Origin of the sequence: Pantoea sp. GbtcB22, from assembly GCF_019091025.1 — a bacterium.
In the GTDB taxonomy this organism is placed as follows: domain Bacteria; phylum Pseudomonadota; class Gammaproteobacteria; order Enterobacterales; family Enterobacteriaceae; genus Pantoea; species Pantoea leporis.
The window spans coordinates 1-102356 of record NZ_JAGXKB010000012.1 but is presented as its reverse complement, the minus strand read 5'-3'; the positions used below and the strand labels follow the sequence as shown (position 1 = coordinate 102356).

The 102356-nt window shown below is 55.7% G+C and carries 96 protein-coding genes, 3 pseudogenes and 1 riboswitch; of the genes and pseudogenes, 26 read left to right on the top strand and 73 right to left on the bottom strand.

The window, feature by feature from the left end; genetic code table 11:
- Positions 1–293: 293 nt before the first annotated feature.
- The 10 genes from KVT28_RS24105 to KVT28_RS24060 form a co-directional block, all read right to left on the bottom strand.
- Positions 294–656: a hypothetical protein gene (locus KVT28_RS24105; protein WP_217550609.1), complete on the bottom strand. Its 363-nt coding sequence runs from the start codon at positions 654–656 to the stop codon at positions 294–296.
- Positions 657–758: 102 nt separating this feature from the next.
- A complete protein-coding gene (locus KVT28_RS24100; RefSeq protein ID WP_217550607.1) occupies positions 759–1934 on the bottom strand; it encodes a Hok/Gef family protein in 1176 nt (391 codons plus the stop codon).
- 801 nt (positions 1935–2735) lie between these two features.
- Complete coding sequence (locus KVT28_RS24095) at positions 2736–2942, bottom strand: hypothetical protein (protein WP_217550605.1); 207 nt, start codon at positions 2940–2942, stop codon at positions 2736–2738.
- 129 nt (positions 2943–3071) lie between these two features.
- Positions 3072–3380 (bottom strand): hypothetical protein, encoded by a 309-nt coding sequence (locus KVT28_RS24090; RefSeq protein ID WP_217550603.1) that lies wholly within the window; start codon positions 3378–3380, stop codon positions 3072–3074.
- Positions 3381–3467: 87 nt separating this feature from the next.
- Positions 3468–3977 carry a hypothetical protein gene (locus KVT28_RS24085; RefSeq protein ID WP_217550602.1) on the bottom strand — a complete coding sequence of 170 codons (510 nt, stop codon included), beginning with the start codon at positions 3975–3977 and terminating at the stop codon, positions 3468–3470.
- A 612-nt stretch (positions 3978–4589) separates the two neighbouring features.
- Positions 4590–4970, bottom strand: a complete 381-nt coding sequence (locus KVT28_RS24080) for a hypothetical protein (protein ID WP_217550600.1) — start codon at positions 4968–4970, stop codon at positions 4590–4592.
- 124 nt (positions 4971–5094) lie between these two features.
- Entirely contained in the window at positions 5095–5826 is a 732-nt protein-coding gene (locus KVT28_RS24075; RefSeq protein WP_217550598.1) for a plasmid SOS inhibition protein A, read from the bottom strand.
- Between the two features lie 47 nt (positions 5827–5873).
- Positions 5874–7868 carry a ParB/RepB/Spo0J family partition protein gene (locus KVT28_RS24070; RefSeq protein WP_217550596.1) on the bottom strand — a complete coding sequence of 665 codons (1995 nt, stop codon included), beginning with the start codon at positions 7866–7868 and terminating at the stop codon, positions 5874–5876.
- A 719-nt stretch (positions 7869–8587) separates the two neighbouring features.
- Positions 8588–9151, bottom strand: a complete 564-nt coding sequence (locus tag KVT28_RS24065; RefSeq protein ID WP_217550594.1) for a class I SAM-dependent methyltransferase — start codon at positions 9149–9151, stop codon at positions 8588–8590.
- A 47-nt stretch (positions 9152–9198) separates the two neighbouring features.
- Entirely contained in the window at positions 9199–10584 is a 1386-nt protein-coding gene (locus KVT28_RS24060; RefSeq protein ID WP_217550591.1) for a DUF3560 domain-containing protein, read from the bottom strand.
- Positions 10585–11109: 525 nt separating this feature from the next.
- Here KVT28_RS24060 and KVT28_RS24055 point away from each other — a divergent pair.
- Positions 11110–11778, top strand: a complete 669-nt coding sequence (locus KVT28_RS24055; protein ID WP_217550615.1) for an SOS response-associated peptidase family protein — start codon at positions 11110–11112, stop codon at positions 11776–11778.
- Positions 11779–11886: 108 nt separating this feature from the next.
- On the opposite strand, the gene KVT28_RS24050 is transcribed toward KVT28_RS24055, so the two are convergent.
- The 4 genes from KVT28_RS24050 to KVT28_RS24030 all read right to left on the bottom strand — a co-directional run bounded on the left by KVT28_RS24050 (position 11887) and on the right by KVT28_RS24030 (position 15177).
- A complete protein-coding gene (locus tag KVT28_RS24050; protein ID WP_217550589.1) occupies positions 11887–12279 on the bottom strand; it encodes a hypothetical protein in 393 nt (130 codons plus the stop codon).
- Positions 12280–12625: 346 nt separating this feature from the next.
- Positions 12626–13165 (bottom strand): conjugation system SOS inhibitor PsiB family protein, encoded by a 540-nt coding sequence (locus tag KVT28_RS24040; RefSeq protein ID WP_217550585.1) that lies wholly within the window; start codon positions 13163–13165, stop codon positions 12626–12628.
- 127 nt (positions 13166–13292) lie between these two features.
- Positions 13293–13820: a single-stranded DNA-binding protein gene (locus KVT28_RS24035; RefSeq protein ID WP_217550582.1), complete on the bottom strand. Its 528-nt coding sequence runs from the start codon at positions 13818–13820 to the stop codon at positions 13293–13295.
- A gap of 1096 nt (positions 13821–14916) precedes the next feature.
- A complete protein-coding gene (locus KVT28_RS24030) occupies positions 14917–15177 on the bottom strand; it encodes an XRE family transcriptional regulator (protein ID WP_217550580.1) in 261 nt (86 codons plus the stop codon).
- A gap of 486 nt (positions 15178–15663) precedes the next feature.
- Here KVT28_RS24030 and umuD point away from each other — a divergent pair, with 486 nt between their 5' ends.
- Both umuD and umuC (KVT28_RS24020) read left to right on the top strand, forming a co-directional pair.
- Positions 15664–16083: a translesion error-prone DNA polymerase V autoproteolytic subunit gene (gene umuD, locus KVT28_RS24025; protein ID WP_167144175.1), complete on the top strand. Its 420-nt coding sequence runs from the start codon at positions 15664–15666 to the stop codon at positions 16081–16083.
- Between the two features lie 8 nt (positions 16084–16091).
- Positions 16092–17366, top strand: a complete 1275-nt coding sequence (gene umuC / locus KVT28_RS24020) for a translesion error-prone DNA polymerase V subunit UmuC (RefSeq protein WP_217550578.1) — start codon at positions 16092–16094, stop codon at positions 17364–17366.
- 161 nt (positions 17367–17527) lie between these two features.
- Here umuC (KVT28_RS24020) and KVT28_RS24015 read toward each other — a convergent pair whose 3' ends face one another.
- From KVT28_RS24015 to KVT28_RS23995, 5 genes are all read right to left on the bottom strand, one after another.
- On the bottom strand, positions 17528–17812 hold the full coding sequence (locus KVT28_RS24015) for a molecular chaperone GroEL (RefSeq protein WP_217550575.1): 285 nt from the start codon (positions 17810–17812) through the stop codon (positions 17528–17530).
- A gap of 101 nt (positions 17813–17913) precedes the next feature.
- The gene (locus tag KVT28_RS24010; protein WP_217550573.1) at positions 17914–18558 is read right to left on the bottom strand and encodes a ParA family protein; all 645 of its coding nucleotides are present in this window, start codon (positions 18556–18558) and stop codon (positions 17914–17916) included.
- Positions 18559–19017: 459 nt separating this feature from the next.
- Positions 19018–19473 carry a hypothetical protein gene (locus tag KVT28_RS24005; protein WP_217550571.1) on the bottom strand — a complete coding sequence of 152 codons (456 nt, stop codon included), beginning with the start codon at positions 19471–19473 and terminating at the stop codon, positions 19018–19020.
- A gap of 374 nt (positions 19474–19847) precedes the next feature.
- Positions 19848–20621: a site-specific integrase gene (locus tag KVT28_RS24000; protein ID WP_217550569.1), complete on the bottom strand. Its 774-nt coding sequence runs from the start codon at positions 20619–20621 to the stop codon at positions 19848–19850.
- A gap of 108 nt (positions 20622–20729) precedes the next feature.
- On the bottom strand, positions 20730–21677 hold the full coding sequence (locus KVT28_RS23995) for a hypothetical protein (RefSeq protein WP_217550566.1): 948 nt from the start codon (positions 21675–21677) through the stop codon (positions 20730–20732).
- A 903-nt stretch (positions 21678–22580) separates the two neighbouring features.
- Between KVT28_RS23995 and KVT28_RS23990 the strand changes: the two genes are divergently transcribed.
- The 7 genes from KVT28_RS23990 to KVT28_RS23960 all read left to right on the top strand — a co-directional run bounded on the left by KVT28_RS23990 (position 22581) and on the right by KVT28_RS23960 (position 30569).
- Positions 22581–23429, top strand: a complete 849-nt coding sequence (locus KVT28_RS23990) for a DMT family transporter (protein WP_217550564.1) — start codon at positions 22581–22583, stop codon at positions 23427–23429.
- A gap of 16 nt (positions 23430–23445) precedes the next feature.
- Positions 23446–24723 (top strand): O-acetylhomoserine aminocarboxypropyltransferase/cysteine synthase family protein, encoded by a 1278-nt coding sequence (locus KVT28_RS23985; protein WP_217550562.1) that lies wholly within the window; start codon positions 23446–23448, stop codon positions 24721–24723.
- Positions 24724–24741: 18 nt separating this feature from the next.
- Positions 24742–25626: a trans-aconitate 2-methyltransferase gene (locus KVT28_RS23980; RefSeq protein WP_217550560.1), complete on the top strand. Its 885-nt coding sequence runs from the start codon at positions 24742–24744 to the stop codon at positions 25624–25626.
- The gene (locus tag KVT28_RS23975) at positions 25623–27428 is read left to right on the top strand and encodes an FAD-binding oxidoreductase (RefSeq protein WP_217550558.1); all 1806 of its coding nucleotides are present in this window, start codon (positions 25623–25625) and stop codon (positions 27426–27428) included. Before KVT28_RS23980 ends, KVT28_RS23975 begins: the two co-directional genes overlap by 4 nt.
- A complete protein-coding gene (locus KVT28_RS23970) occupies positions 27425–29077 on the top strand; it encodes an FAD/NAD(P)-binding domain-containing protein (protein ID WP_217550556.1) in 1653 nt (550 codons plus the stop codon). The genes KVT28_RS23975 and KVT28_RS23970 overlap by 4 nt, the downstream gene beginning before the upstream one ends.
- A 299-nt stretch (positions 29078–29376) precedes the next feature.
- Entirely contained in the window at positions 29377–30012 is a 636-nt protein-coding gene (locus tag KVT28_RS23965; RefSeq protein WP_217550554.1) for a recombinase family protein, read from the top strand.
- Complete coding sequence (locus tag KVT28_RS23960; RefSeq protein WP_254633633.1) at positions 30009–30569, top strand: hypothetical protein; 561 nt, start codon at positions 30009–30011, stop codon at positions 30567–30569. Before KVT28_RS23965 ends, KVT28_RS23960 begins: the two co-directional genes overlap by 4 nt.
- A 220-nt stretch (positions 30570–30789) precedes the next feature.
- On the opposite strand, the gene KVT28_RS23955 is transcribed toward KVT28_RS23960, so the two are convergent.
- The 6 genes from KVT28_RS23955 to umuC (KVT28_RS23930) form a co-directional block, all read right to left on the bottom strand.
- Positions 30790–31095: an ACT domain-containing protein gene (locus tag KVT28_RS23955; RefSeq protein ID WP_217550552.1), complete on the bottom strand. Its 306-nt coding sequence runs from the start codon at positions 31093–31095 to the stop codon at positions 30790–30792.
- Between the two features lie 2 nt (positions 31096–31097).
- Positions 31098–32762: an acetolactate synthase large subunit gene (gene ilvB / locus KVT28_RS23950; protein WP_217550550.1), complete on the bottom strand. Its 1665-nt coding sequence runs from the start codon at positions 32760–32762 to the stop codon at positions 31098–31100.
- A gap of 222 nt (positions 32763–32984) precedes the next feature.
- Entirely contained in the window at positions 32985–34184 is a 1200-nt protein-coding gene (locus KVT28_RS23945) for an MFS transporter (RefSeq protein ID WP_217550548.1), read from the bottom strand.
- The gene (locus KVT28_RS23940) at positions 34181–38221 is read right to left on the bottom strand and encodes a non-ribosomal peptide synthetase (protein ID WP_217550546.1); all 4041 of its coding nucleotides are present in this window, start codon (positions 38219–38221) and stop codon (positions 34181–34183) included. Before KVT28_RS23940 ends, KVT28_RS23945 begins: the two co-directional genes overlap by 4 nt.
- 1 nt (position 38222) lies before the next feature.
- Positions 38223–39227: a hypothetical protein gene (locus KVT28_RS23935; protein ID WP_217550543.1), complete on the bottom strand. Its 1005-nt coding sequence runs from the start codon at positions 39225–39227 to the stop codon at positions 38223–38225.
- 516 nt (positions 39228–39743) lie between these two features.
- Positions 39744–40769, bottom strand: a complete 1026-nt coding sequence (gene umuC, locus KVT28_RS23930) for a translesion error-prone DNA polymerase V subunit UmuC (protein ID WP_256448501.1) — start codon at positions 40767–40769, stop codon at positions 39744–39746.
- 253 nt (positions 40770–41022) lie between these two features.
- Between umuC (KVT28_RS23930) and KVT28_RS23925 the strand changes: the two genes are divergently transcribed.
- The 8 genes from KVT28_RS23925 to crcB all read left to right on the top strand — a co-directional run bounded on the left by KVT28_RS23925 (position 41023) and on the right by crcB (position 47891).
- On the top strand, positions 41023–42021 hold the full coding sequence (locus KVT28_RS23925) for a YncE family protein (protein ID WP_085016771.1): 999 nt from the start codon (positions 41023–41025) through the stop codon (positions 42019–42021).
- Between the two features lie 152 nt (positions 42022–42173).
- Positions 42174–43334 carry a TDT family transporter gene (locus tag KVT28_RS23920; RefSeq protein WP_085016770.1) on the top strand — a complete coding sequence of 387 codons (1161 nt, stop codon included), beginning with the start codon at positions 42174–42176 and terminating at the stop codon, positions 43332–43334.
- Positions 43331–43930 (top strand): uracil-DNA glycosylase family protein, encoded by a 600-nt coding sequence (locus KVT28_RS23915; RefSeq protein WP_085016769.1) that lies wholly within the window; start codon positions 43331–43333, stop codon positions 43928–43930. Before KVT28_RS23920 ends, KVT28_RS23915 begins: the two co-directional genes overlap by 4 nt.
- Positions 43931–43979: 49 nt before the next feature.
- A riboswitch (Fluoride riboswitch) is annotated at positions 43980–44049 on the top strand.
- Between the two features lie 78 nt (positions 44050–44127).
- A complete protein-coding gene (locus KVT28_RS23910) occupies positions 44128–45036 on the top strand; it encodes a DHHA2 domain-containing protein (RefSeq protein WP_085016768.1) in 909 nt (302 codons plus the stop codon).
- Complete coding sequence (locus KVT28_RS23905) at positions 45033–45458, top strand: universal stress protein (RefSeq protein WP_085016767.1); 426 nt, start codon at positions 45033–45035, stop codon at positions 45456–45458. The genes KVT28_RS23910 and KVT28_RS23905 overlap by 4 nt, the downstream gene beginning before the upstream one ends.
- A gap of 15 nt (positions 45459–45473) precedes the next feature.
- Positions 45474–46763: a phosphopyruvate hydratase gene (gene eno, locus KVT28_RS23900; RefSeq protein ID WP_085016766.1), complete on the top strand. Its 1290-nt coding sequence runs from the start codon at positions 45474–45476 to the stop codon at positions 46761–46763.
- A 43-nt stretch (positions 46764–46806) separates the two neighbouring features.
- Positions 46807–47514 (top strand): 2,3-diphosphoglycerate-dependent phosphoglycerate mutase, encoded by a 708-nt coding sequence (locus KVT28_RS23895; protein WP_110412224.1) that lies wholly within the window; start codon positions 46807–46809, stop codon positions 47512–47514.
- Between the two features lie 2 nt (positions 47515–47516).
- A complete protein-coding gene (gene crcB / locus KVT28_RS23890) occupies positions 47517–47891 on the top strand; it encodes a fluoride efflux transporter CrcB (RefSeq protein WP_010260804.1) in 375 nt (124 codons plus the stop codon).
- Between the two features lie 167 nt (positions 47892–48058).
- Here crcB and KVT28_RS23885 read toward each other — a convergent pair whose 3' ends face one another.
- From KVT28_RS23885 to KVT28_RS23870, 4 genes and pseudogenes are all read right to left on the bottom strand, one after another.
- Positions 48059–48460 carry a VOC family protein gene (locus tag KVT28_RS23885; RefSeq protein ID WP_085016764.1) on the bottom strand — a complete coding sequence of 134 codons (402 nt, stop codon included), beginning with the start codon at positions 48458–48460 and terminating at the stop codon, positions 48059–48061.
- A gap of 125 nt (positions 48461–48585) precedes the next feature.
- Positions 48586–50703, bottom strand: a complete 2118-nt coding sequence (locus tag KVT28_RS23880) for a tyrosine-type recombinase/integrase (RefSeq protein ID WP_110412210.1) — start codon at positions 50701–50703, stop codon at positions 48586–48588.
- A complete protein-coding gene (locus KVT28_RS23875; protein ID WP_085016762.1) occupies positions 50703–51689 on the bottom strand; it encodes a tyrosine-type recombinase/integrase in 987 nt (328 codons plus the stop codon). The genes KVT28_RS23880 and KVT28_RS23875 overlap by 1 nt, the downstream gene beginning before the upstream one ends.
- Positions 51690–51762: 73 nt before the next feature.
- Positions 51763–51990 (bottom strand): annotated as a pseudogene (locus KVT28_RS23870) (DNA polymerase V subunit UmuC); the annotation flags it as partial.
- Positions 51991–52665: 675 nt separating this feature from the next.
- Here KVT28_RS23870 and KVT28_RS27885 point away from each other — a divergent pair.
- Entirely contained in the window at positions 52666–53118 is a 453-nt protein-coding gene (locus KVT28_RS27885; RefSeq protein WP_254633637.1) for a hypothetical protein, read from the top strand.
- Positions 53015–53422 (top strand): HNH endonuclease, encoded by a 408-nt coding sequence (locus KVT28_RS27880; protein ID WP_254633630.1) that lies wholly within the window; start codon positions 53015–53017, stop codon positions 53420–53422. The genes KVT28_RS27885 and KVT28_RS27880 overlap by 104 nt, the downstream gene beginning before the upstream one ends.
- 39 nt (positions 53423–53461) lie before the next feature.
- Here KVT28_RS27880 and KVT28_RS23860 read toward each other — a convergent pair whose 3' ends face one another.
- From KVT28_RS23860 to KVT28_RS23840, 5 genes and pseudogenes are all read right to left on the bottom strand, one after another.
- The gene (locus tag KVT28_RS23860; RefSeq protein ID WP_217550541.1) at positions 53462–54061 is read right to left on the bottom strand and encodes a DUF2913 family protein; all 600 of its coding nucleotides are present in this window, start codon (positions 54059–54061) and stop codon (positions 53462–53464) included.
- A gap of 148 nt (positions 54062–54209) precedes the next feature.
- Positions 54210–54452, bottom strand: a complete 243-nt coding sequence (locus KVT28_RS23855) for a DUF2767 family protein (protein ID WP_217550539.1) — start codon at positions 54450–54452, stop codon at positions 54210–54212.
- A gap of 57 nt (positions 54453–54509) precedes the next feature.
- Entirely contained in the window at positions 54510–54905 is a 396-nt protein-coding gene (locus tag KVT28_RS23850; protein ID WP_217550537.1) for a hypothetical protein, read from the bottom strand.
- A 354-nt stretch (positions 54906–55259) separates the two neighbouring features.
- Entirely contained in the window at positions 55260–55919 is a 660-nt protein-coding gene (locus tag KVT28_RS23845; protein WP_217550535.1) for a hypothetical protein, read from the bottom strand.
- Between the two features lie 190 nt (positions 55920–56109).
- Positions 56110–56499 (bottom strand): annotated as a pseudogene (locus KVT28_RS23840) (Tn3 family transposase); the annotation flags it as partial.
- 19 nt (positions 56500–56518) lie between these two features.
- Between KVT28_RS23840 and KVT28_RS27875 the strand changes: the two are divergent.
- Both KVT28_RS27875 and KVT28_RS27870 read left to right on the top strand, forming a co-directional pair.
- A pseudogene (locus KVT28_RS27875) lies at positions 56519–56893 on the top strand (recombinase family protein); the annotation flags it as partial.
- Positions 56894–57064 carry a helix-turn-helix domain-containing protein gene (locus KVT28_RS27870; protein WP_256448503.1) on the top strand — a complete coding sequence of 57 codons (171 nt, stop codon included), beginning with the start codon at positions 56894–56896 and terminating at the stop codon, positions 57062–57064.
- A 217-nt stretch (positions 57065–57281) separates the two neighbouring features.
- Here the strand turns inward: KVT28_RS27870 and KVT28_RS23830 are convergent, their stop codons facing one another.
- Genes KVT28_RS23830 through KVT28_RS23820 form a run of 3 tightly spaced genes read right to left on the bottom strand, consistent with a single transcriptional unit; the run spans position 57282 to position 60210 of the window.
- A complete protein-coding gene (locus tag KVT28_RS23830) occupies positions 57282–58157 on the bottom strand; it encodes a transporter (RefSeq protein WP_217550533.1) in 876 nt (291 codons plus the stop codon).
- A complete protein-coding gene (locus KVT28_RS23825) occupies positions 58154–59203 on the bottom strand; it encodes a phenylacetaldoxime dehydratase family protein (protein WP_217550531.1) in 1050 nt (349 codons plus the stop codon). Before KVT28_RS23825 ends, KVT28_RS23830 begins: the two co-directional genes overlap by 4 nt.
- A gap of 2 nt (positions 59204–59205) precedes the next feature.
- Positions 59206–60210, bottom strand: a complete 1005-nt coding sequence (locus KVT28_RS23820; protein ID WP_217550529.1) for a carbon-nitrogen hydrolase family protein — start codon at positions 60208–60210, stop codon at positions 59206–59208.
- A gap of 150 nt (positions 60211–60360) precedes the next feature.
- Here KVT28_RS23820 and KVT28_RS23815 point away from each other — a divergent pair, with 150 nt between their 5' ends.
- Entirely contained in the window at positions 60361–61305 is a 945-nt protein-coding gene (locus KVT28_RS23815; RefSeq protein ID WP_217550527.1) for a helix-turn-helix domain-containing protein, read from the top strand.
- A 378-nt stretch (positions 61306–61683) separates the two neighbouring features.
- Positions 61684–64350 carry a TrlF family AAA-like ATPase gene (locus KVT28_RS23810; protein WP_217550525.1) on the top strand — a complete coding sequence of 889 codons (2667 nt, stop codon included), beginning with the start codon at positions 61684–61686 and terminating at the stop codon, positions 64348–64350.
- Positions 64351–65425: 1075 nt separating this feature from the next.
- Here the strand turns inward: KVT28_RS23810 and repA (KVT28_RS23805) are convergent.
- From repA (KVT28_RS23805) to KVT28_RS23655, 31 genes are all read right to left on the bottom strand, one after another.
- Complete coding sequence (gene repA / locus KVT28_RS23805) at positions 65426–66292, bottom strand: plasmid replication initiator RepA (protein ID WP_217550523.1); 867 nt, start codon at positions 66290–66292, stop codon at positions 65426–65428.
- Positions 66285–66356 (bottom strand): RepA leader peptide Tap, encoded by a 72-nt coding sequence (gene tap, locus KVT28_RS23800; protein ID WP_211729683.1) that lies wholly within the window; start codon positions 66354–66356, stop codon positions 66285–66287. Before tap ends, repA (KVT28_RS23805) begins: the two co-directional genes overlap by 8 nt.
- Positions 66357–66570: 214 nt before the next feature.
- Positions 66571–66840, bottom strand: coding sequence for a replication regulatory protein RepA (repA, locus tag KVT28_RS23795; RefSeq protein WP_217550521.1), 270 nt, complete (start codon positions 66838–66840; stop codon positions 66571–66573).
- 128 nt (positions 66841–66968) lie between these two features.
- On the bottom strand, positions 66969–67490 hold the full coding sequence (locus KVT28_RS23790; protein WP_217550519.1) for a phospholipase D family protein: 522 nt from the start codon (positions 67488–67490) through the stop codon (positions 66969–66971).
- Between the two features lie 90 nt (positions 67491–67580).
- Positions 67581–68090, bottom strand: a complete 510-nt coding sequence (locus KVT28_RS23785; protein ID WP_217550517.1) for a hypothetical protein — start codon at positions 68088–68090, stop codon at positions 67581–67583.
- Between the two features lie 2 nt (positions 68091–68092).
- Complete coding sequence (mobF, locus tag KVT28_RS23780; RefSeq protein WP_217550515.1) at positions 68093–73231, bottom strand: MobF family relaxase; 5139 nt, start codon at positions 73229–73231, stop codon at positions 68093–68095.
- Between the two features lie 8 nt (positions 73232–73239).
- The gene (gene traD / locus KVT28_RS23775; protein ID WP_217550513.1) at positions 73240–75417 is read right to left on the bottom strand and encodes a type IV conjugative transfer system coupling protein TraD; all 2178 of its coding nucleotides are present in this window, start codon (positions 75415–75417) and stop codon (positions 73240–73242) included.
- Complete coding sequence (locus KVT28_RS23770) at positions 75417–76064, bottom strand: hypothetical protein (RefSeq protein WP_217550511.1); 648 nt, start codon at positions 76062–76064, stop codon at positions 75417–75419. The genes traD and KVT28_RS23770 overlap by 1 nt, the downstream gene beginning before the upstream one ends.
- Before the next feature lie 110 nt (positions 76065–76174).
- Positions 76175–77089, bottom strand: a complete 915-nt coding sequence (locus KVT28_RS23765) for a DUF6012 family protein (RefSeq protein ID WP_217550509.1) — start codon at positions 77087–77089, stop codon at positions 76175–76177.
- Positions 77090–77143: 54 nt separating this feature from the next.
- Complete coding sequence (locus KVT28_RS23760) at positions 77144–77674, bottom strand: hypothetical protein (RefSeq protein ID WP_217550507.1); 531 nt, start codon at positions 77672–77674, stop codon at positions 77144–77146.
- A gap of 26 nt (positions 77675–77700) precedes the next feature.
- A complete protein-coding gene (gene traG / locus KVT28_RS23755; RefSeq protein ID WP_217550505.1) occupies positions 77701–80574 on the bottom strand; it encodes a conjugal transfer mating-pair stabilization protein TraG in 2874 nt (957 codons plus the stop codon).
- Positions 80574–81980: a conjugal transfer protein TraH gene (locus KVT28_RS23750; RefSeq protein ID WP_217550503.1), complete on the bottom strand. Its 1407-nt coding sequence runs from the start codon at positions 81978–81980 to the stop codon at positions 80574–80576. Before KVT28_RS23750 ends, traG begins: the two co-directional genes overlap by 1 nt.
- A complete protein-coding gene (locus KVT28_RS23745; protein ID WP_217550501.1) occupies positions 81973–82365 on the bottom strand; it encodes a hypothetical protein in 393 nt (130 codons plus the stop codon). Before KVT28_RS23745 ends, KVT28_RS23750 begins: the two co-directional genes overlap by 8 nt.
- Positions 82365–82946, bottom strand: a complete 582-nt coding sequence (gene trbB / locus KVT28_RS23740) for a type-F conjugative transfer system pilin assembly thiol-disulfide isomerase TrbB (protein WP_217550499.1) — start codon at positions 82944–82946, stop codon at positions 82365–82367. Before trbB ends, KVT28_RS23745 begins: the two co-directional genes overlap by 1 nt.
- A gap of 3 nt (positions 82947–82949) precedes the next feature.
- Positions 82950–83723, bottom strand: coding sequence for a type-F conjugative transfer system pilin assembly protein TraF (gene traF / locus KVT28_RS23735; protein WP_368734936.1), 774 nt, complete (start codon positions 83721–83723; stop codon positions 82950–82952).
- The gene (locus tag KVT28_RS23730) at positions 83720–85570 is read right to left on the bottom strand and encodes a conjugal transfer protein TraN (protein ID WP_217550497.1); all 1851 of its coding nucleotides are present in this window, start codon (positions 85568–85570) and stop codon (positions 83720–83722) included. The genes traF and KVT28_RS23730 overlap by 4 nt, the downstream gene beginning before the upstream one ends.
- A gap of 56 nt (positions 85571–85626) precedes the next feature.
- Positions 85627–86055, bottom strand: a complete 429-nt coding sequence (locus KVT28_RS23725) for a hypothetical protein (RefSeq protein ID WP_217550495.1) — start codon at positions 86053–86055, stop codon at positions 85627–85629.
- Complete coding sequence (gene trbC, locus KVT28_RS23720) at positions 86052–86492, bottom strand: type-F conjugative transfer system pilin assembly protein TrbC (RefSeq protein WP_217550492.1); 441 nt, start codon at positions 86490–86492, stop codon at positions 86052–86054. Before trbC ends, KVT28_RS23725 begins: the two co-directional genes overlap by 4 nt.
- Positions 86493–86503: 11 nt before the next feature.
- Positions 86504–87511: a conjugal transfer pilus assembly protein TraU gene (gene traU, locus KVT28_RS23715; RefSeq protein WP_217550490.1), complete on the bottom strand. Its 1008-nt coding sequence runs from the start codon at positions 87509–87511 to the stop codon at positions 86504–86506.
- A 1-nt stretch (position 87512) separates the two neighbouring features.
- Positions 87513–88304, bottom strand: coding sequence for a DsbA family protein (locus tag KVT28_RS23710; RefSeq protein ID WP_217550488.1), 792 nt, complete (start codon positions 88302–88304; stop codon positions 87513–87515).
- Positions 88305–88315: 11 nt separating this feature from the next.
- Positions 88316–88972 (bottom strand): type-F conjugative transfer system protein TraW, encoded by a 657-nt coding sequence (gene traW, locus KVT28_RS23705; RefSeq protein WP_217550486.1) that lies wholly within the window; start codon positions 88970–88972, stop codon positions 88316–88318.
- 257 nt (positions 88973–89229) lie between these two features.
- The gene (locus KVT28_RS23700) at positions 89230–89583 is read right to left on the bottom strand and encodes a TrbI F-type domain-containing protein (protein ID WP_217550483.1); all 354 of its coding nucleotides are present in this window, start codon (positions 89581–89583) and stop codon (positions 89230–89232) included.
- Positions 89580–92186 (bottom strand): type IV secretion system protein TraC, encoded by a 2607-nt coding sequence (gene traC, locus KVT28_RS23695; protein ID WP_217550481.1) that lies wholly within the window; start codon positions 92184–92186, stop codon positions 89580–89582. Before traC ends, KVT28_RS23700 begins: the two co-directional genes overlap by 4 nt.
- Before the next feature lie 7 nt (positions 92187–92193).
- Complete coding sequence (traV, locus tag KVT28_RS23690) at positions 92194–92742, bottom strand: type IV conjugative transfer system lipoprotein TraV (protein WP_217550479.1); 549 nt, start codon at positions 92740–92742, stop codon at positions 92194–92196.
- The gene (locus tag KVT28_RS23685; RefSeq protein WP_217550477.1) at positions 92735–92896 is read right to left on the bottom strand and encodes a zeta toxin family protein; all 162 of its coding nucleotides are present in this window, start codon (positions 92894–92896) and stop codon (positions 92735–92737) included. The genes traV and KVT28_RS23685 overlap by 8 nt, the downstream gene beginning before the upstream one ends.
- Positions 92889–93230 carry a hypothetical protein gene (locus tag KVT28_RS23680; RefSeq protein ID WP_211729651.1) on the bottom strand — a complete coding sequence of 114 codons (342 nt, stop codon included), beginning with the start codon at positions 93228–93230 and terminating at the stop codon, positions 92889–92891. The genes KVT28_RS23685 and KVT28_RS23680 overlap by 8 nt, the downstream gene beginning before the upstream one ends.
- Entirely contained in the window at positions 93227–94582 is a 1356-nt protein-coding gene (locus KVT28_RS23675) for a TrbI/VirB10 family protein (protein ID WP_217550475.1), read from the bottom strand. Before KVT28_RS23675 ends, KVT28_RS23680 begins: the two co-directional genes overlap by 4 nt.
- Positions 94572–95297 carry a type-F conjugative transfer system secretin TraK gene (locus tag KVT28_RS23670; protein ID WP_217550473.1) on the bottom strand — a complete coding sequence of 242 codons (726 nt, stop codon included), beginning with the start codon at positions 95295–95297 and terminating at the stop codon, positions 94572–94574. Before KVT28_RS23670 ends, KVT28_RS23675 begins: the two co-directional genes overlap by 11 nt.
- The gene (locus KVT28_RS23665; protein WP_217550471.1) at positions 95290–95862 is read right to left on the bottom strand and encodes a TraE/TraK family type IV conjugative transfer system protein; all 573 of its coding nucleotides are present in this window, start codon (positions 95860–95862) and stop codon (positions 95290–95292) included. The genes KVT28_RS23670 and KVT28_RS23665 overlap by 8 nt, the downstream gene beginning before the upstream one ends.
- Before the next feature lie 18 nt (positions 95863–95880).
- Positions 95881–96177, bottom strand: coding sequence for a type IV conjugative transfer system protein TraL (traL, locus tag KVT28_RS23660; RefSeq protein WP_217550469.1), 297 nt, complete (start codon positions 96175–96177; stop codon positions 95881–95883).
- A gap of 9 nt (positions 96178–96186) precedes the next feature.
- A complete protein-coding gene (locus KVT28_RS23655; protein ID WP_217550467.1) occupies positions 96187–96516 on the bottom strand; it encodes a type IV conjugative transfer system pilin TraA in 330 nt (109 codons plus the stop codon).
- A 285-nt stretch (positions 96517–96801) separates the two neighbouring features.
- Here KVT28_RS23655 and KVT28_RS23650 point away from each other — a divergent pair, with 285 nt between their 5' ends.
- Positions 96802–98214 (top strand): helix-turn-helix domain-containing protein, encoded by a 1413-nt coding sequence (locus tag KVT28_RS23650; RefSeq protein ID WP_217550465.1) that lies wholly within the window; start codon positions 96802–96804, stop codon positions 98212–98214.
- Positions 98215–98257: 43 nt separating this feature from the next.
- On the opposite strand, the gene KVT28_RS23645 is transcribed toward KVT28_RS23650, so the two are convergent.
- Positions 98258–98659, bottom strand: a complete 402-nt coding sequence (locus tag KVT28_RS23645) for a hypothetical protein (protein ID WP_217550463.1) — start codon at positions 98657–98659, stop codon at positions 98258–98260.
- A 414-nt stretch (positions 98660–99073) separates the two neighbouring features.
- Between KVT28_RS23645 and KVT28_RS23640 the strand changes: the two genes are divergently transcribed.
- Positions 99074–99571, top strand: a complete 498-nt coding sequence (locus tag KVT28_RS23640) for a lytic transglycosylase domain-containing protein (protein WP_217550461.1) — start codon at positions 99074–99076, stop codon at positions 99569–99571.
- 249 nt (positions 99572–99820) lie between these two features.
- Here KVT28_RS23640 and KVT28_RS23635 read toward each other — a convergent pair whose 3' ends face one another.
- The 4 genes from KVT28_RS23635 to KVT28_RS23620 all read right to left on the bottom strand — a co-directional run bounded on the left by KVT28_RS23635 (position 99821) and on the right by KVT28_RS23620 (position 101823).
- Positions 99821–100675, bottom strand: a complete 855-nt coding sequence (locus tag KVT28_RS23635; RefSeq protein WP_217550459.1) for an LPD29 domain-containing protein — start codon at positions 100673–100675, stop codon at positions 99821–99823.
- Positions 100676–100745: 70 nt separating this feature from the next.
- Positions 100746–100898, bottom strand: a complete 153-nt coding sequence (locus tag KVT28_RS23630) for a succinate dehydrogenase flavoprotein subunit (protein WP_217550457.1) — start codon at positions 100896–100898, stop codon at positions 100746–100748.
- Positions 100899–100988: 90 nt separating this feature from the next.
- Positions 100989–101336 carry a hypothetical protein gene (locus KVT28_RS23625; protein WP_217550455.1) on the bottom strand — a complete coding sequence of 116 codons (348 nt, stop codon included), beginning with the start codon at positions 101334–101336 and terminating at the stop codon, positions 100989–100991.
- 64 nt (positions 101337–101400) lie between these two features.
- Positions 101401–101823, bottom strand: a complete 423-nt coding sequence (locus KVT28_RS23620) for a hypothetical protein (protein ID WP_217550453.1) — start codon at positions 101821–101823, stop codon at positions 101401–101403.
- Positions 101824–102356: the final 533 nt, after the last annotated feature.

Below are 102356 nucleotides of genomic sequence, written 5' to 3'. Positions count from 1 at the left end.
CGGTTAGCGCAGTAGGGCTCGACGACCCGGCTTGCCGGGGAGCCGGAGGGGGCCATGGTTCGTGACCTTCAGGTGTTTATGATCCCGGTAAGAAAACGGCAGCAGAGAAATCAGGCAGACAGCAGAAAGACAGGAAAGAAGAGGAAGAGAAGGCCAGACCACAGGCGAAAGCGCAGGCGAAGGGAGAGAGCCGGTGCGGCAGCACCGGGTTTACCCGGCCCGCAGGGCCGCCCGTCTTTTGCGGCCCTGGCAGATTGCACTAGGGACCCGCAGGCCCCCTAATCACACGACAGTCACTCCTCCAGCTCAGCCTGAAAGTGCATCTCCGCGAGGCTGACCAGCGATGCAAACGTCACGCCTTCTCCGGTAATGCCTTCCTGTTCACACAGGTGCATCAGGTTTGCGATCAGGTCCTGAACCGCCGTGAAGGCATCATCACCCCGCCCATCGAGACCGGTCCTGCGGGCAAATACCCACAGCGCTTCCGCCGCCGTGGTCGCCCTGTCCGTGTTGCCCCAGATAAGCGCGGGGCGCTCTGTTCCCTCTGCCGTCGCGGCAATCTCTTCAATAACGCTCATGGTGACGGGTTCATCTGTCCCGCTGATGGCGGGGTTTACTGGTTGTGTATCCGGTGACAGAATGTGTCCTGTAGACATATTGATCTCCTGCAAGTGGATCGGTGTTTCTGTGAGGCCCCGTGTTCGTCGCAGAATTCAGGGGCGGGAAATGGCAGGGTTACCCTGCCTTTTTTCTCTTGCTCAGTGCTCAGCCAGGCTGACCTCAAGGTGAGCTTTCAGCGACGCTTTCACCGCCGCCCAGGTGCGCTCACCCTCATCACCGAACTGATCGCGCAGTATTTCCCCCGTCAGCAGCCAGGCCGATACCACCGGTGCCGGTAATTTTGGCTTAGGAGCAGACCAGTCGCTGACCGCCCCGCTGACGTGGTTCGCTATGCTCAGCCCCACGCCGTACATCAGCTCATACCGCTCATGGCTGCGGCACCCGGTTTCTCTGTCGCTCAGCGACACCAGAAACGCCATGTCCTCCGCCATGAACTCCGGCAGCCCCTTCACGCTGAGGCGGTGTGACCATGTTTTACGCACCGGGCGTACGAAAGCCTTTACGGCGGCCATCACATCGGGGTGCCCCTGCCAGGCGTCATCTGCTATTCCGGCCGTGATGGCCTCAGCGCTGATCCGCAGCTGCTTCGCCGTTTCAAAGTTATCCCATGCGCTTTCCTGTGCGGCATCGCGCAGCAGCGCTTCCTTTTCCGACGCCAGGCGGCTGATTTCTGCCGGGCTGGTGACGTGTGCGTTCCACTGCAGATTGATGGCGTCGGCCGTCAGCACTTTCCTTTGCTGGTCGTCACGGATTACGATGGTGCGCGGCAGGAAACTCACCGGGCCCATGTCGCGGCCGAATTCACTGTCGAACCAGCATTTTTCAGAATCGCGCGCCTCCCACTCATCCTTAAGCCATGCTGCGGCGGCCAGCTCCATCGCCTCTGCTACCGTCCAGGCACGTCCGAGGTGAATACTCCCCGCACGCCAGAAGGTGCCATAAGCCGGGTCATCCTCCGGGTATTCGGTTTCACCATGCACGTCAACGCTGAACGGCTTTTCCTCTTCAGCCCAGCGGGCGAGTAATTCGGTGCGGGCCGCTTCCGCGTCTGCCATACAGCCCGCCACGTCATCGGGCAGCAGTAGTTCGTCTCTGTCCCAGGCGCTGCCATCGAGCATGACAGCCAGTTTCTTCACCGCGTTCACCATGTCATACACGCGGGATGAGTTAATTGCGCCCATATCTGCCAGTGATTTCACAATGTCAGCCGCATCCCACGGACAAAAATCCAGCTCCGGTGAGCTGACTTCAACGCCCGCCCGGTTCAGTGCGTGATACATCATCAGTTCGCCCTCAATTCTGGCCAGAGACACAAGCAGGGCCTCCTTGCGGACGAGCCAGCACGCGGACGGGGTTTTAACCCATGTTTTGGGAGATTCTGGCGTGGCGGTGTTGACGTTGACGTTGTGTGTGTTCATGGCATTTCTCCTGCTGAGGTGGGTTGTCATGTTTCGGTCGATCCAGTCGCGGCGAAGGGCAAAGGAGCAACGGCAGGCGGCAGATGCAGGGGCGCCGCAGGCGTTCATTTCACCCTTGCAGCTGACGAATGACGGTGCTACGAAAAGCCCTCCGCGCCTGGAATGACCGGAACAGCGCCACCGCGCGCGAAAACGGCATGAACACACCCCGGACGGCTCTGCCGGTCCGGGCCTCAGCGGCCACGTCCTTTTGTGGCCAGTGAATGCGCGGGCGACTGCCCGCTGCAGGGGTTGCTGTCCGCCATCAGACCCTAGCCGTCAGGCCCGGAACGCGTCCCTCTGCGGTCCGGCGGAGCTTACCGGCTTGCCGGTTAGCGCAGTAGGGCTCGACGACCCGGCTTGCCGGGGAGCCGGAGGGGGCCATGGTTCGTGACCTTCAGGTGTTCATGATCCCGGTAAGAAAACGGCAGCAGAGAAATCAGGCAGACAGCAGAAAGACAGGAAAGAAGAGGAAGAGAAGGCCAGACCACAGGAGAAAGCGCAGGCGAAGGGAGAGAGCCGGTGCGTCAGCACCGGGTTTTATCCGGCCCGCAGGGCCGCCCGCTTTTCACGGGCTGGATGAGAGCCAAACCCGGTTCTGAACGTGAGATAAAAAAAGCCCCTTTCGGGGCTGCGGTGTCCGGCCATACTCCGCTGTCAGGTGTAGCCCAGCCCTTTCATAATCAGCACGGTGATCGTCGCGACAGCGCCAATCATCCCGGTTGAAACCGCCACGGGATACCAGAACGTTTCGCGGTTCAGCTTGCCCGCCTCCGCGTTCAGCTTCTGCGTCTCCGCCATCAGTTTGGCGATCTCCGCGTTAATCCGGTTACTGTTAAGTTCGTTCATATCGGTTGCCGACATCCGTCAGTTCTCCCTCTCGGGCAGGGTCACAGCCTTTCTGCACCCTGCTGTCAGTATATCCCGCTGACCAGCTCTGCACCACGCCAGCGGACAAAATTCAGCCAGTACTGTTAATCGCACGGGCTTTCTTCAGCTCTGCAGCCAGCGGTTAGTGATTGCACCGGGTATCACCCTGTAGCCTGTATCGAACTCCAGAACGGCCACGGGCCATCTGTCACGCAGATAAAGACGTAACCCTTCCGGCTCGTCGGTGGGTTCATCCAGCACTTCACACATGCCCAGTTCTTCCCAGGGGACGGCACTGAATCCGGCAAACGTTCCGGCAGCGCAGATGTACTCGTACAAATCCATAAACTGTGCTGCTGTCAGGGCTTCCGGCGTCAGCGCAGCAGGGTTTACAGGCGCGTCAGCGTATGGGAGGATGCGTGTATCAGACATAGGGTTAACCTCTTTCATGTTTTGATGCAGGCCGGTACGTGTGGCTTCACGACCGACCGTTAAGGGAGCAGGCTCAGGCCTGCTTTTTTAATGCGTATTTTCTGCCGCCATTGCCAGCACGGCACCCAGCACCAGATCCGCATGCGCCTTCCAGGCATAATCCCTGCACTCGAAATAACGTCCGCGAATGTGCGCAAAAATGTGCGTCACCTGACCTGAATACATCTCGCTGGATTTAAACGTCTCGCCTGCCGGGGATGATCGCCAGTCCAGCGGCGGCATCACGTGCAGCTGATCGTTCCAGCGCGTTTCGCTGATCTCTGTCCAGGGCCTGAACAGGCGGGTGCAGTACATCGCATCGGCCTCGTCTTCCGTCATCAGCGCCATGTCCCAGTACTGCATCTGTAACTCTTCCAGCGTCTCAAACGTGCTCACTGAAACGATGCTGCCGTCATTCAGCGCTATCGCTTCACCGAACAGTTTGCCCGTTTCCACGCGCACAAAAACCAGGCTGTCAGCCGACTGGCTTTTGCCCTTCACCCATGTTTTGGGAGATTCTGGCGTGGCGGTGTTGACGTTGACGTTGTGTGTGTTCATGGCATTTCTCCTGCTGAGGTGGTTGTCATGTTTCGGTCGATCCAGTCGCGGCGAAGGGCAAAGGAGCAACGGCAGGCGGCAGATGCAAGGGCGCCGCAGGCGTGCATTTCACCCTTGCAGCTGACGAATGACGGTGCTACGAAAAGCCCTCCGCGCCTGGAATGGCCGGAACACGCCCCCGCGCGCGAAAACGGCATGAACACACCCCGGACGGCTCAGCCGGGCCGGGCCTCAGCGGCCACGTCCTTTTGTGGCCAGTGAACGCGCGGGCGACCGCCCGCTGCAGGGGTTGCTGTCCGCCATCAGACCCTAGCCGTCAGGCCCGGAACGCGTCCCTCTGCGGTCCGGCGGAGCTTACCGGCTGTGCCGGTTAGCGCAGTAGGGCTCGACGACCCGGCTTGCCGGGGAGCCGAAGGGGGCCATGGTTCGTGACCTTATCAGGGAGATGAATCAGGAGAACTACGGAAGGAAGAAATGGCAGAAGCAGAATCACAGCAGCAGGAAGACAGGAAAGAAGAGTGAGAGAAGGCCAGACCACATGAGAAAGCGCAGGCGAAGGGAGAGAGCCGGTGCGTCAGCACCGGGTTTACCCGGCCCGCAGGGCCGCCTGGGTTAACGTCGCAGTATTCTGTAGCCCGTGACCAGCAGCATAATGCCCAGCGCCATAAGCGCGTATGCCAGTCCGCCGCCAAATGTACTGTTCACGGCATCAGCGCTCTCTGCCGCCCCGGTTACCCCCTCACCGCTGCGGGACAGTAAGGTGCCCCACGCGAGCAGGCCCAGTCCTGAAATCGGTATAAGCCCTTTCAGCAAAACGATAAACAGCCTGTCGCCTGCGGGCTCACTGGCTTTTGATGCCATGACCCTCGCCAGGAGCAGACAAATGATGATACCCATCGAATATTCGGTTCCGGTGAGCGCATGCGGTAAGACAAAATAAAAGAGGGTTATCCAGATGCCATTCAGCACGGCGGCCAGAAGCCAGAAACTCATGTCAGATACCTCACTCCGGTTTAAGGATTTACGGGCTTAACGATCTTTGTCCCGATGCAGCGCACAGGATTGTGCTGTTTCAACAGATTGCCCCGCGCGGTGAAAGCACACGGGGCTGTTACCTTCAGCTTTTCAGCACCAGCCGGTTCGGCAGCGCCTGCCTGTCAGCATCCAGCGCCGCCTCCGTCGCGACTTTTACTTCGGCCTGAATGTCCAGCATGAGCCGCCAGAGCGGCTCCTCCCAGTACCAGGCAGGATCCAGACAGCGGCAGGAAGTAAACTTTGGCAGCCATGCTGTTACCATGTGAAAAATGTCTGATTCAAAGAACGCCTGTTCCTGCTGCCGCGCATACCATGTGCCAACCGTCAGCGGCGTCTGAAACGTCAGATCGATTTTCGCCTGTGCCAGACGCTGCTGATAGCGCCTGAGCTTCTTCGCCTCCACTTTGCCTTCCTGACTGACTTCCCGGTTAGCCCGGTGTGCGGTGCGTTTATCAAGGCGTTCGCGCTGTCTCAGCGCTGTCACAGGAAACAATCTGGGCGCGGTGTCCTGCGGCAGCGGTGACGGGCAACGCTCACCCCGTGAAGCAATCAGCATATCCAGCGCGGCCATGTATTCCACCGCTGCGGGCGAAAAGCGGTCGCGCGGGGAGTATTCCGGCACGATGCGGCGCAGATGGTCGGATGTCACCGTGCGGGTGTCGCAGTAATGACGCAGAAACGCGCTGGCATACGGATGGGCACCGCGCTGCGCGCGGCCCTGCAATCGCTTTTCAACGTCGGCAATCGCCAGGCTGACTGCGCGAGTGTACGGACAGGCAGGAACGAGGGACAGAGATCGGGGGATAATGTTCATGGTATTTTCTCCGGGTGAATGACCGCCCTCCGGGCGGCCTGCCGCTTTCAGCTTTCGCTGTCGTACGCGTCTGCGCTGCCGTTTACCGCCCCACCGGGCTGCAGCGGTTTCATCCACTGCGGCACCCAGCGCGTCCCCTCAAGGCAGGACTCCGCGAAGTCGGCGGCGTCACCCTTCTTCATCTTCTCTGCGTCCTTCGCGTTGCCCGTTTTGCCTGCTTCCGCGAGCGCCCCGGCAATCTGCTCTTTACTCATGCGCTTGAAGAACCCTTCTGCGGTCGGCTGCCACCAGTCGGCCAGGTCAAACGCCATCGCGGACTCCAGCGCATCGAGATTACTGGTCTGGCTGCGCCCGTAGACGCGATCCTGGAAGCAGCACACCGCCGTGGCGCTGCAGAATCCCAGCAGCCCGTGCACGTCGTCCGTGCTCCACGCCAGCAGCCAGCGGAAGTCCTGCGCCCAGTTCTCCGGCAGCCGCGCCTGCCAGTCAGCCTTCTGCTGCTGCATAAACTGCCACGCCTTCCCCTCCTCTTTTGCCGCTGAGTCGGAAACCAGCGCGGCGCTGTTATCCGTGAGGCTGATTTTCATGGGCGTACTGTCATAGCTACCGTGACTGAAGGTGGCGCGGCACAAGGTCCAGGTCAGCATGGCGACCGAAATATCCGGCTTTGTGCTGAGCGCGGCCTGCACCGCCAGCGACCGCTCGCAGGACATGGCGCGGACCAGCGCCGCCGAATACCCCTCTGACAGCGCCTGCATATCATCCTTGCTGGCGGGCGTGGTTTTCTTCGGCAGGTCAGCCACGCGCTGCACACCGCGCTGAATAACGCACGTGCCGAACTCATAACAGACGACCGCGCCCGTTTTGTCCTTGTCCAGCGCCGCCCAGCGGCGTTTATCCGCTGCGTTTTCAATCCCGGCAATCTGCGCTTTCAGCGGCGGCTTCAGCGCTTCGTCGTCGGTAAGCCGCCACTGTGCGCGCAGCTCGCTCACCTGTGCATCTTCTTCCGGGGTGTAGTCCGGGCAGCGCTCCTCAGGCACGACATAGCTGCGCTTAATTTTGCTGTCCCAGCCGTGCATCCGGCCGTCTATTCTCACTTCCGTCCAGGCAAATCCCTCCTCCTGCTGCACGGCTTCCGCAGTCTTCTGCAGTTTCTCCAGCGCGAGGCTCTCCACCAGGGCGGTATCGATGTACCCCTCGTCATCCCCGCTGAACAGGTCGGTGCGGATGATGCCGCCTGCGGCCAGGTAAGCATCTTTGCCCACAAAGGCAAACTTATGGGAGCGGCTGATTTCGGTTTCTGAAGAGGTGATCAGGTTACGAATGGTGTCGGCTGACGGGTTGTAATAGCTGGAAGCCTGATCCCATACCTCCATCTGGCGTTCATGTGAGTCAGCGAGCGTGAGCGCCTGGCACTGCTCGATCGTGATGTTGTCAGCAGCCAGTTCGTCAAGAATGGCGGGCGCGAGGCCGGAGAGCTTCAGGCAGCGCTGTACGTGACGCGAGCTGTAGCCCATGAGGTCACCAATCTGCGCGGGCGTTTTGCCCTCAGCTGACAGCGCCTGGAATCCGGCAATCTGCTCGGCGGGATGCATATCTTCACGCTCGCCGTTTTCGACCATCGAGGCTGCCCGGGCCAGCTCCTCTGACACCCGCTTAACGGGGATCGGCTGATCGGGCTGGTAAAAGCCCTGCGCGAGCAGCTGCTGCAGCGCGGTCAGACGCCGACCGCCGCAGGCCACGCCCAGCATGCCGTCCGGCATATCGTGCGCAATCAGGTTATGCAGCAGCCCTACGTTCTGAATGGTCGCGGCCAGCGAATCGATGCGCGACTGGACGTAAACCCGGCGGCGCACGTTCAGGGGGGAAACCGTCAGACGTGAAAGCGGGATCATTTCAATTTCCACTTTCTCCAGCGCCTGCTCAACCGCCGCTGCGGCCTTGTCAGCCTTCGCTTTTGCGCTGCGACGCGGGGCCTTTGGTTTTAAAAGAGATGATTCTTTAGATTTCTGAGCCGGGGTGTTGACGTTCTGCTGTGACATGTTGCTCTCCTCTTCAGGGTTAAGTGATGTTTCTCTGAGTTCCTTCGCCGTGAGGGCAGAACAGGCACGCGGGGTAAAGGCATCACGCAGGGGGAAACGGCAAAGCCGCAGCCCGGAGGGACCGGGTGCCGCCGTTTAGCCAGCGACCCTTGCGTGAGGCCGCCCGTGTGGCAGGTTTCTGCACGGCGGAGGAGCGCGGAGAATAAAAACAACACAACAGGAGGTGAACATGACGCAGCCCCGGACGGCGCGCCGTTCGCCGGTCCGGTCCCCAGCGGCCACGGCTTTTTGTGGCCAGTGAGCGCGAGGGCGCACGCCCGCTGCAGGGGCTGCTGTCCGCCATCAGACCCTAGCCGTCAGGCACGGAGCGCGGCCTTTCGCGTTCCGGCGGAGCTTACCGGCTTGCCGGTTAGCGCAGTAGGGCTCGACGACCCGGCCTGCCGGGGAGCCGAAGGGGGCCATCTTCAGTATCAGTCCGCCTCCGGCCATTGCATAAAACTGACTGAAACCGGAGGAAACGAGGTAAAACCTGAACTGAACACTGTTTTTTTGCATATATCATGCGGATTTCTGAAATTTCCCGCTCCTTTAACAAAGTATTCAGCACGGCCTGCGCTACGCATTGAACCGGCAGACGGGCCACCGCAGCGGCGAAGCCGCTGCAGTAGTCAGCTACTCCCCTGCCCTTCAGCTTTCAGGGCATCCCTGCCCCGGTAAGGTTATGCATCGATGCAAATCAGCAGGCTTGCAACGTCCGTATAGCTGAACGTGCCGCGCGGTAATTCCTCGTAATGCGTGGCCCTGGGGACCAGCGCCCGGTGCTGCCGGGGCCCGGCGGTACAGAGCGCCACCAGGCGCCCGCCGGGTGCCAGCAGGGAAAGGGCGCGGCTGATGTGCTTCAGGTCAGTTCCCTGGCGGAAAGGGGGATTCATGATGATCCGCTGATAACGGCCGCCGGGTTTACAGGACAGAAAGTCACCGCAAATCACGGTTACGTCCGGAAAGTTCGCCTGCAGCTGAGCGGCAAGCCCCGCGTTAAGCTCGACGCAGTCGCAGTTAACGCCAGGCGCGCCGGCCTGTATAGCCCGCAGTATGGCGCCCGTTCCCGCGCTGGGCTCCAGCACCCGGTCACCGGCACGTATCCCGGCCAGCGCCACCATTTTCTGACAGACGTCGTCCGGCGTGACGAACAGCTGCGTATCAGCGTGCACGGTCTGAACGGTGTAGCTCTGGCTGAGTTTCTGCTGCATCTGCGCAATGCGCGCTTTCAGATCTGATTTCATGGATAGGCCTCTTTATCAGTCCCCCGGGCCTCCCCGGGGGAACAGGATCAGCGCGGGATTTCGACCGTTTTCATGTCGGTGATGTAAACCGGCGACAGGGTGTAGCCCGTCGACATCACGCGGCGCAGACGGTAGGCGAGGTGGTTCTCACCGGCCGCCATGCCTTTTACCTGCTTAAAGTCGGCGTGCTTCTTACTCCACTCTTCCTTTGTCATGCTGACGAAGCCCTCACCCGGATAGTTGACGATCGGCGGACGCTTTGCGGCCGCCTTCGCCGCTTTTGCCTCTTCGGCCGATGGCGCCTTGTATTCGGTAATGCGGTCAGGCGTGAGCGTGGTCAGGGCATTTTTACGGCCCATAAAGGAATATTCATTCGTCACCAGCGAGCTGATTTTTCCTCCGCTGCGGTTCACGCGGATGATGGTCAGCCACTCGCCGCGACTTTTCACCTGGCCGCCCGGCACCATCTCGACGTCACCGGCCAGCACGCCGCCGTGTTCGTTGAGCATGGCGCGCTCATAGGTCAGGCGGTTACGGTAGTGGGCGGCCCAGCGGTTATGGCGCGCGATAGTGCGCTGATGGCAGGGAATGCAGATGTCGCGGGCCTGCTCCGCCGTGATGATTTCATCCCGCAGGGCTGACCAGATGCTGACGCTGCCCTCGTACTGGCTTTTATCCTGCGGGCGCGGATACTTCTCCAGCGTAAAGCAGCAGTAAAGGTGATCGACGTTGGCAATCGTCATGGCCATTGCACCGTTGAGGTTCTCCGACGACCAGAGCTTAATAAATTTCTCCGCGCTCTTAATCTCGCGCTCCGACTTGCGCAGGTCAGCCTCAATCTTTTTGATACGGCGCCAGCGCACGTCCGGGCGCTCCTTGTACGCCGCGTGGCGCAGCGAAGCCTCAGCGCGGCGTTCCCAGTATTCTGAGGTTTCGAAAAGGTTGACCGCGCGGCGCATGCCGTTTTCAATCTTCTGCGCGTGCTTACGGGCGCGGCGTTCACTGTGATGCCCGACCAGAATCGGCTGCCCCAGCGGTATGGCTGACGCCAGGCTGTCCACGGCGGCCAGCGCCTGCCCGGACTCTTCCGCACGCTTCTCGCTGTACTCTTCAAACCGACCGGCACGCGCTTCCTGGCGGTCAAACAGCGACTGGTCTTCATCTTCAATCACACCGGCCAGCTCGATTAGCAGGTCTTCACGACCCGGCGTCCACATGGGTGCCACGAACAGCCCCTGTTTTGGCGCCCACTTAAAGCCCGCCCTGCTGACGCGCTGATACATTTCCTCATCAAGACGCAGCGCTGCATAAAGGCGCAGCTTGTTGTCATCCGGGGAATAGGTGGCCTGATATGACTGGCCCGTGGTGTCGGTGTCAGTCAAAGATGCATTTGTAGGCTTCGTTGTCGCGCCCTGGACGTTGAGTTGTGACATGTTATTTATCTCCTGTGGGTTAAATGATGCTTTTGTGAGTATTCGCCGTCGCAAAAAGCAAAAGACCACCATCGGGAGCGCTGACAGGGCCGCCGCAGGCGCTTGTTACAGCCTTGTCAGCATGAGCGAGCGATTGTGGTCTCATGCACAGCGACGGTACGGATAACTCACGAAGGCACAGGAGCACGGGTAAAAGTGAACATGTCACAGCCCCGGAAGGACGGCGCGGCAGCGATGGCCATCCGGACAACAGAGCACCGGCGGCGTCATGCCGGTGCGGTGAATGCGCGGGCAATGCCCGCTGCAGGGGTGGACTTCAGCCATCAGACCTTAGCCGTCAGGCCCGGAACGCATTCTTCTGCGATCCGGCGGAGCTTGGCGGCCTGCCGCTTAGCGCAGTAGGGCTCGACGACCCGGCCTGCCGGGGAGCCGGAGGGGGCCATGTGCCAGAGATATCGTTTTCAGGCCAGCAGCGGAAACCCGGCAACGCATAAACCGCTATCCTCTGAAGAGGAGGACAAAACTATGTGCGGACGATTTGCGCAGTATCAGAGCCGGGATGTGTACTTTGACGCGCTCGGCGTAGCCGGCAGCGACTATGTACACGACCCGGAACCTATAGGACGTTACAACGTCGCGCCGGGAACCAATGTGCTGCTGCTCAGTGAACGGGGCGGAGAACTGAAGCTCGACCCGGTTTACTGGGGTTACGGACCGGAGTGGTGGGATAAACAGCCGCTCATCAACGCACGCGGTGAAACCGCGTCATCGGGCAGAATGTTCAAGCCTTTATGGAACCACGGACGCGCCGTAGTGTTTGCCGACGGCTGGTATGAGTGGCAGCGAAGCGGAGATAAAAAACAGCCTTATTTTATCTATGAGAGACACCATAAGCCGCTGTTTTTCGCGGCTATTGGTAAAGCCCCCTACGATGACATACACGGCCATGAAGGCTTCGTGATTGTGACGTCGGCCAGCAATAAAGGAATGGTTGATATTCATGACCGCCGACCGCTGGTACTGGAGGCGTCATCCGTCAGAGAGTGGCTGAGTGAAGACACCACACCTGAGCGCGCCGAGCAGATTGCCTGGAAAGCTGCGCTGCCGGAAAGCGATTTCAAATGGCATCCGGTCACAGACAAGGTAGGCAGCCCTAAAAATCAGGGTGCTGAACTGATCGAAAAGGTGGGATAGCAGGCCTCTTTGCTTCAACGCAGCCGGGCGGAGGTCACGAAACCACTATAGAAAGCATTGCTCTCTATAGTGGTTAGCTACTGATGCCAGTCTGTACGGATGCCTGTATCAGCTCCGCCCGGACAGCGTTTTATACAAACGAGCCAGCTTTAGCATCATCCCGCCTGAACGGGCCGTTAAATGAACCGGGGTATCGGCCTGCGTCGGCGCGCAGCGGCGCGCCTGCAGAACGATATCGCCGGTGACTTCGTCCCAGTTCCATGTCCCCGCCTGCGGTACGGGCAGCACATAACAGTTCAGCACCTGCCCTGAAGCGCCAGCGACCCGGCGCGCGAGCTCAAGCACCCGGCCTTCACGGCCTTCATCCCGCTCATCGCTGATAAGCCAGCCGTTCATAAAAAAGGCCTCCGCTCCATTACTGAGCGCAATGTGACAACAGGCCCCCATCACCGACGCGCACTCCTCACGGGTAACCGCGCTGTCTTTATTTTTCTCCATCATGCGCTTTCCTTTTCTGTTGATCGCGCCCCATTCTGTCCACGCATTTCCCTTTCAACCCACTGATAATAAGCCATAATCTCCCCTTAATGTCAGTGTGTCGTAAAGTCAGCGTCGGCAGCCCGCCGGCGCCACGCCCACGTCATGTTAAGCAGGTCGGCCGTGGCCACTGACCGCGTGCGCCAGCGGCGATACCACAGGCGATATGTCGTCGCGGTCTGTCCGGCCAGGTCGGTCTCGGCCTCACTGACCAGCCGCTCCTGCGCCTGCGCCCGCCGGTGCGCCTTGCGAGCATGGGGACACAGCGGACGGGGACTGTGACAGACAAGACTGCTAAGCAGAACGGCCATCAGTGCATCCCCCTGCGGCCCAGCCGGGCCGCAATCTCTGCCGGGCGAACGCCGGCCGCGATCATCTCCTCCGTCCGGGCCAGCAGCGCGCGTATGGCCACCGGGTCAAACCGTTCTGAATTGAGCACGTACAGGCCCGTGTGGTCCGGCATAATCCATATCAGACCGTGCCAGAACGGTGACTCCGCGCCGGGACTGAGAATATCCAGCGTCACGTGCTTACAGGTGCGGTGCGTCAGGCGCAGGTGAACCGGGAACACCCCGCCCCACTCGCCCCGGCTCTCGCAGTCCGTCCGCCACGCGTCGCTGAGCTTCAGCGCGTGCAGCACGGCGCCGCAGAGGCGCCGGCGGAACTCTTCCCCGCGCGCGCTGTAGGCTTCAAAGTCCGACGGTGAGAATGCGCGCAGACGCGCGGGCGTGATGACGTCGTCACGGGTAAGTTCGCTGCTGCGGCAGCTCATGCTTCCGCCGGAGAGGCGGCCATAGTAGGCGGTGCGCTTGCCTGACGGGCCTTTTGCTTTAGACTGTATCGCTGACATATTCGGACCTCATATCTGATGTGTCGCGCCCTGGCGGAGTCCTACCTCCGCCGGGGCACCCTTTCGGCCGGAAACCGGCCACCCTGCTGCTCACTGCAGCGGCCCCGCATCACCGGGACCGCGTCATTCAGAACGGAATATCGTCGTCAAAATCAATCGGCGGAGTGTTGTCCGTTGACGGCGCCGGGGATGGTGGCTGTGCCGCACTGCGACCGCCTTTTCCTCCCCTGCCCCCCTTCGCTGACGGATCCGGTGCAGCGGGTTGCTGACCGCTGAACTGCTGGCCGCCCTGAGCTGCGCTGCCTCCGCGCCCGCCCAGCATCTGCAGAGTGCCGCCGGTATTCACCACCACCTCGGTGGTGTACTTTTCCTGACCGTCCGTGCCCTGCCATTTGCGGGTGCGCAGCTGGCCTTCGATGTAGACCTGCGAACCCTTGCGCAGGTACTCCCCCGCCACCTCAGCGAGCTTTCCGAACAGCACCACGCGGTGCCACTCCGTGACCTCTTTGTTTTCGCCGGTCTGCTTGTCGCGCCAGCTCTCTGACGTGGCCAGCGTGAGATTTGCGACCGCGCCGCCGTTCGGCATATAGCGCACCTCCGGGTCCTGTCCCAGATTGCCGACCAGAATCACTTTGTTAACGCCCCGTGAAGCCATGTTCGTTCTCCTCATGCAGTGGTTTTTACCCCCGTCACCCGTTGAGTTTCGGGAGCCGCGGTGTTGACGTTTTGTGGAAATCGGCTGGTTTTTTCCTCCGGTATTCACTTCACCCGTTTGAGATCCTTCGCCGCGAGGGCGTAAACCAGCGCGGGTGACGGCAGACGTCCGGGGCGACGGGGGCATTTATTTCGGGTCTAACGGAGTGGCCAGAAAAAAATGTTCACGGCGTGCACTTCACCCTGGACGGCCACGGCGACTGTGCTTGTCTCAGCCCCGGCGAAAGGACTGAAACGGTGAAGGTGGAGGGAAAATCAGCAAGATGACGCTGCAACGTCGGCTGAGCGGCAGCGAAACGGCGTTGCACAACAGAGCGCCCGTCTTTCAGGGCGCGGTTCACGCGCCGGCACAGCCGGCTGCAGGGTCAGTACGGGTCAGATCGGTTGCGCCCGGCCTTTTATGTCTGCGTCAGCAACCGCCACCCGCAGGGCCCGGGCCAGGACAGTTTTCTGGCCTGGTGCGCAGCATGGCAGCGCGGCCCGCAGGGTGACGCCCGATCCAGGAGTCAGAGAGTCTTTTTTCAGATCGGGATTGTGAACCGGAGATATCGTGAACCCGCCCGCGCAACGTGGACAGCCGGCGCCGGAGGCGCCGGGATTTAACGTTCACTCAGCGAAGCGGGGTTTTCCACAATATGGGTGCACAGCAGTCCGGGAACCCTGTGGACAGTTTGACGCAGAGCACGGGGAGCATGGCCGGAAAGACCATTGATTACTTTATGAACAACTTATGACAGCAGCGCGGAGCCAAAAAAAAACCGGACGCGAGGGTCCGGAGTAACAGGAGTCAGCATTGCCGGTCTGAGGCCGGCGCTGCGGGGGTTCCTGGCATATCAGCAATTGCAATACAACAGACTGGTGTTGGTACTGGGAGTTACACACGGGATAAGCATAGCGTCAGACGCGTCAGTTTTTTCCAGGAAGCGTCTGATTTGACGGGAGAAGGTGCCGGTACGGTTACAGTTTATTAAACCCCCTGGTGAAATCGGGGTGAGAGGTCCGTACCGGCACAGGGAAATTTAGCACATTCAACGTGCTCAGGACTGAGGGTCTCCGGGTAACTGCGCGCCTTCCCGCCGGAGCTGCCACATGGCCTGCCGGATGCTCCAGAACCCGGGCGAGTAGAATACGCGCCCGAGCTTTTCCGCGATGGCTGGCGTAACCGGCCTTCGGTCACACAGCAGCGACCAGACCTCACGCTGCGCGAGCCCGGATTTCAGGCAAAATGATTTAACTGTCAGGTCATGTTCAGCGAGCAGGTAGGCCAGAAAGCGGCCGGGCGAGGTGCAGCCATCCATAATGCCCCGGGGTCCGTGGAGGTGATAGCCCGAGCATAAGAGGACAACGGCAGCGGTACAAGATCTGTACCATCGTTTATGAGAGATCCCCTGCAATATTCACACAGGTGATAATAAGAGTATTAACGGAAGGTTAAGTACTGATGTCAGGCAGCAGAAACAGAAAGGCCCGGAATCAATCCGGGCCATCTGAAACCAGTACGGCGTCATCCTGACACCTGTTGCGCATGCATTATATTCCAGCGCTGCGCTTAACACTGTCAGAATACCGAAAATAATTCATTATCTCTCACTACCCTGAGTGGGACTGGACCGGTCCATTACAAAGACTGACTTGTCACAGAATCTGAGCTCATTAATACTGTACATATAAACAGTATCGTTAAGAGGAGGATTTATGTGTCATATCATGTTGAATTCAGTAGTTCAGGCTGTCATCACTAAAGGGTCACAGTCGTGAAACCCGCAGTGTACAGCTCCGGCCTGATGCTGCTCTGGCCCCCCATCTTCACGCCGCGCGTGCGCGTGCCGCTGTTTGCGGACCCCTGCGCCGCAGGCTTTCCCTCTCCGGCACAGGATTATGTGGAGTCTGAACTTGACCTGAACGAACTCTGCATACGCCGACGCGCCTCCACGTTCTTCGTGCGCGCCAGCGGCAGCAGCATGGAAGGACTGGGGCTTTATGACGGCGACGTTATGGTGGTTGACCGGGCAGAGGAGGCATCGCACGGCGATGTCGTAATTGCAGAGGTTAACGGGGAATTCACGGTCAAACGCCTGCAGCTGCATCCCCGCCTCGCCCTGCTGCCTATGAATCCGGCTTACTCCACCATTTACCCGGAGGAGCTTCAGCTGCTCGGCGTGGTGACCTGGTTCTTCAACAGCACACGTGCGCGCCGGAGGTAGCCATGCCTATGTTTGGATTAGCCGACGCAAATAAGTTTTACGCCAGCTGCGAGGCGCTGTTCCGCCCGGACCTGCGCGGCAAACCCGTAGTTGTGTTGAGCAATAATGATGGCTGCGTAATCGCAAGATCGGTCGGAGCAATCGCTATGGGTATCAAAATGGGCATGCCATGGTTTCAGCTTAAAGCTCAGGAATACCCTGAAAAAATTCACGTATTTTCAAGCAATTACCCCTTTTATCACTCGATGTCGCAGCGGATCATGACAGCACTGGAAGAAATGACGCCGAAGGTGGAGCAATACTCGATTGACGAAATGTTCCTGGATATAACCGGCATTGACGGCTGCGAAGACTTTGAGCATTTCGGGCGGCGCCTGCGCGCGCACGTACTGGCCACTACAGGACTGACGGTAGGCGTGGGCATGGGCCCTACCAAAACGCTGGCCAAAAGTGCGCAGTGGGCCAGCAAAGAATGGAAGCAGTTTAAAGGCGTGCTGGCCCTGACCACGGGTAACCCGAAGCGCACCGCCACACTTCTGCAGAATCAGCCCGTAGAGGAAATCTGGGGCGTGGGAAGACGCATCGCTAAGAAGCTTAACATCATGGGCATTGAAAACGGCCTGCAGCTGTCGCGCGCGCACCCTGCCCTCATCCGGAAAAACTTCAGCGTGGTGCTGGAGCGAACTGTGCGGGAGCTGAACGGCGAATCCTGCATTCCGCTCGAAGAGTTCGCGCCCGCAAAACAGCAGATCGTCTGCTCGCGGTCATTTGGCGAGCGCATCACGTCGAAAGTGGCCATGCAGCAGGCGCTCTGCCAGTACGCGACGCGCGCGTCCGAAAAGCTGCGCGGAGAGCGGCAGTTCTGCCGCCGCGTCGGCATCTTTATACGCACGTCTCCTCACGCCCCCGGCGAGGTGTTTTATGGCAACAGCGCCGGCGAGAACCTGAAAGTGCCCACTCAGGACACCCGTGACGTTATTGAAGTGGCCATGCGCAGCCTGGACCGTATCTGGCTGGAGGGAAGGCGCTACATGAAAGCCGGCATCATGCTCGATGACTTCACTCCGAACGGCGTCAGCCAGCTGAGCCTGTTTGATGAGGACGGACCGCGTCCGAACAGTGCGCAGCTGATGAAGGTGCTGGACGGCATCAACCAGTCCGGACTCGGTAACCTGTGGTTTGCGGGTCAGGGTGTCAGCACAGAATGGAAGATGAAGCGAGAGATGCTAAGTCCAGCATGGACGACTCGCTGGAGTGACATTCCAGTAGCGCGAGTCATGTAGTTGGCAGCAGACTACGATATTGATCTGGCATCTACCAGAGCTTTGCACTATACCCAATAAAGAATGCACAAGATGAACCCAAAGTAACCACAATGAATATACATTAGATATTTAATGTGGTTACAATAGATACTTAATTTAACGGTGATATAGTCAACGAATCAGTTATCGAGCGCCCCATCGTTCTCGAGCTTTTCACGCAGAGCCTCCAGAATGTATGCACTAAAATCCAGCGATGTCTTATTTGAGGCTTTAAGTTGCGCATGGGCTTCAAAGTAGGTCTCAGGCACAGCCCTGAGATTTTTGCTACGGGCTTTGCTTTTCGTGAATGGCTTCGTTTCATCGCTGGTTTTATCTGCTGGGGCGGTTGAAGTTTTTAGTTTTGCAGAACTCATTAGCCCAGCGAGTTTTTCGTGTTGATTCGCAAAATCCAGCTTCTTAGTCATGTATATACCCTATACTCTCAATGGATATTTAATAGATATGCAATAGATGCACATTGAGTATACAACAGACTCACTTAGAGTATCTATTGCGTGTTTTGTTTTTATCTGCCTTTAACAATCTCAAGCATTTCTTCCACCATTGAAATCACCTCTTTACCGCCTGCAGTGACACGCCCGTGCACTGACTCAGTTATGCCAAAACCGGTTTCAATTGTTTCTTCAAAATCTTGAGTGCGATATGAAAGGCGACTCTTCATTAATTTAATGTGTTTAAATGAGGGAAGTAGCGCCTCAAGTTTTGGATAATGTTTTTTATTCGGATTGGTTTTGCACAGGAATAGATGGGCTTCTACATGCTGGCCTATGATTTCACTTATTTCTCCCAGCACCCTATCAAAACTCATCAAGCCTATCCTCTCAGTGAGAGAGTCCTTTGCAGGAACAATAATAAGATCTGCATAAGCAACCGCCGTACGAGTCATATCAGAGTCAAACCCCCCGCAGTCAATAAACAAGATATCTTCTTTATCCTTGAACAAGCTTATTTCATGCACTAACTCTTGTTGGGTCTCAGGAATTGATATTGGAATTTGTCTGTCGCTTGGACGCAGGCCGTGAATGATTGAAAGCCCCTTATGAGTATCTAGGTCAAGGGCTTTCATAGGTTTCAGTTCGCCTGATACATGTACAGCCGAGGTTGTCTTACCTGCCCCGCCCTTATTGTGTGCCATAACAATAACTGTCATATCTGCCACCTTAATTATGCTTGTAAGACGCACATTGAATCCACAAACTGCGCACTTTGGGTTCACATTGAGTATGCAATGCATATCTTAGAACGAGTTGATTTATACCATTTCAGAAATACACATGCAAATACTTTGCGTACTCAACGAGACCACTAAAGACGCACGTTAGATACCTTATGAATATACAATAGATATCCAACGAATACACTAAGTGCACACAATCCACAGGCTTTCCATCTTCAAGGCAAGTCAGGGCAAGTCAGGGCAAGTCAGGGCAAGTCAGGGCAGGGCAGGGCAGGGCAGGGCTATGGTAACTTCAAGGAACAAATATCATAAGCCAGTCAAATCAGAGAGTAAAAGTCCGCACAATTACTTAAGTGAGTTGCGATAAGTGATGCTGGGTTTGTTATTGCACTAAGAGATGTGAAAATAAAGAAGTATGTTTAGGAAAGAATATTAGTTTTCGTTTTTATCGATAACGTGTCGTACGAATTTTCGTTGCTGTGCCTTGAGGTATTGAGCTTTTCTTCCTTTAGGCATAAACATTAAATCGTGATCTATCATGGCTAGAATTACTGCTTTCTCATATTCCTTTTGAGGTATTATTTCACCTTTAAAGGTGATGATGAGGAGTGGGTCATTTTCATCACGGAGGACTCTGGAATGATAAAGGTCATCATAAGCGGGTGAAGCGCCGGGATCTGATATAGAAGGCTTAACCATCCCATATTTAATACGACTGTGGGCAATGGGATCGAATACTTCGATGTATCCCTGCTGTTCCCATAATTCTTGAAGATCAAGAATGTCGTCCTCATATGAGTCAACAACATCTTGATCGAAACCAAACGTATCGCTAGTTGATGCGAACTTTAATGAGATTTCAACGCGCGAAATAGTGATTTTTGCCAACGCTCAAGCCTTCCTTTTCTCGATCAGCACTTCGCAGCGCCCTAAACTGGGAGCGACGTTCATCCCTGGAGCCACGAAGCTGTACGCTTCCAGACTCACTAGAGTCGCGAAGAAAAGCTGCAACTTGTTTTTGGGTTAGGACTTTTTGGTTGTTCATATGAACCTCCACTGGTAAACGTCAACAGTATAAACTGTGTGCACCTAGAATTATAGTCAAACCTATTTTTCTCCAGAAGCCATGTTAATCCTCTGCTCCCTTTTAGATCCTATAGTCCCTTCCAGCATCTTCAGAAGACGTTTTTTTATCTGGATACCATTCATTTAGGTATACCCAAACGACACCAAATAACTGTCTTCTCGCGGGATTGCAAAATTCACAAGTTTTTCAGAAGCGCCACGGCCTCATTTCCCGGCATCTGAAACTGCACCCGGTGCCGGGCCGCCACATCCAGCGCGAACACCCGCGTATAAATTTCCGTCGACTTCGCGCTCTTGTGCCCGAGCAGGCTCTGCAGCGCCTTGAGCGGCGTGCCGGCGTACAGCATGTGCATGGCGTAGCTGTGCCGGAAGGTGTGCAGGGTCACCGGTATCGAGAACGTTACCCCCTCTGACGCCGCCGCCTCCACCGCCTCGTTCAGCCAGGTGCGCGCCGTGCGGTCGGTGATGTCCCACAGCCGCACCCGCTCCGCCCGCCCGGTCTTCTCGCTCTTACGCTCCAGCGGAATGCGCAGGGTGGCGATCATCATCTCCAGCTGCGTCACGTACTGCGCATCGGAAAGGGGCACCAGCCGGTGGGGCACGACGCCGGCGGCGCGGCGTCCGGCCCGGTGCTCCGCCTTATCCTCGCGCTGCTTGAGCGTGGCCAGCTGCACGAACGGGTACTGCTGGCGCAGCAGAAAGTCCCCCCGCGTCAGCGCCAGCGCCTCGCTGATGCGCGCGCCGGTGTTCCACAGCGTAGTGAACAGCATCTTGCGGCGCAGGTCGGGCATAAAGTGGAGCAGGGCGCTGACCTCCGGCGCCAGCAGGTACTTCGGCAGGTCGTCGACCAGCGCGGCCATCTGGCGCAGGGCCAGTGCCGCAGGATAGTCGATGGCCACCGGCAGCTGCGCGGGCGGCGTGTCATAACCATAAGAAACAAGGCCGGTCATAACACGTTTATTCCCAGAGTTAACGCGCCGGAGCTCAGTGCCTCACCAGAGGCACTACGCGGGTAACACCCTTCTATCGATGGTTGAGGCCTACTGATGTTCATTACTTTAATCACCTTCTCTTACATCATGTGCAGGCTGAGATTTGTTCTCATCCTGCCCAAAAGGCATATCGCCGATTTCCTTGAGAAGAGGCGCCCAACCGCTGCTGAACCAGCCTCCCGGATCTTCTCCATTGAATACCTGTTGTAGCCAGCGGGTCGTTGAACGAAGCCGTGCGTCCTGATACCAGACAGCGTGATGGTGTCCAATGACGGACCAGAAGTCGAAATCTGGATCGGGTGGGGTGAACTCATAGGTGTTAAGGGTCAGGTGTGCTCCCCGGGATTTCAGAAACTTCAGGAAGTGCTTGAGATTGCCATATCCACCACTTCCCATCCCGCTCCCCAGATAAAAGGCTTCGGTCACCACGCCCACCTCTGTATGCCCTGTATCCGTGCATGTCCGGAGGATGATAAGCGTGCCTTCATGGCGGCCTTTACGGATTCTGATGAGTTCAAAGGTAAAGTTCCCGCCCTCAGGCGGCAGAAAAAATTCAGTGAACCCGCGGCTGCCCAGACGAATGACCGCGAAAGGGGAACCTTCGCCGGTTAGCAGCCAGTCACTGCTGACCCCAAAATGGGTGCTCAATTTATCCGTCAGTTCGGCCGAAACGTCATCCAGACCGTCTAAATAGTCCATCAGCTTGCCGGGGGAATTATCAATCATCCGTGCAACCCGGACAATATCGGTAGTGTCAGCGGGTTTATCACTTTTCCATTTATCAAGCAGCCCGTCAGCCTTGAGCCGATCAAAAAGCCACTGCAGACGCTGACCTGTCTGCTGCTGCCAGCTCTCACGCTTTGTTAGGGCAGGTACAACTTCAACAGCCGGCTGATAGTAATCCCGTAATGCCGTACGAACCTCCCCCTCGATGGAGCGCTCATTCCTCATCGCGGAGGCCTCAATACGCTGGTAAAGCACATCGTCCACATTCCTGGCCTGAATTTTCGCCATGACTCAACCTCTTTTCTTTATGCATGAAGTAGACAGCAGGCTGTAAAAAATCACAGCATGCGTCAAGATAAAGAAAATTATTTATCAATGTATTCATTGAGAGTCAATTTGCATTCATTAACAAAATTAAGGGGATGATGACAACCTAAACTATTTCTGTCCGCAATTACCGCATCACCCTGCGCGCTGGATCCGCTTTCTTCTTTATTTGTGATTTTCCCGGAAGCGTAGCACGCCGATATGGAACGTCATAGCGTCATTTTTTCCCGCATCTTTCTCTGACGCACCCCGTATGTTGTGCCATCGGCAGCTGAGTGAGCCACTATATGTAGTACCCCGGGCGAAAAACCGCCCGCCGGAGAGGCAGGATCCGGTTCCGCCTTTTTTCGGATCCTGATCAGTTAGCAATGTCAGGAATGCTGAATTATGTAAATTATGGAGGAATTTTCCGGGAAAGTATGTTCTGACCTTCTGTGCAGGATTAAGTGTTAAGTGCAATAATTCTGCCCTGATGATTCGATAATGATGGAGGGTGAAGAGGCTGCGCGACAGTGGCGGTTGCTTCACTGAACGGAGACCTGTAAGCCCTGAACTCTGTATGTACGCCAGGACGTTAACTCATATCACCAGACTTATTTCAATTAGCAGTTAATAATACTGATTAATTAACATTAACTTTATTCAGCATGGAGCATGATATAAACATAACGTTACAAATTTGGTAACCACCTGTTTATTTTGTCTTTATTAAAAAAATAACGCGACAGATTTACCATCAGGTAACTTTTTCACCAAAATTTATTGATCTGATGATAAATAATCATAACCATAGTAAAAATTGTTATGTGAGGGTTAACAGTGGGTCTGGGCGGCAGACATAATGAAGACTAACAGGATGAGTTCATGAGGCATGTTCACCCGATAATAAATATTATAATTTCCGCATTGATGTTTGCCGTAGCGGGTACACTTGTCAAAGTGGCATCTCATAAAACCGATTTGCTTTCACTCGTGTTCTGGAGAAACGTATTCAGTTTCCTGTGCGTGATAATTGCTGGCGCTCTGTCGGGTAAACTGAACTTTTCGTCCGAAAAAAAGAAGACGCACGTTCTCAGAGCGCTTTTTACGTTTCTTGCTTTAATCAGCTATTTTTATTCGGTGGCCCACACTCATCTTGGTAACGCCGTGCTGCTTCAGCAGACTTCCCCAATATTTGTTCCGTTAATTTCCCTGATTGTCCTGAAAAAAATATCAGACCGGTATGTATGGTATGGGATCATTATCGGATTTATTGGGGTGGGACTGACTACGGGTATAGGCTTAAGCACTCTGAATAAAGGCGATCTGGCAGGGATTATAGCCGGATTTATGGGGGGAGCCGCCACCGTGACAATATGGCTGATGTCGTCTACGGAAGCGCCGTTTAAACAGATGCTTTATTTCTCTCTGTACTCCCTGATATTTTCCATTACGTTTATTCCCTGGGTATGGCAGTCATTTGATTTATCGCAGGTGCCCTACTTCATTGCGCTGGGGATCGTCACGACGTTAGCTCAGTATTTTCTCTCTGTGGCGTGCTCGCAGGCTCCCACGGATAAAATCATTTCCTGGAGCTATACGTCCGTTATTTTCGCCACCCTTTTCGGTTATCTGGGATGGCAGGAGAACCTGTCTCTGACCATGCTGGCCGGAATGTTATTTATCGTGCTGGGGGCAACAATGTCATCCAGGTTCAGCGCCGCCAGAGAATAAATTAACAGGAGGTTTAATGAAGCCAGAAACATCCGCTGTTCATGCAGGTTATGTGGCCGACGACGTATCGCGTTCAGCGTCCGTCCCTGTCTATCAGACAGTGGCTTATGAGTTTGACAGCGCTCAGCACGCGGCCGATTTATTTGATGAGAAGGTGGAAGGTAATATTTACGGGCGCATGATGAATCCGACGACCGCCGTCCTGGAAAAAAGGATGGCTGAACTGGAAGGAGGGACCGCCGCACTGGCGGTCAGCTCAGGCGCGGCGGCAATCACTTATGCCATTCTGAATATCACGCAGGCGGGCGATCATATCGTGGCGCTACCCAATTTATACGGCGCGACCTATACGCTGCTGAACGGGATCCTCGGTAATTTCAATATATCTGTCACCTTTGCGGCATCGGATTCAGCCAGTGACATCGAAAGAGTCATCAAAAATAACACTAAGGCAATATACTGCGAAAGCATCGGTAACCCTGCGGGTAACGTTGTGGATATTGAAACGGTTTCAGCCTTAGCCCACCAGTACGGCATCCCCCTGATTGTTGATAATACCGTTGCCAGCCCGGCGCTGATCCGCCCCATCAGCCATGGCGCCGATATTGTTATTCATTCCATGACAAAATATATCGGCGGACACGGCAGCTTCCTCGGGGGAATCATTATTGACAGCGGTAAATTCCCCTGGCGTGAGCATAAATCAAGATATCCCATGCTCAACGAACCCGAGCCGACTTTTCACGACGTGAGATATTGTGAGCAATACGGAGAAAAAGCGTATATAGCAAGATGCAGAACCGTCATGTTAAGAAATATGGGGGCAACGTTACCTCCCCAGAGCGCGATACACTTTCTGTACGGGCTTGAAACGCTGTTCCTGAGGATGAACAAACATTGTGAGAATGCGTTATCCGCAGCCCTCCACCTTGAACAGCATCCCTGCGTAGACTGGGTCTCGTACTGCGGTTTACCGGAGTCTGACCATCACGCGATGTCCCTGAAATATATGAGCGGCCGGGGCGGTGGCATCCTCACTTTTGGTATTCATGGCGGTAAATGTGCCGCAGAAACGTTCTATGACAGCCTCAGGTTGATCAAAAGACTGGTCAACATCGGAGACACCAAAAGTCTTGCATGCCACCCTGCGTCGACCACTCACAGAAACGTCCCCGACAGTGAACAGATAAAACTGGGCGTGCTCCCTGAAATGATAAGGCTGTGCATTGGTATTGAGCATATAGACGATATCCTGGGCGACATTGACCAGGCCCTGCTTAAGTCACAACGCTGATAATGAGGTCATGAAGAAATGAAAGCCGGAAACACAGCATCAGGAAACGGATTTCTGCGCAGTGATAAAAATCCATACGGCGAGTATGGAGGTGACTATGACAGTCATTTCAACTTTGGTGAAAAATACGTAAATACGGTCAGCAAAATCTTATGCGACGGGATATTCAGGAATAAATCAGATATTAATGACGATGATTTTCTCCTGTTTGACATCGGGGCCGGCACAGGTTTCTGGAGCAGAACAATTCTTCAGAGAAGCCCCGGAATAAAAGTTATCGCAGTCGAACCTTCCCGAAAAATGCTGTCAATGAAAAGAGAAGATACACCCGGGTCTCTGCATTATATCAACATGACAGCACAGGAACTCGCAGAGCATGCTGATGGTGTCCTGGCAGAATATCAGGGTAAAGCGGACTGTATTATGTTCATGCAATCGGCGCATTACATTCATGCCGACGAATTTCAGAGCGTTATGCAAAAGCTAATCCCTCTGCTCAAGCCCGACGGCCATCTTTTCTTTCAGGCCCGTAATATGAACCGGGACTGGTGGCCGTGGCCCGTACCCGGGAGCTGGAAAAATAACATCCGGACGTCATTAGAGCCTCTTTACATGCTCGCAGATCGCTATGAACGTCAGCTGAACGCCATGAGCGAGTTGCAGGTAGACGGAAAATGGACGGAGGATATAGTGATTTCAGTCCCTCTTGAAGAGTATCTGAAGAGATTAAGTGAAAGATGGATCCCCTCAATTATGCATGAGCGGGCTATCGACGGTGCGCTTCTCGAAAACGGAATAGCGGAAATGGAGGCTGAGTTCAGACGGAAAAATCTTGATGTCGTCACGTGGACGGACGAATTCACCATGGTTTCCGCCAGGATGATGAAGACGGAGTCGATATGAAAAGTGTACTGATAACTTTCAGCCTGACCCCCGATAACTGTCGCGATTACCTTAATGCCAGTACCTGTTATCGACCGGACCTCACGCATAAAAGTGAATTTTACTGGCGTCAGGAGTTCAGTCATGGTCGTTTACGGGCAGTCGTTTTTTTAAGCAAAGATTTTCATAAAGTCAGAATCTTGGCTAATAAAAACGACTGCCTCTTCATCATGATTGATGATTCTGACACTGCCGGGCCATTCGGACTTAAGGAAAAAACATTCCCCGGTGAGCTATATATCTGTAAATCTCATGGCGCAGAAGCCGAAGCCGAAGCGTTCAACTACATCGAATATCATTCTACGTTACACATTATTAAAAATGCAGGTTCTGATAATAACGTAGCGATCATATCAAAACGTCAGAGCGTTGCACTGATAGGTACCGGCATCGTTAATCTGGTCACGGGTTTTAATCTTCAAAAAAAAGGGTATCACGTTTCATTCTTTGACAAGTCTCCGGACCCCGCAGAGGTTTCAAATTCGGAGCGTTTCGGCGCGACCTTCTCCGGTGGAAATGCAAGAATATTTTCATTTAATGAGTCCAGACACCATCTGGCAAAGTCACTTATTCACGATGAAAATATTTATCCTCAGTTCCGCAATGTGATAGGGGACGGGGGATGGTTATTTACTCGAAATCCGCCCCCTGCTGAAAAGGACATCAGATGGATTGAGAGGCAACAGTCTGTCCCTCCATGGATGGCTTCCGTTTACGATAAAGATATCGTCTCATTTAACATACGCAGCCATGATTTCTGGCTGGATCTTTTCTCAACCTGCCCGCAGCTGCTCTGCAACATCAGCCTGAACTCCAGTCTGGTGCGGATTTATCAGACACCAGAGAGCTATGCCCGGGGGCTGGCCTACGAGAAACGCATCGGCTCATTCAGAAAAGTTCTGGCGCCGGATGACCTCTGTTCTGTGGTGCCTGCGCTCTCAGACGCTGTCAGCAACGGTGCTGTTCATGGCGCCGCAGAAGTCACCGGATTCTCTCTGCAGGTGAAGACTCTTGCCCTGAATCTCATTAATGAAATGAAGTCATCGGGCGCTGATTTTTTCTGGGAGAGTGAAATGCAGGCGGTTCACAAAGATGAGGCAGGACGTATCCATTCCGTGATCGTTAATGATCGTGAAATACTGGCAGATAACTACGTGGTTTCCACAGGGTCCTCAAGCCAGGCAATTGACGGCATGGAAAAAATTCAGGATCAGATTGCTTCGGTGGCCGGTGCCTGGCTCGAAATTCCCGATCCGCATCTCTCCCTCACCCGGCCGGTGAAAGTCTCACGTCGTCATTTTGCCTGTAATGACGCCGCTGAGGGAGCGAACCTGATCCCTGGCCTGAATGACAGGGCTGAGCCGGTTATTTTCTGCAGCAGTGGCCATGGATTTCTCGGGCAGGGACACAGGGACATCAGCGCAGAACAGCTCAGGACGCTGTCCCGATGCGTTTTTGAAACAGCGAAAGATCTCTTTCCTTCACATGTTCAGCGCGCCGGAATGACCGACCCGTCCCGTCTGGAATTCTATCATTGCACCCGCCCCTGGACTTCATCCGGCCTGGGCATTTTCGATTCCATGCCCACGAGCCGTCAGGGCAGGTTTGTCGTCACCGGCGGTCACAATACCGGTGGTTTTGCCCAGTCGCCCGCCGTCGCCGAGGCCGTCTACAAATGTCTGAATAACACGTATACGGAAATGTCGGCGCTGTACAGCCCTCTGCGCGGCGACCTGCTCGGTCACTATGGTAACTCCGTATGAAAATAGCCATCATTGGCGGCGGCCCCTGGGGAATGGCCTTGCTGGAAAGACTGATCATTAACGGAAATATGCAGCCCGATACTCATTTCAGCATTGATGTGTACGATCCCCGGGACCCGGGGCCCGGTGTTCATGATACCGATCTTGAGGACTATCTCTGGCTTAATACGCATTATCTGCAGATAGATGCCTTCAGTGCTCCTACCTTCGGAGAGCAACCGCTGACGGGTGCAAAAAGCTTCAGGCAATGGCTTATCGCTACCGGCGCATATGATCCGGACGTGATTTATTACCGTCGATCGCTGTATGGCCGTTACATGAAATTTGTTTACGGAGTACTCAGGTCGAACGCCGCATCAAATATCACGGTCACACACATTAAGGCAGCAGTGGACAAGATACGGTTTCAACCTGAGTCAGGCCGTGAACGCCTGGAGTCTGGCAATGCTCACAACCTTTATGATTACGCGATAATCTGTACCGGGCATGGTTTACAGCATCGGTCCTCTGCTGATTCCGGCGTTGAGTTCACCTCATATTCTGGCAGGCGCATAGGGCTGGCGGGGATGGGACTGGATGCAATCGACAGGATCATGGGTTTTACCACAGGTCTGGGCGGAGAATTCTGTTCGTCTTCTGATGGTTCCCTGTCTTACCGGAAATCAGGTAAAGAACCCGAGTTATACCTTTTCTCCAGGCATGGTTTACCTTTCCACTGCCGTCCTGATGTCAGCCTTGATGGACTGTACGGATATGTACCGCGTTACTGCACTGAAGCCGCTCTGCGCGACATACGGACAAACAGGGGCAGGGTGGATTTCGAAACTGACGTTCTGCCTCTTCTGATTAATGAACTGAGAGGGGTATACCACTATCACTCCCGAAGGATTTCCGGAGTAAATATGACGGAAGGTACGGATTACGAACCGGACTGGCCTGCCCCGACGCGGGATGAATCTTTGCCAGACCCGTCCGTCCTTTTCAGGTCCAGGGCTCTCAGGCAGTATGCCTGTCCGTCTGAATATGTTGATGAAATCAGTAAATACATCGGGTCTGACGTGCATCAAAGCTGCATCGGTGAAAAAAACAGCCCCTACAAGGCTTCCCTTGAGGTGTTCCGGTTATTCAGAAGCTTTATCAGAGAAACCGTTGAATTTGGCATGCTGACACCTGATTCAGGGGAGCGTTTCTTTAACTATTATGCCCCGCGATTTAATCAGATAAGCGTGGGGCCTCCGGCAATAAGAGGCCGGCAGTTTCTGGCTTTGTTAAGGGCGGGCGTCATCAGGCTGGATCTGGGCCCTGCGCCTGTTCTGACAGGAAGTGACAGTACGGGATATGTGGCCACGACGACCTGTTTTGAAAATAATTTCAGTGTTGTTCTTGATGGATTCTGCCGTGCCTTCAGAGACCAGCCCGTCAGGGCAAAACCTGAAATGATTGTTCAGAGAGCTCCTGATTATGCATTCGATATCGGCCCGGACTGGCGCATCCGTGATGGTGAAGGTGACCCGCGAAACCTGTTCATTGCCGGTGTGCCAACCAACGGATGGACATATTTCTCCAGTTACTTCCCCTCGCCGAAAAGCAGAAGCAATGCTTTTCTGATAGCCGACAGAATAGCGGCAACCGTTATGAGGCCGGCGTAGGTATTCCTGACAGCAGCGGCCAGATGCCGCTTTTTTCCCTTCAAAGTAACAACACCAACCGTCGCGGCCGTAATCCAGGCACAGTATTTTTTTGGGCGACCGCCTGGCCTTCTGATAAGGGAGAGAATAGCGCTACGTAAATTCTGTCCTGAATCTGGCGTAGTTTGCCTCAAAGCAGCGAAATCCGGCCCTGTATACCCCAGTGAGACCATCCAAATTTATCTTTGATCTCGCATATGGAACCACCTATGTGATACCTTCATCATTAACACTACCTAAATGATACTTTTGGAGTTTAGATGTACGTTTTTGGCTATCTCCGGGCATCTACCTCAGAACAGGATGCTACACGTGCAAAGAAAGCACTCAGGGATTTTGCCCTGTTGCACAACAAGCGTGTCGCCGGCTGGTATGTGGATAATGTTTCTGGCACAACGATGAACCGGCCCGAGCTGCTGCGTCTGCTCGATGACGCTGAGCCAGGTGACGTTATTCTGATTGAACAGGTTGACCGGCTTTCCAGGCTCGATGATGAAGGGTGGAACATTTTACGTAAGCAGATAGCTGACAAGCAGCTGTCAGTCGTCAGCCTCGATCTTCCCACAAGTTACCTTGCCCTGAATAACTCCGTTACTGACGACTTCACGCACAGCATGCTCAAGGCCATTAATGGCATGATGCTCGACATGCTGGCCGCTATATCGCGTAAAGACTATGTGGACCGGCGACGACGTCAGGCAGAGGGCATCGTGAGAGCTCGTGAGGAGGGCAGATTTCGGGGGAGGGTAGCTGACCTGGCGAAACATGAGTTGATCCGCAACCTCAGAATCACTCAGGCGAAATCAATTAACGAAACAGCGCGACTTGCCGGTGTTTCGAGAGCCACCGTGATTCGCGTGTGCAGGCAGGCCGAACAGGTTAAGGAACCGTCGTGAGCGCAGACCTGATTATCAGTGAACATCCCGTTTTTTCGGCCTGCGGTATTTTCAGCATAGAAAGAGACTATGGAGGGTTCGGAGACAAAATCTGCACCTTTTTAGTTGCTCTCAGGGAGGGAAACAAAGCCTGGATGAAAATGTCGCTTCGTCATGACTCGGACAAGTGGATAGTAATTGTACGTAAGCGTCCGTTCCTGGATGCCTGGGCGCGTTCTAAACAGGAGCTTCAGCTATCAACGGGCGATGAAGCCGTCTGGCGAGGCGATTACAAATTTCATCATGCTGAAATGGGGTTTGCGCACGGGCGCGACAATCCGGTTCAGCTGGCATGGTGCGATGCACATTATGAACTGGACAGAGGCCTGCCCGTGCTGCATGCGGGATTTACAGATGGCATCACGCGCACCATCTGGCTTCTGGCCAATGGTGCCGAAAGCTTTCCTGTCAGCGTATCCTCGGAAAGAAGTGCCAGCCTTCTGTTTCGAGGGGCTGGTGACAGAAATACGAAGCCTCTCTCTGTGGAATCCCTTAATAGATGGTCCGGAGAAATTTGATTAACAATTAGATTTAGATTGCTAAAACTTATACCTCAAAACATCTAGTTTGCGCTCAGCAGTCAGCCTTAAACCGTTGAATGTGAAAGTCTTGAGCCGTAATCCATCATGGCAATGCTAAAATCATGTTGTTAGCTGAAATTACAAAAAATAAACGTTGAGGTCAGCGGTGTAAACCGACCTCATTGAGCCTGTTACTTAGCAGTATTAACTTCTAATTTCAATTTATTGGATGTTCATTCATAACTACCGATTCTGCCAGCATATCAAATACACTCTGAAGGTGACTGGCGCTTTTAACCGTAATGACATCTTCGAGCTTATTAAGCTGCCTGATTATCTGCTCAAGATCTCCACTGTCACGCACCTGGAGCAAAATAGTACTTGTTTGCCCGTTTAAGTCCGGCACGCAAACAATGCCTTCCAGATTGAACGCGCGTCGTGAAAACAGTCCGCTAATATGAGACATAGTCCCAGGGTGGTTATGCACGTGAAGTTGAAGCGTAACAAAGTTTACGTGGTGCATTTTTAACCTCCAATCATATCAGTGTTTGCTGCCCCGGGGGCCACCATCGGGTATACCTTTTCATTAACGTCAATACGTGCATGAATGAATACCGGGCCGGGAGTTTTGACCGCATCAGCAAGCGCGCTGAATGGATCAGCCTCAGCATTCAGATCAACAGTATGGAAGCCAAAGCCTTCGGCAATTTTCAGGAAATCAACTTCATGCCTGTACCCCGACGCGAACAAATTATTACCGTAAAATAACTCCTGCTGCTGATGAACCAACCCCAGAGCATTATTATTCATCAGTATCACTTTGACATTGACCTTCTCCTCCACCGCGGTTGCCAGCTCCTGAATATTCATCATGATGCTGCCATCACCCGAAAAACACAGTACTGTTGAGTCAGGCTTTTTCAGTGCGGCTCCGATTGCTGCAGGAAGACCAAATCCCATAGTGCCAAGGCCTCCAGAGGTCAGCAGCTGGCGGGGAGAGCTGAACGGGTAAGATTGCGCTACCCACATCTGATGTTGGCCCACATCTGTTACAACATGTACTTTTTCCCCTACAGTTTCTGCGCAGGCGCGAATGAGTCCATAATGGCTGAGAGGATCATTAACTTCTGGCATCTGGAGAGGAAATTCTTTCTTCATATTTGCAACGTAGTCATTCCATTCTGTGCGTGACGTTTGAGCGGTTCGCACATTCATTGCGTTCAGAAACTCCAATACGTCACCCTGAATTTCCACCTCAGGTCGGCGGATCTTCCCTAACTCAGCATTATCTATGTCGATATGGATGACACGGGCATCCGGACAGAATTCTGCCGCCTTTCCAATTGCTCTGTCGTCAAATCGCGCCCCCAGTACAACCAAAAGGTCGGCTTTCTTCATAACGTAATTGGTTGCCCGCGTGCCGTGCATGCCAAGCATGCCCAAATACAGCGGATGATTGACTGGCATTACGCCCAATCCCATCAGGGTTGTGACTACAGGCGCGTCGGAAAGCTCGGCAAAACGGACGGCCTGTTCAGATGCTTCTGCTGTAATAATACCGCCGCCAAAATAAATAATCGGAGAGGCTGACTGTGCCAGCATCTCCAGAGCTTCAGTAATGACAGATTCCTGAATTTTAGGGGGAGGGGAACAAGGGGCCGGTGTATAGGGTTCAGGCAGCACTATCTGCGCTAATTGCACATCTTTCGGCACATCAATCCAGACAGGCCCTGGCCTGCCGCTGGTTGCGATCCTGAAGGCTTCAGACATCACGTTAGGCAAATCCGCAATGTCTCTCACGAGGAAATTATGCTTCGTTACAGGAATTGAGATGCCGTATGTATCAACTTCCTGAAAAGCATCCGTTCCTATCATTGCGGTAGAGACCTGAGCAGTAATGCAAATCAGCGGTACAGAATCCAGCTTAGCATCAGCTATGGCTGTAATGAGGTTCGTTGCGCCCGGGCCGCTTGATGCAAGGCAAACACCCGGTTTTCCGGTAGCCCTTGCCATTCCCTGAGCGATAAACCCAGCACCTTGCTCATGCCTTGCCAGTACGTGATGAATAATTTTACTGTGGGCGAAGGCGTCATACAACGGAAGGGCAGCACCGCCAGGGATACCTGCGACAACATTGATGCCGTGCTGTTCGAGAATGTGAACGATTAGTTCAGCGCCAGTGAATTGCATAGTTGACCTTTTTAAAGGCCGGTGCAGGGCGGTAATCCCGCCAGTGTTGCACCGGCGGGTTAAATATTTCTTCCCTACGGCGCAGGCAGAATCACCACGACTAGCGCGGCGACAAGACGGATCTGCATAACAGTAAGGATATAATTCATTATCTGAGTAAAAACCTTTTATTAACTTCTTCTAACCTATCATCACTCATCTGTATTGGAAAGAGAAACTGGCTTAAAGAGACTGCTGTGCAGTGTCCTTACCCTGCTTAAAGCTGAACAGTAGTAAAAACACTGCTGAGCTCAGCACTGCAAGCAGGGCGACAATCATAAATGCACTTGTTGAGCCAGTTATCCCGGCAATCAGAAGCATCTGGGGAGCAAATATGCGACTGACCGAGAAGCGGATACTTGCCGCTGCAAAATAGCTGCTCCGCTTATCCTCCGGACTGATAGTTGCGATATAAGTATCCTGTACACTGACCACAAGAAGTTCAGCCAGAGTAAGAGCAAGTACACCAATGAGAAATCCGGCCGGTGTCGTTGCAAATGCAAATATCACCATGCTCATCCCATACAATATGCCCGAGGCAGTAAACGCAAACCTGAGGCTGTAACGGTCAGAGAGCACGGCAAAGAAGCGTGTCAGTAAAATAATGAGAGAGCCGTTAACAACCATGCAAAGTGTAAAAAGGGAAACGGCATCAACGTTAAAGTGCAGCAGTGAAACTGAAATATGCTTCAGACGCTCTTCAATAGTTACCGGAAGCAGAAGTTCCAGCTGCATAAAGGCCTGCGCTGCAAGTACGCTGCCCAGCAGAAAAAGCGATAGACGATAATCCTTAGAAAGACTGTAAAATTGCTGAAAAGCGTTAAGCTTTTTCTGCGGAGGCGGTGTTATGTCTTCGGTCAGAATTTGATGGGCTATCAGATTAATTAATGTTGCAGCCATAGTAATCCAGGCGTGCCAGACTCCATGCTCCGCAAGAAGCCCTCCCAGCACTGGCCCGGCCACAAACGCAACGTTGAAGATTACATGTAGCGTTGAAAAAACGCTCTTCCATTCTTCAGATGGAAAGATGTCACTGACAATTGCCTTACTCACAGAGAAGTAAATAGTGAACGCCCATGAAAGAAGACTAAAGGCTACCAGATAGAGAACTGGCGAGTCATACCAGAAAGACAGTATGAACAACGCAGAAGCCAGTACGTAGCTAATATAAATTGCGTCGAGCACCTTTTTCTTGGAATAGTGATCAGCAAGCCGTGCCACGTTGAGACTGATGAGGACGCTGAGAACCGCCACCAGTGAAAGCAGAGCACCCGTCAGGGTGCCCCCCCATACCTTATTCAGATGAATGGCGACGAATGGAAACCATGAGAAAAAACTCACATAGATGATGACGTCAGAAAGATATCTATAGATTCGCTTCACGCTGTAAATTCCCCGTTAACGAATTCAACAATATGCTCAGCCACCATCTGCGTGGCAGGTGGTTTATAAATATCGAAATGGCCTGCGTCGATTTCAATCTTCTTCACATCCGTCAGGTGCTTCTCCCAGCCAAGTGTTGAATCAGATGGATTGCGGTTTGCCCTGATAAACAGGCACTCACCTTTAAACACTCCTACAGGATCATGGGAGTGCACGGCTTCATTGTTTGCAAGCCACATACGCAAACCTGATTCGATATCCGTAAGCGGGGTATCTGCCGTTATGTGTCCGGTACCCACTCCGATTGTTTTGATATAGGCGAAATCAACCGAACCATCTGACAGATAGAGCTTTTCCTTATCCAGCAGGTGCGGCTTGCCTTCTGTGAATTTTGTGGCATAGCTCAGCGCGAAATCGTCTCTGCTGAACGGCTTAACTGCACAGATATGGCTGTCGAGCAGTACAAGTCTGCAGCGCTTACCGAATTTTTGGGACAGAAGACGGCAAATTTCGTAAGCAACATTTCCGCCAAAGCTGTATCCGACAACGGTGTAATACTCAGACTGATCTCTGTCAAGGATATCAAGGCAATACCGCTCAGCCATGGCATTCAGGTTGTTCACAAACTTGCCTGTTGAAGCCTCGGGAACGCATTCAATACCATAAGAGCTGAGGTTGCCAGCAAGGACTTTTTCAGCCAAATCCTTATAACACCACAATGCCCCGCCTGCCGGATGGATAAACCAGATATTTTGCCCTTCAGGTTTATGAGTTAAGCGCGCTACCCCTGAAACCCGGTGAGCCGCACCAGGTTCGGTGATCTCTTTCAGCGATACGGCAATATTATTAGCGGTACGACCTTCAAAAATAAGATATGACGGCAGGTGGGTGTCATAACGCTTTCCAAGTTCATTAAGTATCCTGATAGCCAGTAGCGAATGGCCACCAGAAAGGAAAAAGTCATCCTCTTCACCAACAAACTCGCCCAGATAACGCTTAAACAAAGTAAGCACTTCTGCGAGATAAGCAGGATCAGCGACAGCCCCCTCACTTGAATCATTGGATTTTTCATCATTGTGCAGGGGATGCTGTTTGCCACTGAGCTCTCCTTTCAGAAGCGTGGCAAGCGCTCTGGACCAGGCACCTATCATTGCGTCAGCTGTAGAAGCAGAAACAACGTCAGTACAGTATTCAAGCCGGAGAGTTGTTTTTCTGGCATTGCGTGTGATAACAAACGATGTATCCGCTTTAGGGGACTCCCGATGAGAGTAACTCCATTCCAGATTAGGAAGGTCAGCCCCGCTTTCATTGAACACGAAATTGTTCTGCCACAAAGGCCGGCTACCAGTGCCTCTGGATTTAACCTTACTGTGAATGAGTGTCTGAACTGAGATATCAGAATGTGCAAGACAGGCTGTAAAAGTCTCGCTGACATTTTTCAACAGCTTTTTGACGTCACCCGAATAGCTGAACGGAACAGGCAAAGTTTTGACAAAATTCCCCAGACTTTGAGTTTGCGCCGGACTTCGGTTGTAAACCGGAACACCAATACAAAATGCGTCTTTTTGAATGAATTCAGAAAGGGTCAGGCATGTTGCAGTCAGCAGAAGGGTGAAAGGCGTCATATTCACCTGTCGGCTGATACGGTCTATAGCATTGTGTGACGCTGCAGGCAGCTCAATAGAGATGGAATCACCTTGACTGGTAAGCCTCGCCCCGCTCCGAAATTCAGGGGCGATACGAGACTCCTGGTCGACAGCTGAAAGCGCATTTTCCCACCATGAGAGCAATTCGTTAGACGTTCCTGCAGCAGATAATGAGCAGTATTTGAGGAAAGCAGTATCGCTCTGTACAGGATAACTTTCTCCTGACAGAATTGCGCTTAGCTCGTTAAAGAAAACATCTGCAGAAAACCCATCAAATATGATGTGATGGAAAATAAATAAATACTCATCCGGCTTTTTAAGCGAATAGATTTTCCAGAGAGCATCATCTGTGACTTCAATCGCCTCAATACCAACACTTTTAGGCTGTTCATTTTCATGCGTAATTGGGGCTAGAACGCCAGAAGGAGAAATGTGCTGATAAAAGGTTTGGTTGCTTTCTTTAAGACTTGCCCTCAAGACGGGATGTCGTTGTGACATGACCTGAAGCGCAGCGGAGATATCATCCTTAGATGCATCTTTAAAAACAACGTGATAATGCAAATCCCAGTCGAGCGGATCGCTATCATTCAAAGCTGAAAAAAGTATGCCCTGCTGCTCTTCTGAAAGCGGTATGTCCGTAAAGTTTTCACAAAGCTCATCTTCAGGTCCTGCTTTGGAAGCTGAACATACTGTCTCATAGAGCGTGCTGAGGCTACCTTTACTGAGGATCTCTGAAGAAGAAATTTTAACCTGATAAGTATCCAGGATCATCTTCGCAGCACGGATACAGTGCATTGAACTTATGCCCTGAGAGATTAATTCTGCATCGGCTTCAAGGGCTGTACCAGTGATACTAACCCACTCCTGTCTGAACTTTTCAAGTCCTGCATTAATCGGGGAGTTGTTATGGGCACAGACGTTACCGCGTATGTCCATAAGACTATTAACATCAAGCTTTCCGTTCGGAAGTGAAGGAAATTCTTTGAGAGTAATGAAACGGGAAGGGATCATCCACGACGGTAGATAACTGCACATGTAGTCACGCAGCGCACTGTCACTGATTACGGTATCAGATTCGAGCCACATATAAAGGGTGTCCGAATTTATAACACCGATATGTACAGCTCTGACAGCATCTGAGAAAGCCAGAGCAGTTTTAGCAATTTCATCTTTTTCAATACGAAGCCCACGAAGCTTTATCTGATGATCGTTCCGGCCGATAAAATAGAGCATTCCGTTATCTGCAATACGTACGATATCACCTGTTCTGTAGCTGAGTGCAATACCTTCCGGGCTGACCTCAAATTTTTCTCTGGTTGCTGAATCATTGTTAATATATCCCGATGCCACATTCGGCCCGGAAATAATCAGCTCACCTTCTCTGGCAGAGCCGTTGCATCCTATATCCGCTATTTCATATGTAACGCCGGGCAATACTTGACCGATTGGCAGGTAATCACCATCAATAGTATCCGCGATAGAATAGCGGTAGAAACAACACTGGATAGTCGTTTCAGTTGGTCCATAAAGGTTGACGAGCTCAGAATGAGTCTCAGAGATGAGAGTGTCAGCAAGTTCCTTTGATATGGCCTCTCCGCCACTAAAAAGAAGTCTCAAGCCATTGAGCGCTGAAGCCTGCCCGGTGTCTTTGATGTATCGAAGCACTGTAGGGACGAACTGAGCAACGCTGACTTTGTGACGCCTCAGATTCTCCAATATCTTTGAGGGATCGGCATCACTAATAACACAAGATGCCCCGCTCATGAGAGGTGCAAAGTACTCCCAGACCGAGGCGTCGAAACTAACAGAGGATTTCTGTATGAACACATCATCAGCAGTCCATCTGAATTCGCCATTCATCCAGTTCATATGGAAAGCCAGAGCCCGCTGCGAAACAACCACTCCTTTAGGTTTACCAGTACTACCACTGGTAAAAATAACATAGGCAGGTAGTTCGTTAGCCTCTCTTTCAGTGGCATTGAGAATGAGCTCAGTGCTACCGATACCCTGCTTTCCATCCAGAAGATCTTTCACCAGGAAGCTTTTTCCAGTCACAGACGGCTTACGCTCGCTGTCAGTGAGCACAAGAGTTGCACCTGCATTCTCAATACAATAGGCAACACGCTCTGCTGGATAGGACACATCTAATGGAATATAAGCCGCATCGCAAAACTGCACGGCAAGCATTGCGATGTACCAGTGTGGATTTTTTTCAGTAAGCAGCGCAATGTAAGAGCCAGGTTTAACGCCCAAGCCTTTAAGTTTAACGGCCAGGTCAGCCGCAGACTGAACAAGTTCACCATAAGACAAGGTGGCGTCGCCATACACTAATGCGATGCGCTCTGGATGACTTAACGCGATTTTACAGATGGTGCTGATGGGTGTTTGCATATTATCCCGCTACGATATTCTTTTTGCCCTGAACGAAATGCTTTGCGTGCTCGTTGAGGTTACGGACATTGACGGTTTTCATTAACCAGCGACTTTTGAGAGCTTCCTGATTGCTGATGTTACGAATTTCCTTATTATGCAGACAGTCATTGTTAGCCGCACCCATAAATAAACCAGGGGATACAAAAACAGGAACCTTCACATCGTGAATGGCCTGCTTAAGTTTTGCAATGGCCGCTTCAGCCGTTTCATTGATGCCTTTAGTTCGGTTTTCGAAATAGCGAATATCAGTCGGCGTTACACCACCAAGCACGGGATGGATATCTGCTTCGCCTAGTTGAACATGGCTTTTATGAGTGGAAAGGTCGTCAAATGGGGTGTAGAAGAGGTTCTCTCTCAATACACTTTTGGTGTCATCTGACAACTTGGAAAGGATATCTACGTTGCGGGCAAAGCAGGTATAAATTTCGTTTTCAATATTATTTCTCAATCCGAGGATATTAACCCAGTCAGGTCTCACAAAGTGATTTGCCAGATCCTTATGGAAATAAATCTCATTAAGTGCTTTTTGAGACTGGCTATTTTGCAGTTCCTGCTTAGGGTGGATATCCTGAAAAACATCGCCATCATTCACATTCATATAACCGATAGGACTCTGATTCAGAAGGATGGCGCTCAACCCCAACATTCCTTCTGCGACGAAAGTCTGTTTGAGTCTTCTCTTCTCTTCAACCGGGTTAACAAAGCCCAGCCACGGTAGTTCAGCATCAATAGGGCAGTTATCGAATACGGTGTAAGGTGATTCATATTCGTCTTCTTTTCTCTTTCTTTCACAATGAACTAGGAAACGCTCAGGCACCTCTCCATTTCTGACAATGTCAGCTACAGCCATCATGAAGGCGTCATAGTTTTGATAGGGATTAATGGTAATCTCACTCAGCAAATCGTGAGTTTTAAGCTTCTCTGCTTCGGAGAATGTGAACTGGATAATTTCTGAATTACGCATAGTCCTTTACCTTTATTGATTAATACGTTGATGTTGTGTTTGTTAAATTTATGTTTGTAAAGAATCATCAACGTACCAAAAGTCATTAGCGGTAACAACCATTTGAAATCCCACTCAAATCAATATAACTATATATAATCCCGTGAAATAATATTTCAAAGAATATAAACCCACACACGCAAAAATAGACAGGTAATAAAACTGCTAACCTTAGTAAATCGTCGCAGTTTAACCTTATTTAATATCAGGTGTTTTATAGCAATCCAGCAGCTCACCTAATGTTAAGAAATTGATATGAAAACTTAAGTCAATAGAGCTGAACAAGTTAACATTAATTTTTATAAACAAAAAAAGCCCATTGCAGTCACTTCTCTTTAGAAAAATTTACACACCAATTTCTTTTAAACTATAACCCAGTGGTTAATATTCATACTAGATCTCAAAGTATCTTAAAATGCTTCTCGGGGTTAATTTTTAACGTAAAATTAATTTCCACGAGCCATTAATCTTCCGCCGTTACTTGCATACTGGAATATCGAAAAATCTTGTAGTGTATCTGGGCGAGAGCATCTCGCGCTTCATATGCCAGCTGCTGTCCTGCGCCCCCTGGCCCGCAAACCACACTTTTCCCCGGCCTGAGCGATTAATACTGTCCAGCGCCGCCATCAGGGCGTCGGCGTTGGCGCGCGGCAGCTGCTCGCTGAACATGTCAAACTGTGCCACGCCCGACTGGTAAAAATCACCCAGCATAACGCCGGCCTTTGCGTACCGGTAGCCGTCCCGCCAGATGGTGCCCAGTCCCCGCAGGGCTGAGTCAATGATGTCCCGCGTATCATTCGTCGGATAGTCGCAGATGCACGATGCCGTGTTCGAGTACTGCGGTTCATCTCCATGCCGGCCCGTGGCAATTGAGACGCTGATGTGGCGGCAGCGCGAATCCTGCTCCCTGAGCTTTTCTGCCGCGCGCGTGGCGTAGAGTACCAACGCCTGCTGCATGTCCTCCAGATGCGTGACGCGCTGACCGAAGGAACGCGAGTTCACTATCTGCTGCTTCGGCGGCGGCGCATCTTCGAGCGCCAGGCAGGACTCGCCGTTCAGCTCTCGCACGGTGCGCTCGGTGATAACGTCAAAGTTCTTCCGTATCATGCTGACATTGCTGTCGGCCAGCTGCAGGGCCGTGATGATGCCCAGCTGGTTCATGCGCACGCTGATGCGACGCCCGATACCCCAGACGTCGCTGACGTCGGTGAGCTGCAGCAGCTTCCGCTGCCGGCTCCGGTCGGACAGGTCCACCACGCCGTTGGTCTTCGTCCACTTCTTGGCCGCGTGGTTGGCGAGCTTCGCCAAGGTCTTGGTCGGCCCGAAGCCCACGCCGATGATCAGCCCTGTTTCCTGCCTGATGCGCGCACGCATCTGTTGCCCGAACGTCTCCAGCGGTATCAGGCTGCCGATTCCGGTAACGTCCAGAAAGCTTTCGTCAATGGAATACACTTCCTGTCCGGCCACCATCTCCCCCAGGATGGCCATCATGCGCGCCGACATGTCGCCGTTTATGTGGAATGCAATTTAAACAAAAAAAATGAGCAACTATTCCTCATGGACTGAAATCCAGAGCCCCACTTATTCAGCCTTAAATTGCTGCAGTTTACCTCCGCTCAGAGCATAAAGAAGTGAACTGGTAAGACATAGCCGGAAAATCGATTTCCCTGAGAGGGGGTTATCTGCCACGCTTCTTCTGAAGCCCTTAAGCGGGCAATGAGTCTTATCCCTTACCACCCCCTATGCAGGAAAAATGATGATAAAAAAATACAGGATCCCGGGACTGACCGCGGTGGCGCTTCTTCTCATCAGCACCCTCGCCGGTGCCGCAGAGGCGCGCTGGACGTTTGACGGCGATATCCACAACAATTCTCTTGCTGTCAGTCCCGATGAAAAAACGGCGGTGGCCTCCTACAGTGAGCGCCCTGACGTGGTGGTTTACGACCTGGTTAACGGCAAAGTCAGAAAGGTGCTGAAGGGATACGTCACGCCCCGCAATGCGCTTTTCTCCCCCGACGGGAAGGCTGTATATCTTTCAGACAGCAGCCTCGGCGTGGTCAGAAAAATCAGCACCGGGACGCTTGACGTGGAGACCACGCTGCCGCTGGGGGCCGGGGCATTCGGTACAGCCATCAGCCGTGACGGTCAGCGTCTGTATGTGAATAACGAAGCCGCCAGCACACTCTCGGTGTATGACCTGACCCACAACCGGCCCGTTTCGGTTGTGACGGGTTTTGCTCAGCCCCGTCAGGGCATCAAAATCAGCCCGGACGGCAAAACCGTCTACGTCACCAACTTTAAGGGCGATAAAATCACCCTCGTTGACGCCGTAACGGGTGAGATTCGCGGCGAGATAACCGGCTTCAGCAAGCTGCGCGCCATTTCTGTCAGCGCCGACGGCCGCACGCTTTACGCGGCTAACAGCGGGAGCAACACCATCGCAGTGGTTGACACGCAGAAGCGCGCCATTACGGCAACCATTCCCGTGGGGCAGGACCCTTACGGTGCCGCCCTGACACCGGATAACCGCTATGTTTACAGCGGCAACCTGGGTGACAACAGCCTCTCCGTTATTGATACCGCCGCCGGTAAGGTGGTCGCCACTGTTACCGGACTGGATGCGCCCCGTCAGGCCATCGTTTTCAGTAAAGACAGTGCCCGCGCGTGGGTGCTGAATAAAGACCTCAGTATTTCGGTGGTTGACCTGAAACAGAACCGCGTCACGGCCACGATTAAAAGCCCGCCGAAGGCCTGATTCAGTCCCTCCCTCACTCCGGTGCAGTAACAGTCTTTCGCAGGGTGAGGGAGGATAAACCACTTTTACAGATTTATTTTAGCTGAATAACCTGTTTTAAAGATTTACGTCTGCATGCCTATACTGTTTCTGTTTACACAGGAGATCCCGGCATGAACGATAAAATATTTACCCTGCATAACGGAGCACGCCCGCTGAGCGCGCTGAGCAGCCCGAAAGAGGCCATACGTCAGTTCACGCCAAACTGGTTCGCCGCCACCATGGGAACCGGTATCCTGTCGCTGTCTCTGGCGCAGTTCCCCTGGCCGGTTCCGGGATTGCGCCTCGTCGCGGAAGGGCTGTGGATGTTTAACATCCTGCTGTTCAGCGTTTTTGCCGTGATGTATCTGGCCCGCTGGGTCATGTACTTCGGTGAGGCAAAGCGCATCTTCGGCCATTCAACCGTGTCCATGTTCTTCGGCACCATCCCGATGGGCATGGCGACCATCATCAACGGCCTGCTGGCGTTCGGTCTTCCCCGGTGGGGCGCAGACGTCATTCCGGTGGCGCACGCCCTGTGGTGGCTGGACGTGGCGATGTCGCTGCTGTGCGGCGTGTGTATTCCTTACATGATGTTTACCCGGCAGCAGCACAGCATTGACCAGATGACGGCCGTCTGGTTACTGCCGGTTGTGGCTGCCGAGGTCGCAGCGGTCAGCGGCGGCCTGCTGGCGCCGCACATTGCCGACACCCACGCGCAGCTCGGCATCATTATTACCAGCTACGTGCTGTGGGCTTACTCCGTACCGGTGGCGCTGAGCATCCTTGCCATCCTGCTGCTGCGTATGGCCCTGCACAAGCTGCCGCACGAAAGCATGGCAGCCTCAAGCTGGCTGGCCCTGGGGCCGATTGGCACCGGTTCGCTCGGTATGCTGGTCATCGGCGGCGATGCGCCCGGGGTGTTTGCCGCGGCGGGCATGCCGGAAATCGCTCACATCGCGCAGGGCGTGGGGTTCGTTGCCGGCATTCTCTTCTGGGGCTGCGGCCTGTGGTGGATGCTGCTGGCCACGCTGATAACCGTGCGATACTTTCGTGAAGGCATTCCGTTCAACCTGGGATGGTGGGGCTTTACCTTCCCGCTGGGCGTGTACACCGTCGCCACGCTGAAGCTGTCCACCCTCGTTGACCTGGCGTTCTTTAAAGGCTTCGGCGCGCTTCTTGTCGTCATGCTGGCCGCCATGTGGCTGCTTGTCGCTGTGAAGACGGTGCGCGGGGCATGGAGCGGGAAACTCTTTGTTTCCCCCTGCCTGGCAGGCCTGGACCGGAAGTCGTGAGTGAAACCTGCACGTCGCTGCTGGACCCCTTTCTGCGCGAGGAGCGCCTCGCGGCGATTACCGCGCCGCACGTAGCCGCGCTGAATCGCTGGGTCAGCGGGCAGCGTCAGGCCGGCGTGGAACTGCCGTGGTTTGATCCGGCCGACGGCGGGACCGGGGCCGGACTGCTTGTCCTGCTGCAGTCGCCGGCGCGCAGCAGCCCGTCACCCCGGTTCGTTTCGCGAGATAACCCGGGGCCGGCCCAGCAGAATCTGGGGCGGTTTCTGGCGGAGGCCGGTATTGCGCGCCGGGACAGCGTGCTGTGGAATACGGTGCCCTGGGTCAGTGACGGGCCGCAGAAACGGCCCTCAGCGGCGGACATCCGCAGCGGCTGCGCCTGGCTTGAGGGCGTGCTGGCGTATCTGCCCGCGCTGCGCGTGGTGGTGCTGGCCGGTGCCGTAGCGGCGCAGGCCCGCGGGACGGTCAGCTGCCTTCGCCCCGGCGTCACGGTGCTGACTATGCCTCACCCCAGCCCGCTGTCGCTTTGCACAAGCCCGGCAGTGCCGGAAAACATCCGCCAGGTGCTCCGCGAGGCACGCACTGCGCTGGCGGGCTGAGAGCGCCGCCGGAATAATACTGACAGGTTTTGCAACCGGCTCTATACTCACAGTACAGGGTGATGGCGTTCCACCCTTCCCAACCGCTCCGTTCAGGAGCTGATGACGCCTGATGTGACTCTTGATTTTCAGGAGGTGCGTCAGGCCGTCCTTACTTTCCTCCCGGCCTGCGTACTTCCCTCTATGGGGAGAGACCTGTGATACACGTTTTTGGCCACATTAATCCTGACAGCGACGCCATCTGCACGACCGTCGTCACCGCACACTGGCTGACCGGGCGCGGAATGGATGCCCGCGCATGGCGTCTCGGCGAGGCTAACCGGGAAACCCGCTTTATCTTTGACGCCGCCGGCCTCACGCTGCCGCCGCTGCTCGCTTTTCCGCTAAAGGATGAACGGGTCTGGCTGGTCGATTTCACCGAACCGGCACAGGGGCCTGACGACCTGCTCCGGAGCAACGTCGTGGGCATCACTGACCACCACCGGCTGGGCGGGCTGATAACGCAACTGCCGCCGGAGGTACATATTCGCCCGGTTGGCAGCAGCGCCACGCTGCTCTGGCTGCTGATGGACGCAGAAGCGCGCCGCATGCTGCCCCCGACGCTCGCCGTGCTTCTGCTGGGCGCACTCCTGAGTGATACCGTGAATCTTCGCTCGCCGACCACCACCGAAGACGATATCCGTTCGGCGACCGAACTGGGCGCACTGTCTGGCGTAAACCGCAGAGCCTTCGCCCGTGACCTCCTCACCGCAAAAACAGACGTCAGCGGCCTCAGCGCACAGCAGCTGCTGGACAGGGACCTCAAGGCCTTCGTCATTGCCGGCACCGACGTGCGCATAGCCCAGATTGAGGTCAGCTCACCGTCACAGGTTGCCCCCGTGATGAACGACCTGCTCGCAGCACTGGCGTATCTGGCAGACCAGTCGGGAGCTGGCCTGGCGGTGCTGATGCTGACCGACATTCGTACCGGGTTCTCAACGCTTTACTTCGCCGGGCGGGAGAGCGTTAACGTCGCCTCCTGCTCCGTACCGGGCATGCTCAGCCGCAAAAAGCAGCTTCTGCCGTGGCTTGAGTCCCGCCTTAACCAGAACGGAGGTTCATTATGACCTGCTACACCCACGCACTGATACTTGTGAACGATAAAAACGACGGCACTCTTCTGCTGAAACGGGCGGTCGCGCTGGCGCAGCCGCTCGGCATGAAAATCACCCTGGCGCACATCAGCGACGACTACCGGGAGATGAACTACGTGTCTGACAGCCTGATGGACGACGTCGTGTCGGAGGAGGTGCTGAAAGGCAAAGCGTTTATGAGTGAGCTGGCGGCCTCCGTGCCTGAGACGGTAGACACGCGGGAGCTGGTGACCATGCGCCGCGTTGAGGACGTGGAGAAGTGCATCGCGGAGCTGGGCGTGGACCTCGTGCTTGCCGGGCACCGAAACCGCTTTATGGGAATGCTCACCTCCCGCTCGGCGGACTACATCAACCACCTTACGGTGGATGTGCTTATCACTCACCTGACTGACTGAACCGGGAGAAACACCATGCGCTTTACACTGGATAACGTAACCGCCCGTGAAATTCTTGACTCGCGCGGCAACCCCACCGTTGAAGTTGAAGCCCGGACTACGGACGGGATGATGGCGCGCGCCTCGGTGCCTTCCGGGGCCAGTACCGGCTCGCGCGAGGCCGCAGAGCGCCGCGACGGTGACGCACACCGTTTTGGCGGTAAAGGCGTGCTGGATGCCGTCAGGGCGGTTAATACGGAAATCTGCCAGGCCGTGCGCGGCAGCGACGTGCGCGAACAGCGTCAGCTGGACAACATCATGCTGGCGCTGGACGGCACGGAGAACAAGAGTCGCCTGGGTGCCAATGCCATTCTGGGCGTGTCGCTGGCGGTGGCCCGGCTGGCGGCACAGGCCTCCCACGAGCCGCTGTGGCGCTACCTGGGTGGCCTGCAGGCGAACCTGCTGCCCGTGCCGTGCATGAACATTATCAACGGCGGCGTGCACGCCCGCGGTCAGGGCGCGGACTTTCAGGAGTTCATGATAGCCCCGCACGGCGCACCCACGCTGCGCGAGGCCGTACGTCAGGGCAGCGAGGTCTACCAGGCGCTGCGCCAGATCCTGCTGGACAACAACCTGTCGGCGGCAGTGGGCGACGAAGGCGGTTTTGCGCCCGCCGTGTCGTCAAACCGCGACCCGCTGGCGTTTATCGTACAGGCCATTGAGAAAGCCGGATACCGGCCCGGAGAAGACATCAGCATCTGCATGGACCCTGCCTCAAGTGAGTTTTTCGCAGACGGCAAATATCATCTGCGCACCGAGGGCAGCGCGCTGAGCGCGGCGGAAATGACGGCATACTACGGCGAGCTGATGGACCAGTTTCCCGTCATCCTGCTGGAAGACGGCCTGGCCGAGGACGACTGGGCGGGCTGGAAGCATTTGCACCGGCAGCTTGCGGGCAGGGCCGAACTGGTTGGTGACGACCTGTTTGTCACCAACGTGAAGTATATCCAGCGCGGCATTGACGAAAACCTCGCCAGCGCCGCACTGATTAAACTCAATCAGATAGGCTCGCTCAGCGAAACGCTGGACGCCGTGGCGCTCTGCCAGCGGCACGGCTGGGGCGCGTTCATGTCCCACCGCAGCGGGGAAACCACGGACACGTTCCTTGCCGACCTGACGGTGGCCCTGCGCGCGGGACACCTGAAAACCGGCGCGCCGTGCCGCGGCGAACGCGTGGAAAAGTACAACCAGCTGATGCGCATTGAGCAGGCGCTGGGTGACGATGCGCACTACGCGGGGCTTCATGCGTTTGTGCGCCGCACGTAGCACATCCGCCGGACGGTCCCCGTCCGGCACAGAAGGAATGCCTGTGGCCTCTGCAACGCTGATCCTTTTGCGTCACGGCGAAAGCCAGTGGAACCGGGAAAACCGTTTTACCGGATGGACAGACGTGCCGCTGACGGTCAGGGGGCTGCAGGAGGCCGACCGGGCCGGTGACGCGTTGCGGGCAGCGGGCCTGATGCCCGACCGTGTCTTCACCTCGGTGATGACACGCTGCGTTCACACGGTCTGGCGGGTGCTGGACCGTCTTGACCGCAGCTGGACGCCCGTGGAAAAGAGCTGGCGACTGAATGAGCGCCACTACGGGGCGCTGCAGGGGCTGAACAAGGACGACGCTGCCCGGATAATGGGGGAAGAGACTGTCCGGCTCTGGCGCAAAAGCTTCAGCGGCATTCCGCCCGCGGACGCGGAGGCTCCGGCGCAGCTGCGTCGGGATCTGCGCTACCGCCGCGTTGCGCTGGCCGACCTGCCTGCAACGGAAAGCCTGGAAATGACGCTGCGCCGCGTCATGCCGTACTGGCAGCATGCTGTGGTACCGCAGTTACGCTGCGGAAGTTCCGTTCTGGTTGTGGCGCACGGCAACACGCTGCGCGCCCTGACCGCCTTCCTGGACGGCATGCCTTACGACAGCGTGGCACAGCTGCACATCCCGACCGGCGTGCCGGTCGTATATCAGATGGATGCGGCCGCCCAGGTCGTGTCCCGTGATGTTCTGAATATTAAAAAAAAGGAGTGAACGTGAATCAGCTTTTTGCCGTCATCACCGGCGGTGCTTTAGGGTGTGTTATCCGCTGGCAGCTGGGCGCGCGCCTGAATGCGCTTTTTCCGGACCTGCCGCCGGGGACGCTGCTGGTCAACCTGCTGGGTGGATTTATCATCGGGGCGGCCCTGGCGTATTTTCTGCGCCATCCCGGCCTCGATCCGGCCTGGCGGCTGCTCATTACCACCGGGCTGTGTGGAGGAATGACGACCTTCTCCACATTTTCAGCTGAGGTTTTTGCCCTGCTGCAGTCAGGCAGCTATGCCTGGGCAGCCGCCTCGGTGCTGATACACGTGCTGGGTTCGCTGGCCATGACGGCGGCCGGATTTTATATCATGACGCTGTGTGGTTAACCCGGACCGTACGGCCTTTAATCCAGGCGAGACCTCAGTGCAGCGACCGCTGCACTGAGGTCAGACAGTTCAGTATATTGTTCAGAAGCGCTCTCTGCGGGCCTGACCCGACAGGGTTTACGCCTGTAATGCTTCTCGTAAATCCGGGGCACTGTCGTGACAGAGTTTCAGGTCTGTCTGTTCTGGTAAAGGTCCCAGCGATTGCCATAGATGTCCTCAAACACGACAACCATTCCGTATTCTTCCTCCCGCGGCTCCTGACAGAAGTGGACGCCTTTTGCCTTCATAGCATTGTAGTCGCGCCAGAAGTTGTCGGTCTGCAGGAACAGAAAAACCCGTCCGCCGCACTGATTGCCGATAAAGCCTTCCTGCCGATCGTTCGACGCGCGGGCAAGAAGAATAGCACAGTCGCTGTCAGGGTCCGGCGTCACCACGACCCAGCGCTTACCCGGCTGCGGCGTGTCCTCAATCAGGGTAAAGCCCAGCTTATCGGTGTAATACTCAATTGCACGATCGTAGTCATCGACCACAACAGCCACATACCCCATACATCGCTTCTGTTTTCTCATCTGCGGCTCCATCAGTTACGGCATCACGCCCGCTATAATCAGATTTATATCAGATACGACGTTCGGTCGTCTGTACTGACTCTGCGCTGACACCCTCAGGCCGGACATTGTAAGCATCTGATCCGTCAGGATTGTGGATCCAGTCTTGTAAGAACCCGCTCAACCTTTTCAGCATCCTGCTCCAGTATGGATCTCTCATCGGGAGTGAGCGGAACCTCTTCGAGGTAACGCCGGATGGATGCTTTACTCTCCATTATCAGCCCGCGCGCGCTGTCTTTAAGCAGGTTAAAATCGCAGCCGATGCAGGCCATCCGGTGCTGACAGCTGCTCCAGAAAGGGTTCGTGCAGTATGAGTCACCCAGATCATAGTACGTCGCGGGTCCGGTCAGACTGGCGGCTTCCGGATCGTGGTCAATCAGCACGCTTATCATATGAGAGACCCTGTCGGCTTTGACGAACGAAGCGGCCAGCTGAGTCGGACGTATACGAATATAATGCAGGGTTGACTGTGGGGATGAATGGCCGGACCACTGCATCAGCTCATGTAAAGACATCCCCCCGGCAACACTGGCCAGTGCTGTAACGGCAGAAGCACGGCCGCGGTGGCTGGTAATGGGACCGCGTGAATCTTCCACAGACATACCCGCTCTGGCGCAGAGAAGCGGAATGACAGTGAGATTTATTATGTTTCTTCCCACCGGTTTACCCCGGTTCTGAAACAGATAACGAACTTTTTCACCGGTGCGTTCATCCGTAAATGCTGCCTGCTCCTGAGGACGCTCACTGAGCCAGATATCGACATATTTTTTCACAACAGACGAGACTGGCTTAACAAAAGCTTTAGACGTTTTGCCGGCTGGTACGCTGAGATAGCACAGAGTACCGGCCGGGACAGGGCTGCTGTTTTCCTGCAGAATGTCATCCACCTGTGGGGTAACGCAGTTCATTGTCAGGCGCAACAGCTCGTTCTGTCGCAGCCCGGCATGCGTCCAGATAACCGCCATAGCCTGAAGCATAGACAGGGGATAATGAATTTCGCTCAGCAAATCTTCCTGACGCAGGTTCAGACTCGCCCAGACCAGTCTGAGCCAGACCGGATCATCAATAACGCGGGGGCTCACGCCCTGACGAAACAGCGGTGTATCAGGCGTGGACAGATGGCGGGCCGGACTGAACTTTAATCGCCCCCATCCCCAGCTTTCATAATCAAGCATAAAACGGCGAATGGCATAAACAAACCGGCTGCGGGAATGCGGCATCAGGGGTTCTCCTGAGCGTTTTGATTGTCTGCCCCCTTTCTTTGTATCCAGTGACAGCTCGTCTACTTTCAGTCTGCCGACCATTGCAATAAAGCTGGCGCAGGTTTCCATTGTCCAGTCAGAGGGCTCGCATATTTCCGGCTTTTCCCGGGCAAGCCACAGGCCACAGCGGAGAATAAAACTGTACTGAGTTTCTCTGGAGCGGGGGCGGAGTACCGACGTTTCCCGCCACATCCGGCACCACCGCGCCCAGTCAGGTGCGATACCTTGTGTTGGCTTTTCATGCCATTCCTGATAGTTACGCATTCTCAGGGGGCTCTCTATAATTCCCATAGCAGCAAGCGCACAGGATATTTTCCCCGTAGCTCTTGCGATTCCCCGGTCGTGGCAGTTCTGCCCCCGCCACAGGAGGTCTGTCGTAAAAGTTTCAAGACGCGGGTCGTTGTTCATCAGCATCAGTACACCCAGCATACCGGACATATTGTGCTTCTGATTCTGCCCGGCATATCCCATTGAGATCAGAACGTCTGTCAGCCGGTTAATTTCATGACTGACAATACTCCGGCCATATATAGCACTGGCGTACAACGACGGTGCGCCATGCACTGGCAGGCTGAGCGGAGAAGAAAACGGACCGAGATGAAAGGCAAAAGCAGCAAGCAGGGGCCTGCCGGAACAGTGTTGCTCACAGAGCGTTAACCATCTTTCCTGCGTCCACTGCCAGCAGGGCTGACCCGACCGGTGCGTTTCTGCAAGAACGGCAAGGAGGGTAATTCTGGCAAGTCTGACACTGATACTGCTTCGTGAGGCAATGTCCTGCAGAGGCAGCAGCAAATATGGCAGGGAATCTGGCCGATCGAGCGCAGCAGACCGCCGGTAGCCTGTACGTATCGCGTCTTTTTCCTCAGGACTCAGCGCATCGCTCAGCTGATAATCTGTGCGTTTGAAAGGTATATAAGTGACTGTGTTTTTTTTTCCACTCATCAGTAAGCCCCCGCCTGAAAAATAAGGCCAGCGATTTTCCTGTCGGTTTCAGCTACGGCTGCGGTTATCCGGCCAGACAGATCGGACCCTGACAGATGGATATAAATCTGTGTGGTGCGCGGATCTCTGTGTCCAGCATAAGTCGCCAGCTCATGCAGCTTCCAGCCGGCCCGAGCCAGATGGGTCAGGCGAAGATGGCGAAAGGTGTGGGTTGTAATCTGTGGAAGCCCCGTATCCAGAGCCCATCTGCGCACGGTTTTACTCCAGCTCCACACAGAAAGAGGAGTGCCGTAATTACGATCAGAAAATGAACGGAACAACGCCCCCTGTGTCCGGCCAGCCCGCTTCAGCTGCCGGAAAAGGTTTGCCAGTACCGGCGTAATGTCCGGACCATAGCACACAACCCTTTCACGCCGGCTTTTCGTTGTTTCCGGGCGGATACGGATCAGGCGATGAGCAGGGTCGATATCCTCAAGCGTCAGGGCTGTCACCTCTGCACGGCGGAGTGCACCAAAATAGGCCAGTGCGAGCATCAGCCGGTCCCGCAGGGAAGCAGCTGAAACATGTTTAAGAAATCTCAGCCATTGTTCATTGTCAGGTATTACAGGTAAGCGGGTGATACGCGGGACAAGCCCCCGCCCGGTATAAATGGCACCCGGTAAACCCGCGCGGGGTAGCGGATTGAGACTGCATATATCCTGATAAACAAGAAAGTCATACCAGAGACGGATAGCAGACAGGCGCAGCTGGAGCGTGGCACTGGCCGCAGGGTAAGGCATGCCAGGCAGCTGAGGGCGGATGTAGGCGGCGAGGTCTTCAAACCGGGCTTTTTCAGGTTCAATTCCGTTCTCGCTGCAGAACGAAAAGTAATGATGAAGGGCGCTACGGTAGGCGGTGAGTGTGCCCTGCGCCCGCCCGAGATCGGATAACAGTTTCAGCCAGCGCTCTGCCAGCAATAGGCTTTGTTCATTCGGTGGGATCAGCATCGTGTTCTCCTCTGACAGCAATATCGCTGCTCAAAGTTTACTCACTCAATGTTGCATTCCACTTAACTTACTACAGCTCGTAATTGGAGCTGAACACGTGCACGCCGTTCTCGCGGAAGAAGCGATCGTTCTGAAACAGCGGGGCGGCCATTTTAATCCCCATCCGCTTCGCCTCAGCCGAACGCGCGATGACGCAGCCGTCGTTATTAGATACCACGACGATGGGTCGGCCGCGCAGGTCGGGCCGGAACACGGTTTCGCAGGAAGCGTAAAAATTGTTGGCATCTGCAAGGGCAAACATGGTCACTCCCCCGCCGGTCCGCTGAATCCCAGCCCGGCCACGTCGGTGAGGGCGTAGGCGACCACGCCCCAGACGGCAGCGGCTGGCTCACGTCTATGAGCGTGACGGTTTCATCCGAGTCCAGCGCCTGAAGGGCGGGGACAGGTGTCAGCAGCAGGCGACGCAGCGTCAGCTCACCGTCAACCTCGGCAACAATGAGCTGGCCATGCGCCGGCGTCAGCGCGCGATCGATGGCCAGCACTGAACCTTTCACGATGCCGGCGTCAGGGATGTCACAGTCGCTGCGCATCAGGTAAGTGGAATAAGCGGAGAGGCTGACGAGGTCCCCCAGGTTCAGGCGCGTCTCTCTGTAATTCTGGGCCGGGCTCTGAAAGGCCATTAATATGCTCCGTTCTGACCGGCACGTCAGCCGTATCGGTTGTTTATATCAGCTTCCGGACTCAGTGCCGGCGGGGCAACGCAGATGCGCGCGCTCTGCAGTAGCGTATCCTGTCCCGGATCCACACACGCCAGGGATAGGCGGCAGGCTGCGTCAGGAGAGTTTGCCACTCTGAGGCTGCCTGGCCCCACTCTTCAGCAGTCTCCGCCCTGACGGCCCGCTGGCTGAGCTTTTGATAGAAATTCATTTACTGCTCCTGATAAGGTAGCCCGCATCAGCGTACTCATGAAAATGCTATGAACAGAAAACAGTTTATCTTATCGAAGGGCGCGACCTGCGCAAACTGGACGTGGAGCTGGTCCTTCATCGATCATAATGACATGAAAGTCATCTTCGGTGCCTGGGACACGGAAGCAGGTGAGGAGCACGAGGTTATCCTGCGTGACTCATGGGAGTTCATCACGCGTGACGGTAAACAACGCCGCCAGCCCGGATACGTGCAGGCGCTGGAGCATCTGGAGTATGTGAGGCAAGGTTACGACCTGTACACGTTCGTCATGGGCCACAGCCTGTCTGAATATTCAGAGGACATATCCCGGATAAAAAAATTCAGCCACCACCTGCAGCTGCGCTATCTCGTTCAGGATGAAGGGGGTTTGGTACGCTTGCAGAGAAGCGCAATATCTGCCGGAGGAGCTGCCTGCATCAACCATATACAGCGAAGGCGCAAAGGCGCAGATCCTTGTTAATGCTTACGAACGTGATCCTGCGGCCAGAAAAGCCTGCCTGCGGCACCACGGCTACCGGTGTCAGGGATGCGGCTTCAGCTTTGAGGAGTTTTACGGCGAAGCCGGGCGCAACTTTATCCACGTGCATCACCGGGTCCCGCTGCATACGGTGAGTGAGAATTACCGGCCCGACCCGGTAAATGATATGGTCCCGCTCTGCCCGAACTGCCACGCCATGGTTCACCGGACAAGGCCACCGATGGAAACCGACGCGCTGAAAGCAATCATTGCCGCCGCCAGACTTAAGGGAAAAGCCGGTCTGTAAGGTTTTTGCACAGAGTTCAGTCGTACACACTGAGCGGGCTCAGGCTCCGGTAAAGCCTTCAGCGAGAAGGTGATAAAGCACATCTTCGCTTTCTGCCTTCACGCAACGCCAGCCAGAACGGCTAAGCAGCGCGTCCAGCGCGGGCAGGTCGCCGGTTATACGGGCGGGGAGGGCAATGCGCTGCTGACCGTGCTCGTCAAAGCCGGAATCCAGCCCGTTACGGTTAAGGTAGATACCTGAAACGGCCGGACTGAGGCGCAGCTGCCGGCGCCCGCTCCATTCGCTGTCTGCCAGCACCATGTAAATCCACCCGGTCAGCTTCACCGCGTGCAGCGCATGCTGCAGACGGAACAGGTCGTTCTGAGTCTTCAGGTTGCCGTTCCCGGCGCGCCAGAGGTAGTCCAGCTTGCCGGGCAGGTCGGCACGCAGCCCTTTTTCACGACCCTCACGCAGCAGCCAGCTGATATCACTGGCCAGCTCCTTCGGAAAGCGCCGCTGCTTCTCCGCCGTGGCCAGCCAGCGGGTCAGGAAAAGATTATCCTGTGCGGGGGAGTTTACCTGCCCGTCAAGGCGGGCCGTATTCAGGGCAACAAGCCCGCACCAGGCAAGATGACTGACGTTAAGATTACCTTTATCCATGAAGTTCCCGTTAATGCAGTGCTTCCGTGAAGCGGAAGCACGTCAGAAACGCATTTTAAGATATCGGGAGGCGCAACGTAAATGAAGCCTGACTAAGAAGACGGCAGGCTGCCAGAAGTTCAGTTGCAGAGATAAGTTGAGAGCAACCTCAGGATCCGTCATCTCCGGCGTCTGCATCCGGCCCTGCATTCAGCTCCTCAATAGCAAAAAGCAGGGGGGAAGGGCACTGTCCCACCTGCTCGATGCAGGTTCCCAGCAGGCGCATCAGCTCAACCGTCAGCTGAGCCCGGTTAATCTCTTCCCCGTCTCTGGCCATCGTCAGACAACACATCCCGGTCAGCCTGCAGGCTTCGTCATAAAGATTGTCATTAAGACCTACATCAATTTTCATCTGCTTCTCCCGGGTTGTGGGGTACTGAAGTTAAGAAAATAAAATGTTGGACGGACTTTACCCTCTTACGGGCTGAAGGATGCGGGCACAAAGCCGTCCGGCGACCTCATCGAGCTCTCTGTCTAGACTGGCGCGCTCTGCAGCGCTGAGGAAGCCCTGCTCACTTGCGTAGCGCGTGGCATCCGCGCGGATGCGGTCGGCATGATGCCAGATCATTTCCGTCTGCGATTCTGAAAGTTTTCCTGCTTTACGCGCGGTACCGGCATCGGCCTGAATCACGTTGACGCGCAGCGAAACATGCGACAAAAGCGGGTCACCGTCGCTGATGCCGTTATCAGCCCTGATACCCTGTTGCACGCTAATATCGCAGGATGGCCAGAACTGAGAGGGTGGAACAGCTGCAGCTGTGTGACTCAACGCCATCAATATAACCCCTGATGCCAGGTATTTCATATGTGCTCTTGTATGCTGAATTTTTGCAAACAGTGTAGTGGGGATTTATCTGTCTGCCAGAAGCCCACCGTATTGCTCATGATAAACCGGTTCTCAGGGGCAAACTTTCCTGGATAAAAAAATGGCTCCCGGAGGGAGCCATAAGCACAATCAGTCGCAGTTTCGGTTATATGTACCCTGGTGAGGCACATACTGATTATCGGCACGTACCGCACGTATATAAGCGCAACCGGGATGAAATATTAACGACAGCGTAAGGCGGCTACGGCAGCAGGTTAGCCAGCAAACACTCTGAATCATGCGGGGTATTCATTGCAGAATACCCTTGTGGATATAAGACAGGTCTGTGAGGAATTACCAGCGGTTTGAGCCTGAAACGGCTTCAGCTGCCCATCCATCGTTTTTCAGTACCAGCACAGCCCGCCCGTTTTGCTTATCGCTGAGTGACTGCTCAATCGAGGGATAGGCACTGCGCACGGCTTCTGCTTTTGCCCAGTCGGGGACGTCAGTCGGACTGAATGTGTAATCAACTTTGGAAATCGTTGTGCCGCCGGCATTACCGGGTTCGGTATAGCCTGTGACTTCATCGACCTTATATTTACCGATGCAAAGGAACGGGCTGTCTTCTGAGAGACGACTGCTTTTTCCTTTATCAGTCAGCGTGTAAATATGAGCCGGCACGGTACCATTCCCGAATCCCTGCTTTACGTTATCCTGTCTGACCTCAAGAACGCCAGCCTCGACCAGCGCGTTCAGGGGGCCCTGGTTTTCACCGTTTCTTTTGTCGGCCTGGGACTGGCTGACAAACTGGTTAGCCTGAGCGTCCTCTACGGTCAAAGGATATTTCCCAGAGATGAAAATCCCAGCGGGGCGGAAGGTAATGCATTTTTCGCTGAGCTTCTGGTCAATAGCGCGCTTAAAATTCGCTTTACTTGCGTCCTTCGGCGAATCGCAACCCGCCATAATAAAAGCACTCATAATGGCCGGAATAATCAGCAATCCAGGCTTCGCCATATCAGTCTCCTTAAAATTTCATTCGGATTTTACTAACACATATCAGACACGGGTCAGCTATGAGCCCGATGAGAATGCTTATCAAATTTTATCCAAAATATAATAAATAATTAATGACTCTACATCTGCGCGGCGATTTTTGTCATTTCATCTTTACGGGGTTTGAGGGCCAATGGAACGAAAACGTACGCTAAGAAGATAATTCATTGTTTATATTGTAATTTAACGCTCTCAGTTCTCCTTTTAAAATATCCTCGGGTAGCGTGAACGTATAATGCCCCAGCATACTGATATGTCCATGTATCCGTGGGGATAACCGGGCGATATCTTCAACCCCGGTTTATTCTCCATAACTGCGCATCCAGCTCAGTGCTTCCTGCATGTAAAGCGTGTTCCACAGTACCACTGCGTTAGTGACCAGGCCCAGTGCACCCAGTTGATCTTCCAGCCCTTCACGATAGCGCTTTCTGATCTCACCGCGCTGCCCGTAGCAGATCGCCCGCGCCACAGCATGGCGGCCTTTTCCCCGGTTGAGCTGCGTTATGATCCGCCGACGATAATCTTCATCATCAATATAATTATGAAGTTACGCACGGGTATCAACAAGTCAGCAGTCCCTTGATATTCAGGTCAAGGCACTTAAAAATGCAGGAGTGAAAGCCAACCGCATCTTTACCGACAAGGCATCCGGCAGCTCTGCCTACAGTGAGGGGCTGGATCTGCTGCGTGTGAAGGTGGAGGATGGTAATGTCATTCTTGTGGAGAAACTCGACCGACTTGGCCGCGATACTGCCCACATGATCCAAATGATATAGGAGTTTGACAGCCAAGGCGTTGTTGTGCGGTTTATTCATGACGGGATCAGTACCGATGGTGATATGGGACAAATGGTGGTGACGATTCTGTCGGCCGTGGCACAGGCTGAACGCAGGAGAATACTGGAACGCACAAACGAAGGTCGGAAGGAAGCAAAGCTGAAAGGCACAAGATTTGGCCGAAGACGCACTGTGGACAGAGATGGTGTGCTGGAATTACACCGGAAAGGTACCGGCACAACATATATCGCCCGGCAACTCAGTATTGCCCGTTCTACTGTTTATAAAATTCTTGCAGAAGAAATGACCGGATCTTCGACACGCGGATGATGCCAATGTTTTATGACCACGGGTAGCGCTAACCGTGGTAAATTTTTCAATCAAGACAACGAGGACGTCCCAACTTATTTGGCAGCAACATATTGAAAGAATAGCAATAGATCAGGAAGTGTCCGTTGATTTTTTATTTAAGATAATAGGTTATTTTACAGAACTAACGACACAGATCGAAAATATCTGGCCAGAGGCACCCCCCCGGCCAGGAATTTCAGAAAAGGTAACCCAATCTCAGACTGATATTTGTATCCTGCCGGAATCCCTGCTCTACAGCAATATCACGACCACCTGAGAACTGAACCTGAACGGCAGGTGTAATGAAATGCGAGGCAGAGATACGGACATACGTGCTGTCCAGCCGGTCATCCTGGGAAATTCCGTCAATCCGGCTTTTGGCCCCGGTTATCCATCCGCCGCCAAATCCAAGCTGCGTGGCAGGCGTCAGGTTGTAACTCAGATACGCCTGATATTCGTACCGCGGACTTTGACTGAGTCTGTTGTTATCCGCGCCGTACCGGTTATTTGCTGTCGTCCAGGAGACATCCGCACCCGTAGTGAATGCCCAGGCGTCTGAGAAATGATGGATCCAGACGCCCTGCATCAGATAGCGCCAGCGATTTTCCCCTACATTCACAGCTTTTTCATTGTTGTAGGCTCCGGTGGGAGCATAAATAAAAGGTGCCAGGGAAAGAATGTCACCGCCTTCGTTGTCCATTCTGAACTTTAAAGGCATACCCACAATGATATCGCCCATCCCTGACGCGCTGCCGAGTGGGCTGGCATCTCCCATCGCGTCCGCCCTGACAAACGGAATGATAATCTGTGGCTCAATACTGAAGTTTTCCGCAGGCCGAAATCCATGAATAAAGCGCAGCAGTGTGGCCTCAGAACGTAATCTGTAATCACCCGCTGCTTTATTGCCCTGAGAATAGTATTCATCGCTGTGCGCATACTGAAAATAGGCCAGCGCGAATGTTTTATTCGCCGGCATCATCTCGTAATCTCCGGGAGAAAACTCAAGGGCATCAGCAGGCATGCTTAATGCTGCTGCAAGAGAAATACTGGTACGGCAAAAAAACGTATTCATAATGATCCTCCGCAGTCCTGCCGTAACAGGCCAGTCCCCGGGTGACAGTTAACATATTCAAAATACTGTGATTCTGCAGGTACAACGACAATTTCATGCCACAGGCGGAGCGCGATATTAAAGTTCAGCTCTTTCACGTAACGCATGAACCCGCCAAATATTGCCACGTGTGTCGGATGGCTTTTGGCCCAGAGCTCAAGGGCGGCCATATCGGCAAAATGTGCCAGACCAAACGTTTTTTCCGTCAGCGCATGTGATGAAGGATCTAACACCTGCATATACCGGCAGCTCAGGCAGCCTATGGCATGGCCCTGGTCTCTCAGGAAATCCATTCCCTGGTGCAGTACCGGCTCTACTTCTGTTAGGTATTTTTGTCTTTCTTCCTGTTGCGTGGCCGACCAGTCCTGCCCGGAGCGAATGAGGCAGAGGTTGTTACTTCCTGACAGCAAAATCCGTTTTCCACTTGCTGTCAGCGAACGGGATTTACCGGTTCCCCGGAGGGGGGTGTTCTGGGCCGCAGGCAGGCGATCGCGGGCACTCCCCCAGTAACCATGCTCATGAATTTCACCGCTCATGCCTTCTGCCAGCCGGGCTACGCCTTCCGGGGATGCTTTGTCTGAAAATATGGTCTCAAAGCTTTCAGGCTGCGGGCTGACAATTTCCAGAAAGAAACCATACTCCCCGTTCTCCCTTTCTGGTGAATTCCACCATAGGTGGAACAGGCAGCTCTGTTTCCAGCGCTCAAACTGCTCTGCGGATGACCAGTAGGCGATGGCCATCAGGTTATAAAAACCCGCTTGGTCTTTGCATGACGCTATGTCCCAGTGGCCGGGGCCATCCGCTGACGAAAAACGCGCAGTGACTTCATTCAGGGCAGAAATATCCGGACAGTTTCTCCCCTGAATACCGAAGTACGCCATGACTACCCGGTCGGTCAGGGGGGAGAATCGGGCGGTCCAGGCCGGAAAAGGCGGCTTATGTTCCTCTGACATGGCGGAGGAACATCTGCGCAGGGTACGCAGATGCTCAGGAATGGCAGATTCCATTTCTACTCCTCCTCTTCTTCAGCAGCATCCTGTTCGGCAATTAGCTCAGGAGGCGAATGCCGTTTAATCACAGTCTTGTTGGCTGAGGGATTAAAAAGGAGGCGGGTCACATCAGGGCGGGAATAGTGGCCTACCGGGTCAGCCGCCAGTTTGGCAAAGGTGATCGCTGCAGGGTCGAGCTCAGCGATAAGCAGTCCTTCTTCATTTTCTCCGAGAGGTGCGACGAGTTCTCTTCCGTCGGGGCCATAAATACGGGCATGCCCCCCCCCGGCACTGAGTAACGCTCTCCGGTCATCATCAGGACAAAGGAAATCAATCATCTCATCAGAAACCACGGCACACGGGGCTATCACGAAGCACTGTCCTTCTGCGGCATACAGGCGTGAAGCCGCCGTGTTGACGTCAGGACCCAGTGCGGCCGTTGCGCTGGTATAAAGACTGAAGCTGGGCCAGGCGGCAATATGGATCTCCTCATGCTGGGAATACATCGCATAACGGGACAGCGGCTGCAGATGCTCCCAGCAGCAGAGGGCTCCGACGTTCCCCAGAGGTGTCTCCCAGGTAGTCAGAGAGGAACCGTCGCTTTCGCCGAACAGCGTACGCTCCACGTGTGTGGCCTTAAGCTTGCGCCGGATGCCAATGGTTTCCCCGTCGCTGCCAATCAGCCACTGTGAGATATAGAGACTCCCGTGATCGCGCTCGCTGAAGCCCAGAACGACAACGATATTATTCTGCTGCGCCGCATCCGCAATTCGCTTCGCCTGGGCACTGTCCAGCACCAGAGAGTTCTGATGGTACTGATAAACCAGGGGCATATTCGTGGCGGGCGAGTTAAGCCATAAAAACCACGGATAACCGGGTATCCAGGTCTCCGGAAAAGCAATGAGTTCCGAACCTTTCTGTGCGGCTTCAGAGATGAGGGCGATTGTTTTGTCGATGGTGCCTTCAAGATCCATAAAAACGGGGGCGGCCTGAACGCAGGCAACGGTAACCGGTTTGTTCATCATGTTCTGTCTCCTGGTAAAAATAATTCAGCAGACACAGATATATCCTCCCTTCCGGGCGCGTTGTTATAACAGGAAGGAAAGGATGCTTGTCTGAAAAGGAACTGGTCTGAAGTTTGCATTACATGTCCAACCAGGGCGGAGGTTGCTGACATGAATACCTATAACACTGCTGATGTTTTGTATGCTGAGCGGAGTGAATACTGGCAGCATGCCATCAGCCATACGTTTGTTCCGCTGGAAAGTACTTTTTCAGGAAACGACAGGCACGGCGTTATCAGATCAAGGAACTGGGGAGACCTGCGGCTTTCAGAGGTCAGCTGTAGTGCCCAGGACGTCATAAGACGCCGAAAAGGGGCTGATAATCATCCTGATAATGCCATGCTGCTGAGTTTCATCAGTCAGGGTAAAATGTCCGTGATTCAGACGGGGAGCCATGCCGGTCTTGGTCAGGGTGAATTCGGGCTTTATGACACCCGCTTTCCTTACGAACTGCACCTTCATGGTGAAACGCGTCAGCATGTGGTGCAGATACCCATAGAGCATCTGAGACAGAGGCTGGGAAAGACAGAACACCTTGTTGCGTATTCCTTTGGCAAAAAACATTCCCTGACGCCTTTTCTTTACGTACTTCTGAATAACCTGATGGCGCAGCCAGAAGATATTGCATCCCGTCACACCAGCGTCCTTTACAGACAGCTCCTTGAGCTCCTTACAGTAATCGTCTCAGATGAATGCAGAGCAAAAAGATCGTCCCGTTCATCCGCAGGACTGCTGCTTCAGATTAAAATTATGATAGATCAGCAGCTTTCGGATACTACGCTGTCAGTATCAAGCATTGCTGAATCATTCCGTATTTCACCGCGTTATCTGAGCATGCTCCTGAAAAGTGATGGGACCACCTTTGGCCGGTATGTCCTGACTCAGAGGCTGAATAAAGCTTCGCTGGCTTTGCAGTCCCCGCTCTATTCAGATATACCCATCAGCCAGATTGCATGGAAGTTGGGGTTCAATGATATGGCTTATTTTTCTCGTGCATTCAGAGATAAATTCAGCTGCTCACCAACGGAATACCGTCATCAGGCTGGCGAGGCTTAGCTGGTGATGGTCATAGGACAGGTTCCAGTGCAGGAAATAAATCTGATGCCTGTCGTGATAGCTGGCTTTCTGGAAATTCAGTAACGTGATTTTTCACTCCACAGAGCATCAGTCCGGTTTAAAATAAGGTATCAATTTTTTCATCGAACCGATGGCATAGATGAAAATCTAAGAAAAACAGGTGATTGTACTCTTAACGTAAGTTTTCGTTCCGTTGGACCTCAAACCCCTTTACAGAAATTCGCTGCGATCTAATCACTGGAAGGCATGCAAATCCGATGGTCAGAATTTCAAGAGCTGCTCAATTTTATAGCACTTTTGCGTAACTCTTCTTATCATGGCATTAAGAATAATCTTAATGCCATGGAGTTTCTCTGAATGAAAGGATCGGAATGGAACAAATGGGATTTGCACCTGCATAGCCCGATGACCTGGCTGGCCAACATGTACTCTGGCAGCGGTGACACAGAATCGTTTGTGAGAAAAATCGGCGAGCAACAGCTGACTTTGATCGGTCTTACCAACTATTTTTACTTTCGTCAGAATGAACTTGAAATCATCAGGCATGAAGTTGCCCGTCAGGGCCTGAATATTACTGTTTTGGGCAACGTTGAATTTCGTCTAGACCAGCAGAATAAGGAAGGGACGTTTATCAACGTACACGTCCTGTTTTCTGACAAGCTCAGCACAGAAAGAATAAATGACACCCTGTCCAGACTTCCTCTGAAACTGACAGATGGAAGTGGCAAAGCAGTTTATGCCTGTGAAAGCAGCGTGCGTGAAAGTGGACATGATGTCGATACTATCGTTGTGGACCTAAACAAGCTGCTCGATCATCTTTCTTCTGCGATGAGACCCTTTCTTGATTACATCGTTGCAGTTTGCCCAAATGGTTATGGCGGTTATCGCCCGGGTGCAAACGGACGTTCGGCAGCTATAGCCACTGAAATAGACCGGCAGGGGAACATCATTTTTGGAGGCTTACCTGACAGGGAGTATTTCCTTACGACCTCGCGTTATCCGGGAGCGTCGCTTAAGCCGGTATTTCTTTGTTCAGACGCTCACCGGACAGAACAAATAGGAAGGGCCTACACCTGGGTAAAGGCAAAACCTACGTTTGAGGGGCTCCGACAGGCGATGTTGGAGCCTGAAGGCCGACTGCAGATGGGTGATGACTGGCCGGAAAGGATTATCCCGAAAGTCTACTTCAGTAATATTGAGGTTGAAGGAACCATTTTTAACGGGCAATCAATTAAGTTCAGAAAGATAAATATTCCACTAAATAGAGACATGGTAGCCATAATAGGCGGTCGAGGTACCGGAAAGAGCCTGCTGCTTGACGCACTGCGCTCACTATTTGCAGGCACGGCCACGCGCGGTGGGGAGGAACGCGCGGTTAATGTCCAGCACCTTGCAGTTGTGCTGGATAAAGCAGATGGAGAAAAGATTCGGTTCGATGCCCGCACCGAAAATTATGACTATCTTCACGTTTCACAAGGTGTTATCAAAACCCTGTGTCAGCAGCCCGGCCTCATTAGCGATGAAATAAAAAAAATGCTGCGCCTCGCCGACAGTGAAGTGCCTGAAGAACTACGCGCAGGGCTTGACGATAACCTAAATGCCTACCGGACCTTTCGCGATTATTACTCAGCCCGGGATGAACAACACCATTACATTAATACGGAGGAGTACCAGGCTGCCGTTATCAGAGTTGCACAAGGTAAAATCACCACGCTTACAAGTGAAAAGAACAAAGCTCTAATCGAGCGGTTTCGGGCCAACAGCTTACGTACTACCTCACTAACGCAGGGTTTGAACGCTGGAAATGCTTTTATGAGAGAAGCAGAAAATGCGGAAAGAACTCTGAATACCTTCTTAAACGGGATGAACTCGGTGCCTTCCGGCGCGGTGCCTGTGCCGCCATTAGATCTGTCAGAAGTCAAGGCTAAGGTTGCCGCTTATACGGCGGCACTGAAGGCGCAGCTAACGCAGATAGACGAGGATAACCTTCTGATAACCCGAGAATTCAGAGAGCAAGGTATAGAACAGGATATTTCAGGCGTTCTCGATAAAATTCAAGGCTATCAGCGGGAAATTCAGCAGGCAAATCTAAGAGATGCCGAAATAAAGCATCGTATCACACAGTACAATAATGATGTCCGCCAGCGACAAATATTAACTGAAACGTATGTACGCCAGCTCTTAGAGCAGGAAACAGCAATAGATAACTGCTTTGCTGCACTGGCTGAAAAACCGCATTTTGATCCAGCTCAAAGGGCTTTAATAAAGGAAATTCTGACCGATATTCGCATTTATGGGCAGCCTTACTTTGACTTGACGGTGTTTTACGACGGTATTCTTGAGCGGTTAAACCGGGGAAGGTTCCGTACAGCAGGAGAGCAATCTGGCACGGAAAAGCTGGCTCATCTATTAGGGGTCCGGAGCATTAATGACTTCATAGCGCTCGTGCGAGGAGACGCAATTATTGAGCTTCCTGAGGAACAAGGTAAAAAGATCACGCTTGAGGCATTCCTTTGGAAATCTGAGTACTTCAACAGCCAAGGGCCCTACGCGTTACTGCGATATCTTTATGCTCCAGATCACATCAGAAGCTATCTAATGGTCAGAGCCGAGTTTGAGTATAAAGGGAAAACCGTAGATAAATTGTCGGCCGGACAGCGCGGGACATTCTATGTTTGCCTTAAGCTAGCAACCGATACTTTCGGCTCGCCATTCGTTTTTGACCAGCCGGAAGATGACCTCGATAATGACTTTATTATGCGCCAACTTGTTCCACTTTTCCGTAAAATCAAACAGTATCGTCAGGTCATCATTGTGACCCACAATGCAAACTTGGTTGTAAACTGTGATGCCGAGCAGGTGATCGTGGCCAGAAATGAGGATGAGATTATAAGCTACCGCAGTGGCGCACTGGAGCACGGAGAGCACGGCCAAGAGAACAGCATGCGTAAAGCCATCTGTGATGTACTGGAAGGTGGACGACACGCCTTTGAAACACGTGATAAGAAGTACGGAATGCTTTGACTCTTAATTCAAGGTGGCAGTTGAACTAATAAATGCCCGGTGTTGATATATACACCGGGTAAAGTAAGTAGCTTTTATGAACGACCTATTCATCAGGATTTGAGCTAAATTCTCATCGCACCTTTGCAGCTCAGACAGAGATAAATTTTCCTAAAACTCCCTCTTAAAGGTTAAAGGCTGGCGAGCAGCGCGCAGCCTGCCCCTGAATGCCGCGAGAGCGGCATGGAGGCGCCAGAAATCGTAGAGGGCAGCTTCTGATATCAATGGGCGCCGTCAGCCCGGCAGAGCCGGTTACAGGCTCAAATAAGGCATAATCCCCCCCACGCCCTGACAGACGCCGTTTAAGCAGCGGCCTTTCAGGCGCGAATAAGTCAGACGGTCGCAGACGAAAGAAAGCTAACGCAGGCCTCGAACACTCCAGCAATGAAATCCTTATAGTTACAGCATCCATCTTATAGCGACTCTGTTCCGGCCCGGAGGGCCGGGGCGGCGGCGCTTTTCAGGTGGATTTCGCACCAGGTATCACCGGCGCAGCCGGCTTTCAATAGATTGTTGTAACTACTGCCCTCCGCAGGAGGGAGCTACCTTTGCCGCCTGCGGCATTTGCGAACCGGCGCGGACGTAAGTCCGCTGCAAGGGCGTCCATTTCTACTGTCCACAGGACAGTGCTGAACAGGTTTTATATTTAAAAGTAAGTAATAACGGATGTTTAAAAGAAAGGAGATCGGGTTTTTAAAAGGATCATCGCGGTTAATTAAAAACCCGGATAGCAGTTAAAAAACATCCCGGTCAGAAGTTATCTTTACTGGTCTCTCGCAGTTAATGTGGATAACTGTAAAACCCCAAATTTATGTGAGCTGGCCCGCAAATTTTGTGAGCTAAATCATGCCTTCAGATGCCTTGCCATTTGCTGAAACCGTCTGGTAAACAGAATCAGCTGACAACAGACGCGACTGAGCCTCCGGAGCATGCCGGATGACTGAAAAAAGGGTTTTAAACAGGGCAGTGGTCGTGCTTCGCGCAGGGTTAAACCGGCGCATGAGCACCCCGAATTCAGAACGTTGCTTCAGCCTCTTCAGGTCGTAATCAGCAGGTCGTCATCCAGTCGTGTATACCGCCCACGCGACAGCTTCATACGCTCAGTGACGCGCCGTTCTATCTCTGCACGGACCGCGTCAAGACCGCCAAAGAAGCGGCCTTTGACAATCTCTTTATTCAGCTGAGTACGCACCAGCGCCTCAATGTCTTTACGCGTGCGCGGGGCATCCTTACGCGCACGGTGACGCTTGATGCCATGCTCTCGACGTGATTTCTGGTATTCCCGGAAACGTTCACGCACGAAGGCCCATGCTGCGCTGATGAGTTCGCCGGCGTCTGCACGCGGCAGGCCCTTCTTCTCACGCTGCCGGTTTTCCCACTCGATGCGACTGCGGCGCGCGGCCGCGACAGCTTCCTCTGAGACGTCCAGCATCTGCCACATCAGCGGCGTAAACGTGATGTCAGTCGGAATATTACACCCGATTTCTTTATCGTACTCGGTGTTGTAGGTGATGAGCTTAAGCTGCTCAAGTGTACGGCAGGCGCCCGTGAAGCGCGTTATGGACAGCCGCTTTTTCTCGGTAGCAAGTCCGCACCGGACACTCATGGTAGTCAGTGAAGACCCGACACGGTTGGCCAGCGGATTGAAATACCAGCACATTGCCTGAAGCGAAGCCTCAAGTGCACGGATACGCAGCGTGGGAGGTCTGCGCCTGCGCTCTCCACGTGCGATCGACATGGCAATCAGGGTCTGAAACTCCACGCGCTGCGTGAAGCCAGCTGCCTTCTGGCGGATTTTTTCGCAGAACGGCAGCGTTTTCTTTCCCTTAACCGGGACAAACTCCGGATTGGGATTTTTTACCTGCCGATAAAATGAGGTGTTTTCATATATCTGTTCAGCCACGCCATCCTGCGCTTACGTTGCACAGAAGGAGTGAGCACAGAAGGTATTGCAGTTTTCTGGGCATGTAACTATACTCCCCGCATAGAGCAACAGCTTCTATGCAGAATATGTGAGCCCCGTTAATCTTCCAGGTCGCCAAACTCAGAGATTATCGGGGTTTTCTTTTTTCTGGCCTTCAGTGATCCGTCAGCACCAGTCTCTTGCCACCTTTCGGCGTGGCCCACCAGAATTCGTTACGGTCAGCAATTTAACACTCATGCTCATAACTGGCAATGATGTCATTCAATAACCTTGAAACCCGGGTCTGCTTCTTTGCCTAACTCTTGCTCGATGAGTGATTCAACCATTTCGGCCTGAGTCATGCCCCGCTCCGCACATAACTGATCCAGTCCCTCTTTATGAGCGTTATGAATAAACACATTGAGTGACTTATGCGTTTCACGTTTCCGCGCAGTAAATTCCCGCTGCTTTTCCGCGCCGGAGAGTGAAATACCTTTCCGGTAGAGCCTTTTCGAGGTTGAAGATCCCGCGTTGTCTGCTCGTGACATCTCTGCTCCTCCACAAAAATTCAGACAGAATTTTGTGGAGCATACTACAGTTCCCTGGAATCAGCGACTTAACTTTATTTTCGGCCTTCCGCGTTGGCGCGCGGTCAGGTCTGTTTTTCAGAAAAGGATCAGTACGGGAGCGTGTAATCGGTGCCTTCTGACCACCTCGCATTCCAGTGCTGCAGATACTGACCGGCAATGTCCGGTGCACTGCTGATGACCATCGCGTTTTCACTGTTCATGCGCGCAGCAGCCCGGGTGTAGTTAAAGCTGCCGGTTTCAACCGTCTGGCGGTCCGCCACAATGAACTTGTCATGCAGGGCGGAAAACCGGCCGTTCAGCCGCACCGGAATGTCACCACCCGCGAGAAGACTGATGGCCGCCTGGCTTTTCCGGTTCTGATTTGCCCTTTCATCAAGCACCACGAGGACATCCACACCGCGCGCTTTTGCCCTGATGAGCGACCGGGCCACGTCAGGAGAGGTGAAGCTGTAGCCCGCCAGGCGGATTTCATCGCGGGCAGAATCAATGACGCTCAGCACCAGCGCTTCAGCCCCGCCGTCCGGGGAGAAGGCGACCCGGACGGCCTCGGCCTGAATGCCGGGGGAAAGGAGGGTGAGGCCGCTAAGAAGCAGCAGGATTTTTTTCATGGGGTTTACCTCAGAGGGCCGTGAGCGTGCCGGATTTCTAATCCTGGACGCGAGGGACCGGCCAACCGCAGGGCGGCAGCCGGCAGGGTGTCAGTCAGGTTTACCGGTGGTCACCACGTTCAGCAGGCTCATGTCCGAGTAGGCCTGCTTCACCAGCTGCACGCCGGCCACGAAAGCCGCCACGTTCAGCAGCGGAAAGATCCACAGGCTGATGTTGTGTAGTGCGATACCCGTGACCGGCGGGAAAATCAGCGCAATAACCACCAGGCCCACGATGACGGTGGTCAGGTTACGCCCCCGCACGAAGCGGCCGTCCTCACGCTGCACCAGCTGCGGATGCAGCAGCAGCGTTACCGGCATCATAGCGGGGCGTACCTTCATGTCGCGCACGCGCGCCGCGTCCTCCTCCGGCAGGCTGTGCACGCGGGCAAATACGCCCACGGCGTTGTCCACCGCCTGGCCAATACCCGGAATGCCCGGGCCGTCCCCGCCCCGGCTCCAGCGCCGCAGCAGCGGTCCCGCCTCGCGCATTTCCGGCAGCCAGACCAGCAGCATCAGCAGGGAAACCGCCACGGTGGCGGTAATAAGCAGTGTCGTCATGGTTACTCCAGTGTCTTTTCAGGTTTATGGCCAAACTCCGGCTCGGGTTCGCTGCGCTCATGGCGCACCACGTTTACTTCATCATTCATCATTGCCGCGCGGTCCTCCCGTTCAGGCGACAGGTCATAGTCGCGGTAGTCCGGTGCCTCTTCGTTCTGTAGCTCTTCCAGCGCAGCCTGCAGCGCGGCCTCGCGATCCGCATCCCGCTCTTCGGGCGTGTTGCCAGACTCTTCGCGCAAGGGGACGTCCGGCTCTTTCTCTTCCTGGCCCAGCGCGTCCTTCAGCGCCTTCTCCAGCACCTCCGCCTCGCGGCGGTCCAGCTCCTCGCCGCCGGCAGCCGCGTCGCGACGGTGCGCTGCACCTTCGCTGCCCGAACGTTCACTGTGGTCAGCAGACAGCACCACCGGGCTCTCCGGGTTCTCCTTCATCAGCGCCAGCGCCTCCGCTAAATCCGCGGCTTCCAGCACCTTTCCGTGCTTTTCACCCCGCTGCAGTACGATGCGCTCGCCGTCAGCGGCACCCTCATAGTGGGCGCCGGCAAAGCTGATCTCGCCCGACGCAGGCGAAACGGGCACGTGCCAGTTGCCGCGCTGGCGCCCGTGGCCGTTGAGCACCGGCCACAGCAGCTCCGGCGTTTTACCCGCAAGAAAGCGGGCGTCGGCGGTGAGCTGCTGATCGGTCCGGTCACCGAGCCGCGTTTCGTGCACCGGCAGGCTTTTGTCCCACTGCTGCACCTCGCGGCCCGCGCGCACGTCCTCACCGCGCATCACAACGTCATGCACGGTTTCCCGGCGTCCGCTCCGGCCCTCAACCCGGGAGGTCCATCCCTCAAGGTTGTCAAAGTAGGTCTGGACGTGCTCCTTCGCCCTCGAAAGCTGCACGTAGGTGCTGTCCAGGGCCGCCATCATCTTGCGCGCCCCCTCCTCGCCAAACAGGCCAATCAGGTACTTAACGGATGCGCCCTGCGAGCTGTACGTTGTCACGGCGTAGCCGTAGTCCATGTGCCGGTCGCCGTAGCGTTCGCCTGGCGTGAAGCTCAGCTGCCGGTCACCGGTATCGAGCGTGACGCGGCCGTCTTCCGTGATGTCCGACACCACCGCCATGTCGCTTGCCCGCAGGTTGCGGTCCCGGTCGGTCGCCGTGAGGCGTACCTTGTCGCCCTGACTGAATTCCCGCTGCACCTCTTCAAACAACGCCACTTCCTCCTTGCGCAGCTCCGCCGGACTCATCCACCGGTCCGGCACGCCGTCCAGTCCCTTCAGGTGAACCACGCCGCTGTCCTTATCGGTTTCGCCAGCGCGCCAGTAAGACTCGCCCCGGCGCACCACGTTACCCTCCTGCGCGGCCCAGAAGGCCTGCCGTCCCAGGTCCGCGTTGCTGTTATTCACGCGTGACAGCAGCGGCACGGTGACACCGTCACGCAAATCCCCCTGCGCTTTGAGCTTTTCATGCACCGCCCGGTTGATGCCCACCCTGTCGTCGTTCAGCTCCGCCACAATCAGCGTGTTGTCACGCGCCTCCGGCGTCCGCCCGGCGTAGTCATCCGCGATCATCCCGATGAGGTCCGGTTTGTCCGCCTCACCCGGCGCGGCATCAGGGCCAGCCGCTTCCTGCGCCAGGCGGCCACCGTCCATGACGCTGCTCTCCGGCACATAAGCCCCCTTGCTGCGGGGCACGGCCTGCGGGCTGATGTCCGCCGACACGCGCACCGCCTCGCGCACGTTACCGGCGATGACCGCCTCCACGGCGGGCTTCAGCGCGGGTATCTGACGCACGATTTCCTTCATAACCGCCGCATCCGCCGCGCTGCGGTCGAGCGCCAGCGAGAACGGGGCGCCCGACTCCAGCGACTTGAGCTGGTCACGGTCCCCGCTCACCACCGCGCGGCCCCCGCCGCCTGCGATAACGTTCATCAGGGCGGCCATCTGGGCGTTGCCGTTCATGGAGGATTCATCGATGACAAATACCGTGTTGCTGAAGTCGCGCGCCTGACCGGCCGCCTGCCACTGGCTGCTTTCGCTGAGGAAGCTGGCGATGGTCTGCGCGGGAATACCCGCTCCGGAAAGCTCGCTAACGGCGCGGTGCGTGGGCGCCAGCCCCCGGATATCGGGCCCGTCCTCCAGCGCACCGAGCGAGGCAGATACCGTGCGGAACTGCGTGGTTTTCCCCACGCCGGCGTAGCCCTGTATGGCCACAAAGCGATCGCGCGTGGTCAGGATGAGATTGCCCGCCTCGCGCTGGCCACCGGTCAGGCCCGCCGCGTTTTCCGCGCTCAGGCCCGCCGACAGCAGCGGCTTCACGCTGTTTTTTCCCTCCGCCATATGGCGCAGCACCGTCACCTCGTTGTCGAAGTTTTCCCGTGAGATAAAGAGGCCAGCCGCGCCCTGCTCACCGGTCAGCTCCCGGATTTCTCCCCTTTCCGCCAGGCGAAGCAGCTCCTGCTCCGCACGCAGAGGGCTAATGCGGCTGTTGTCGCTGATAACGTCGGCCATGACCCGGACGCCGGCAAACGTTACGCCGGTACCGGTGGCTTTCTCGATGGCCAGACGCGTGGCGCGCTCGGGCTGCGTCATCTTGCGGGCCTCCAGCGCCCGCAGCGCGTCCGTCAGGTCGCTTTCACCCGACAGCGATTTAATGCCCTGCGTGACGCTTACTACCGGCCGGTTCTCCTCCAGGCGGCGCCCGATGGTCGCCTCGTCCAGCGGCGTGAAGGCCATCACGTCTGAGCCGCTGCGGCGCAGCATGTTAACGGTGGCGTCGTTGACCTCCTTACCCGCCAGCACCGCCACCACGCTGCCCTGCGTGCGCCGCGTGGCGCCGAATGACTCCGCGTAGGCGTAATCCGCATAAAGCGGCGCGTGGCGGTCGACTTTGACCGTTTCCCCCTTCGCGTTTTCCATAGTGATGACGTCCCTGAACAGCCAGCGCCCCTCCTTCACCCCGGTGACCGTCAGCCGCTCGCCGCTGCCCGCGCGGGCGCGGAGGTCTGCGGTGGCGCGCAGCTGTTCGCCCTCACGCAGCTCCAGCTTTTTCTCCCTGTACAGCCGCCAGTGGCTGTCGATGCTGCTGATGTTCACGCCCCGGGTGTCGCCCTTCTCGTCCGACAGGGTCAGCAGATTGTGGCGCTCACTGACGCCGGTGATGGTGAATGACGCTTTGTTTCCGTCATTCTCATGGTGCTCAAGCACCATGCCCGCGCGGTAAACGCTGCGGTCGTTGCGGTTAGTGGCGTCCAGCCACACCGGCACCCGCGCCGTGACCTCGCCCAGCACGCGGCCGAGCTGGCCCTCGTCGGTGAGCACCTCGCGCGTCATGCCCGTGAGCTGGTCGCGCGTACGGGCGTTGCCGGCCTGCAGCGAGACAGGGCGGCCCTGCGCCTTCTCCTGCGCGTAGTAGCGTGCCGCCACGCCGAGCCGGTCCTCGACGGTATCCTTCTGCACCATGGTCACGCGCACGTTTTCACTCTTCGGCGAGGCGGTGAACTGCTTCACGCCGGCGGCGGCCAGTATCTCCGAAGCAAAGCCGGCCGCCCGCCGGGCGTGCGTATCGGTCACAAGCGTAGTGGCATCATGCTGCGCGGCCGTTTTCAGCACGTCGTGCAGTCCGGAGGTGTTGAAGCGCTCGGACTCGGCGACCAGCACCAGCGCCCGCGCCGGCAGCTCCGCCCCGGCCATCTCCTGCGCCGTCATGAGCGTCACGCCGGGCCTGTCGCCAAAATCCTGCTGCTGGCGCTTACGCGCGGCGCCGTCGGCGGCCACCACGACCAGCGGTCGTTCGCTGTCGCGCGCCATGTCCACCACGCTGCGGCTGAAGTCGCTGATAAACTGTGTGCCGCCGCGCACGTCGATAAGGGATACGGCCCTGTCGGCGTCGGCCACCTGCGCCAGCACGCCTTTGTCACCCGCCGGTGCGGTCAACCCGCCCCGTTTTTCCGCCAGCCCGGCGGCCAGCTGTGACAGACGCGCTTCGTCCCGCACGTGGGCAGCGGTGGTGAACAGCGTCTGATTCTTGTCAACGGCTATCAGCTGGCCGCGACCGATGGCGTTGTCCACCGCGCTGCGTACCCGCCCGTAAACCCCGGCCTCCACCGGCACGTGATTCAGCGTGCTGGTCAGCACGTCGTCGTAGGTGACACGTACGCTCCGGGAGGACAGCCGTTCGATGGCCTCACGCACGGCCGCATCAATCTCTGCCGGGGGCGGCGGGGTGATGTCACCCCGTTCGCGCGACTCTGCCAGACGTTCGCGACGTGCTTCCACCTCGCTTCTGAAGGCCTCTGCGTCAAAGCCGGTATCCGCCAGCACGGTCTGCCAGTGCTCGCGCACGCCCTCCATGCCCCCGAACTCCTTGACCTTGCGCGTGTCCAGCGCGGCCATGCTTTTCTGCTTTGCGGTCGCGTCCGGACCCACGGCGGCCAGAATTTCTTCGCGGCGCGAGGAGAACGGCTTCACCGGCACGCCGGTAATGTCCCACTCGCCGCGCGGGCCGGTTTCGGTAATGGGATAGCCCTCGGGCTCGATGATGCCGCGTAAGTGGGCACGGAACAGCGCCCCCAGGCTGACCTGCTCCTTCCAGACTACGTCGGTAAACCCCTGACGCCCGCTGATGTCCGTGGATAAGGTTTTCCAGCCCGCCTCGGACAGGGTTGCGTTGGCCAGCACCGCGTGTGAGTGCACCTGCGGCTCCAGGTTACGGCTGGTGTCGTGCATAAAGACGGCGGCGACGATGTTGCCGGTCTTCTCCATTTCGGAGATGCCGTCGGTCATGGTGCGGGTAGTGGCCAGCTTCTCAACGTCGTCCAGGGTGCGGCGCACCGCCTCGCGGTGAGACTCCACCAGAAACTTATCGCCGGTGACCAGCGCCAGTACGGACACGCTTTTGGGTGCGGAAAAGGTCAGGTCGTAGCCCGGGCGATGTTTATTAACGTCGCCCTGCATGCGGCGGAGGTCGGTCCCGTCCGGCAGCTGGCCTTCCAGCACCTGCACGAAGGTGTCGCGGTTGACCGGGCCCTCAAGGCCCAGATTCTCCGCGCCCGTGCCATACCACTCTGTAGACTGCTCGCCGAGAAAGTAATAGTTGTCCTCAGCGGTATAGTAGGCGCCGGCTTTACCGGCGCTTTTGACTGTGGAAACGGATAGCATATGTCACCTCAGAATCGGTCGTCAGGGTCTAAATCGTGGTGTTTAACAACGTCCAGAGGCTGAAGGGACTTCTCTGTTTCACGCTGTCCGGTTTCATCCGGGGCGGAAGCAGTAGAGGGAGATGGGCCTGCTGAAGCGGCGGGTACGGCATCTGCAGTTGGCGCTGGCAGAGCAGCGACGCGGCCACCGGCCTGCTGCGCCGCTGTACCGGTCCGGGTTTCCTGTGCTGCTGATGAGGCGTCTGCAGGTGCAGTCTCAGCGGCTGTAGACTCACCGCCCTGAGCATCTGCGGGGGCGGCTCCGCTGGTTTTGCTGTCCTCTTTTGCTGACGCATCCCCGAACAGACGGCCGACAATCTGGCCGGTCTGGTCATCGCTGGTTTCACCTGAGAGCGCGGCCTCGATGTCCGGGTCGAACACGTCCTGCACCTCGCGCTGAATGCGACCCTCGGCGATTTCACGGTACGGCTTCCAGGGCAGCTTCATGCGCACCACCGGCCATTCCCCCGGCAGGGTGATGTAACACTCCAGGTCATTCAGGCTCTGCACGTCGGAATAGCTCACCAGATACTCGTTGATCTCATCTTTGGAGAACTGCACCCCATCTCGGATGATGTCCACGCCGTAGCTGTACTGGTCCTTGAACTTCTTATGCCGCTTTTCACCGATTTCTTTCTGAACCCATTCGGCGATAGAGCCGCTGGGCGCACGGTAGAAGATGCGCGTGTTCAGCAGGTCCCAGATGGATTTGGCGGCGTTGGTACCGTACGTTTCCTCCATCTGCGGGAAGTTCTGAAGTCCCAGCACCGTGCAGCCGCCAAACTTACGACCCTCGGCGCAGAACTCCGGCAGAATAGGCAGCTTGTGCAGCGACGGGGCCTCATCCAGGTAGATCCAGATGCGACGGTTGCGGTCGGCCCTGAGCCCGAGAACGCCTGACATGGTCATATAGAGCCATGCGCTCAGCAGCGGTTTTAGCGCGTTATGGTTCTGGCCATCGCTGGAGATGAAAATCCACGGGTTATCACCGCTCGCGTCCTCGGTGTGCAGCCAGTCGCGGATGTTAAACGGACGCTTTCCGTCCTCATCAAGGCCCTGCAGATAGCGGAGCGATCGCACGTACGTAGTGAGGATGGTGCGGATGGTCATCGCGGTTTTCTCGATGCTGCCGTCCACCAGATTGGCGGCATCCGTACCTTCGAGGAACTGGCGCAGGTCCGCCAGGCTGATGGACATCAGCTTTTTCAGCAGCTCGCCGATGCTGCGGTTTTTCTCCCGCGCCATGCGCCGGGCTGTGGCCACGAACAGCGAGCGGGCCGACAGCACCCAGAACGGGTCGCTGCTGCCGCTGCTGTCGGGGAGCAGCGAGGTGGCAAAGTTTTCGAAGTCCCCGACGGTCCGGCACTCATCCCACAGGTCCCAGAACGGACAGCGCTGATCGAACGGGTTAAGGATTTTGTCCTTGTCCTGACGGTAAAAGGTGGGGATGAAGTTGTTACCCTTGTCATAGATGATGACGCGGTCACCGCGTGCGCGTAGCTGCGTGAGCAGGTCGTTTATAGCGGTACTCTTGCCCGACCCGACGGTGCCGTGAAAGCCGAAGTTCTGCATTTCCGAGTCTTTCAGAATATGCAGTCCGCAGATGCTGAGCGGGGACATCATGCCCGCCTTTTTCAGCAGCCGGTTAACTTCCTTCGGACCGTCTGCCAGCACGCGGCCGCCGGTGATTTCACTCTCGCGCTGTTTTTCACCCTTGCGTCCGAGGTACCAGGTGATGGCGGTGATGGCGCCGATAAAGCTGAAGGCGGCAATGCCCCAGCCGTAGAACGCCACGTCCTTTACATGCATGCCCATCTGCACGAAATAGGGGTCGTCCATCACCTGCTGCGCGGTGTGCTTAAAGGCGACTATCTCGCCGTTAGCGCGCTCAAAGTGAAAGGTCCAGCTCCCGCCGGGGGTGCGGCCCGTAAGGTGTTTAAAAGGCATAATGCACCAGCGGATCATCCAGTACGCCCCGCCATGCACGAATTCCTGCAGGGTGAGACGCAGCAGCATCCAGGCAAAGAACACCACGACGGAAAGCAGCAGCACCCAGTAGGAGGCAATGTTCATGATCTGCAGGAACATGCCGATCATGTACTTCATGACCTGGCCGCCCTGGGTAAAGTCGCGCGCGTTAAGACTCATCAGACGGCCTCCCGGTAGATGTAAGCCATTTCATCGAGGCTCAGGTGCCAGTAAGGTGCGCTGATATCGCACGCGGCGCTGAAGACGCGTCGTGCCAGCGAGTCGGCTGCCGGCGTCAGGCCGTGCAGGTTATCGTGCATAAAATCTACGTAGTGCGCGGCGGTGGCGTACATCTGGCGACTGAGAAAACATTTCTCCCCCTGATGCAGGCGCTGTAAGGCGGCCATGACCATCAGGTCGCCCTCCATGATGGCCAGCTGGCGAAGCTGCTCCGAACCCGGAGCCGCCAGCGCCCGTGCTTTTGCAGTGCGCAGCACGTCTTCAGGGAGAAAGTTCCAGCCCTGCTGTGTGACTGATTTAAAAACGCGGACCTCCGGGCCATCCGATGCGCTTTCACTGAACTCATAACTGGCAATGTCTGGATCCCGGTCAAGCGTCAGGAAAGTGCCGCAGCCTGTGAGCGGATCGTAATCCGGGTTAATCGCCCCCTCCCAGAGACGAAAAATTACGGAATAAACCCGGGCGGGATCCTGCCCCGGGGTGGTTTCAAAGCGGACGAGGCTTGCCGCATCGGCGGCAAAAAAGGCGACCGGCGCGTTCGGGTCGCCGCAGGTCACGTGAGTGACGCGGATAACGTTGGCAGGCATAGTTTTCTCTCAGGGGGTCAGTCGTGGTGCGTACGTGCCCGGATGGGCTGGCGTGATGTTCCGCCTCCTCCGCCAGACGCAGGGTGCGTCAGGGCGTGCGGCGGGCGGTCTCAGCAGTCAGAGGCCTGAAAAAGCGGCTGGTTAATCTGTGCGCTGACGAAGCGTTTATCAGCTTCTGACAGAGCCTGATAGCTGCCGGAATGACGCCGGATGCTGTCCATCAGGTTAGATGTGTTGGTGAAAAATACCGGGCTGGCGCGCCTGACGTCGTTCAGTACCGGCTCCATAATCCCTTTCCAGGCCTCCATCATTCCCTCACGCTGCAGGTCGCTTTTGATCAGCTCCGCCTGCTCGCTCAGCGGGCAGACCGTGACGCCGACCCGGGGATACAGCACCCGCAGGGTGCCGGGCACGTCGCGAACGGTGCAGGAAAAGGCATCATCAGGTGGCGGCAGCCGGTCATTCCCCCACCATTGTGTTACCAGACGTTCAGGCTCTACAGCGGCCATGGTGAAGAACTCCGTCTGTTCGCGAACGATGCCGCCCGGGTCAGCACGCCGCCAGATTTCAGGTTCACGCTCGGACGGTCTGTCGGACGCGGATACCGTCAGGCGGGGCTGACAGCTGGCCGGCGTCCAGTTGCGGGCCGCTGCGGGGATCCTGTTATCAAAAGGCGTGCGTGAGAATGCGCTCCATAGCTGAATTGCGTCCGTGGCGGCTTCCCCTTCACCGGAAATATGCATATGTACCCGATGAACAGAGACGTTTCCCTGCACCGCCCAGCGCGTGATGAGTGTGAAGTCCGTTACGGGTCGGTCTGTTTCAAGCAATATTCCATATATGGCTTTACGTCCTTTCTTTCGGCAGACGTAATGAAGTTGTTTGTTAGGAGAAGGAAACCTGACTGTAATTTCTTGGTGAGAACGCAAATGCAAACCTAATTCGGGAATCTCGACATCAATTAGGTCAACAGAAATATTCGAGTATTTCAAAAAATAGGAAGGGGTTAAATGGATTAACATCATAGCCTCGTCAATTATACGACGCCCTCTTATTGCAAGAGGGCTATAAAATAACAGCTATCTATTAATGCTTTCTTTTGCTGCACTGAGGGCGCCAATTAGACCTGAAAGCTGATAGCGAGAGATATCGAGATTGAAAAAAAGAGCAAGAAAGACAGTGGATAGCAACGTAATTGCAGCAAGAGCCAGAATATTAAAAATTGATAGAATTGAAATCAAACCACCAAGAATAACTGCAGACACCCAAATGAAATAATAAACCTTAACTTTCTTTCGATATACGCGAACTATTTCATACCTATTAGCTGCATCCTTTGGAAGCATAGAAAACACTTGCGCATAACCACTTATAAAAACAATTATAAAAATCCAGAAGAAAAAAGACACTAAACCGACCGCCTGCCATACATTTTTGATGTACGCATCTGTGAACGCACATGCGATGAAAAAAGAAAAATAGATTGCCGCCGGTAACAACCCAGATCTGATGTTGTCCAAAGGACTTGGCACTATTTCTTTAGAATTAGCTATCTCTTGGGATATCCCTTTAATCTCCGCTCTTATTTTATCGTATGTAATACTCATCATGTCACCTCTCGCAATCTGGATTATAGTCATTTCTCTTTTTTGATTTTGTCATCGAGATATTCTTTGGTTCGCTCATTTTTATTCAGCATATCACTTGCCTCTTTGGGTAGCCAATTAGCTTGTGATTTATCTGCCAATTCTTTATTACGTTGATAATCCTGAGCCGTATCTTCGTAACCACTTTGCCTATCATTCATGCCCGAGCGTGCCATTGATTCACCCGATTTAATCTCAGACTGAGCGTAATCACTCCTCTCTGTAACAATTTTATTCTGTGCCTCGAATTCATTGTTCCCAGTTGTACGTATATTGTTTCTCTCAACCCCGCTATCAATATCATGGTTTGCTCGGTCATAAGCACCTCCAAATCCTGCCGCTGCAGTATTCGCAGGGGCATACATGCCTTCACCTGTTCTGCCCGCATTGTGCTCATAATTTCCGTCGATACGTCCCTGTAGTTTCTCGGCGAAAAACTCCTGCACCAGTCCGTCACGCTGCCTCTGCACACTTTCATCCGACGTATTGCTGAGAATGGTTTCTGCATTTTCTGGAGAACGCTGCAGCGTCCACTGCACGAACTGCTGAGTGTAATTGTCACGCGCGCCTGCGCTAAGCGTTTCCGTCTGAGAAGCCATTTTCTGAAGCTCATGAGTATGCGACTGGCTGGCCGTATACTGCTCATATTTGCTGTCAGACGTAGTGATGCCAGACGAGATCTGATTCATCAGGCCGGAAGCATTGTTATCCACATGCTGGCCATTGTATGAAGTGTTGTAATTACGTAGCACGTCCATACCCTGACTGAAGTCCTGAGATTCACGAGCTGAAAATGTGTGTGAATCATCTTTACCATTCCTGCCGCCTTCCGTCGTTTGTGAGGTTGAACCAGTTCTTCCTGTTGTCTCAACTCCAGCATGTGCATCTGCCTTCCCAGAGAAACCTGTTACAAGCTCAGCGCCTTTGCCAAACAGATGTTTACTACTATCAACACCTGCCTGAACTCTTGCCCCACCATTAACAGCGAGATCACGAGACTTACTTTCCAGTTCCGAATAAGCCTGATCGAGGCTTACATGATTACGGGTGGCATAGTCCTGTGCTACGTTCTGCATCCTGTTGACGCGCTCTGCATCCGTTACACTGAGACCGGTTGAGGCTGACAGCGTTTTCGAATCGCTGTTACCAAACTGCTCATGGAACTGTTTAAGCTGCGAGCCGGTTTCCTGAACGGAATGGTTATAACCCTGCATGGCCGACTCGGTCTGCGCCTGACTGTCGCGCACAGAACGCTGTGCGGCGCTGGCCAGATTCCTGTCCATGTTCAGCTCCACCCCGATGCGGCTGGTCGCTTCTGACGAGTTAAACACCGTCTGGCCTTCAGGCGTAAAAGTGCGGCTTGCGCCGTTAGCCAGCTGCAGGGTGCTCATGCCTTCGCGCAGGTCGCGATTAAGGTTGGTTTTAAAGCCGTTGACGTTATCCACCTGCACGTTACCGGCGCTGAGGTTGCCCGAGGCCACGGCGGCTGAGTCTGCGGCGGACGCGCTGCTGAGCGCGCTGCCCAGACTGGAGCTGAGGCTGGCAAAGCCCTGACCCAGCCCGGTGAACAGGCGGAACGCCAGGAACGGGATGGAAAGCATCAGCCAGCCTGCGATACCCGCCGTCGTGGAGCTGGTTTCCATCAGGCGGTTCATATTGGACAGCGTCGGGCCGGTCGCCTGAAAGCTGTTCTGCGTGCTGTAGTTCACCGCAAAGTTGAAGATGGCAAACATGATGGGCCACAGCATCAGGCTGCCCATAAAGTTCAGGTAGCTCTTGATGACGGACCAGGCTATCTCACGCACGTACAGCGCCAGAATCATCACCGGGAAGATGCAGATACAGAACAGCATCAGCACCGTGTGCAGCTGCGGCAGCACCTCTGTTGCAATGGTGTAGCTCACCGCGTGCGACAGGCGCAGCTTCATCAGTGACTGCTCGGAGGCGATGTCGACCATGGATGCGGTATCGTTCATGCCCTTCACGTAGCTGTTCAGACCGCGACGCAGGCCAGCCACCGCGATGTTCTGCAGCATAATGCTCTGGGCTGATTTGCTACTGTCAAAGAAGTAGCTGTACGAGCCGGCCAGCTGGTCGGCGTACACCGTCTGCGGGGAGGTATTCCCCGGCAGCATGCGCGCGGCGTGGCTCATAAAGGTGGTGCCCGTGTTATTGCTCTGCGCGGTCATCAGCGTTTTCAGCTTCGGCGCCGCGTCACGGCAGAACATGAAGGTGGTGCCCGACGCATCCCGCCAGTACACGCCGCGCAGCGGGCTGGGGTTGTTGAAAATCACCGACTGCACGTCCTCTGACTCCATCACGTCCTGCGTGCTGTACTTGTGGTTCAGCATGATGTCCGGCACCACGCAGTTCTTGGTGTACTCCACCAGGTTGTACGCCAGCACCGGGTCGCGGCTCTCGATGGTGAAGCTGTCCTGCATCAGCTTGCTGGCGAACAGCATGCCCGTTTTGGTATAGGCGCGCTCGTCCGGGAAGTGGAAAATATCCTCGTACGCGGTGGTCATCGTGTACCCCGTCCCGGTAATCAGATAGAGCGGCAGCGCCAGCCCCACCGGCACGTTATCCACCCGCCCTATGGTGTCCGGTGCGGTCAGGTCGTTCACCACCACCGTGACCCGGGGCGTCAGCAGAACGGCCGTCACCAGCGCGAACGTGAGACCCCACCCGAACATGGTCCGCAGGTCGTGCGTCCGCAGATAGGTAAAGATGCAGAACACGATGCCCAGCATTTCAGCTACCCACACCGTGGTGCGCCAGCCGCCGTTCTCCATCATGGTGGCCACGGCGTTCAGCCCCATCGTGATCATGCCGCCGGCGCTGACCACCCAGATATCAAGTGCCATTAGTTACCTCCAAACTGATAGTTGGACAGCACGCTGTCGGAGACAGAAGAGGAAAGCTGCTGGCGCGTCTCTGACAGGCTTCGGTCGTACTCGGCCAGCCCGTTCTGCTGCACCTGAATGCGCGATACGCGCTGGCTCAGCTCGTTACGTACCTGCCGCAGATTCTCCCGGAAGTGCTTATTCTCTTCTTCCGTATCAAGCGTGCCCGCTGCGCCGCTGGCGGCCACGTCAATCAGCCCGTTGATGTAGGACATCACCATGTCTGCCGCGATGTACTCCGCCAGGCTACTCACCACGCTCTGATCCATGCCCACCGACGCGGAGTCGATGGTGTAGCGCAGGATGCGCACGCGCGTGCTGCTGATAAGTGCTCTTTCGGTGTCCGTCAGCGCGGTATCGCTGCGGCTTTTATCAAAGATATCGTTGAGGATGTCCCGCACCCGCCCCGTCATGCCCTCGTCCTCGCTGAGCGTGAGCTCGGCAATCGTGGGCGACAGGCAGGTGTCGTTGTCGTTGCAGCGGTAAATTTTCTCCGTGCCGCCGTTCAGCAGCGTATTGAACATCGACTCGCTGCCGCCGCGCGGCTGCAGGAAGGTCGGGTTGCCGCTGCCGTCGTAAATCACCGTACCCACCATCGACATAATGAATTCCTTGAGCGCGCGATCGTTGCTGAAGAACTGGTTGAGCTTCGTGAACGTGTCCCACGTGAGGTTACGGTTGCGCGGAATGCGCTTCTTCTCATCGTCGGTCGCCTTGTCGAACACGCTGCTGGTCTCGCCACCTACGCCGCAGCCCTGACGCGATGCCGCCCAGTCAGAGAACACGTCGTGCTTGGTGCCGAGGTCCTGACAGATCTGCGCGCTGGCCGCCTGCGTTTTGGGCCATAAGCCGCCGACGATAGACTGCGCCGCCTGACAGGTGGAGATGTTCATGTTGTTGGTATCGGCCGCGAGCTTCTGCAGGTAGTCCTTCACCGCCTTACACTGCGGGCAGATGGTCTCAAGCCCGAGGTCAAAGGCGTACCCGGCCGCGTTGCTCAGTATCTGCTTGCCCATGATCTTGATGCTGTCGCTGTTGATAAAGCTGAACGAGCCCAGATAAGCATCGATGCCGCCGCAGCCCGACTTGATGTCGGGGAGCGTCACCGAAATCAGCTGGATGTTGCGCACCGGGGTGCGGATAAACAGGTTGCCCCCGGTCAGGTAGCCCGCCGACTGGCCCTGCCACGCGGCGGCCTGCGTGTAGTTGCCCCCGCCGCCGCCCATGTCGTTGAAGAATTTGTTGATGTCGTTCTGCACGTCAGCATAAGCGCCCGCAGGGGACAGCAGCAGACCAAAGCTGAGAGCAGCAGAAAAGATGCGGCGCATGGCGTCGTTCCTCATAAAGTCGGTTCTGAAATCAGTCATGGCGGATAAACTCCATCACGACAGATGAGTCCGGGTCCTGTATCAGCGCCGGCACCAGCCCGGCACGCCTGACCAGCGTGGTGATAAGGATGAGCACGTCTGCGGTGTCCGGAAGGCTTATTTCCTTATGAGAAAGCCGCAGGTCATCTTCGCTGACCGGTGGGACGCTCAGCGCGCCCTGCCAGATGGTCAGACAAAATGAGGTGTGTTTTTCCCGATGAACCAACAGCTCGGTGACGGAACGACCCGCGCGATAGCAGGCCACCTCAATACCGGTAATGCCTGAAAACACGCTCAGCAGACTACTGACGACGGCGTCACTGCAGGGGCCATGCATAACCCTGAAGGTGGACGTCGTGCTGAATAAAACCGCTCTGTCTTTCATCACAGCACCCCCAGACGCACGGCCAGCGCAAAGGACTCCTCAAGGCGCTGTTTCAGCGCCTCCTCACTCATTTCTCCCTGCGACAGCGGGATGGTGACCAGCGACTGCGTGTTGATGATGAAGTCTGTCGGCGTCGCCTGCGGCAGCTCCGCAAAGAAGTCCTTCAGGATGCCGTCGTTGACCGGCATGACCTTTGGAAACACCGCATCGCCCTTGCCGTCAAAGCTGTAAACGAACACGCCGATGCCGGTCTGCTCTGACACTGACTTCAGGATCGGGTTGAAGCGGTGGCAGTACGGGCAGTCGGAGCGGACGAAGTGCACAATCTGCCAGTGACCGACGTCGACGCGCCTGCCGTCGCTCAGCTGAAACCACACGGATTTTCCCGGCGTGGCGGGCTGCGGGCTTTCCGGCTGAGCGGCGCTTTCCTTCTGCGTCGGGGCCTGAGGTTGCGGCTGCGGCTGCACGGCTGCGTCCTCGCCCGATTTGGCCTGTTCCAGGCGGGCAATGTCATCAAGGGTGCTGGCCGGGGCCAGCAGGGGAGCCAGTAACAGCAGTGCGGCAAACAGTTTTGCAATCATGGGTTAATCCTCGGGCTGGAAGTCAGTAACGATGTTGAGCATGCGGCGCGCCAGATCGTCCTGGGTGATAAAGCCATAGGCCAGCGGCTGATATTTCTTCGTGCGCGGCTCCACCAGGTAAATGGCCGGGAAGTGCTCAATTTTCATTTTCTCCGCCTGCCCGGCATTCTGGCGGGTATCCGGCAGGTCCGGGCTGGCGCGCCCGTCCACGGTGACGGGAATAACGGTAAGGCCGTACTGCTCGCTGAACTCCTTCACCACCCCGCCGAGCCGGTTATCGAGCGGCTCGTTGCCGCGATAAAAGAAGAACACGCCGTAGCGCTGGTTCACGTAGCGGATGGCCGCCTGCTGCTTCTGGCGCTGCTCGGTGTACTGGATGTTGGCGGTGCCGTTGTAGAACGGGTGCTTCAGGCTGTAATCGAGCTCGGGGTTGTCCAGCAGCACCTTTTCCCAGCGCGAGGCGAACATGCTCGCCTGATTCACCATCCAGTCCTGTACGATTTTGTAGCGCCGGATGTTCTCAGAAGAGGGGTGCAGCATCGCCTCGTTCATGAGGTTGTCGCGGAACGCCTGCAGGCGCTTCATCTTCTGCGTGGGCGTCTCCTGCGGGGGCGGTGGAGGTGCCGCAGTCGGCTCCTCTTCATCCTTTTTTACCGGCTCGTTGTACCAGTACCAGCCCACGGCCGGGTCGTAGTTATAGCCGTCTGGCTTTTTATCTTCCGCCGCGTGCAGCGGCAGCGCTGCCAGTAGCAGCGACAGGCAGATGATTTTTCTCACGGCTGGTCTCCTGACTTCAGGCTGTTCTGGATGTCGGACTGGATGCGGTCCTGCAGGGCGTCTTCATCAGGCAGCTTTACGTTGCTGTTGAGGTCGTCGTAAAAGTCGCTGAAGTCGATGTGGTCGAACTTGATGCCCTGCAGCTCGGCGATTTTGATGCCCCGGCAGTCGGGGTCGCTCGCGGAGCCGAAGCTGATGCCCAGCTGGTCGCGGCGGCCCTGCTCCTGCACGATGCGGGCAAGCTTGCTGTCAAACACGCAGTAGCCCTCTTTCTTCTGCAGGCAGACGCCGAGTACCTTGCGCGAGCAGTACGAGCCGACCTTCACGACCAGCTTTTTCTCCTTGCCGGTGCCGATCTCTTTCTCCTCGGTGTTGCACTGTGCGAGCCCTGCATCCTGCCCCCAGCCACCGCTCTTGCAACAGTTGCTGAAACCCGCCGCGCTCTGGCGGCATGACATGCCTTTACCGGTAAACGCCGTGACCTGATTGGGGTCAATGCCGTTCACGTCCTGCCCGTAGGCGGCCAGCGCCGCCAGCTGGGAGACGGCCTCCTCAAAGTTCTGGTTCTCTCCGTTCTGCATGGCGGCGCAGCTGCCGTCCGAGCAGTAGAACTCTGAGCCGCAGATGTAGCCGGTACTCTTCACGGTGTGCGCACACTGGTAGGTGAGCTTGCTGTAGACGCAGTAGTTGCCGATTTTCTGCGTACAGGTGCGCGTGCCCTCGCTGCAGTTCGGGTCATCGATGTAGGCCTGACAGGTGTTGGTGTCGTCTTCGTACAGATTCCACTGGGTGGTATAGCCCCAGCAGTCGCTGTAAACGCTGTAGGCCTGCCCGCCCACGGTGACCGAGCGGGTCCCGCCCGGGTCGCTGCAGACCTCGCTCATTTTCACGGCGTCGCCCATGTCCGCCGGGCAGCTGTTGGTCCATTGAATACCCGCCTGCACGGTGTCGCGTACCGCCTGCAGGGGAAACGTCATGCGAAAAACGTTCGTGCCGTTGGCAATGTTGCGCATGATGCCATCGCGAGCGGAATCGTAATGGCCATCAGTGTCGTAGTGCAGTTCTAAAGTGATAACTTGTCCCTTCGTAACCTGCTGAGGTGAGATGTTCATGGCGCCGCTGTTGTTGATTTTGACCTTGAACTGCTGACCGAAGGCCCGGATGGAATAGCCCAGGCGGTCGCCGTGCCAGTCAGGCGCTTTGGGGTACAACAGCTCCCACGTGCCGCTGCTGATGGTGCCGTCCTCCGGCACCACAAAGTTGTAAATCATCCAGTAGCTGTCGCCTTTCTGACCAGCCACGTTACGGGCATCCAGCACCAGCTGAGTGTTATAGGTTTCGCGCGAGCCGGTGGTGACGATCGTGGCCTTGCGGGTGCAGGACTGTGACAGGCTGGAAGCCAGCTCGCAGGCGTGCGTGGTGTACGTGGTCTTGCTGAGCTCCTGCGCCACGCACTGGCTGCCGTTGACGCCGGTAATGGCGTCGGCGCTGTTCCGTATCTCGTCGCTGCGCTTCATCATGTCGGAGTCGTAGCTGAGCTTGTCGGCCGGGTTGTTGACGTAGGACTCGCGGGCGGTTTGCCCGAGATCCGATTCCGTAAGCTCCGTCTGGCCCTTCACATCAATGTTGGTCGACGTCTGCGTCGGGTCGCTGTACAGGTCGCGCTGCGGCGCGTCCGACGTGTAGTTCTCAAAATAACTGTTGGGGTCGGCGCTGGTCGTGCCGTTGGCCGACTTACCGGCGCTGACGCCCTCCTGATTGGAGGCGTCCATCGATGCGGCCAGCGCGCCGGCAGAGAGGCAGGCCAGCAGCAACCCCTGCAGCAGGGAGCGTATTGGTTTTTTCATCAGAATGTCCGGAGAGAAGGAAAGAGTGCCCGCCGCAGCGGGCCGGTCCGAATGCCTCAGCGTGCAGAAGCCTGCCGCCGGATAAGCCACGTCAGTAAAGAGGCAAGCAGCGATAACAGAACACCCGTTTTATAGAGCGTCACCAGCGAACGATTCGCCTCATCCACCCAGACGGCGCGGGGAACGCTCTGCCTGCGGCATTCAACTCCTGCGGCTTCATCAACTGACGGCACGCTGCCTTGTAAACTGATACGTTCGCATGCCCATATCTGTCCGGCTGGCGCATCCCGCACCAGACCCTCGGCACCGTTGAGCAATCCTTCACCAATGTTTCCTTTACACATCAGTAAGAGGAGCAGCACCGCGAATATGGCCGGATGCACGACCAGCGTTCTGAGCAGAAAAAAAGTGGACGGCGTAAAAAACGCAGCCGCTTTGTCAAAGCGAGTGCGCCAGGTGTGGTTAAGTAAAAACATCGTCGTCATCTCTCTTTTTCAGCGGTGCCGCAGTCGCCGCGCTGGTCAATCATGTCCAGCGCCTGGTTCAGCGCCACGTTGCCGTACACGATGTCGAGGCGTTCTCCGCACTTCCTCACCAGCGCCGGGACCTGCTTCACGCCGTAGCGCTCAAAGCGCACCGGGTCAATCTGGATGCCGCGCACCTTGTAGGTCGTGATCAGGTTCAGCATGTACTTTGCGGTCTGATCCATGTTGTCGTTGATAAGCCCCCGGAAGTAGACGGGGATGTTCTTTGCCTCCGCCGCCTTCATCAGAAGCGCGAGCTCTTTATCCGGAAGCGAAGACGACAGGAAATACGCCGTTTCGTTTTCCGTGCTGCTGACCTGCGTGCCGTCATCGGCCAGCGCCGGCAGGTTGCTGACCAGGCAGGCGCTGACCAGCAGCGCCGCGTTGAGTCGATTCATGTGTGCCTCTCTTACATCACGCAGTTGCGCTTTTTCCAGATGAGGTAGCCGTAGTTCTTTTTACTGGTCGGCATTTCTTTACCCGTCTGCCACAGCATTACGTTGCGCCCCAGCGGATGGCAGGACGCCACGTCCGGGATGGTGTTCACCATCTGATAGCGGTAGCGGCTTTTCGGCAGAATGACGGACGGATACTCGTAGCAGACCGCCACGTCGTACGGCACGGTATCGAGGATGAGCCCCTCGCGGTGCAGCTTGAAGTCCATGCGCTCGGAGAGCAGCACCGAGCTGTTCAGCCCGCTGGACTCGTTCACGATGTTGCCCGTGAAGGGGTACATTGAGCCGTGCGAACCGGCGCACCAGAACAGCGCATCAATCGGGCGGCTCACTCCGGAGGCCACCGCGTCCGCCGCGCAGGCCATCTGCGCAATCGGGTTGGCAAACAGCATCACCTCGGGATTCAGGAACAGCGCCAGGTTGTCGTTCTGCCAGGTCGGGTCCAGCTCTGACAGGTAGCCGATGTCGTATTCCCCGCCCTGCAGGCACATGTCGGAGGTGATAATGCTGAGCCAGGAGATCAGCGGGTACTTGTACCAGTGGACGTGATAGAAGGTGCCGGGGTGTTCGTTCGCCGTTTTGGTGCCCACGCCCGTGCCGGTGTTCGGGATGTTGATGTTGAAGCCGCCCATGTTCACCATGCAGCCCGGCGAGCGGGTCACGTCCGTCATCGCAAACGGCTCCCAGTACCCCACCGCCACGCCCATGCGCTCAAAAATGGGCGGCGGGACCGGACAGAACTGAATGGGCGACGCGGGATTATCGGTATCGGGCAGCGTGCCAGCCGAGACCTGCACGCTGCCTACGCTCATCGGGAAAATACACTCCCAGCACACGTCGGTGATGGGGTTCACCCAGCGGCCCTCGCAGGTGAGCGCCGTATTACCGCTGCTGCTTTCTGCCGCTGACGCGGGCGCGCAGAGCCACACTGAAAGCAGGAGGAGCACCGTTCGCCAGACCATGTCAGCCCCCTTTCTTCACGCCGCCGCGCGCCTTCTCTACGGCGGCCTGCAGCGCATCCAGACTCGTCGCACCCGGGATGACGCTGACGTTATCCGCCGTGGCGCCGCTGACCGGCATAATAAAGAAGGCGGGCGTGCCCTGAATGCCGAGGCGCTTGGCCAGCGCGTTGTTGGCCTCCAGCACCTCGCCCATCGCCTCAACCTGCGCCTTCGGCGTGGAGGTGATGCCGGCCTTCACAGCGGCGCTGCGGATGTCCGCGTCCAGCAGCTTGCCCTCGTTATGCCCGGTGGCGTACAGCGCGGCGTGATAGCGGTGATACACTTCTGCCCCGCCCGTTTTGTACAGTGAGAGCCCGACCTTTGCCGCCTGAATGGATGCCGGCCAGCGGCTGCCGAAGATGGGCCATTCCTTATAAATGAAGCGCACGTCCGGATTGTTGCTGATGAACTGCTCCACGGTCGGGGCGACTTTGGCGCAGTAGATGCACTGATAGTCAAAGAACTGAATCACCGCGACGTCGCCTTTCGGGTGCACCACCGGAGAGGTGGGGTCGTTCAGCAGCGCATCCTTATTCTCCAGCGCCGCACCCGCTGCCGACGCCATCTGTTTGTTCTGCGCCTGCGCCTGCAGCTTCTGGCTCATTTCAATCAGGATTTCCGGATGCGCGCGCAGGTAATCGGCGGCCACCTGACCAATCTGCGCCTTCTGGGCGTCGGTGAAGGTCTCTGCATCCGCCAGAGCGTGGCCTGCAAGGGCAAAGGTTAGCGCGGTCGCAAGGATTAACTTTTTCATGTCTGACTCCGTTAGCGGTCGGGAAGACCGAATTCAGTAATAAGGAAGCGTTTCTGACCGGGCGCCTGCTTCACTTCCGCAGGAACCTGGGTGATGCCGAATTTCTTCGTGATGCTGCCGGTCTGGTCGAAGTAGACGCGGCTGCCCAGCGCCTCTGCGCTGTCGCGCACGTTGCCGTTCACCAGGATGACGCGCGAGGTGGTGGTCTGCGGGACCTGCTGCTTTACCCAGGCAATCTGACGGTCGTCGTCGGCGTCAATGAAGTAGAGGGTCTCGTCAAACACCGGAATAACGTCGAAGGGGTTGACCTTCTGGCCTTTGTGGGCGAACACCACGCCGTTCTGGTCGGCGATGTCGCGCTGCACCGTAAAGGACGGGTCGAAGAGGCGGCTGCGCGTCTCCCGCGCGGTGGTGATGCCTTCAACCGGCGGCGGCCGCATCGCCTCGTCCTCCACCTTCTTCTGCATCTCCTGCTCAATCTCCGCCTGTGACTTACCGGCAAAGTGCTGCTCAAGGTTCCGCTTCAGCACGGTAATAAGGTTGTGCTCGCGGATGTCCCAGGTGTCGCCGAAGGTGCCGAGCTCAGCGGCCCCTGCCGCCTGCGTCAGTGAGAGACTGAGCAGGAGCAGCGCGGCCCGGCGCTGACGGGGGTGAGGAATGAAGTACATATCCGCTCCTTCAGGATGTCTGCGGTTTTCTGAGCCGGCGGCAGGCCGCCTGCGCGGACTCTGTCTGCCGGAGCGTGTCGGCCAGCAACGTGGACGGCGTATCCGTGCGGCTGCACAGGCGGCGGTAGCGCAGCTTCAGGGCGGCGGTAGCGCAGCTTCAGGGCGGCGCAGCGGATATGCGCCTGCCGCCAGGCCAGCATTTCCGGACTGAGTGTGTGTTTCATCGGGAAGCTCCCGTATCGGGTGATCGGACAGGGTTACTGCTGTGAGCCGGCCTTCATCAGCTCCGCCAGGCGTGCCTGAATCTCCGGGGTGGCGTCCGGCAGGCCGGTGACGACGGCGGGGCTCACCAGAATGGCGGCCCCGTGCTCGCTGGCATATTCACCGGTGGCGGTGGTCACGCAGCGGTCAAAGCGGGACAGCAGCGCGTGACGCTGATCCTCCGTCAGGTCAAGCTTTGCCGCCTGCCGGATAAGGGTATTGGTCGTGCCCTTCATATCGAAGGTGACCAGCTCTGGCGGCTTAAGCCAGAGGAACCAGGCCGCCGCGCAGGCGCCAGTGCTCAGGGCCACCGACAGTGCGCAGCCCGCGATAAGGTGTTTACTGTTCAAAGTTGCATCTCCCGCAGCATGTGAATGATGTCGCGCTTGTGTGCATCGTTCTCGGCCATTTCAAACAGAACGTCCTTGATGTCGGCCCCCTCCCGCAGCCGCTGCTCGCGGTACGTGAAGTCATCCCCCTTAGAGGAGAACAGCGAATCGCTGAGCGGATCGAGAATGAGCCGGTGGAAGCTGGAGTATTCGCCGACGCTCAGCAGGAACGAGCTGTAGCGTGCCTGTTTCGCCGGCGGGAACTTGCGTATCAGCTCCCACTCCAGCTCGCTGAACGCGTGCGGCTCCTCCTTCTGGAAGGTGGTGAACGACTTGGCGTCCTGCATGCACGTGAACTTAAATGAGCTGTTGTCGTAGGCCGCAAGCGCCGCCGTAGACAGGTTCTTATCACGTATGGCCTGGGTGACCGTGCCGTAAGAGCCGTTGTGGCGGCGGGCAGTACGGTAGCCCTCCTCGATGAAGTCTTTGATTTTTTTGCTGGAGCCGCCGAGCAGCTTCCAGCCCTCATCAATGATGTTCATCTTCCGCTGGCTCCTTGGCGTGGTGTACATCATGTTCTCGTTCCAGATCATGATGGTGAACAGGATGGCCGAGAGCAGATCCTGCTGCTTGCGCAGGTCGCCCAGCTCGGTGACCACAAACTGCAGGTCCGGCCTGAGCGTCGGCTCGGACGAGTTGAAGAACTTGCCGTAGATGCCGCGCGTGCTGTACTTGCTGAGCAGCGTGGTGATTTCATCAATACGTCCGCCAATCAGCGACGAGTGCTCGCGGGTGATTTCCGCCTGCCGCGCCTTCAGGTAGTCAATGACGTGGTCGATGCGCATATCCTGCTGGTATTGCGGCCACGACTCGGTGATGGCTTCCAGGATCAGCGACTCGTGCACCTCGTCCAGCAGGCCGTTGGGGCTGGCCAGAATGCACAGCTGGTCGCGGATGCGCTCGGCGGCGAGGGTGATATTCGTGACGTTGGCAAACGGGTTGAACCGCAGCGACTCGCCGTTAATGTAGGTGCCGCCCAGGCTGCTGCAGGCCGCCTTGTAGGAGTCCCCGATGTCCTGCACCGCCACCGTGCCGCCCTTGTCGAGCACCGAGCGCGCGATGGAGTTGGCCAGCACCGACTTACCCGCCCCCGAGGTGCCTGACATAAACCAGTTAAAGTTGGTGTTCGGCAGGCTCTCATCGAACACGTCGATAAACGCGACCTGATTGCGGTAGCTCGGAATGAGGATCCCCGAGACGCACAGCTTGTTATCGCCGATGACCGGCATCAGGTTTACCGCGTGGAACGTTTCCGAGCGCTGAATGGCGCCGGTCTTGCGGCAGTCGCCGCGCAGCTTTTTGTCCGTCATCGCAAAGGGCACGGTTGCCAGCAGGTTGCGCAGCTGCATAAAGTCCGCCCGCACGAAGCGCAGCCCCTGTGCGGCGCAGGCGTTGCGCGCCTTTTCGGTGTAGCGCGACGTCAGGTCGTCATCATCAGGGCAGAACAGCGTCAGGCCGCAGAAGTAGCTGGTCAGCGACGTCTGATTCGCCAGCAGCCGGGTGCGGGCGTCGCTCCACTCCGCGTGCTGGCGCTTGGTGGACGGAATGTACTTGGCGTAGCTGGTGTTGACGCGCGAGTCCAGCGCGAGAAACTTCGCGTTAGCCTCGCCCTGACTTTTCATCTGGTCCTCGGTGGTGAGTACCATGGTAAAGATGAAGGGGCACGGAATGCCGTTGGTCGGCGACATCAGATCCTGAATGATGTTGCCGTTCTGCCACAGATAGTGCTCCTGCGGGTTGGTGTCGAGGTTCAGGTTCACCATGCGTGCGGCAAACGGACGGCTCTGACGATCGCTGCCCTCAATGCGGATGTGAGAGGGCTTCACCCGCCAGGATGTGGTGCGATCCACAAACTGCGTACTGAGGTCCGCCGACGGGTCGTAGGTGCTGTCGTAGCGCTCAAGCCGCGCCGGGTCGTGGTTAAGAAACTCGCGCAGGACGCTGCTGAATTCGGTCACGCCAACGGCGGAGGACCAGATATCCGCCGCGTTGAGCGCGTTCAGCAGGTTACGCCGGACGTCGCGCACGCGGATAAGGTCCGTGTCGGTCACGTTTTTGACTGGCGTCGCCCAGATGAAAAACAGGCGGTAATCGCGCAGGGTCAGCGGGTGGTCAAGACCGTTGCCGTAGGTGTAGCGCGCGCCGTTCAGGTAGAAGCGCGCGGTCACGTCGTTACACTCGGCCGCGCGGTGCCCCTGCCAGGCAAAGTTTTTCAGTCCGTGCTGAACCTGCTCTTTGACCGCGCGGCTGGAGACCAGCATCACCTGCAGCGGGATATCCCGGGGGGCCACGTCGCGCAGCAAATACTCCAGGCTGTCGGCGAGCTTTTCGTTGGCGCCGATAAGCGGCTGCGACTCCACCACAAACCCCACGGACGTTTTATTAACCCAGATCCGACTCTCGCTGTCGTAGTCCTTATAGGGAAGCAGGTCCCGGATGTGCGGGAAGTCCATTTCCTGCAGCTTCTCCCGCGTCTCGCCGGTGGTGTCACGCTCGCCGAGGATCCCCGCCACCGTCTCCACCACGTTCAGCGGGTCAAAGCGCAGGCCTTTAGGTAGTTTCATGCGCACCTCACATCAGAATGCCGTTCCAGTCGCCGTGACCGGAAACGCTGTAAATCACCTCCCCCATGTGGACGCTGTTGTCCGGGGAAACGTAAGGCGCAATCCAGATGCGCGCCACGCCGTCGGGACGGCGGAACGCGGCGGACGGTTCCGGGAAGCAGTGCGCCGCGCTGCAGTAAGCCGTCTGGTTACCCGCAGGCCGCAGCACGCCGTTATCTCGCGTGAAGGGACGCACCGAACCGGCTGACGCCACGCGCACCGGGATCCCTTCGCGCCAGTTCTGACCGCTGCCCGGCGCTTCACCCTGCGGGTCCAGCCGGATGTTGCCGGTATCAATCAGGCGGTAGTCGTCGAGGCGGATGCCCGCGCCTGTCATGCTGGCACCGGTCGCTGCGGGCGCGTTGCCGCTGCTGCCTGCTGACATATCGTCCGCCTGCGACATCCAGACGCCGGTATCTTTTGCCGGCTTATCAAACTCAAACTCGCTGTTCATGCCCGCGCAGCCGCAGAGCAGCGCGGCCAGCGCAAAGGGGGTGAGGAAGCGGACTTTATTCATGAGGTTCTCCGTCTTCAGGGGGAGTCATAAACGGTTTGTACAGATTCATCATCAGCGTGCTTTTCCCGGCGCCGGTCTGTCCGGCTACCATGTAATTTGCAGGCTGAGCGCCCTGTTCAGGTGACGTGTCGCATTCGTCAAAGGGATTATTCATGGTGGTCTCCGTTGAGGTCAGTCACTTCGGTAAAGTCGATAAAGAGGTCGCCGTTTTTGCCGCTGGTCCCGAGGCGGGACAGCAGCCCCAGCGCAAAGGTGTCGCCAGGGGAGACCTCCAGCAGGCGGCGCAGCGTCTCACCAAAGAGCGCCACGTAGCCGTCGTCAGGGATAAGACCGGGCTTGCAGTAGAGCTTTTTGACGCCAAAGCCCATCGCCTGCAGCCCGGCAACGCGTCCGTCCGCTTCACGGCCGAAGCAGGTCACGTTGCGTTCGGTAAACACCATCCAGCCACAGTGCTCGGCGTGCGCCATACGCATCTTGCCCGCCGTCATTGCGCCACGCCCTGCGGCGTCGCCCGCTGTTGTCCGCCGTTGCCGCTGACCGGCGCCACAAAGTCGTTAACGTTCAGACGGGTGGCATCCCCCAGGCGCCCGACCAGGTCAGGTGGCAGACCGCTGTTGCCACGCGCCTGTGTCTGCGTATCCTGCGATTCGCCGCCCGACCGCTTCTGCTCTTTCGCGAGCTTCGCTGCCTCCTCGTCCTCGATGAACTTCGCGCGGAAGCCCTCGATAAACACCACTTCCACGCGGTTGGCCGCGCCAATCGGGATGATGGGGTGATACTGCTCGGCGCGTTCGATGTAGTAGTCAGCCAGCTTGTCGGCCGCCTTACCTACGCCGCCGCCAATGGCGCCGCGCGCCACTTCACCGCCGCTGATGGAACTGGTGGCGCCGATACCGGTGACCGTCTGGCCTACCTGCGATGCGCTCTGACCGAGCCCGCCCAGGGCGCCTGCGGTAAACGCCAGCCCGAGGATTTTGCCGTTGCGCATGACCGGCACGCCCTTGATGCCGTTCTTACCATAGAAGGCGACGTGCCCCTTCACGGCCTGATCGATATGCTTGCCGTCAATGATGCAGGAGAGCCGCTGCAGCTGGACGATGGCGCGCTCGCTGGAAATATCGCCGTAGGCCGCCGCCGTCACGAAGCAGTTGTCGAGGTGCACCAGCCTGTTATTACCCGGCAGGTGCGCCTGCCCTTTGAGCTTGAACTGCATCGGAACCAGGTTGTTTTCGCCGCGCACCGAGGCGTTGGCGTCCGCGCCCTCAATGACGATGGCGTCGGAGAAGGTGCCGGTGGGGACCCAGAACGAGGTGTCCTTTGCCTTTGGCTCAAACTGCGAATAGTCGAAGGTGGCGCTGTCAATCTGCCCCGGCTGCGGCGCCGGAGGTGAAAAAGCGTATTCGGCACGCGGTGGCGGATTGCCGCCAGTCTGTGCAGATGCGCCCTGCTTAGGCGGATTCTGCTGCTCCTTCAGCTTGTCCATCAGCTCGCCCACGGTCTTCTGCAGCGACTGGTTGTTGCTCATCACGTCAGACATCTGGTCCTTCAGGGATTTGAAGTCCTTCTGCATCCCGGCCAGTTGCTCGCGCGCCTCCTTTTCGCGGTTCTGCGCGCTGACCAGCAGCGAGCCCTGACCCGCGCCGTCAAACGAGTTGGTGACGGACCCGCCGGTCAGGTTGGGCTCGGCGGCGGCCACGTCCGCCTTGTCCGCCTTTTTTGACCCGTGCCCGGACGCGCTCCGGTTGGCCAGATACAGGCCGCCGATAACCAGCAGCACCGCACCGGCGATGTAGGCCATCAGGCGGCGCTGCTTACTCTGGATGAGACGGTTAATGTTCATCGGCACCCCCCTTCGTGCGGAACACCGTGATGACGGAGACCTTCGCGCCCGGCTCCAGCGCGTCCAGCTGCGGATGGAACGCCACCGCCATGACGCCCGGACTCCAGAAGTAGCGCTCGCTCAGGCGCAGGCGCTGCGACGACAGGCTGGTCAGCTCCGTGCGTACGATACGCACACGGTCGCCCTGCCAGGCTGTTACCGGACGCAGGGCAAACGCGCTGCTGACCGCTCCGCTCACCGGCACGTCGGTGTTTTTGCTGAACACGTAGCCTTCGGGCTTGCGGTTATTAATGAAGCGACCCACCAGGCCGCTGATGAGCGCGCTATAAGTGTCCTGCTTCTGCTCAAACGCCCGTGCTTCTTCCGTGCCCTGCACCTCACGGTTATCCACCGTGAGGCTCAGCCCTGCCCGCCTGCCGGGGGTGGCCTGGAGGGAAAAGGCAAAGCCCGACGCCGTCTGCACGAAAAGCGTGAAGGGCTTATCGGTGACGGTGGAAAACACAATTGCCCCTTCCGGCGTGGGCGATTTGGCGCTAATCACGCCCTGCGCGGCCTGCACGCTGAGAATGCGGTCGTCGCTGACGCGCAGATAGTTCGGGTTGTTGTTGCTCACCGCCGCATTCACGCGGGCGCCGGGATTGAGGGTCAGCTGTTCAGCTCGGGCATTAAGCGCCGTCAGCAGCGCCACGGCGCTGATAAGCAGGTGTTTACGCATCGGGAACCTCCAGGAACGCGCTCCAGCAGAGACGGTTATTGCGGGTGTCCGTGCGGATGCGATAGTGCTTTTTAACAGGACGGGCGTCGTGCAGGCCGTAGTTGAGCTGCAGGTCGCCGCTGATATCAACGATGCCTTTATCAGGCCAGACGCCAAAATCTTTGGGATAGAACACCGACCCGCCGCTGTTGCCCTTTACGCGCGAAGCCTCGTCGGCCAGCACGCCCTTCAGGGCTTTATCCGCGCCGTCGCAGGCGGCGGCGAGCAGCATTTCATGGCTCGCATCCGCGTTGCTGTCGGTGATGTTGAGGCGAAGGTTCAGCCACGCCAGCGCCATCAGGCGCAGGTAGCGGGCGTCGCCGCGCTCTCCCGTGAAGCTGAACGGCGTGTCGGCGCCGTAGGGCACCACAATGGTCTGCCGGTTGCTGACGAGCTGATTCATCAGCGCCCGGTTATCGCTGTAAATGCGCCAGCAGAGGACCAGCGCAAGAATGGTGATAACGAGCAGCACCATAATGGCCACGGCCATATTGCGGTTGCCCGCAGAGCGCAGCTTGTATTCCATGATGTCTCCGGTAGGGGGTCAGGCGACCCAGTGCCGTTTATAGCTTTCAGGCAGGATGCCGATAAAGAAGCGCATCACTGAGGTGGGCAGGCACCAGTACGCGAGGTTGAGAAGATACTGAGATCCGCGGCCTTTCTTGAGGTGACGTATTCCAATCACGGCGGCTAAGAGCGTGGGGCCGAAAATCCACATGTTGAGAAAAATGGCCAGCAGTGCCAGCGGCACGTAGACACAGAACTCATCAGGTGGAAGCCCCACGAGACGCCTTTGCTCGGAAAACGTAGCCGCATATTGAAACCGGTTACGTTTTTCCATAAGCTCGGCTTAAGTTGGAATGATGCCGAAGGCAACGTTAATAAACACCATCACAGCAGCAATGCCCCCGAACATGGCCAGGTTCTTTGTCTTCACGTAAGTGAATACGGCCGCAAGTATCTCAATTATATAAAGAATCCACACCACTGTGGATCCACTCCCGAACGTATCCGAGATGGTCGTTTTACCGCCTGAGAACAGGTCTTCAGCGTGTGCCTGGAAGGCCGGAACGGACAGGATCGCGATGGAAGAAAGCAGCGTGAGACGATTCAGTTTCTGCCACGCTACCGCCCCTGCCTTGCGGCAGTATTTAAAGCACGTAGTTAATGCGCCCTTCATAGGTAATTTCCTTAGTTAGGGTTATAATGATCAGTCGGTTAAATTATCTCGTTCAGCTGCCGATAAGGCAGTAAGTCAAATTTTCAGTTTTCCTGTTACACCTCCTTTACGGATTAAGCAGAAAGCTACAGAAACTTACGGTTTCTTAACTGGCTGACGCTTTTTTACGCTCACAGATCCCCAACTTCAATATAAGTTATTGATCTTACTGATCTATTTATTTTATCGTAAAGAACGAATCCGCTTGTGATTACAGATAACTGACTGAATAAAGTAGAGAATTGAATGACGCTGCCAGCAGAATTGATGCTTCATATGGCCAGTCCGGCAGGGATAGCTGCGGCATTTTTTAGGACAAATGATGAGGAAGCCTTATGGAAGCTGACTCAGGAAGCCCTTTTTCACTACGCCCGGGACCCCGGATGGTTTGAAGTCGAGGCCATGGGCCGGAGATGGTATGCCTGCCGCGTCGTGACTATCCCCTTCCTCATATACATGAGTCGTCGCATTCCCGGACGCCTGGCGAGAGCCTTCTCTGAGCGCGCCCGCGCGCACATACGCAGTGACGATGACCGGGCCGATCCGGAAATATGGATACTGCTGAGCCAGGAATTTCTGGCGCCCCTTCCCCGGCCGGGCGTGAATTTATGGCAGGCGGGAAGAGTGAAAGCCGGAATTGAAAAATCTGCAGTGCTGACCGCACAGGATGCGCCGGAAGAGGCCGTTGAAAATAATATTGTGCAGGCCGGCAGCCCCGTTGAGCTGACCGGCGGAACGCCGACCGCGATAATAAATAAACGAGAAGAAGCGCAAACCGTTTCATTACCGGAAGGGACGGAAATCAGCCAGGAAATTCCTGCCCGAAAAGGACGGAAAAAACGCTCGGATTCCCCTGATGCCGAAAAAGTCCTGCAGCTACTTCTGCAGGGGAGGCGCGTAAAGGAAATATGTGCAGAGATGAAATGCTCTGAAGCTTACGTGTACAAGCTGATAAAAATCCGCCGGGGTATGTCCGCGATGGAATACCGGTGGTTGCAGTGGCAGATGGTGTCAGATATGTATCACGGTGAGCCGAAAAAAACGCTTAATGATATAGAATCGGCCTGCGGAATAAGTCGGGCAGCCGTTTACAATGCGGTCAAGAAAATCGCTTTTCGTGATGGACTTGTGCTCTTTGAAGAAAAGAGAGACAGGAAGCTCAGTAAAAAAGATGTGGAGGTTATTAAGAAAAAACTCGCAGAAGGAACGATGAGAAAGGATATTCTTCGTGAATTCAGTATTACCACTGACACGCTTATTAAATATGTGGGCCACAGCGAGGATTACCGTGTCATTCCGCCGGAAGTGTATGAAAGCGTCGTCAGGTTGCGGATGCAGGGTAAAACGCTGCAGGCGACCGCAGATATTCTCGGGGTGAGCATTGGGGTTGTTAAAAAGGCCTGGAAGGAAAAAAAGAACGCACCAGAAACAAAGAAAAAGCGCGTCAAATATGACAATCGGAACCCCCTTTCGAAGCGCGACAGAGATCAGGCGGTTAACGCCGTTCTGAAAGGTGGCCACACGCGTGTGCAGGTGTATACCCAGTACGGTATTAATGCGCTGACATTGCGTCGATATATCCGCGCAGCTCAGAAGGAAGAAGAAGAGAAGCTGCGCAGGAAAGAAGAAAGAGAGGCTAAGAAGAAGAAAGCAGATTGATCTCAGGTAAAACAGCAGGGCCGTTTACCGGCCCTTAATAACATTACTTAAAATACTCTAATAATTTCCCCGCAACTCTTTCCTTCATCTCTTTCGGCCACTCTGGTTCAAGAAGCATTTCATTTTTTATGACCTTAGATGTGTCTACTGTCTCCTTCATTATCCCGAACATGGCGTCGATGATAAATCCATTCATTAGTGCATTCTTTGCAATCAATTCAAGCTTTTGATCCAGAGTCTTGGTCGATTCGTCTTTGTTGATTTTATTCTCATGAACTCTGAGGCCAAGTTTGAACATTTCCATAACGAATGCAGAGCGATTTGCTGATTCACGTGATTCACCATCTTCGAGCATTTTTTCCACATGCGCATCGACCTTTTCAAGTAATGAAAACGGAACGGTCAGATAAACTCGGTTGCGTTTGGAACTTGTATCCTCAGACATATTCTTCCCACCTTTTTAAAAATATTATACCTTCTGGCTAGCTCATCGGATGAGTCAGAGCGAAGATTAACAGTTGAAATAATACTATCACTTTTGGTTGCCACACGGCAACCTTGCGGCATTTTAGTGGCAGTTGCACAGTTGCTTTGTGGCCTTTTATGAAATTTAACTTTCATATGTATATGAATAATATACATTTGCCTCAAGGCAACCCTTAAGCCCCCAATCTGTTGCTTCAAGGAGGCACCACGGCAACCAAGCGCAAGGCTAAATTTTCTACAATTTTAATCTAAGTCTATGTTTTTAATGCATTATTATTGCATAAATAATTTTGCGAGTGGTGTGTAAAAAACACTTTCTTATGATATTATTGGATGTACCGGCACCCCCGAACTTTTCAAATCAGGAGCGGCAATGCGCTTATTTATATGCGCCGCGGCCCTGCTGGCAACAGGCATTTTAAACGCCAGCGCGCGCGCAGACTGCTTTATTAATGCAGGACAATGGTATTCCATCGATCCCGATTATCTGCGCGCGATAGCATGGCAGGAATCACGCTACAACCCCCGGGCCGTTAACACTAATGTGACCAGTACCGGAAAACCCGGAAGCAGTGATTACGGCCTTATGCAGATTAATTCCGTTACCATGCGGGGATTGCAAAAAGAGTACCCCGGCCTTAACCGGGATAAGCTGATGTCCGATCCGTGCCTGAATATTTACATCGGCGCGATGCTGCTGCGCCGTAATTTCAATCAGTACGGCACAAACTGGCTGGCGGTCGGCATGTACAACGCGGGGATGAAAAATATCCCGGTTACCATCCAGAACCGTTACAATTACGCTATGCTCATCGACGGTCATTACAAAGGCATCAAGGCAGGTAAAATCCCGCGCGTCGCCTTTCCGTAATGATATAGCCGATGTGGGTCAGAACGATTTAAATACTCATTCATTACCTGAATGCAATAATAAGCACCGACTTTTCCTGATGATTTGGCATTTCAGACATGAGCGTTTTTTTCAGCGGCGCGGGGCGGGCTATGAAGGAATAAAGATCTTCACCTTCAGCAAAAAACGATGATTCGCATGCACTTACGATTAAGAATAAGAGAGCATGGCAGGAAGGGTTAAAAAAGGAGCCCGAAGGCTCCCGATTGACTACTCAGTGGTAACTGACAAAATTTTATTTATTTCACCCTGCACACCGCCCCCATGACCAAAGTAGTCCGGGCGGACGTTATAAAGTTCTCCCGCATTATAACGGGCAAGTGTAATATCTTCTTCACCAATCAGATGATCATATTTAACTTTAAGGATCCCGATAGCCTGTTTTTTCATGGTGTCCGAATATTCCCGGTCAACGAATACGTAGCCCACGCCTCCGTAAACTTCGTTAAACGGCGATGAACAGGAAACTGACATATCCTGCATCCCGTCAAAATAACTGTCACGATATTTTCCCGTAATCGTTTTAACCTGCTCTTCGGTGGGGCCATCGGTCCAGTTTACGCTGACGCTGTCATAGCCGCGTTTACGCACCGAAAATTTAACGCCCGGCCAGGCTGCTTTAAGCTCGCGGCGTAAATTCCCGGTGACCTGCACGGCTCCTTTTTTTTCCTGCGACAGGTGCGCATATTTCGGGTCTGATATCAGCCGCGCGCACTCTGCTTTAAACTGCCGGATTTCATCTTCACTTTCCTGTTTACGGCGGCGCTCTTCTTCCTCTGCATTTTTCAGTATTTCCGCCGTCTCATCCGGCGTTTTAATTTCGTCAAATATCTGCCACTGTCTGCCGTAAAGAATGCTTTCAGGCAGTCCCCGCGTAATGTCACCGTTCTCGAAGGCAATATTAAACGTGGCGTTTCCGCCATACGAAATGACGCCCGAAATGGCCCCTACTGAGTCCGGTTTCTGCTCGCCCTGGATGGCAACAATGACGCCGCGTCCGCGATTATAAAGCACCGAATAAACGACCTGACCGGGAACCAGCGCGCGCTTCGTTGTCTGTGACATGTTCATCACCTGTACCTCTGTTTTGGTTAAAGGGTTGAGATGGCCACCTGCCGGAGGTGGCCCCTGCGGGTTATTCCGGGGTAACGGCCTGCAGCTGGTTCACGAGCCGCATAAAGCGTGGCCACTGCCTGAACGTCATCGCGGGCACGTGTACGCCCTTTCCGCCCTTCAGCCCGTATACAAAGGCGCGCGCCTGTGCGAGGATATCGCTGTCAGAAATCATAAAGCTCTCCTGAGTTACTGGTTTTGATAAGGTCTGGCGGCGCTAATACGCCCGACCGTGAGGAAAGCGGGGATGGTAGCCCCGCTTTTTTTACGCCTGTTGTCCGCCCGTCCTGCCGTTCATCGGCCAGTCTTTCAGGCGGCTGCATGCATTGCCCCACACCACCTCGCCCCGGCTGCCAAACTGCGCGTGCACGATATGGCTCGCCACAATCCACGCCCGGAACGAAGACAGCGGCAGCGCGCTGTCCTGCACGGTGTCCGCAATCTGCTGCGCCATATCGTGCAGCGTGAACCACAGGTGCTCGTGCTCCTCGCTGGCGCTGAGACGGTGCTTTCCCAGCGCCGTCAGGGCCGCCAGGCTTTCTGCCAGCCCCGGCGTCAGGCCCGGGATCTCTGACTGAGCCGCCTGCGCGGCGCCGGTATACTGTTTTTTCATCGTGCTTTCTCCTGTTGTCATTTTTCAGTGCGTCTCTGCCGCCTTCCCGGCTTTTTTCTCAGGCTCAGCGTTCAGCCATCCGGGCTATATAACGCGTACGGTTTTCCTGTGATACCCGACAGTAATCTTCCAGCGCGGGTAACGGTTCCGGGTGTGTTTCCAGCCAGAACTCCGGGAAAGCGGCCAGGCTCAGCGCTTCAGCGGAGTAAATCATCTGATACACGTCCGCAGCACTGACCGCCCCCATATCTTCGAGATCACGCACGGCGTCTGCCGCCGCTGTCACGCTGATGCTGAGTGCTTCATCGTCCAGCCGACTCACTCCCGCACGGCTGAGCGCGAGATATGTCATCAGGTCGCCCTCGGCTTTTGCCAGCGTAATCAGCAGGCCGTCCCGGCGCCCTAGCCAGAGAAATGACGGGCTTTTCACCCATGTTTTGGGAGATTCTGGCGTGGCGGTGTTGACGTTGACGTTGTGTGTGTTCATGGCATTTCTCCTGCTGAGGTGGGTAATCATGTTTCGGTCGATCCAGTCGCGGCGAAGGGCAAAGGAGCAACGGCAGGCGGCAGATGCAGGGGCGCCGCAGGCGTGCATTTCACCCTTGCAGCTGACGAATGACGGTGCTACGAAAAGCCCTCCGCGCCTGGAATGACCGGAACAGCGCCACCGCGCGCGAAAACGGCATGAACACACCCCGGACGGCTCTGCCGGTCCGGGCCTCAGCGGCCACGTCCTTTTGTGGCCAGTGAACGCGCGGGCGACCGCCCGCTGCAGGGGTTGCTGTCCGCCATCAGACCCTAGCCGTCAGGCCCGGAACGCGTCCCTCTGCGGTCCGGCGGAGCTTACCGGCTTGCCGGTTAGCGCAGTAGGGCTCGACGACCCGGCTTGCCGGGGAGCCGGAGGGGGCCATGGTTCGTGACCTTCAGGTGTTTATGATCCCGGTAAGAAAACGGCAGCAGAGAAATCAGGCAGACAGCAGAAAGACAGGAAAGAAGAGGAAGAGAAGGCCAGACCACAGG

Bases quoted from the DNA above. Each gene is read 5' to 3' on its own strand.
- KVT28_RS23955 (WP_217550552.1), bottom strand. From the start codon at position 31,095: ATGCACCACGTAAACTTTGTTACGCTTCAACTTCACGTGCATAACCAC.
- KVT28_RS23760 (WP_217550507.1), bottom strand. From the start codon at position 77,674: ATGATGAGTATTACATACGATAAAATAAGAGCGGAGATTAAAGGGATA.
- KVT28_RS23820 (WP_217550529.1), bottom strand. From the start codon at position 60,210: ATGATGAACAAACCGGTTACCGTTGCCTGCGTTCAGGCCGCCCCCGTT.
- traU (WP_217550490.1), bottom strand. From the start codon at position 87,511: ATGGTCTGGCGAACGGTGCTCCTCCTGCTTTCAGTGTGGCTCTGCGCG.
- KVT28_RS23980 (WP_217550560.1), top strand. From the start codon at position 24,742: ATGAAAGCCGGAAACACAGCATCAGGAAACGGATTTCTGCGCAGTGAT.
- KVT28_RS23935 (WP_217550543.1), bottom strand. From the start codon at position 39,227: ATGCGTAATTCAGAAATTATCCAGTTCACATTCTCCGAAGCAGAGAAG.
- KVT28_RS23770 (WP_217550511.1), bottom strand. From the start codon at position 76,064: ATGCCTGCCAACGTTATCCGCGTCACTCACGTGACCTGCGGCGACCCG.
- KVT28_RS23730 (WP_217550497.1), bottom strand. From the start codon at position 85,570: ATGAAAAAACCAATACGCTCCCTGCTGCAGGGGTTGCTGCTGGCCTGC.
- KVT28_RS23710 (WP_217550488.1), bottom strand. From the start codon at position 88,304: ATGAAAAAGTTAATCCTTGCGACCGCGCTAACCTTTGCCCTTGCAGGC.
- KVT28_RS23670 (WP_217550473.1), bottom strand. From the start codon at position 95,297: ATGCGTAAACACCTGCTTATCAGCGCCGTGGCGCTGCTGACGGCGCTT.
- KVT28_RS23825 (WP_217550531.1), bottom strand. From the start codon at position 59,203: ATGGAATCTGCCATTCCTGAGCATCTGCGTACCCTGCGCAGATGTTCC.
- KVT28_RS23630 (WP_217550457.1), bottom strand. From the start codon at position 100,898: ATGATTTCTGACAGCGATATCCTCGCACAGGCGCGCGCCTTTGTATAC.
- KVT28_RS23750 (WP_217550503.1), bottom strand. From the start codon at position 81,980: ATGACTGATTTCAGAACCGACTTTATGAGGAACGACGCCATGCGCCGC.
- KVT28_RS24070 (WP_217550596.1), bottom strand. From the start codon at position 7,868: ATGTCACAGCAGAACGTCAACACCCCGGCTCAGAAATCTAAAGAATCA.
- traG (WP_217550505.1), bottom strand. From the start codon at position 80,574: ATGGCACTTGATATCTGGGTGGTCAGCGCCGGCGGCATGATCACGATG.
- traV (WP_217550479.1), bottom strand. From the start codon at position 92,742: ATGAATAAAGTCCGCTTCCTCACCCCCTTTGCGCTGGCCGCGCTGCTC.
- KVT28_RS23815 (WP_217550527.1), top strand. From the start codon at position 60,361: ATGAATACCTATAACACTGCTGATGTTTTGTATGCTGAGCGGAGTGAA.
- KVT28_RS23830 (WP_217550533.1), bottom strand. From the start codon at position 58,157: ATGAATACGTTTTTTTGCCGTACCAGTATTTCTCTTGCAGCAGCATTA.
- KVT28_RS23855 (WP_217550539.1), bottom strand. From the start codon at position 54,452: ATGAAAATTGATGTAGGTCTTAATGACAATCTTTATGACGAAGCCTGC.
- KVT28_RS24035 (WP_217550582.1), bottom strand. From the start codon at position 13,820: ATGGCTTCACGGGGCGTTAACAAAGTGATTCTGGTCGGCAATCTGGGA.
- KVT28_RS23845 (WP_217550535.1), bottom strand. From the start codon at position 55,919: ATGGCGAAGCCTGGATTGCTGATTATTCCGGCCATTATGAGTGCTTTT.
- KVT28_RS23785 (WP_217550517.1), bottom strand. From the start codon at position 68,090: ATGACGACACTGCTTATTACCGCCACCGTGGCGGTTTCCCTGCTGATG.
- KVT28_RS23640 (WP_217550461.1), top strand. From the start codon at position 99,074: ATGCGCTTATTTATATGCGCCGCGGCCCTGCTGGCAACAGGCATTTTA.
- KVT28_RS23765 (WP_217550509.1), bottom strand. From the start codon at position 77,089: ATGATGTTAATCCATTTAACCCCTTCCTATTTTTTGAAATACTCGAAT.
- traD (WP_217550513.1), bottom strand. From the start codon at position 75,417: ATGAGTCTTAACGCGCGCGACTTTACCCAGGGCGGCCAGGTCATGAAG.
- KVT28_RS24015 (WP_217550575.1), bottom strand. From the start codon at position 17,812: ATGACTAAGAAGCTGGATTTTGCGAATCAACACGAAAAACTCGCTGGG.
- KVT28_RS23940 (WP_217550546.1), bottom strand. From the start codon at position 38,221: ATGCAAACACCCATCAGCACCATCTGTAAAATCGCGTTAAGTCATCCA.
- KVT28_RS23665 (WP_217550471.1), bottom strand. From the start codon at position 95,862: ATGGAATACAAGCTGCGCTCTGCGGGCAACCGCAATATGGCCGTGGCC.
- KVT28_RS24080 (WP_217550600.1), bottom strand. From the start codon at position 4,970: ATGAGTTTCTGGCTTCTGGCCGCCGTGCTGAATGGCATCTGGATAACC.
- KVT28_RS23925 (WP_085016771.1), top strand. From the start codon at position 41,023: ATGATAAAAAAATACAGGATCCCGGGACTGACCGCGGTGGCGCTTCTT.
- KVT28_RS27880 (WP_254633630.1), top strand. From the start codon at position 53,015: ATGAAGGGGGTTTGGTACGCTTGCAGAGAAGCGCAATATCTGCCGGAG.
- KVT28_RS23990 (WP_217550564.1), top strand. From the start codon at position 22,581: ATGAGGCATGTTCACCCGATAATAAATATTATAATTTCCGCATTGATG.
- traL (WP_217550469.1), bottom strand. From the start codon at position 96,177: ATGGAAAAACGTAACCGGTTTCAATATGCGGCTACGTTTTCCGAGCAA.
- KVT28_RS27885 (WP_254633637.1), top strand. From the start codon at position 52,666: ATGAACAGAAAACAGTTTATCTTATCGAAGGGCGCGACCTGCGCAAAC.
- repA (WP_217550521.1), bottom strand. From the start codon at position 66,840: ATGTCACGAGCAGACAACGCGGGATCTTCAACCTCGAAAAGGCTCTAC.
- KVT28_RS23985 (WP_217550562.1), top strand. From the start codon at position 23,446: ATGAAGCCAGAAACATCCGCTGTTCATGCAGGTTATGTGGCCGACGAC.
- KVT28_RS24060 (WP_217550591.1), bottom strand. From the start codon at position 10,584: ATGTCACAACTCAACGTCCAGGGCGCGACAACGAAGCCTACAAATGCA.
- KVT28_RS24010 (WP_217550573.1), bottom strand. From the start codon at position 18,558: ATGACAGTTATTGTTATGGCACACAATAAGGGCGGGGCAGGTAAGACA.
- eno (WP_085016766.1), top strand. From the start codon at position 45,474: ATGCGCTTTACACTGGATAACGTAACCGCCCGTGAAATTCTTGACTCG.
- KVT28_RS24075 (WP_217550598.1), bottom strand. From the start codon at position 5,826: ATGAACATTATCCCCCGATCTCTGTCCCTCGTTCCTGCCTGTCCGTAC.
- KVT28_RS23885 (WP_085016764.1), bottom strand. From the start codon at position 48,460: ATGAGAAAACAGAAGCGATGTATGGGGTATGTGGCTGTTGTGGTCGAT.
- KVT28_RS23880 (WP_110412210.1), bottom strand. From the start codon at position 50,703: ATGAGTGGAAAAAAAAACACAGTCACTTATATACCTTTCAAACGCACA.
- KVT28_RS23745 (WP_217550501.1), bottom strand. From the start codon at position 82,365: ATGAAAGACAGAGCGGTTTTATTCAGCACGACGTCCACCTTCAGGGTT.
- KVT28_RS24065 (WP_217550594.1), bottom strand. From the start codon at position 9,151: ATGAAATCAGATCTGAAAGCGCGCATTGCGCAGATGCAGCAGAAACTC.
- KVT28_RS23860 (WP_217550541.1), bottom strand. From the start codon at position 54,061: ATGGATAAAGGTAATCTTAACGTCAGTCATCTTGCCTGGTGCGGGCTT.
- KVT28_RS24050 (WP_217550589.1), bottom strand. From the start codon at position 12,279: ATGATGGAGAAAAATAAAGACAGCGCGGTTACCCGTGAGGAGTGCGCG.
- KVT28_RS23650 (WP_217550465.1), top strand. From the start codon at position 96,802: ATGACGCTGCCAGCAGAATTGATGCTTCATATGGCCAGTCCGGCAGGG.
- traC (WP_217550481.1), bottom strand. From the start codon at position 92,186: ATGAAACTACCTAAAGGCCTGCGCTTTGACCCGCTGAACGTGGTGGAG.
- KVT28_RS23920 (WP_085016770.1), top strand. From the start codon at position 42,174: ATGAACGATAAAATATTTACCCTGCATAACGGAGCACGCCCGCTGAGC.
- KVT28_RS23970 (WP_217550556.1), top strand. From the start codon at position 27,425: ATGAAAATAGCCATCATTGGCGGCGGCCCCTGGGGAATGGCCTTGCTG.
- KVT28_RS23995 (WP_217550566.1), bottom strand. From the start codon at position 21,677: ATGGCGAAAATTCAGGCCAGGAATGTGGACGATGTGCTTTACCAGCGT.
- KVT28_RS23625 (WP_217550455.1), bottom strand. From the start codon at position 101,336: ATGAAAAAACAGTATACCGGCGCCGCGCAGGCGGCTCAGTCAGAGATC.
- KVT28_RS23850 (WP_217550537.1), bottom strand. From the start codon at position 54,905: ATGAAATACCTGGCATCAGGGGTTATATTGATGGCGTTGAGTCACACA.
- KVT28_RS24000 (WP_217550569.1), bottom strand. From the start codon at position 20,621: ATGACCGGCCTTGTTTCTTATGGTTATGACACGCCGCCCGCGCAGCTG.
- KVT28_RS24105 (WP_217550609.1), bottom strand. From the start codon at position 656: ATGTCTACAGGACACATTCTGTCACCGGATACACAACCAGTAAACCCC.
- umuD (WP_167144175.1), top strand. From the start codon at position 15,664: ATGCTGCTCTGGCCCCCCATCTTCACGCCGCGCGTGCGCGTGCCGCTG.
- umuC (WP_217550578.1), top strand. From the start codon at position 16,092: ATGTTTGGATTAGCCGACGCAAATAAGTTTTACGCCAGCTGCGAGGCG.
- KVT28_RS23655 (WP_217550467.1), bottom strand. From the start codon at position 96,516: ATGAAGGGCGCATTAACTACGTGCTTTAAATACTGCCGCAAGGCAGGG.
- KVT28_RS24090 (WP_217550603.1), bottom strand. From the start codon at position 3,380: ATGTCTGATACACGCATCCTCCCATACGCTGACGCGCCTGTAAACCCT.
- KVT28_RS23725 (WP_217550495.1), bottom strand. From the start codon at position 86,055: ATGACGACGATGTTTTTACTTAACCACACCTGGCGCACTCGCTTTGAC.
- KVT28_RS23685 (WP_217550477.1), bottom strand. From the start codon at position 92,896: ATGAATAATCCCTTTGACGAATGCGACACGTCACCTGAACAGGGCGCT.
- KVT28_RS23680 (WP_211729651.1), bottom strand. From the start codon at position 93,230: ATGACGGCGGGCAAGATGCGTATGGCGCACGCCGAGCACTGTGGCTGG.
- umuC (WP_256448501.1), bottom strand. From the start codon at position 40,769: ATGTCGGCGCGCATGATGGCCATCCTGGGGGAGATGGTGGCCGGACAG.
- KVT28_RS23620 (WP_217550453.1), bottom strand. From the start codon at position 101,823: ATGAACACACACAACGTCAACGTCAACACCGCCACGCCAGAATCTCCC.
- traW (WP_217550486.1), bottom strand. From the start codon at position 88,972: ATGTACTTCATTCCTCACCCCCGTCAGCGCCGGGCCGCGCTGCTCCTG.
- KVT28_RS24085 (WP_217550602.1), bottom strand. From the start codon at position 3,977: ATGAACACACACAACGTCAACGTCAACACCGCCACGCCAGAATCTCCC.
- KVT28_RS23635 (WP_217550459.1), bottom strand. From the start codon at position 100,675: ATGTCACAGACAACGAAGCGCGCGCTGGTTCCCGGTCAGGTCGTTTAT.
- KVT28_RS23675 (WP_217550475.1), bottom strand. From the start codon at position 94,582: ATGAACATTAACCGTCTCATCCAGAGTAAGCAGCGCCGCCTGATGGCC.
- KVT28_RS23645 (WP_217550463.1), bottom strand. From the start codon at position 98,659: ATGTCTGAGGATACAAGTTCCAAACGCAACCGAGTTTATCTGACCGTT.
- KVT28_RS24040 (WP_217550585.1), bottom strand. From the start codon at position 13,165: ATGTCAGCGATACAGTCTAAAGCAAAAGGCCCGTCAGGCAAGCGCACC.
- trbB (WP_217550499.1), bottom strand. From the start codon at position 82,946: ATGATTGCAAAACTGTTTGCCGCACTGCTGTTACTGGCTCCCCTGCTG.
- KVT28_RS24055 (WP_217550615.1), top strand. From the start codon at position 11,110: ATGTGCGGACGATTTGCGCAGTATCAGAGCCGGGATGTGTACTTTGAC.
- KVT28_RS23790 (WP_217550519.1), bottom strand. From the start codon at position 67,490: ATGAAAAAAATCCTGCTGCTTCTTAGCGGCCTCACCCTCCTTTCCCCC.
- KVT28_RS23975 (WP_217550558.1), top strand. From the start codon at position 25,623: ATGAAAAGTGTACTGATAACTTTCAGCCTGACCCCCGATAACTGTCGC.
- KVT28_RS24030 (WP_217550580.1), bottom strand. From the start codon at position 15,177: ATGGATGGCTGCACCTCGCCCGGCCGCTTTCTGGCCTACCTGCTCGCT.
- KVT28_RS23875 (WP_085016762.1), bottom strand. From the start codon at position 51,689: ATGCTGATCCCACCGAATGAACAAAGCCTATTGCTGGCAGAGCGCTGG.
- mobF (WP_217550515.1), bottom strand. From the start codon at position 73,231: ATGCTATCCGTTTCCACAGTCAAAAGCGCCGGTAAAGCCGGCGCCTAC.
- KVT28_RS23905 (WP_085016767.1), top strand. From the start codon at position 45,033: ATGACCTGCTACACCCACGCACTGATACTTGTGAACGATAAAAACGAC.
- KVT28_RS24095 (WP_217550605.1), bottom strand. From the start codon at position 2,942: ATGTCGGCAACCGATATGAACGAACTTAACAGTAACCGGATTAACGCG.
- KVT28_RS23965 (WP_217550554.1), top strand. From the start codon at position 29,377: ATGTACGTTTTTGGCTATCTCCGGGCATCTACCTCAGAACAGGATGCT.
- trbC (WP_217550492.1), bottom strand. From the start codon at position 86,492: ATGAATCGACTCAACGCGGCGCTGCTGGTCAGCGCCTGCCTGGTCAGC.
- KVT28_RS23810 (WP_217550525.1), top strand. From the start codon at position 61,684: ATGAAAGGATCGGAATGGAACAAATGGGATTTGCACCTGCATAGCCCG.
- ilvB (WP_217550550.1), bottom strand. From the start codon at position 32,762: ATGCAATTCACTGGCGCTGAACTAATCGTTCACATTCTCGAACAGCAC.